103 protein-coding genes and 1 riboswitch (2 of these 104 cut by a window edge) are annotated in these 115343 nt (G+C 68.0%); of the genes, 66 read left to right on the top strand and 37 right to left on the bottom strand.

Going from position 1 to position 115343, the window contains the following annotated elements:
- Nucleotides 1–810 carry the 3' portion of a tRNA (adenine-N1)-methyltransferase gene (locus ACFW6D_RS03085; RefSeq protein WP_379324183.1) on the top strand. 24 nt of this gene lie to the left of the window's left edge, so only the last 810 of its 834 coding nucleotides appear in the window; its start codon lies beyond the left edge, outside the window; its stop codon occupies nucleotides 808–810.
- Between the two features lie 48 nt (nucleotides 811–858).
- On the opposite strand, the gene ACFW6D_RS03080 is transcribed toward ACFW6D_RS03085, so the two are convergent.
- Together ACFW6D_RS03080 and ACFW6D_RS03075 are read right to left on the bottom strand one after the other, a co-directional pair.
- Nucleotides 859–2139, bottom strand: a complete 1281-nt coding sequence (locus ACFW6D_RS03080; protein WP_379324181.1) for an acyltransferase family protein — start codon at nucleotides 2137–2139, stop codon at nucleotides 859–861.
- Nucleotides 2140–2323: 184 nt separating this feature from the next.
- On the bottom strand, nucleotides 2324–2845 hold the full coding sequence (locus tag ACFW6D_RS03075) for a hypothetical protein (RefSeq protein WP_379324179.1): 522 nt from the start codon (nucleotides 2843–2845) through the stop codon (nucleotides 2324–2326).
- A 188-nt stretch (nucleotides 2846–3033) separates the two neighbouring features.
- Here ACFW6D_RS03075 and arc point away from each other — a divergent pair, with 188 nt between their 5' ends.
- Nucleotides 3034–4794 carry a proteasome ATPase gene (gene arc / locus ACFW6D_RS03070; protein WP_379230583.1) on the top strand — a complete coding sequence of 587 codons (1761 nt, stop codon included), beginning with the start codon at nucleotides 3034–3036 and terminating at the stop codon, nucleotides 4792–4794.
- Nucleotides 4795–5102: 308 nt separating this feature from the next.
- Here arc and ACFW6D_RS03065 read toward each other — a convergent pair whose 3' ends face one another.
- Together ACFW6D_RS03065 and ACFW6D_RS03060 are read right to left on the bottom strand one after the other, a co-directional pair.
- On the bottom strand, nucleotides 5103–5783 hold the full coding sequence (locus ACFW6D_RS03065; protein WP_379324177.1) for a peptidylprolyl isomerase: 681 nt from the start codon (nucleotides 5781–5783) through the stop codon (nucleotides 5103–5105).
- 218 nt (nucleotides 5784–6001) lie between these two features.
- On the bottom strand, nucleotides 6002–7126 hold the full coding sequence (locus ACFW6D_RS03060; RefSeq protein ID WP_379324175.1) for a methyltransferase: 1125 nt from the start codon (nucleotides 7124–7126) through the stop codon (nucleotides 6002–6004).
- Between the two features lie 233 nt (nucleotides 7127–7359).
- On the opposite strand from ACFW6D_RS03060, the gene ACFW6D_RS03055 reads away from it, so the two are divergent.
- Nucleotides 7360–7992, top strand: coding sequence for a TetR/AcrR family transcriptional regulator (locus ACFW6D_RS03055; RefSeq protein ID WP_379324173.1), 633 nt, complete (start codon nucleotides 7360–7362; stop codon nucleotides 7990–7992).
- Nucleotides 7992–9494 carry an ArnT family glycosyltransferase gene (locus ACFW6D_RS03050; RefSeq protein ID WP_379324171.1) on the top strand — a complete coding sequence of 501 codons (1503 nt, stop codon included), beginning with the start codon at nucleotides 7992–7994 and terminating at the stop codon, nucleotides 9492–9494. Before ACFW6D_RS03055 ends, ACFW6D_RS03050 begins: the two co-directional genes overlap by 1 nt.
- Nucleotides 9495–9513: 19 nt before the next feature.
- Here the strand turns inward: ACFW6D_RS03050 and ACFW6D_RS03045 are convergent, their stop codons facing one another.
- The gene (locus ACFW6D_RS03045) at nucleotides 9514–10908 is read right to left on the bottom strand and encodes a PLP-dependent aminotransferase family protein (protein WP_379324169.1); all 1395 of its coding nucleotides are present in this window, start codon (nucleotides 10906–10908) and stop codon (nucleotides 9514–9516) included.
- A gap of 123 nt (nucleotides 10909–11031) precedes the next feature.
- Between ACFW6D_RS03045 and ACFW6D_RS03040 the strand changes: the two genes are divergently transcribed.
- From ACFW6D_RS03040 to ACFW6D_RS03010, 7 genes are all read left to right on the top strand, one after another.
- The gene (locus ACFW6D_RS03040) at nucleotides 11032–11871 is read left to right on the top strand and encodes a nitrilase-related carbon-nitrogen hydrolase (RefSeq protein ID WP_379324167.1); all 840 of its coding nucleotides are present in this window, start codon (nucleotides 11032–11034) and stop codon (nucleotides 11869–11871) included.
- Entirely contained in the window at nucleotides 11871–13289 is a 1419-nt protein-coding gene (hydA, locus tag ACFW6D_RS03035; protein WP_379324165.1) for a dihydropyrimidinase, read from the top strand. The genes ACFW6D_RS03040 and hydA overlap by 1 nt, the downstream gene beginning before the upstream one ends.
- A gap of 26 nt (nucleotides 13290–13315) precedes the next feature.
- Nucleotides 13316–14359: a TIGR03842 family LLM class F420-dependent oxidoreductase gene (locus ACFW6D_RS03030; RefSeq protein WP_379324163.1), complete on the top strand. Its 1044-nt coding sequence runs from the start codon at nucleotides 13316–13318 to the stop codon at nucleotides 14357–14359.
- Between the two features lie 100 nt (nucleotides 14360–14459).
- Nucleotides 14460–15401: an ABC transporter permease gene (locus tag ACFW6D_RS03025; protein ID WP_379324161.1), complete on the top strand. Its 942-nt coding sequence runs from the start codon at nucleotides 14460–14462 to the stop codon at nucleotides 15399–15401.
- A gap of 98 nt (nucleotides 15402–15499) precedes the next feature.
- Nucleotides 15500–16318: an ABC transporter ATP-binding protein gene (locus tag ACFW6D_RS03020; RefSeq protein ID WP_379324159.1), complete on the top strand. Its 819-nt coding sequence runs from the start codon at nucleotides 15500–15502 to the stop codon at nucleotides 16316–16318.
- Nucleotides 16315–17079, top strand: coding sequence for an ABC transporter permease (locus ACFW6D_RS03015; protein WP_379324157.1), 765 nt, complete (start codon nucleotides 16315–16317; stop codon nucleotides 17077–17079). The genes ACFW6D_RS03020 and ACFW6D_RS03015 overlap by 4 nt, the downstream gene beginning before the upstream one ends.
- Before the next feature lie 13 nt (nucleotides 17080–17092).
- Complete coding sequence (locus tag ACFW6D_RS03010) at nucleotides 17093–18229, top strand: ABC transporter substrate-binding protein (RefSeq protein WP_379324155.1); 1137 nt, start codon at nucleotides 17093–17095, stop codon at nucleotides 18227–18229.
- 49 nt (nucleotides 18230–18278) lie between these two features.
- Here the strand turns inward: ACFW6D_RS03010 and ACFW6D_RS03005 are convergent, their stop codons facing one another.
- Complete coding sequence (locus tag ACFW6D_RS03005; RefSeq protein WP_379324153.1) at nucleotides 18279–18782, bottom strand: hypothetical protein; 504 nt, start codon at nucleotides 18780–18782, stop codon at nucleotides 18279–18281.
- A 58-nt stretch (nucleotides 18783–18840) separates the two neighbouring features.
- Here ACFW6D_RS03005 and ACFW6D_RS03000 point away from each other — a divergent pair, with 58 nt between their 5' ends.
- Entirely contained in the window at nucleotides 18841–19209 is a 369-nt protein-coding gene (locus ACFW6D_RS03000; protein ID WP_379324151.1) for an arsenate reductase family protein, read from the top strand.
- 167 nt (nucleotides 19210–19376) lie between these two features.
- Nucleotides 19377–19685 (top strand): hypothetical protein, encoded by a 309-nt coding sequence (locus tag ACFW6D_RS02995; RefSeq protein WP_379324149.1) that lies wholly within the window; start codon nucleotides 19377–19379, stop codon nucleotides 19683–19685.
- Nucleotide 19686: 1 nt separating this feature from the next.
- On the opposite strand, the gene ACFW6D_RS02990 is transcribed toward ACFW6D_RS02995, so the two are convergent.
- The 3 genes from ACFW6D_RS02990 to ACFW6D_RS02980 form a co-directional block, all read right to left on the bottom strand.
- On the bottom strand, nucleotides 19687–20238 hold the full coding sequence (locus tag ACFW6D_RS02990) for an NUDIX domain-containing protein (RefSeq protein ID WP_379324147.1): 552 nt from the start codon (nucleotides 20236–20238) through the stop codon (nucleotides 19687–19689).
- Nucleotides 20239–20352: 114 nt separating this feature from the next.
- A complete protein-coding gene (yidC, locus tag ACFW6D_RS02985) occupies nucleotides 20353–21237 on the bottom strand; it encodes a membrane protein insertase YidC (RefSeq protein WP_379324145.1) in 885 nt (294 codons plus the stop codon).
- A gap of 93 nt (nucleotides 21238–21330) precedes the next feature.
- On the bottom strand, nucleotides 21331–21630 hold the full coding sequence (locus ACFW6D_RS02980) for a DUF6412 domain-containing protein (RefSeq protein WP_379324143.1): 300 nt from the start codon (nucleotides 21628–21630) through the stop codon (nucleotides 21331–21333).
- Between the two features lie 172 nt (nucleotides 21631–21802).
- Between ACFW6D_RS02980 and ACFW6D_RS02975 the strand changes: the two genes are divergently transcribed.
- Nucleotides 21803–22528, top strand: a complete 726-nt coding sequence (locus tag ACFW6D_RS02975) for a TetR/AcrR family transcriptional regulator (RefSeq protein WP_379324141.1) — start codon at nucleotides 21803–21805, stop codon at nucleotides 22526–22528.
- Between the two features lies 1 nt (nucleotide 22529).
- Here ACFW6D_RS02975 and ACFW6D_RS02970 read toward each other — a convergent pair whose 3' ends face one another.
- Nucleotides 22530–23711: a DUF418 domain-containing protein gene (locus ACFW6D_RS02970; protein WP_379324139.1), complete on the bottom strand. Its 1182-nt coding sequence runs from the start codon at nucleotides 23709–23711 to the stop codon at nucleotides 22530–22532.
- A 138-nt stretch (nucleotides 23712–23849) separates the two neighbouring features.
- Between ACFW6D_RS02970 and dop the strand changes: the two genes are divergently transcribed.
- The 5 genes from dop (at nucleotide 23850) to pafA (ending at nucleotide 28794) form a co-directional block, all read left to right on the top strand.
- Nucleotides 23850–25349 (top strand): depupylase/deamidase Dop, encoded by a 1500-nt coding sequence (gene dop, locus ACFW6D_RS02965; RefSeq protein WP_379324137.1) that lies wholly within the window; start codon nucleotides 23850–23852, stop codon nucleotides 25347–25349.
- Nucleotides 25350–25469: 120 nt separating this feature from the next.
- A complete protein-coding gene (locus ACFW6D_RS02960) occupies nucleotides 25470–25664 on the top strand; it encodes a ubiquitin-like protein Pup (protein ID WP_019047503.1) in 195 nt (64 codons plus the stop codon).
- Nucleotides 25661–26506, top strand: coding sequence for a proteasome subunit beta (gene prcB, locus ACFW6D_RS02955; RefSeq protein ID WP_379324135.1), 846 nt, complete (start codon nucleotides 25661–25663; stop codon nucleotides 26504–26506). The genes ACFW6D_RS02960 and prcB overlap by 4 nt, the downstream gene beginning before the upstream one ends.
- A complete protein-coding gene (gene prcA / locus ACFW6D_RS02950) occupies nucleotides 26503–27270 on the top strand; it encodes a proteasome subunit alpha (RefSeq protein ID WP_379230544.1) in 768 nt (255 codons plus the stop codon). The genes prcB and prcA overlap by 4 nt, the downstream gene beginning before the upstream one ends.
- Nucleotides 27271–27435: 165 nt before the next feature.
- Nucleotides 27436–28794 carry a Pup--protein ligase gene (gene pafA / locus ACFW6D_RS02945; RefSeq protein ID WP_194824832.1) on the top strand — a complete coding sequence of 453 codons (1359 nt, stop codon included), beginning with the start codon at nucleotides 27436–27438 and terminating at the stop codon, nucleotides 28792–28794.
- 93 nt (nucleotides 28795–28887) lie between these two features.
- Here the strand turns inward: pafA and ACFW6D_RS02940 are convergent, their stop codons facing one another.
- Nucleotides 28888–29523, bottom strand: coding sequence for a TetR/AcrR family transcriptional regulator (locus ACFW6D_RS02940; RefSeq protein ID WP_379324133.1), 636 nt, complete (start codon nucleotides 29521–29523; stop codon nucleotides 28888–28890).
- Between the two features lie 130 nt (nucleotides 29524–29653).
- Here ACFW6D_RS02940 and ACFW6D_RS02935 point away from each other — a divergent pair, with 130 nt between their 5' ends.
- The 7 genes from ACFW6D_RS02935 to ACFW6D_RS02905 all read left to right on the top strand — a co-directional run bounded on the left by ACFW6D_RS02935 (nucleotide 29654) and on the right by ACFW6D_RS02905 (nucleotide 36611).
- Nucleotides 29654–30805: an acyl-CoA dehydrogenase family protein gene (locus ACFW6D_RS02935; protein WP_379324131.1), complete on the top strand. Its 1152-nt coding sequence runs from the start codon at nucleotides 29654–29656 to the stop codon at nucleotides 30803–30805.
- A gap of 15 nt (nucleotides 30806–30820) precedes the next feature.
- On the top strand, nucleotides 30821–31573 hold the full coding sequence (gene fabG, locus ACFW6D_RS02930) for a 3-oxoacyl-ACP reductase FabG (RefSeq protein ID WP_379324129.1): 753 nt from the start codon (nucleotides 30821–30823) through the stop codon (nucleotides 31571–31573).
- A 16-nt stretch (nucleotides 31574–31589) separates the two neighbouring features.
- Nucleotides 31590–32747: an acyl-CoA dehydrogenase family protein gene (locus ACFW6D_RS02925; protein ID WP_379324127.1), complete on the top strand. Its 1158-nt coding sequence runs from the start codon at nucleotides 31590–31592 to the stop codon at nucleotides 32745–32747.
- Nucleotides 32744–33943, top strand: a complete 1200-nt coding sequence (gene pcaF, locus ACFW6D_RS02920; RefSeq protein WP_379324125.1) for a 3-oxoadipyl-CoA thiolase — start codon at nucleotides 32744–32746, stop codon at nucleotides 33941–33943. The genes ACFW6D_RS02925 and pcaF overlap by 4 nt, the downstream gene beginning before the upstream one ends.
- Nucleotides 33944–34115: 172 nt before the next feature.
- Nucleotides 34116–35609, top strand: coding sequence for a long-chain fatty acid--CoA ligase (locus ACFW6D_RS02915; RefSeq protein WP_379324123.1), 1494 nt, complete (start codon nucleotides 34116–34118; stop codon nucleotides 35607–35609).
- Nucleotides 35606–36061 (top strand): MaoC family dehydratase, encoded by a 456-nt coding sequence (locus ACFW6D_RS02910; protein ID WP_379324121.1) that lies wholly within the window; start codon nucleotides 35606–35608, stop codon nucleotides 36059–36061. Before ACFW6D_RS02915 ends, ACFW6D_RS02910 begins: the two co-directional genes overlap by 4 nt.
- Before the next feature lie 181 nt (nucleotides 36062–36242).
- Complete coding sequence (locus ACFW6D_RS02905) at nucleotides 36243–36611, top strand: VOC family protein (protein ID WP_379324119.1); 369 nt, start codon at nucleotides 36243–36245, stop codon at nucleotides 36609–36611.
- Here the strand turns inward: ACFW6D_RS02905 and ACFW6D_RS02900 are convergent.
- Nucleotides 36608–36913 (bottom strand): MTH1187 family thiamine-binding protein, encoded by a 306-nt coding sequence (locus tag ACFW6D_RS02900; RefSeq protein WP_379324117.1) that lies wholly within the window; start codon nucleotides 36911–36913, stop codon nucleotides 36608–36610. The genes ACFW6D_RS02905 and ACFW6D_RS02900 overlap by 4 nt on opposite strands.
- Nucleotides 36914–37012: 99 nt before the next feature.
- On the opposite strand from ACFW6D_RS02900, the gene ACFW6D_RS02895 reads away from it, so the two are divergent.
- The 7 genes from ACFW6D_RS02895 to ACFW6D_RS02865 all read left to right on the top strand — a co-directional run bounded on the left by ACFW6D_RS02895 (nucleotide 37013) and on the right by ACFW6D_RS02865 (nucleotide 45012).
- Nucleotides 37013–38008, top strand: coding sequence for a helix-turn-helix transcriptional regulator (locus tag ACFW6D_RS02895; protein ID WP_379324115.1), 996 nt, complete (start codon nucleotides 37013–37015; stop codon nucleotides 38006–38008).
- Nucleotides 38005–38988: a helix-turn-helix transcriptional regulator gene (locus ACFW6D_RS02890; RefSeq protein ID WP_379324113.1), complete on the top strand. Its 984-nt coding sequence runs from the start codon at nucleotides 38005–38007 to the stop codon at nucleotides 38986–38988. The genes ACFW6D_RS02895 and ACFW6D_RS02890 overlap by 4 nt, the downstream gene beginning before the upstream one ends.
- Nucleotides 38985–40013 (top strand): 2-dehydropantoate 2-reductase, encoded by a 1029-nt coding sequence (locus tag ACFW6D_RS02885; protein WP_379324111.1) that lies wholly within the window; start codon nucleotides 38985–38987, stop codon nucleotides 40011–40013. Before ACFW6D_RS02890 ends, ACFW6D_RS02885 begins: the two co-directional genes overlap by 4 nt.
- 91 nt (nucleotides 40014–40104) lie before the next feature.
- A complete protein-coding gene (gene tatA, locus ACFW6D_RS02880) occupies nucleotides 40105–40380 on the top strand; it encodes a Sec-independent protein translocase subunit TatA (protein WP_379324109.1) in 276 nt (91 codons plus the stop codon).
- Nucleotides 40381–40479: 99 nt separating this feature from the next.
- Nucleotides 40480–41433: a twin-arginine translocase subunit TatC gene (gene tatC, locus ACFW6D_RS02875; protein WP_379324107.1), complete on the top strand. Its 954-nt coding sequence runs from the start codon at nucleotides 40480–40482 to the stop codon at nucleotides 41431–41433.
- Nucleotides 41434–41436: 3 nt separating this feature from the next.
- Nucleotides 41437–44136 (top strand): DEAD/DEAH box helicase, encoded by a 2700-nt coding sequence (locus tag ACFW6D_RS02870; protein WP_379324105.1) that lies wholly within the window; start codon nucleotides 41437–41439, stop codon nucleotides 44134–44136.
- 120 nt (nucleotides 44137–44256) lie between these two features.
- Nucleotides 44257–45012, top strand: coding sequence for a DUF4333 domain-containing protein (locus ACFW6D_RS02865; RefSeq protein ID WP_379324104.1), 756 nt, complete (start codon nucleotides 44257–44259; stop codon nucleotides 45010–45012).
- 58 nt (nucleotides 45013–45070) lie between these two features.
- Here ACFW6D_RS02865 and ACFW6D_RS02860 read toward each other — a convergent pair whose 3' ends face one another.
- The gene (locus ACFW6D_RS02860; RefSeq protein ID WP_379324102.1) at nucleotides 45071–46042 is read right to left on the bottom strand and encodes a 5'-3' exonuclease H3TH domain-containing protein; all 972 of its coding nucleotides are present in this window, start codon (nucleotides 46040–46042) and stop codon (nucleotides 45071–45073) included.
- A 116-nt stretch (nucleotides 46043–46158) separates the two neighbouring features.
- On the opposite strand from ACFW6D_RS02860, the gene ACFW6D_RS02855 reads away from it, so the two are divergent.
- Nucleotides 46159–47286, top strand: coding sequence for a M24 family metallopeptidase (locus ACFW6D_RS02855; RefSeq protein ID WP_379324100.1), 1128 nt, complete (start codon nucleotides 46159–46161; stop codon nucleotides 47284–47286).
- A gap of 113 nt (nucleotides 47287–47399) precedes the next feature.
- Here the strand turns inward: ACFW6D_RS02855 and ACFW6D_RS02850 are convergent, their stop codons facing one another.
- A complete protein-coding gene (locus ACFW6D_RS02850; RefSeq protein ID WP_379324098.1) occupies nucleotides 47400–47813 on the bottom strand; it encodes a PPOX class F420-dependent oxidoreductase in 414 nt (137 codons plus the stop codon).
- A 235-nt stretch (nucleotides 47814–48048) separates the two neighbouring features.
- On the opposite strand from ACFW6D_RS02850, the gene ACFW6D_RS02845 reads away from it, so the two are divergent.
- The 3 genes from ACFW6D_RS02845 (at nucleotide 48049) to ACFW6D_RS02835 (ending at nucleotide 51196) form a co-directional block, all read left to right on the top strand.
- Nucleotides 48049–48801 (top strand): SDR family NAD(P)-dependent oxidoreductase, encoded by a 753-nt coding sequence (locus tag ACFW6D_RS02845; protein ID WP_379324096.1) that lies wholly within the window; start codon nucleotides 48049–48051, stop codon nucleotides 48799–48801.
- The gene (cbiE, locus tag ACFW6D_RS02840; RefSeq protein ID WP_379324094.1) at nucleotides 48798–50213 is read left to right on the top strand and encodes a precorrin-6y C5,15-methyltransferase (decarboxylating) subunit CbiE; all 1416 of its coding nucleotides are present in this window, start codon (nucleotides 48798–48800) and stop codon (nucleotides 50211–50213) included. Before ACFW6D_RS02845 ends, cbiE begins: the two co-directional genes overlap by 4 nt.
- Nucleotides 50214–50443: 230 nt before the next feature.
- Nucleotides 50444–51196, top strand: coding sequence for a cobalt-precorrin-6A reductase (locus tag ACFW6D_RS02835; protein WP_379324239.1), 753 nt, complete (start codon nucleotides 50444–50446; stop codon nucleotides 51194–51196).
- 6 nt (nucleotides 51197–51202) lie between these two features.
- Here ACFW6D_RS02835 and ACFW6D_RS02830 read toward each other — a convergent pair whose 3' ends face one another.
- The 5 genes from ACFW6D_RS02830 to ACFW6D_RS02810 form a co-directional block, all read right to left on the bottom strand.
- Complete coding sequence (locus ACFW6D_RS02830; protein WP_379324092.1) at nucleotides 51203–51775, bottom strand: PadR family transcriptional regulator; 573 nt, start codon at nucleotides 51773–51775, stop codon at nucleotides 51203–51205.
- Nucleotides 51776–51925: 150 nt separating this feature from the next.
- The gene (locus ACFW6D_RS02825; RefSeq protein WP_379324090.1) at nucleotides 51926–52426 is read right to left on the bottom strand and encodes a ubiquitin-like domain-containing protein; all 501 of its coding nucleotides are present in this window, start codon (nucleotides 52424–52426) and stop codon (nucleotides 51926–51928) included.
- 184 nt (nucleotides 52427–52610) lie between these two features.
- The gene (gene cobJ, locus ACFW6D_RS02820) at nucleotides 52611–54287 is read right to left on the bottom strand and encodes a precorrin-3B C(17)-methyltransferase (protein ID WP_379324237.1); all 1677 of its coding nucleotides are present in this window, start codon (nucleotides 54285–54287) and stop codon (nucleotides 52611–52613) included.
- Nucleotides 54288–54292: 5 nt separating this feature from the next.
- Nucleotides 54293–54928, bottom strand: a complete 636-nt coding sequence (locus ACFW6D_RS02815) for a precorrin-8X methylmutase (protein ID WP_379324088.1) — start codon at nucleotides 54926–54928, stop codon at nucleotides 54293–54295.
- Nucleotides 54929–54971: 43 nt separating this feature from the next.
- A complete protein-coding gene (locus ACFW6D_RS02810) occupies nucleotides 54972–55409 on the bottom strand; it encodes an Lrp/AsnC family transcriptional regulator (RefSeq protein WP_379230499.1) in 438 nt (145 codons plus the stop codon).
- Between the two features lie 132 nt (nucleotides 55410–55541).
- On the opposite strand from ACFW6D_RS02810, the gene ddaH reads away from it, so the two are divergent.
- Entirely contained in the window at nucleotides 55542–56441 is a 900-nt protein-coding gene (gene ddaH / locus ACFW6D_RS02805; RefSeq protein WP_379324086.1) for a dimethylargininase, read from the top strand.
- A gap of 36 nt (nucleotides 56442–56477) precedes the next feature.
- Nucleotides 56478–57662, top strand: coding sequence for a low temperature requirement protein A (locus ACFW6D_RS02800; RefSeq protein WP_379324084.1), 1185 nt, complete (start codon nucleotides 56478–56480; stop codon nucleotides 57660–57662).
- A gap of 86 nt (nucleotides 57663–57748) precedes the next feature.
- Here the strand turns inward: ACFW6D_RS02800 and ACFW6D_RS02795 are convergent, their stop codons facing one another.
- Entirely contained in the window at nucleotides 57749–58840 is a 1092-nt protein-coding gene (locus ACFW6D_RS02795) for an RNA ligase (ATP) (RefSeq protein WP_379324082.1), read from the bottom strand.
- A gap of 81 nt (nucleotides 58841–58921) precedes the next feature.
- Nucleotides 58922–60220: a precorrin-3B synthase gene (cobG, locus tag ACFW6D_RS02790; protein ID WP_379324080.1), complete on the bottom strand. Its 1299-nt coding sequence runs from the start codon at nucleotides 60218–60220 to the stop codon at nucleotides 58922–58924.
- 307 nt (nucleotides 60221–60527) lie between these two features.
- Between cobG and ACFW6D_RS02785 the strand changes: the two genes are divergently transcribed.
- The 4 genes from ACFW6D_RS02785 to cobN all read left to right on the top strand — a co-directional run bounded on the left by ACFW6D_RS02785 (nucleotide 60528) and on the right by cobN (nucleotide 67627).
- Complete coding sequence (locus ACFW6D_RS02785) at nucleotides 60528–61202, top strand: hypothetical protein (RefSeq protein ID WP_379324078.1); 675 nt, start codon at nucleotides 60528–60530, stop codon at nucleotides 61200–61202.
- A gap of 33 nt (nucleotides 61203–61235) precedes the next feature.
- Nucleotides 61236–62801: a MerR family transcriptional regulator gene (locus tag ACFW6D_RS02780; RefSeq protein WP_379324076.1), complete on the top strand. Its 1566-nt coding sequence runs from the start codon at nucleotides 61236–61238 to the stop codon at nucleotides 62799–62801.
- 133 nt (nucleotides 62802–62934) lie between these two features.
- Nucleotides 62935–63417, top strand: a complete 483-nt coding sequence (locus tag ACFW6D_RS02775) for a hypothetical protein (protein WP_379324074.1) — start codon at nucleotides 62935–62937, stop codon at nucleotides 63415–63417.
- A 142-nt stretch (nucleotides 63418–63559) separates the two neighbouring features.
- Nucleotides 63560–63687: riboswitch (cobalamin riboswitch) on the top strand.
- Between the two features lie 34 nt (nucleotides 63688–63721).
- Complete coding sequence (cobN, locus tag ACFW6D_RS02770; protein WP_379324072.1) at nucleotides 63722–67627, top strand: cobaltochelatase subunit CobN; 3906 nt, start codon at nucleotides 63722–63724, stop codon at nucleotides 67625–67627.
- Here the strand turns inward: cobN and ACFW6D_RS02765 are convergent.
- Complete coding sequence (locus ACFW6D_RS02765) at nucleotides 67597–67725, bottom strand: hypothetical protein (RefSeq protein WP_379324070.1); 129 nt, start codon at nucleotides 67723–67725, stop codon at nucleotides 67597–67599. The two genes, cobN and ACFW6D_RS02765, sit on opposite strands and share 31 nt — an antisense overlap.
- A 278-nt stretch (nucleotides 67726–68003) precedes the next feature.
- Between ACFW6D_RS02765 and ACFW6D_RS02760 the strand changes: the two genes are divergently transcribed.
- Nucleotides 68004–68843 (top strand): acyl-CoA thioesterase domain-containing protein, encoded by an 840-nt coding sequence (locus tag ACFW6D_RS02760; protein WP_379324068.1) that lies wholly within the window; start codon nucleotides 68004–68006, stop codon nucleotides 68841–68843.
- Here the strand turns inward: ACFW6D_RS02760 and ACFW6D_RS02755 are convergent.
- On the bottom strand, nucleotides 68836–69171 hold the full coding sequence (locus ACFW6D_RS02755; protein ID WP_379324066.1) for a hypothetical protein: 336 nt from the start codon (nucleotides 69169–69171) through the stop codon (nucleotides 68836–68838). The two genes, ACFW6D_RS02760 and ACFW6D_RS02755, sit on opposite strands and share 8 nt — an antisense overlap.
- 267 nt (nucleotides 69172–69438) lie before the next feature.
- Entirely contained in the window at nucleotides 69439–69894 is a 456-nt protein-coding gene (locus ACFW6D_RS02750; RefSeq protein WP_379324064.1) for a hypothetical protein, read from the bottom strand.
- Between the two features lie 121 nt (nucleotides 69895–70015).
- Between ACFW6D_RS02750 and ACFW6D_RS02745 the strand changes: the two genes are divergently transcribed.
- The 5 genes from ACFW6D_RS02745 to ACFW6D_RS02725 all read left to right on the top strand — a co-directional run bounded on the left by ACFW6D_RS02745 (nucleotide 70016) and on the right by ACFW6D_RS02725 (nucleotide 76752).
- The gene (locus ACFW6D_RS02745; protein ID WP_379324062.1) at nucleotides 70016–70897 is read left to right on the top strand and encodes an NAD-dependent protein deacetylase; all 882 of its coding nucleotides are present in this window, start codon (nucleotides 70016–70018) and stop codon (nucleotides 70895–70897) included.
- 175 nt (nucleotides 70898–71072) lie between these two features.
- Nucleotides 71073–73481 (top strand): MFS transporter, encoded by a 2409-nt coding sequence (locus ACFW6D_RS02740; RefSeq protein WP_379324060.1) that lies wholly within the window; start codon nucleotides 71073–71075, stop codon nucleotides 73479–73481.
- 196 nt (nucleotides 73482–73677) lie between these two features.
- Nucleotides 73678–74619 (top strand): ParA family protein, encoded by a 942-nt coding sequence (locus ACFW6D_RS02735; RefSeq protein WP_379324058.1) that lies wholly within the window; start codon nucleotides 73678–73680, stop codon nucleotides 74617–74619.
- On the top strand, nucleotides 74612–75355 hold the full coding sequence (locus ACFW6D_RS02730; RefSeq protein WP_379324056.1) for a Rho termination factor N-terminal domain-containing protein: 744 nt from the start codon (nucleotides 74612–74614) through the stop codon (nucleotides 75353–75355). The genes ACFW6D_RS02735 and ACFW6D_RS02730 overlap by 8 nt, the downstream gene beginning before the upstream one ends.
- The gene (locus ACFW6D_RS02725; protein ID WP_379324054.1) at nucleotides 75349–76752 is read left to right on the top strand and encodes a hypothetical protein; all 1404 of its coding nucleotides are present in this window, start codon (nucleotides 75349–75351) and stop codon (nucleotides 76750–76752) included. Before ACFW6D_RS02730 ends, ACFW6D_RS02725 begins: the two co-directional genes overlap by 7 nt.
- Here ACFW6D_RS02725 and ACFW6D_RS02720 read toward each other — a convergent pair whose 3' ends face one another.
- The gene (locus ACFW6D_RS02720) at nucleotides 76753–77016 is read right to left on the bottom strand and encodes a helix-turn-helix domain-containing protein (protein WP_379324052.1); all 264 of its coding nucleotides are present in this window, start codon (nucleotides 77014–77016) and stop codon (nucleotides 76753–76755) included.
- A 124-nt stretch (nucleotides 77017–77140) separates the two neighbouring features.
- On the opposite strand from ACFW6D_RS02720, the gene ACFW6D_RS02715 reads away from it, so the two are divergent.
- From ACFW6D_RS02715 to ACFW6D_RS02705, 3 genes are all read left to right on the top strand, one after another.
- Nucleotides 77141–77956, top strand: a complete 816-nt coding sequence (locus ACFW6D_RS02715) for a mycofactocin-coupled SDR family oxidoreductase (protein WP_379324050.1) — start codon at nucleotides 77141–77143, stop codon at nucleotides 77954–77956.
- Between the two features lie 59 nt (nucleotides 77957–78015).
- Nucleotides 78016–78783: a type I methionyl aminopeptidase gene (map, locus tag ACFW6D_RS02710; protein WP_379324048.1), complete on the top strand. Its 768-nt coding sequence runs from the start codon at nucleotides 78016–78018 to the stop codon at nucleotides 78781–78783.
- A 69-nt stretch (nucleotides 78784–78852) separates the two neighbouring features.
- Nucleotides 78853–79350 carry a hypothetical protein gene (locus ACFW6D_RS02705; protein WP_379324046.1) on the top strand — a complete coding sequence of 166 codons (498 nt, stop codon included), beginning with the start codon at nucleotides 78853–78855 and terminating at the stop codon, nucleotides 79348–79350.
- Between the two features lie 100 nt (nucleotides 79351–79450).
- Here ACFW6D_RS02705 and ACFW6D_RS02700 read toward each other — a convergent pair whose 3' ends face one another.
- From ACFW6D_RS02700 to ACFW6D_RS02685, 4 genes are all read right to left on the bottom strand, one after another.
- Nucleotides 79451–80209, bottom strand: coding sequence for a 2-phosphosulfolactate phosphatase (locus ACFW6D_RS02700; RefSeq protein ID WP_379324044.1), 759 nt, complete (start codon nucleotides 80207–80209; stop codon nucleotides 79451–79453).
- 326 nt (nucleotides 80210–80535) lie between these two features.
- The gene (locus ACFW6D_RS02695; protein WP_379324042.1) at nucleotides 80536–80718 is read right to left on the bottom strand and encodes a hypothetical protein; all 183 of its coding nucleotides are present in this window, start codon (nucleotides 80716–80718) and stop codon (nucleotides 80536–80538) included.
- Between the two features lie 50 nt (nucleotides 80719–80768).
- Nucleotides 80769–81770 carry an NAD-dependent epimerase/dehydratase family protein gene (locus ACFW6D_RS02690; protein ID WP_379324040.1) on the bottom strand — a complete coding sequence of 334 codons (1002 nt, stop codon included), beginning with the start codon at nucleotides 81768–81770 and terminating at the stop codon, nucleotides 80769–80771.
- A 90-nt stretch (nucleotides 81771–81860) separates the two neighbouring features.
- Entirely contained in the window at nucleotides 81861–82016 is a 156-nt protein-coding gene (locus ACFW6D_RS02685) for a hypothetical protein (RefSeq protein ID WP_379324038.1), read from the bottom strand.
- Nucleotides 82017–82062: 46 nt separating this feature from the next.
- Here ACFW6D_RS02685 and ACFW6D_RS02680 point away from each other — a divergent pair, with 46 nt between their 5' ends.
- On the top strand, nucleotides 82063–82647 hold the full coding sequence (locus ACFW6D_RS02680; RefSeq protein WP_379324036.1) for an HD domain-containing protein: 585 nt from the start codon (nucleotides 82063–82065) through the stop codon (nucleotides 82645–82647).
- A gap of 11 nt (nucleotides 82648–82658) precedes the next feature.
- Here the strand turns inward: ACFW6D_RS02680 and ACFW6D_RS02675 are convergent, their stop codons facing one another.
- Genes ACFW6D_RS02675 through ACFW6D_RS02665 form a run of 3 tightly spaced genes read right to left on the bottom strand, consistent with a single transcriptional unit; the run spans nucleotide 82659 to nucleotide 84568 of the window.
- Nucleotides 82659–82814 carry a hypothetical protein gene (locus ACFW6D_RS02675; RefSeq protein ID WP_379324034.1) on the bottom strand — a complete coding sequence of 52 codons (156 nt, stop codon included), beginning with the start codon at nucleotides 82812–82814 and terminating at the stop codon, nucleotides 82659–82661.
- A 16-nt stretch (nucleotides 82815–82830) separates the two neighbouring features.
- Nucleotides 82831–83826 carry a hypothetical protein gene (locus ACFW6D_RS02670; RefSeq protein ID WP_379324032.1) on the bottom strand — a complete coding sequence of 332 codons (996 nt, stop codon included), beginning with the start codon at nucleotides 83824–83826 and terminating at the stop codon, nucleotides 82831–82833.
- A 28-nt stretch (nucleotides 83827–83854) separates the two neighbouring features.
- Nucleotides 83855–84568, bottom strand: coding sequence for a glyoxalase (locus ACFW6D_RS02665; protein ID WP_379324030.1), 714 nt, complete (start codon nucleotides 84566–84568; stop codon nucleotides 83855–83857).
- A 122-nt stretch (nucleotides 84569–84690) separates the two neighbouring features.
- Here ACFW6D_RS02665 and ACFW6D_RS02660 point away from each other — a divergent pair, with 122 nt between their 5' ends.
- Together ACFW6D_RS02660 and ACFW6D_RS02655 are read left to right on the top strand one after the other, a co-directional pair.
- On the top strand, nucleotides 84691–85071 hold the full coding sequence (locus tag ACFW6D_RS02660; protein ID WP_379230454.1) for a PPOX class F420-dependent oxidoreductase: 381 nt from the start codon (nucleotides 84691–84693) through the stop codon (nucleotides 85069–85071).
- A gap of 76 nt (nucleotides 85072–85147) precedes the next feature.
- Complete coding sequence (locus tag ACFW6D_RS02655; protein ID WP_379324028.1) at nucleotides 85148–86437, top strand: acetyl-CoA C-acyltransferase; 1290 nt, start codon at nucleotides 85148–85150, stop codon at nucleotides 86435–86437.
- A 5-nt stretch (nucleotides 86438–86442) separates the two neighbouring features.
- Here ACFW6D_RS02655 and ACFW6D_RS02650 read toward each other — a convergent pair whose 3' ends face one another.
- The gene (locus ACFW6D_RS02650; protein ID WP_379324026.1) at nucleotides 86443–87174 is read right to left on the bottom strand and encodes a MerR family transcriptional regulator; all 732 of its coding nucleotides are present in this window, start codon (nucleotides 87172–87174) and stop codon (nucleotides 86443–86445) included.
- 81 nt (nucleotides 87175–87255) lie between these two features.
- On the opposite strand from ACFW6D_RS02650, the gene ACFW6D_RS02645 reads away from it, so the two are divergent.
- Complete coding sequence (locus ACFW6D_RS02645; protein WP_379324024.1) at nucleotides 87256–88407, top strand: erythromycin esterase family protein; 1152 nt, start codon at nucleotides 87256–87258, stop codon at nucleotides 88405–88407.
- Here ACFW6D_RS02645 and ACFW6D_RS02640 read toward each other — a convergent pair.
- The 3 genes from ACFW6D_RS02640 to ACFW6D_RS02630 form a co-directional block, all read right to left on the bottom strand.
- Nucleotides 88400–89218: an HAD family hydrolase gene (locus tag ACFW6D_RS02640; protein ID WP_379324022.1), complete on the bottom strand. Its 819-nt coding sequence runs from the start codon at nucleotides 89216–89218 to the stop codon at nucleotides 88400–88402. The two genes, ACFW6D_RS02645 and ACFW6D_RS02640, sit on opposite strands and share 8 nt — an antisense overlap.
- A gap of 155 nt (nucleotides 89219–89373) precedes the next feature.
- On the bottom strand, nucleotides 89374–90753 hold the full coding sequence (locus tag ACFW6D_RS02635; RefSeq protein ID WP_379324235.1) for a metallopeptidase TldD-related protein: 1380 nt from the start codon (nucleotides 90751–90753) through the stop codon (nucleotides 89374–89376).
- Nucleotides 90754–90761: 8 nt separating this feature from the next.
- Nucleotides 90762–92291 (bottom strand): TldD/PmbA family protein, encoded by a 1530-nt coding sequence (locus ACFW6D_RS02630; RefSeq protein WP_379324020.1) that lies wholly within the window; start codon nucleotides 92289–92291, stop codon nucleotides 90762–90764.
- Between the two features lie 146 nt (nucleotides 92292–92437).
- Here ACFW6D_RS02630 and ACFW6D_RS02625 point away from each other — a divergent pair, with 146 nt between their 5' ends.
- Nucleotides 92438–93088 carry a helix-turn-helix domain-containing protein gene (locus ACFW6D_RS02625; protein WP_379324018.1) on the top strand — a complete coding sequence of 217 codons (651 nt, stop codon included), beginning with the start codon at nucleotides 92438–92440 and terminating at the stop codon, nucleotides 93086–93088.
- Here ACFW6D_RS02625 and ACFW6D_RS02620 read toward each other — a convergent pair.
- Nucleotides 93085–93852: a TSUP family transporter gene (locus ACFW6D_RS02620; RefSeq protein WP_379324016.1), complete on the bottom strand. Its 768-nt coding sequence runs from the start codon at nucleotides 93850–93852 to the stop codon at nucleotides 93085–93087. The two genes, ACFW6D_RS02625 and ACFW6D_RS02620, sit on opposite strands and share 4 nt — an antisense overlap.
- A 118-nt stretch (nucleotides 93853–93970) precedes the next feature.
- On the opposite strand from ACFW6D_RS02620, the gene ACFW6D_RS02615 reads away from it, so the two are divergent.
- The 9 genes from ACFW6D_RS02615 to ACFW6D_RS02575 all read left to right on the top strand — a co-directional run.
- Nucleotides 93971–95146: a sensor histidine kinase gene (locus ACFW6D_RS02615; RefSeq protein ID WP_379324014.1), complete on the top strand. Its 1176-nt coding sequence runs from the start codon at nucleotides 93971–93973 to the stop codon at nucleotides 95144–95146.
- 21 nt (nucleotides 95147–95167) lie between these two features.
- On the top strand, nucleotides 95168–95827 hold the full coding sequence (locus tag ACFW6D_RS02610; RefSeq protein WP_379230437.1) for a response regulator: 660 nt from the start codon (nucleotides 95168–95170) through the stop codon (nucleotides 95825–95827).
- Nucleotides 95828–95899: 72 nt separating this feature from the next.
- Entirely contained in the window at nucleotides 95900–96391 is a 492-nt protein-coding gene (locus tag ACFW6D_RS02605) for an FxsA family protein (RefSeq protein WP_379324012.1), read from the top strand.
- Between the two features lie 46 nt (nucleotides 96392–96437).
- A complete protein-coding gene (locus ACFW6D_RS02600) occupies nucleotides 96438–96641 on the top strand; it encodes a hypothetical protein (RefSeq protein WP_379324010.1) in 204 nt (67 codons plus the stop codon).
- A 170-nt stretch (nucleotides 96642–96811) separates the two neighbouring features.
- A complete protein-coding gene (locus tag ACFW6D_RS02595; RefSeq protein WP_379324008.1) occupies nucleotides 96812–98404 on the top strand; it encodes an amidohydrolase in 1593 nt (530 codons plus the stop codon).
- Between the two features lie 217 nt (nucleotides 98405–98621).
- On the top strand, nucleotides 98622–100190 hold the full coding sequence (gene lnt / locus ACFW6D_RS02590; RefSeq protein ID WP_379324233.1) for an apolipoprotein N-acyltransferase: 1569 nt from the start codon (nucleotides 98622–98624) through the stop codon (nucleotides 100188–100190).
- 203 nt (nucleotides 100191–100393) lie between these two features.
- Nucleotides 100394–114055 carry an amino acid adenylation domain-containing protein gene (locus tag ACFW6D_RS02585; RefSeq protein WP_379324006.1) on the top strand — a complete coding sequence of 4554 codons (13662 nt, stop codon included), beginning with the start codon at nucleotides 100394–100396 and terminating at the stop codon, nucleotides 114053–114055.
- Nucleotides 114052–115041, top strand: coding sequence for an ATP-binding cassette domain-containing protein (locus ACFW6D_RS02580; RefSeq protein WP_379324004.1), 990 nt, complete (start codon nucleotides 114052–114054; stop codon nucleotides 115039–115041). The genes ACFW6D_RS02585 and ACFW6D_RS02580 overlap by 4 nt, the downstream gene beginning before the upstream one ends.
- A 166-nt stretch (nucleotides 115042–115207) precedes the next feature.
- Nucleotides 115208–115343: the start of an ABC transporter permease gene (locus tag ACFW6D_RS02575; RefSeq protein WP_056815247.1), read on the top strand. The gene runs 665 nt beyond the window's last position; only the first 136 of its 801 coding nucleotides appear in the window; it begins with the start codon at nucleotides 115208–115210; its stop codon lies beyond the right edge, outside the window.

Below are 115343 nucleotides of genomic sequence, written 5' to 3'. Positions count from 1 at the left end.
TTCGCGATCGGGGACCGCGTGCAGCTGACCGATGGCAAAGGTCGCCTCTTCACGGTGGTGCTGGAGGAGGGTAAGGAATTCCATACCCATCGCGGTGGCATCAAGCACGACGACCTCATCGGCAAGGACGAGGGCACCGTGGCGAAGTCGGTGAACGGGACCCCGTATCTGGCCCTTCGCCCGTTGCTCACCGACTACGTGCTGTCGATGCCGCGCGGCGCCGCCGTCATCTACCCCAAGGACGCTGCCCAGATCGTGCACGAGGGTGACGTGTTCCCCGGTGCCCGTGTGCTGGAAGCCGGGGCCGGTTCGGGGGCGCTGACCTGTTCGCTGCTGCGCGCGGTCGGGCCCGAGGGCGAGGTGATCTCCTACGAGATCCGCGACGACCACGCCGAGCACGCCGTCCGCAATGTGGAGACGTTCTTCGGTGAACGCCCGCCGAACTGGTCGATCACCATCGCCGATGTGGCCCAGTACGAGGGCGAGCCGGTCGACCGGGTCGTGCTCGACATGCTCGCACCGTGGGACGCGCTGCCCGCGGTGTCGAAGGCGCTGGTGCCCGGCGGTGTGCTGGTGGTCTATGTCGCCACCGTCACCCAGCTGTCGAAGGTGGTCGAGGCGCTGCGCGAGCAGGAATGCTGGACCGAACCGCGCTCGTGGGAGTCGATGGTGCGCGGCTGGCACGTCGTCGGTCTGGCCGTGCGGCCCGAACATCGGATGCAGGGCCACACCGCGTTCCTGGTGAGCGCACGGCGCCTGGCCGAGGGCACCGTCACGCCCAAGCCGCAGCGGCGTCCGTCGAAGGGCTGAGCGTCGAAGGGCTGAGCGTCGAGCCCGTAACCCGGCGGATCCGCCGGGTTACGGGCGGGTGAGCAGGCGGGCCGTCAGCAAGCCGGCGGCCGCGCAGGCGAACCAGAACCAGCCGTCCGGGGTGAGCCCGAACCGTACGGCCTGCAGTAGTGCGCAGCCGACCGCGCTCACGGCTACGACCACGGCGGCCGACCGGACACCGCGCACCTGCCGGACCGCGTCGTCCCACCATCGCACCGGAGTGTTCTCCAATCCCCGCAGGGCGAGGAACAACCCCGCGGTCACAGCCGTCGTCACGATGAGTTGTGCGGCCGTGAGCAGCCAGAATCCGGGCTGCCCCGGGTTGGAACGGTTGATGCCGGCGAGGTGGCTGAGTACGAGCACGGTGAGCAGCGCGGGCATATGCCACAGGTACAGCGTCATGGCGCCGGTATTGCCGATGACCGTCGCCCACCACACCCTCGGACGTGCGGCGATGCCACGCAGCCACGGTGCCGCGGCGATGGCGGCACAGCACACCACCACCGCGTGCCCGGCCAGCAGCAGCGACGGCGGTGCCAGATTGGACAGACGCTGGCCGGGCACCGTCACCAGGCTGACCTCGTACGGGCCGAAGACGACGAGCGCGATGTCGACAACGAACGCGGCAGCCGCGAGCGCACCGGCGACCCGACGCGACAGCAGCCCGCGCAGGTATCCGACACCGAGAACCGCGGAAATCAACCACACCAGAAAGTTCACGTACCCGACCTCGGCCGGAGCACCGGCGAACCGCACGGCATCGATCACCGCCGTCAGCCCGACGAGCGCGCCGATCGCGACGAACATCCGGCGACCGGTGGTGACAACCGCGGCTAGCGCGGGCGCACACGCCAGCACGACCAGGTACACCCCGAGAAACCACAGCAGCTGAACACTTGTCACCGCCAGCGGCCGATGCCAGCCGGGCGCCAGCAGCTCCTGAGCCACCGCAACCAGCACCGCCGATGCCACCAGAAAATATCCCAGCGGTCGCACCAGACGCTGTGTGCGCCGGAAAAGCCAAGCGCCCCACGATGTTCCAGGACCGATGCCCCGCGCCCCGGCGGCCACACCCGCGAAGAAGAACAGCGGCAGCACCTGCAGCGCCCAGGTGAGCGGCTGCAGCACCGGCAGGTCGGCGAGCACATTGCCGAAGTGCACCTCGGTGTCCGACACCGTCACGGTCAGCATCAAACAGTGGCCCGCGACAACGACCACCAGCGAGGAAATGCGCAGCAGATCCAGGAACCGGTCACGATCGGCCGGGGTGTTCGCGGCGACCACCGCGACACTGGGAACAACACTCATGGCACAGAGAATCGCAGAATTCGCCGCGCGCACCCACCGCGGAACTACCCGGTCGCCGGGTGGAACTACTCGAGCGTCACGGGCACCGGGGTTCTGCAGTGGTGATCTTGGTGGGCTCCGTGCCGCGTGGAGCGACTACACGGCCCCGGTGGTACTCGCGGACCGTTCAGGTGAACCCGATCGATCAGGCGGGCGTGCAGGGAGCTTGGGCGAAGCCGAGCAGCAGGCAGCCGCTGGTGTTCGACATCTTCCAGGTGCCGTCTTCCTGCTCCCAGGTCATCGGGAACGAGGGCGCGGTGCCGTGCGGGGAGGTGATCGTCACGTCCGCGGTGGCCTTGCCATCGCTGGTCGCGACGTTGTCGACGGCGAAAGTCAGGGTGTAGCCACCGAGCATGCCGTTCATCTGATCGATGTTGGACTTGTGCGCGTCGCCGCCGACGATCAGTTTCGCCTTCTCGTCGGTGGATACTCCCGGATCGGCGAACTTCGTCAGCGTCGCCTTCAGGGAATCGGCGGTGGGGGCGGCGGCGTTGTCACCGGAAGGCGCCGGAGTTGCCGAATCGCTGGACGGAGCGGCCGCGATACTGGTACTGCTCGTGGTGGCATTCGTCGAGGAATCGTCGGAGCCGCAGCCGGTCAGTCCGACGGTGACGGCCAGCGCCGCGGCGGCGACGGTGAAATGGATCGTGCGGGGAGGAAGGTGCATGCTCAGCAAACCTTTCGACTCGATGGGCGAGTGCCCCGTACGGGCTGTTAGGGGAGCCTAACAGGTGTAAATGTGTGGTTGATGTCGTACCGACCGTACAAGATGTGATCACGACGAAACCATGTCGGAAAGCGAGAACGGACCGCGCCCGGTAGCGTTGATAGACCGGGACTGGGAGGAGCAGCATCATGAGCCCCAACGAGAATTCGGATTCGGCGGCCTGGCGAGAGCTCGAGGCGGTTCGCGCCGAGTCGGCTGCTCTTCGCAGGCAACTCGCCGATTCGCCGGATCGCGCACGCGAATTGGAAGCCAGGATCGATTCGCTGACCATCCGCAACGGCAAGTTGATGGACACGCTCAAAGAAGCGCGCCAGCAGCTGATCGCGTTGCGCGAGGAAGTCGATCGCCTGGGTCAGCCGCCGAGCGGATACGGCATCGTCATCGGCGTCTACGAGGATCAGACGGTCGACGTCTTCACCTCCGGACGCAAGATGCGCCTCACCTGCTCGCCCAATATCGACGCCGACGCACTGGAATACGGTCAGACCGTGCGCCTCAACGAGGCGCTCACCGTCGTCGAGGCCGGAAATTTCGACGCCATCGGCGAAATCGGCACGCTGCGTGAGATTCTCGACGACGGCAGGCGCGCCCTCGTGGTGGGCCACGCCGACGAAGAGCGCGTGGTCTGGCTGTCGGGTCCACTGTCCAAGATCGCCGAAGTCGACGACATGACAGACCCCGATGTGCCGATTCGCAAACTGCGGCCCGGTGATTCGCTGCTGGTCGACACCAAGGCGGGTTTCGCGTTCGAGCGGGTGCCCAAGGCAGAGGTCGAAGACCTTGTGCTGGAAGAGGTTCCCGACGTCGACTACACCGACATCGGTGGTCTCGGTCGCCAGATCGAGCAGATCCGTGACGCGGTGGAACTGCCGTTCCTGCACAAGGATCTGTTCCGCGAGTACGCGCTTCGCCCGCCCAAGGGTGTGCTGCTCTACGGTCCGCCCGGCTGCGGTAAGACGCTGATCGCCAAGGCGGTGGCCAACTCCCTCGCCAAGAAGATCGCCGAGTCGCGTGGGCAGGATGCCAAGGAAGCCAAGTCGTTCTTCCTCAACATCAAGGGCCCCGAGCTGCTCAACAAGTTCGTCGGCGAGACCGAGCGCCACATTCGGATCATTTTCCAGCGGGCGCGCGAGAAGGCGTCCGAGGGAACTCCGGTGATCGTGTTCTTCGACGAGATGGACTCGATCTTCCGCACCCGCGGTTCCGGTGTCTCCTCCGATGTGGAGACCACCGTTGTGCCGCAGCTGCTTTCGGAGATCGACGGTGTGGAAGGGCTCGAGAACGTCATCGTGATCGGTGCGTCCAACCGCGAGGACATGATCGACCCCGCGATCCTGCGGCCCGGCCGGCTCGATGTGAAGATCAAGATCGAGCGCCCCGACGCGGAATCGGCGCAGGACATCTTCTCGAAGTACCTCACCGAGACGCTGCCGCTGCACGAGAGCGATCTGCGCGAGTTCGACGGCGACAAGCAGGCCTGCGTCGAGGCGATGATCGAGAAGGTCGTCGAGCGGATGTACGCCGAGAGCGACGACAACCGGTTCCTCGAGGTCACCTACGCCAACGGCGACAAGGAAGTCCTGTATTTCAAGGACTTCAACTCCGGCGCGATGATCCAGAACATCGTCGACCGGGCGAAGAAGTACGCGATCAAGTCGGTGCTCGACACGGGTAACCCGGGTCTGCGGATCCAGCACCTGTTCGACTCGATCGTCGACGAGTTCGCCGAGAACGAGGACCTGCCCAACACCACCAATCCCGATGACTGGGCCCGGATCTCGGGCAAGAAGGGCGAGCGGATCGTCTACATCCGCACGCTCGTCACCGGCAAGAACGCCTCGGCCAGCCGGGCGATCGACACCGAGTCCAACACGGGTCAGTACCTGTAGGCACGATCTACGAAGGCCGCGTCCCGGTGGGGCGCGGCCTTTGTGATTCTGTTCAGTATTTTTCAGCGAAAACGCTGCGCGGCAACAAGTGAATAAGGCACGCTTCACTTGTTCGTTTCACCTGATGAGGACTTACGAGGAGCGTTGACATGGCCGGTTCCGCCGCTGATTTGCTGAGCGACATCATCCTGCAGACCATCCAGAACCTGTTCAGCTCGATCAGCGCAGGCTGATCCAGCAATCCGACGCGGGCCGCGTCTCCCACCGGGGAGACGCGGCCCGCGTCTGTTGATCAGCCCCTGTTTTGATCAGCTCTGTGTGGTGGTGACGGCGTTGAAGACCACGTCCGCCACGGGTGCGCCGTCGGCGCCACCGCCCGCCACGCCCGCGTTGGCGACGTTGGTCAGCGCGTCCATGCCCTCGGTGATGGTGCCGAAGGGTGTGTAGTTCGGCGGCAACTGGGTGTCGCGGTAGACCAGGAAGAACTGGCTGCCGTTGGTGCCGGGGCCGGCGTTGGCCATCGCGACGGTGCCCGCCGGGTAGACCGCGCCTGCCAGGTTCTCGTCGGTGAACTTGTAACCGGGGCCGCCCGTGCCGGTCGCGGTGGGGTCGCCGCACTGGAGCACGAAGATGCCCTGGGTGGTGAGCCGGTGGCAGCGGGTGTGGTCGAAGTAGCCCTCGCTCGCCAGGAAGGCAAACGAGTTCACCGTGCGCGGGGCCGCGGCGGCATCGAGGGCGATCGTGACTGTGCCGCAGGTGGTTTCGAGGGTGGCGGTGTGGCTCGCGGCGGTGTCGATGGTGAGCGCCGGTTCGGTGGGCCACTGCTTGCCGTTGGGCTGACCCGCCGCGGCGGGTGCGCAGCCGGGGATCACCGCCTGCTGCTTCGGCACGGTCTGCGCGGCGGGGGCGAGTACCACCAGGGCGGCCGCGGCGATGCCGACGCAGGCGAGTGCGCGAATGAAGGGGCGGTCGGGCGAAATGCTGGTCACCTTGGCGAGATCTCCTCGAAAGCGGGTGCTGCCGGACGATGTACCGCGCATCCTGCCAGCCGCACCGGCTCGCGTGGGGACAGACCACCGGATCGAGGGCGCTCGTCGTGTGATCGACACAGAATCAGGGGCATTCGAGACGGTCGACGGCGGGCATGCTGGCAGCTCAGTGAGGTGGGCGTAGCCGTGCGGTCTGCGCGGTGCGTGCTCGACGGGGGCTAGCGTGTCCGCAGCCGCCAGAGCGTGGTTGTCTCCGCCGTGCGGGCGGCGGCGAGGGGGTCGTCGCGGTCGGTGGCTCGGGGGTGGCGCGGGCGCGTGGTGAGTTTGCCGAGGACGCGCAGGCCCGCGTCGTCGAGCAGGCGCGCGATGCCGTCGGCGGGGCGAAGGCCGAGCAGTTCGGCGAGGTCGGACAGCACCAGCCAGCCTTCACCGTGGGGGGTGAGGTGGGCGCGCAGGTCGCGGGCGAACTCGGTGAGCATCGACTGATCCTGGTCGTAGACACCACGTTCCAGGTCCGAGGTGGGCACGCCGGGCAGCCACGGTGGGTTGCACACCACGAGATCGGCGCGGCCGGGGGGATACAGCGCGGGCCCGGTCACCGCGATCGTCCGAGAGTAGCCGAGGCGTTCGGCATTGTCCTTCGCGCAGCGCAGGGCTCGCGGATTGATGTCGGTCGCAACGATTTCCGGAACCCCGCGCTTGGCGAGCAGCGCGGCCAGCACGCCGGTGCCGGTGCCGAGATCGAACGCGGTGCGAATTTCGGGGTCGAGTGGCGCATCGGCGACGAGATCGACGTATTCGCTTCGGGTGGGCGAGAATACGCCATAGCCGGGGTACACCCGGGCACCGAGCGCGGGCACCTCGACGCCCTGCTCCTGCCATCGGTAGGCGCTCAGCACCCCGAGCAGCTCGGTGAACGCGACCACCCGTGACCCGTTCGCCCGACCGTAGGCCGCCTCGCACGCCGCCCGGACATCGGGTGCGCGCCGCAGATCGAGCTCGTTGTTCGCGTCGAGCTCGATCAGCAGGCTGCCGAGAATGCTTGCGCGCGTACGCCGTTTGGTCCGCTCGTGTTCGTAGAGCGCGCCGAGACCGGCTTTTGCGGCCGGCTGCTTCGTGCGTACCTTGTCGGCGCGGCGACCCAGCGCCGACAGCAACTGGCGACCGTTGTTGTAATCGCCCCGCCACAGCAGCGCCTCGCCCGCCTTGATCCGGCGGTAGGCGTGATCGGCCGAAAGACTGTCGTCGGCGATGGTGACGGTGCGCGGGGCCGGCGCGCCGTTCTCCGAATGCCAGGCGGCGGTGTGCTGATCGTGGTCTTCGGTCCAGGCGATGGTGGACACGGGCTGCTCCCGGGGGATCGACGGTGCTGGTGACTCGAGTGCGCGACGCCGCGACGACGCCGAGATCGACTCGGTCGCTACTGCGTCGGTGTGCGCGCTACTGCGTCGCCGAGGGCCGTGCCGAGCGTCACCACTGCTGCCTTTCCGAGAGTTGGATTCCTCAGTCTGCCGTATCGGCCCAGGCTGACGTCATCTAGGGCGCCGTTCCAGGCCGCCCGTGCTAAAATCTGACCATGCGGCCAGAAAATAATCCAGATGGACAACAGCGGTCGTTCATCGAGGAGGCGCGTCGGCGGCAGATCATCGCGTCCACGGTCGAGGTGATCTCGGAGGTCGGCTACGCCAACGCCTCCCTGGCGCGGATCGCCGAGCACGCCGGCATCTCGAAGGGGGTGATCTCCTACCACTTCGACGGCAAGGACGAGCTGATGTCGCAGGTCGTGATCCAGCTGATCGTCTCCGGCGCCGAGTACATGGGGCCGATCGTGGACGCGGCGATCGCCGATGGTCACCGCGCCTGCCTGCACGCCTACCTGGCGTCGAATCTGCAATTCATCGACGACAACCGCAGTTACGTCGCCGCCGTCGGCGACATCGTGCTGAACCTGCGTGGGCCGGACGGCACCCTGCGCTTCGACACCCCCGACGGTGATCGGGAGATGATCGCGCCGCTGGTCTCGGTGCTGTCGGAGGGGCAGCGGACGGGCGAGTTCGGAGACTTCGACCCAACCGTGGTCGCGCGTCTGATCCGGGACTCGATCGACGGTGTCGCGGGCCGGGCGGTGCGCGAACCCGATTTCGATATGGGCAGGTACCGCTCGCATCTGATCCGGATGTACGACGCGGTGATCAGAAAGGACGACTGATGACTACCGCTGAGACCGCGGAACCGGTTGTGGCACGGGAGGTTCCGCCGTTCGCGACAGTGGGCGTCGGCGCGATCGCACTGGTGGCCTCGATCGCGTTGTTCGCCGTGCTCGGGCAGTACGGGTTCTTCGGTGACGAGCTGTATTTCCGCGCGGCAGGCGACCATCACCTCTCGGTCAGTTATGCCGATCAGGGGCCGCTGCTGCCGCTGATCGCCTGGCTCATGGATTCGATCGCACCGGGTTCGCTGGTGGCGCTGCGTATTCCGGCCCTGCTGGTCACGGCTGCGGGCATTGTTCTGGCTGCCGCGATCGCGCGGGAAATCGGCGGCAAGCGGAGTGCGCAGCTGATCACTGCGACCGCCTACGCGACGTCGCCGTTTCTGTTCGTGCAGGGCAGTCAGCTCTCGACCAACGCCATCGACGCGCCGCTCTGGGTGCTGATCACCTGGCTGCTCGTGCGCTGGGTTCGGACCCGCTCCGATGTGCTGCTGATCTGGGCGGGGATCGTCACCGCGATCGACATGCAGGTCAAATGGCTGATCCCGTTCTTCTGGATCTGCGTCGGGATCGCCGTGCTCGTCTACGGGCCTCGCGATCTGTTGCGCAGGCCCGCGTTGTGGATCGGTGCGGCGATCACCGCGGTGTCGATGGTGCCCAGTCTGCTGTGGCAGGCCGCGAACGGGTGGCCGCAGCTCGAGATGGGTGCGGTGGTCAGCGCGGAGCAGGACGCGATCGGTGGGCGGTTGAGCTTCGTGCCGGTCGCGGTGCTCGCGGCCGGGCTGCTCGGCGCGATCCTGCTGGTCTACGGGACCGTGCGGCTGTTCCGCGCGGAGTCCTTGCGGCCCTACCGGTCCTTCGGTCTGACGGTGGTGCTGCTCGTCATCGCGTTCGTGGCGACCGGTGGGCGACCGTACTACGTCGTCGGCATCTATCCGGTGGCGATGGCGGCCGGGGCGATCGGGCTGGTCGAGGCGAGGGTCGCCTGGCAGCGGATCGCCGCGATTCCGGTGATCGGGCTGTCGGTCGTGCTCGCGGCGTGGTCGCTGCCGTGGCAGCCGGAGTCCTCGATCGCGCCGAGTACCGGTGGGGTGGATCTGCTGTTACACGGCAAGTTCGGCTGGCCGGAGCTGGCCGCGTCGACCGATCTGGCCTACCGGGAGATGACACCAGACGAGCGTTCCCGGGCGGTGATAGTGACCGAATCCTATTGGCAGGCAGGCGCTCTCGACACCGACCGGCAGCAGTACGGATGGCCTGCGGTGTACAGCCCGAGCCGCGGGTACGGGTACCTCGGCACGCCACCGGACTCGGCGACCACTGTTCTCTATGTCGGGGCGGACCTCGAGGAGTTGCGTGAGCACTTCGGATCTGTGACTCCGATCGGCCGCGCCGACGCCCGACTCGGGTACGAGGGGATCACCCGCGATGTGACGATCTGGCGGTGCGAACAGCCGGTCCGGCCCTGGTCGCAGCTCTGGCCCGACCTTCGTCGAATGTAGCGCGGACCTGCGGCTCCGGTCAGGTTCGGCGGATGCGTCGGTAGGTGGGGGTGGCAGCGGCGGCGGCCGCGAGTTCGGCGGCGAGCCAGGCGATGTCGGTGTCGCCGAGGCCGCCGAGGGTCAGACGCAGGTGGTCGGTGAGCGGTTGGTCGCCTGCTTCGAAGGGGCCGCCGGGTGCGGCTTTGATGCCCGCGGCGGCGAGGCTGATCATGGCGGCGTTCTCGTCGGAGACCGGGAGCCAGAGATTGATGCCGTCACCGGCCGCCACGACGACATCGTGGCGGGCGAGCGCGCGACGCAGAACAGTGGCGCGCCTGCGGTATTCGAGGCGCGCACCCGCGACGGTGGCGCAGGCACCGTCATCGTGGAGCATCGTCAGCAGAATGCGCTGCAGGAGTCGGCTGGACCAGCCGGGTCCGAGCATCCGGCGTTCGACCACCGGATCCAGCAGTGCCGCAGGCCCACCCGCGACGGCCAGCCGCAGATCGGCGCCGTGCGACTTGGAGTAGGAGCGGATATAGACCCCGCGATCGGGGAAGCGCGCGGCCAGTGATCGCAGCGGCGCTGTCGCGATGCCGGCGGAGTGGTCGTCCTCGATGATCAGCGCCGGATGCGAGCCGAGCACAGCGGCCAGCTCACGGACCCTGGCGGCACCGAGGGAGGCGCCGGTCGGGTTGTTGGCGCGGGGCTGCAGGATCACCGCGCGCGGTGTGGGTCCGTCGAAGGCGCGGGCGAATTCCTCAGGGCGGAAACCGGATTCGTCGAGCGGCACGGGGATCGGGCGGGCGCCGAGGCGGGCCAACAGGTCGAGGAAGGGTGGGAAGCACGGGTCTTCGACGATGACCGGGTCGCCGAAGCCCACATGCGCGGCGAGGAGGCGATCCACCGCGTCGAGCGCGCCGTCGAGGACGGTGAGCCGTTCGCACGGCCACGGCCAGTCCGCGCGCAGTGTCGCGGCGAGCTCGGGCAAGACCGCTTCGCCGAGGTAGTGGGCCGAGAGATCGCCCGGCGCGGTGTCGCGCGAGAGAGCATGCAGCGCGGCAGCGAGGTCGGGCAGTAGAGCCGGATCGGGCGTGCCGCGCGACAGGTCGACGCGAAAAGCATTGTCGGAGTGGGAGTGCAGTCGCTGATACCGGCCGACCGGTGCCTCCTGTGTCGCCTCGACGAAGGTGCCCGCCCGCCCGCGCGCGGTGATCGCGCCGGTCGCCGCCAGTGCGCGCCAGGCCTGGCTGACGGTAGCGGGGGAGACCCGGAGTTCGCGGGCCACCTCGCGCACCGTGGGCAGCCGTGTGCCGGGCGCGAGTGCGCCGGAGCGGATGCGGCGGCCGATGGCGGCGGCGATCCCGGCGGCGGTTCGTTCGTCGAGGTCCCCGGCGAAGTCCGCGGGCAGTGCGGTCGGCGAGGCTTCGGTCATTGGCTCATTCTGCGGGGTCGTGCGCGGCCGATCCGGGGTGCACCGCCAAGGTTTACGGCACCGAAACTGTTTCCGCACTCTTGTAACACAACGGAATCAGTTGTAGGTGCAGTATAACAAAGCATGGGAATCGTTAGAGCGGCGCTCGTCCAGACCACCTGGACCGGCGACAAAGAATCAATGATCAAGGTTCACGAGGACTACGCACGGGAGGCGGCGGCGCAGGGCGCGCAGGTGATCTGCTTCCAGGAGTTGTTCTACGGCCCGTACTTCTGCCAGCTACAGGACACCAAGTTCTACGAATACGCCGAATCGGTGCCCGGCCCGACGACCGAGCGGTTCGCCGCGCTGGCCGCCGAGTTGAACATGGTGATCGTGTTGCCGGTCTACGAGCGGGAGATGGACGGGCTGCTCTACAACACTGCGGCGGTGATCGACGCCGACGGCTCCTACCTGGGTAAATACCGCAAACATCATATTCCGCAGGTGGCCGGTTTCTGGGAGAAGTTCTACTTCCGGCCGGGCAATCTGGGCTGGCCGGTTTTCGATACCGCCGTCGGCAAGGTGGGCGTCTATATCTGTTACGACCGCCATTTCCCGGAGGGCTGGCGAGCGCTCGGGCTGGCGGGCGCGGAAATCGTGTTCAATCCGTCGGCGACGTCGAGGGGGCTTTCCAGTTATCTCTGGAAGCTCGAGCAGCCCGCCTCGGCGGTGGCCAACGAGTATTACATCGGCGCGATCAACCGGGTCGGTATCGAGAGCGAATACGGCGACGACGACTTCTACGGCACCAGCTATTTCGTCGACCCCGAGGGGAAATTCGTCGGCGAGGTAGCCTCGGACACCTCCCCGGAATTGGTTGTTCGTGATCTTGATATGGATCTGATCAAAACCGTGCGGGAGAGATGGGCCTTCTATCGCGATCGTCGCCCGGATGCCTACGGACCGTTGGTGAACCCCTGATGCGCACCTTCATCCACGGCGGGACGGTGGTGAGCGCCACCGGGTCCCAGCTCCTCGACGTGCTGATCTCCGACGAGACGATTGTCGCTGTCCTGCAACCGGGTTCGACCGCACTCGGCGCCGATCTGGCCGCCGACGCCGACACGGTGATCGACGCGACCGGCAAGTACGTGATTCCCGGCGGTGTCGACGGGCACACGCACATGCAGTTGCCGTTCGGCGGCACCGAGGCCAGCGACACCTTCGAAACCGGGACTCGGGCCGCGGCCTGGGGCGGCACCACCACGATCGTCGACTTCGCGGTGCAGAAGCCGGGTCAACGGGTGCAGGACACCCTCGCCGAATGGCACGCCAAGGCGGCCGGGCAGTGCGCGATCGACTACGGGTTCCATCAGATCATCGGCGAGGTCAACGACGAATCCCTCAAGGGGATGAGCGAACTCGTCGACGAGGGCGTCACCAGCTTCAAACTGTTCATGGCCTATCCGGGCGTCTTCTATTCCGACGACGGTCAGATCCTGCGCGCCATGCAGTCCGCGGGTGACCTCGGCGCCCTGATGATGATGCACGCGGAGAACGGCATCGCCATCGACGTCTTGGTTGAGCAAGCCCTCGCACGCGGTGACTCCTCGCCGTACTTCCACGGCACGAGCCGGCCGTGGCAGATGGAAGAGGAAGCCACCCATCGCGCGATCATGTTGGCGCAGTTGACCGGTGCCCCGCTGTATGTGGTGCACGTGTCGGCCAAGCAGGCGATGGAACAGATCGCGACGGCGCGGGGCCAAGGGCAGAATGTCTTCGCCGAAACCTGCCCGCAGTATCTGTACCTCTCACTCGAAGAACAGTTGGGCGCACCAGGTTTCGAAGGCGCCAAGTGGGTCTGCTCGACGCCGCTACGATCACGCGCCGAAGGTCATCAGGACGAGCTGTGGCGCTTCATCCGGACCGGTGATGTCACCGCGGTGAGTACCGATCACTGCCCGTTCTGCATGAAGGACCAGAAAGAGCTCGGTCTCGGCGATTTCAGCAAGATCCCCAACGGGATCGGCGGTGTCGAACACCGGATGGATCTGCTGTTCCAGGGTGTCAAGGACGGGCGGATCTCCCTGGAGCGGTGGGTGGAGGTCTGCTGCACCACCCCGGCGCGCATGTTCGGCATGTACCCGCGCAAGGGCGTGATCAGCCCGGGCGCCGATGCCGACGTGGTGATCTACGACCCCAACGGGCACACCAGCATCGGCCTCGGCAAGACCCATCACATGAACATGGATCACTCCTCGTGGGAGGGCTTCGAGATCGACGGACACGTCGACACGGTGCTCTCACGCGGCAAGGTGATCGTCGACAAAGGCGCCTATCACGGTCGCGCCGGGCACGGCCGGTTCCTCCGGCGCGGGCTGTCCCAGAACCTTCTGTAGAACCTGATCCGAAACGGAGAGTACCCATGGACATCGGTGTGGTCCTGCAGTGCACACCACCCGCCTCGCGGGTGATCGAACTGGCCAGAGTGGCCGAGACCCATGGGTTCTCGCACGTGTGGACCTTCGACTCGCACCTGCTCTGGCAGGAGCCCTATGTGATCTACAGCCAGATCCTGGCCGCCACCCGCAAGGTGATCGTCGGCCCGATGGTCACCAACCCGGCCACCAGGGACCAGACGGTCACGGCATCCACCTTCGCCACGCTCAACGAGATGTTCGGCAACCGCACGATCTGCGGCATCGGGCGCGGCGACTCGGCGATCCGCACTCTCGGCGGCAAACCGACCACCCTGGCCACCCTGCGCGAATCGGTCGAGGTGATCAGGGAACTCGGCAACGGGCGCAGCGCCCGGATCGGTGACACCGAGGTGCGGTTCCCGTGGGCCGCCGATTCGCGCCTGGAAGTGTGGGTGGCCGGATACGGGCCCAAGGCGCTGGAACTCACCGGGCAGGTCGCCGACGGGTTCATCCTGCAGCTCGCCGACCCCGACATCACCGCGTGGACCATCGCGAAAGTGCGCGCGGCCGCGCAGGCGGCAGGGCGTGATCCGGCGTCGGTGAAGATCTGTGTCGCCGCACCCGCCTACGTCACCGACGGGTCGGCCGCAGCCCTGGAACACGCCCGCGACCAGTGCCGCTGGTTCGGCGGCATGGTCGGCAATCACGTGGCCGACATCGTCGCGAAATACGGTGCGGGCGGGGATGTTCCGGCCGCGCTGACCGACTACATCGCGGGCAGGCAGGGCTACGACTACAACCAGCACGGGCGGGCGGGCAATACGCACGCCGATTTCGTGCCCGACGAGATCGTCGACCGGTTCTGCCTGATCGGCACTCCCGACGAACAGCTCGCCCGGCTGTGGGAGCTGGAGAAACTCGGGGTCGACCAGTTCGCGGTGTATCTGCAGCACGACGCCAAGACCGCCACGCTCGAAGCTTACGGCGAGCAGATCCTGCCGCGGCTGCACCAGCCGGTCACCGCGACGCAAGAGGCCGGTCCGTCATGACTGCCGGACTCGCCTCGGCGTGGGCGTTGTACACCCTCGGCATCAGCGCGCTCGGTACGGGCGCGGCGCTGGCCGGGCAATGGTGGGCGGGAGTGCGTCGGTGACAACAGCGACCATCGATCCGGCGACAGCCGTTGTCCCGCAGAAAATTCGGGCCGCGACGGCTTCGAAGACAAGGGTGTTGCGCGCGGTCTACGCGGTGAGTGCGTTCGTCCTCGTGGCGGTGATCTGGGAACTGGTGAAGGTACTCGTGCCCGCCGACGGCGTGAGCATCGCGGGCACCCGAATCCTGCCGCGCACCACCGATGCCGCACTCCCACACGTCTGGTCGGTGTTCACCGTGCTCGGTGAGGCGGACGGCAAGGGCACCGTCGGTGAAACACTTTTGCGCACAGGGACATTCACGCTCGGACTGTCGTTGCTGGCGCTGCTGCTCGGCGCGGGGGTCGGTGTGGCGCTGGCCGTGGCGATGCAGCGGTTCGGCTGGCTCGAACGCGGACTTCTGCCGTATGTTGTTCTCTCCCAAACAGTTCCACTGATCGCGCTCGCACCGCTGGTGGCGGCGTGGGGTGGCAAACTGTCCATCGGTGGCGAACCGTGGCGGCCGTGGATGAGCATCGTGGTGATCGCGGCCTACCTCGCCTTCTTCCCCATCGCCATCGGGATGCTGCGTGGACTACAGACGCCGTCGGCCGCTTCGGTCGAATTGATGCGCAGCTGCTCGGCCGGCTGGTGGGCGACGTTGACGCGCTTACGTTTTCCCGCCGCAGTGCCCTCGCTCATCCCCGCACTACGGCTGGCCGCCGCGGCCGCGGTGATCGGGGCGGTCGTCGCCGAGATCTCCACCGGCACCGCGGGCGGGATCGGCCGACAGATCATTGTGTTCTCCCAGCAGGCCACCGGCGACGCGTCCCGCCTCTACGCCGCTGTTCTGGCCGCCGCCCTGCTGGGTGTGGTCCTCACCGCGCTGGTCGGTCTGGTGGAGCTGGCGCTGCGCCGCTACAGCCACCCGCCCGGCACCGGCGCGTCGAGCGAGCGCTGATGAGCGAAACCATCTCCACCACAACGTTTCAGGAAGAAGTTCAGATGCCACCGTCAGTGCCCGAACCACCGCACGCGGCGGGAACGCCTGGAGCGCCGATGGCCACCTCCGTCGTCGAACCCGAGAGCGCGGTCGAGCTGAGTCATCTCGGCAAGACCTTCGCCGCCGGTGACGTGACGGCGCTGGCCGATGTGTCGCTCACCGTCGCGCCGGGGGAGTTCGTCTCGCTCATCGGGCCGTCGGGCTGCGGCAAATCGACCCTGCTGCGCATCATCGCCGACCTCGAGACCCCCAGCAGCGGCACCGTCACCGTGCACGGCAAGCCGGCCCGTCAGGCCCGGATCGACCAGGACTACGGCATCGCGTTCCAGCAGGCCGGATTGCTCGAATGGCGCACCGTCGCAGCCAATGTCGAACTTCCCCTCGAACTGCACAAAGTGCCCAAAGCGCAGCGCAAGGCACGCAGTGCCGAACTCCTCGACATGGCGGGACTCAGCGAGTTCGCCGACCGGTACCCGGCCGAACTGTCCGGCGGTATGCAACAGCGCGTCGCCATCGCTCGCGCGCTGGCCCGCAAACCGTCGCTGCTGCTGATGGACGAACCGTTCGGGGCGCTCGACGAGATGACCCGAGAACGCATGCAGGGCGAATTGCTGCGGATCGCGGGGGAGACCGGTGCGGCCGTCGTGTTCGTCACCCACTCGATTCCCGAAGCGGTCTACCTGTCGGACCGGGTGGTGGTGCTCTCGGCGCGGCCAGGCCGGATCAGCGAGATCGTGCCGACCGGTGGCTGGGATCGCCAGGCGGGCACCGACGTTCGCGCCTCCACCGAATTCTTCGCCGCCGTCGCCGCCGTGCGCGCCGCCCTGCGCGGCGAACACGACGACACCGCCGTGGCCGGACGGGACCTGCGATGAAGACCTGGCTTCCCCCGGTGCTCGTCGGCGTCGTCGCTCTCGCGCTGTGGCAGGTGCTCACGGTGGTGGCGGGCGTGCCCTCGTTCCTGCTGCCCGCCCCCAGCGCGATCGCCACTCAGTTCGGCGAGAACGCGGGCCGGATCTTCGACGCCTCCCTCGCCACCGGCACGAACGCGTTGATCGGCTTCGTCGCGGGCACCGTCCTCGGTCTGGCCGCCGCTGTCCTCGCGGTCCGGTTCCAGCTGATCGACGGGTTGCTCACCCCACTCGCCGCCGCGGCTGCCGCTGTGCCGATCGTGGCGCTGGCACCGCTGCTGAACTCCATGTACTCGACCACCACCGAGACGCCGCGACGGCTCGTCGTCACCATTGTCGTGTTCTTCCCGGTCTTCGTCAGCACCGCGCGCGGATTGCGGCAGGTGCCCAAGGTGCAGGCCGACCTGATGACCTCCTACGCGGCGTCGGGCTGGCAGATCACCCGCACCGTCCGGCTGCCCGCCGCCCTGCCACACCTGTTCACGGGCCTGCGCATCGCCGCACCCGGCGCGGTGATCGCGGCCATCATCGCCGAATACTTCGGCGGTCTGCAGAACGGGCTCGGCAGCCGGATCACCTCCGCCGCGGCCAATACCGCCTATCCGCGCGCCTGGGCCTACGTCGTCGGTGCGATGTGCGTCGGCCTGGTTTTCCTGGCAGCGGTGTTGCTGCTCGAACAACTCACCCGCCGACCCCGAACCCCACTGCTGTCCACGATCCGATGAGGGAGATCCATCCATGAGCAAGACCGCATTCCGGTTGGGTAGTGCGGTGGCCGCGGCCGCCGTCGCTGCCGCCGCGTTGACCGGCTGTAGTACCACCGAATCCGAGACCACCGCCGACGGCCTCACCAAGGTGACCTTGCAGCTGCAATGGTTCAAGCAGGGGCAGTTCGCGGGATACCTGGCCGCCGTGGACCAGGGCTTCTACAAGGAACAGGGACTGTCGGTCGAGATCCTCGACGGCGGCACCGACATCGTCCCGCAGACTGTCCTCGCCCAGGGTCAGGCCGACTACGCCGTCGCCTGGGTGCCCAAGGCCCTCGCCTCCCGCGAGGCAGGCGCCGGGATCACCGAGATCGCACAGATCTTCCAGAAGTCGGGCACCAAGCAGGTCTCGTTCAAAGCCGACAATATCGCCGGTCCTGCGGACCTGCGTGGCAAGACCGTCGGAAACTGGGGCTACGGCAACGAATTCGAACTGTTCGCCGGGATGACCAAGGCCGGGATCGATCCGGCCGAGGACGTGAAACTGGTCCAGCAGCAGTTCGACATGAACGCGTTCCTGGCCAAGGACATCGCTGCCGCCCAAGCCATGTCTTACAACGAATACGCCCAGCTCCTCGAAACCAAGAACCCGGCCACCGGAAAGCTCTACACCGCAGACGATTTCAGCACCATCGACTGGAACGACCAGGGTGTGGCCATGCTGCAGGACGCCTTGTGGGCCAACACCGAGAAGCTGAAAGACAGCAAATATCAGGACCAGACCGTCAAGTTCCTGGCCGCCTCGCTCAAGGGTTGGGCGTTCTGCCGCGACAACCTCGACAAGTGCCGCGACATCACCGTCGCCGCAGGCGCCACGCTCGGTGCGGGACACCAGCAGTGGCAGATCAACGAGGTGAACAAGCTGATCTGGCCCTCACCCGCCGGTATCGGCGCCATCGACAAGACCGCATGGGATCGCACGGTGTCGATCGCCAAGACCACCAAGAACGCCGAGGGCGCAACGGTTCTCACCAAGGACCCCGATACCGAGTCCTACACCACCGAGTACGTCACCAAGGCCCTCGACCAGTTGAAGGCCGCGGGCGTGGACGTGACGGGCGCGAATTTCCAGCCCACCCAGGTCACCCCGACCGAGGGCGGTAAATAACATCCACTGCCGAACGGCGGCCCATTTCGGTGGGCCGCCGTTCGTGCGTTCAGCGCGGGGTCAGTTCGATGACCACGCCGCCCTTCTGCCAGGTCTGGTAGATGTCGGCCTTGGACGGCTCGCCGTCCGCCAGGTAGCCGATGCCGTTGAACTTGGCGTTCTGCTTGTTGTCGCGCGCGATCACCGCGAACAGTTCGATCACGTGCTGCTCGTCGGTATGCACAGTGGCGGTGAAGGTTTCGGGCGCGGCCCCACGCGACAGAGTCACCTCCGTGCCACCCTGCAGGTTCTTCACCCACGGGCGCAGCGCGGTGCCGATCAGCAGGGTGCCGTTGTGTTTCGTGTAGGCCACGGGGACGTCGTAGACCGCGCCGGATTTGCGGCCGACCACGTGCAACGTCGCCAGGGACTTGCCGACGATGCCCGACAGGATCGGCACCTTCAGCAAACTGCGGACGAAGGTGTTGACCCTGCCCTGGTAGGAGCGGATCGGTTCGGGGCCGGTGGTCGTCGGTGTGCCATAAGGATTTTCAGGAGACGCACTCTCGCTCATGGTCCCAGTATGGGATGCGCGGCCCTGGTGCGCACCGCACGTCACCTACGCTGCGGAGATGACTTCCGGACAGACCGAGATCTGGCACAACCCCCGCTGCACGAAGAGCCGCAACGCCACCGCGCACCTGGACGCGGCCGGGGTGGACTACACCGTGCGCCGCTACCTCGACGATCCACCGACCGTCGAGGAACTGCGGGCGGTGCTCGCACGGCTCGACGCGCAGCCGTGGGACATCACCCGCACCGGCGAGCAGATCGCCAAGGATCTCGGGATGTCGGGATGGGGGCGCACCGAGGCCGATCGGGAGCGGTGGCTGACCGCGTTGGCCGAGAATCCGAAGCTGATCCAGCGGCCGATCGTGCTCACCGCCGACGGTGGCGCGGTGCTGGCTCGTGACGAGGAATCGCTGCGTCAGCTCGACTGATTCGCCCGGTTGCCCGGAGATAACTATTCGGGCACGAGCGTAACGTGGTGAGTGGAACGAGGGATGTAGCAGTCATCACCGGAACGTTGTGTCCCGGTGCGAATAATCGGACCGAGCGTGGAATCGCCGCAGGTTTGGGAAGCGGACCTTCACGCAGGGAGGTTGTCATGACATCGCTTCGCAAACTCGCAGTCGGCGCCACCGCGGCCGGGCTGATCGGCGCTTCGACGCTGCTCGCCGCGCCCGCCGAGGCCACGCCGCCAGGTCGCTGTTCGGTGAATCCGATCGCCGCCACCGGGGCCTTCTCGCAGTGCGGTGACCCGGTCTGGCATCAGGTGCGCGTCACCTGCTGGGCCTGGTGGAACTGGTTCGGCAGCTATGAACGCTACGGCCAGCCCGCGCACGGCGGGTACCACTCCGAAACCGCCTGTGACCTGCCGTTCAGCATGCAGACCTGGTCAGTGGTCGTCTACTGAGTCAGCGTCGGGGGCCGTCGTCGCCGTCGAGCAGGCCGTCCAGGACGGTCCGTGTGTCGGGAACGAAGGGCCACGCCGGATCACTCAGGTGCGCACGCAGTTCGGCATCGGTCCACCACCAGCCGTCCGCGATCTCGGACGGCTGGTGGACGACCGGCCCGTCGTAGCGGTACTCGTACCCGAACAGGTGGCAGCGCAGTGCGCGGTCGGCCCAGGTGCCGTCCCAGGATGCGGTGGCGCGCAACGGAAGTACGGTGCCGACGGGTACGACGATGCCGAGTTCCTCACGGAGTTCGCGGACCGCGGTGTCGGACGGGTCCTCGCCCGCGTCGACCACGCCGCCCGCGAGGCAGTCGTGCATGCCCGCGAAAACGAGTTTGCTGTCGGTACGCCGGTGGACGTACACCTTGGTTCCGTCGGCCGAACGAACCAGGACGCCCGCGCTCGCGTGCCACAGACCCTCGCGGTAGACGGTGCCGCGATCGGCCTCGCCGATTACCACCCCGTCCGCGTTATAGACGGCGAGCAGTTCGTCCTCGGGATTCGCTGACACCGCCCGAGGGTAACTGTCGCGGGTCACGACCGTCGGCTCCTGTCCTCACGCCGGTCGACCACATCCCGATCGGACCGGATCCGATGGCGATCACCGGATCACCGGATCGAGCGGTTATCGCTTGCGGCGCTGGGGTTTCACCCCCGGTCGTGGCGCGGCAGCTCGGGCCGCAGCTGCGACCACTGCCCTTTCCGCGGCGGCTTCGGTGTCGAGCTTGCGGCGGATCAGATATTGCTGTCCGCAGGTCCAGACGGCGTTGGTGGCGAAATAGGTGAGCACGACGACCGGCAGGATCGCCCCGCCGATCAGTGCGCCCGCCGGGAACACCCACAGCGACAGGTTGCGCATGATCGCGGCCGTGCCGTTGTCGCCGACCAGCGGGGTGAGCCGGGCCGTGAAGTGGGTGGCCAGCGCTGCGATCAGGACCAGCGGGATGGTGAGGACCGCGACCGCGACGAATACCTCGCCCGCACCGGACAGGGTCGCCGACAGCGGTGCGCCGAACAGCCTGGCATCGAGGAACGCGCGGACCTCGGGTGCGCCGAACAGGTAGTTCGCGGTCGCGCTGTTGACATCGACCGGCAGTGGGCTGTCGGTGGACGTGAACGGGCCGACCGCGTAGGTGCCGGTGCGGTCGAACGAGCGCAGCACGTGGAACAGGCCGAGAAAGACCAGCCCCTGGGCGATCAACGGCACGAAACCGGCGAACATGCTGACGCCGTGCTCGCGATGGAGCAGCCGGATCTTCTCGGCCTGGGCGCGCGGGTCGTCGCGATGCGTGCGGCGAAGGGCGTCCATCTGTGGCTGCAGCGAACGCAGGACTTGCTGGGACCGGGCCTGCCGGAGGGCGGTGCGCACGAGCAACGCGCGGACGGTGACGACCAGGGCGACGACGGCGAGTAGCCACGCGAGACCACTGGCCGGGCCGAGCGCGACGGCGAAGAATTGGTGCCAGCACCACAGCACGGCGGACACGGGAAAATAGACGAAATCGAGCATGACGGGACGACCTGTCCGTGAAGCGTGCGCGAACGCACGAAGGGGGAGTGGGATCACGAAATCCGACTGGCGGCGCCGATGGCGCGGTACCTGTCAGTGGTGATCGATCCCCGGTGCTCGTGGACGTGGACGGCCGGCGGTATCCGGATTGCTCTGTCGCAGAAAGGATCCGCGCAAGCGGCGCTGCGCCGACCGTGGCGGACCCGCGCACGCCACCCGAACGGGCAGCTGACTGCGGCCGGTGACCGCGACCAGCGCGCACACCATCGCGGCGGCGACGGCACCGAACGCGAGCATCCGCGTGGCCTCGCCGCCGGGCGTGGAGATGAGCACGAAGGCGGGCAGCACGCACGCGAGAACCGCGTACGCCATCACCATCGCCCGTGCCTGCATGTCACCGAGCATACCGGTGTCCGCCGAGAGACCAGCGTGTCGAAGGAAGGGTTCGGGTATTGTGTGCATTATCAAAGGTGACTGAACGCGGCGTTAACTGTTACTTCGAGTAACGCTTATATTGATGGAACGCGATGTCACGGTCAATTTCGCCGCGGGTATCGTTGGCTGTGTGACTGCACCATCCGCGCAAGCCGACCAGACCGCAGGTGACGGCCGCGCCACCCGCTGGCACGGCCACAAAGAGCGCCGTCGTGCGGAGATGATCGATGCCGCCATCGAGGTGATCGAGGAACACGGTCTCGAGATCTCGGTGCAGCTCATCGCAGAACACCTGGCACTGCCGCGACCGGTGGTCTACCGCCACGTCGGTGGCCGCGCGGAACTCGACGCGCTGGCCCGTCAGCGGATCCTGGAACTGCTCCTGGCCGAGCTGCTGCCCGCCCTCCAATCCGACGGCACGCTCAAAGACGCCGTCCGCGGCGCCGTGGGCACCTACCTCGGCTGGATCGAACTCCACCCGAATCTGCACCGCTTCCTCGGCGACGCGGCACCGCAGGGCGCACCGAGCCTCAGCGGCGCCGGTCGCGCGGTCAGTGGTCAGCTGGCCGACATCTTCGCGGCCAGCCTGGCCCGCTTCGGCATCGAACCCGCGCGCGGGCGGCCGATGGCTTTCGGCATCGTCGGTCTCGTCGACGGTGTGGTGGCGAGTTGGCGTGCGGAGTCGGAGCCGGTGCTCACCGCCGAGCAGGTGCAGGGCATCCTGACCGAGTCGGTGCTGTCGTTGTTCGAGGGCAATGCCCGCAGCCTCGGTGTTCCGCTGCAACGGGATTCGCTCGTCGCCGACCTGCTCATCGCCCCGGATGCGGCCCCGCCACCCGGTGAGCGGCTGGGCTGATTCACCCGGCCAGCGCACGATAGGTCCGATTCCACAGCCACTCGACGGGTCCGCGCTCGAAACGGCGTAACCACAGGTGGGCGAAGACGATGATCGCGGCGGCGACCAGCAGATAGATCGCCACGGTGAACGGCACCCGCGCCGACTCCGAGAAGCGCGCCGCCAACCCGAAACCCCAGCCGTAGCAGAGCATTCCGGCGATCAGATTCTGCAGGATGTAGCAGCTGAGCGCGGTACGGCCGACTTCGCTCAATCGTGCGCCCGCGAACCCGAGGCGCGGCCTGCGTAAGTAGAACTCGGCGACGGCGGCCAGGATCGCGAGGGCGACGAACGGCGCCGTGCCGTAGCGGGTGAAGATCAGGAAGTCGCCGCCACCCACGACGCCGACGACGAGATCGACTGGTGCGGCTACGGCGAAGCCGATCACCATGAGCCACCGGCGAATTCGCGCCCCTTCAGGCCGGAAGACACCCGCCCGGAACAGTCGCGCACCGACGAGGAACAGTGCGATCGACATCGGAAACACGAAGATCGTCTCCAACCGGAACATCAGCGCGTTGTCGAGCCGGAACAACACCAGATCCCAAAACGATCCGTCCGCATAGGGATTCGGGTCCAGCGGTGCCGACGTGGTCGGCTCCTGTGCCGGTGCGAAGGCGAGTGCGGCGGCGATCAACGTCAACATCGTCACGTGGACCGAGGCCGCGATGATCAGCCAACGGCGTTGTGCCCGTTCGCTTGTCGCCAGAATGTAGGCGACGACGAGGCCGGTCAGCGCGTAACCCATCAGCACGTCGAACTCGGCGACGAACAGGAAGTTCAGTAATCCGTCCAGGAGCAGCAATCCCGCGCGGTAGGGATACTTGCCAGGCCACAGCCGACCGCCCCGTTGCGCCGAACCCTGCTGGATGGCCAGACCGATCCCGAACATCACCGTCAGCAGGCCGAGGAACTTCCCCTGCGCGAGCTGCTGGAGCACCCGCTCGGACCACATCCAGGCGTTCTCGGGCGTGGCGCCCAGCTCATCGAGGTAGCCGATCATGCCCGCCGCACTGGTGAAGATCCAGATATTGGTACCGAGGGTGCCCAGGATCGCGATGCCGCGCAGCACATCCAGCGCGATCATCCGAGCGGGCCGCGGCGCGGCGGGCGCTGTGGTGGTGGGTGCGACGGCATCGGTCATGCACTGAGTATCGGCGCGAGCACCCGCCCGGCGGATCGCTCACGAGGACCATTTCAGGGTCCCTCTCTTGGGGGACGTGACCGGCGTGCGCGAGCGACTTCGGACCGCTGCGGGTCGGCACCCATTAGGCTCGACGGCATGCAGCGCATCATCGGAATCGAGGTCGAATACGGCATCTCGACCCCCACGGAGCCGACGGCCAACCCGATCCTCACCTCCACACAGGCCGTTCTCGCCTACGCGGCCGCGGCGGGGGTGCCGAGAGCCAAACGGACCCGCTGGGACTACGAGGTGGAATCCCCGCTGCGCGACGCGCGCGGATTCGACCTCAGCCGGATGAGTGGGCCCGCACCGGTCATCGACGCCGACGAGGTCGGCGCGGCGAACATGATCCTCACCAACGGCGCCCGGCTCTACGTCGACCACGCGCACCCTGAATACGCCGCGCCCGAGGTCGTCGACCCCCTGGATGCGGTCATCTGGGACAAAGCGGGCGAACGGGTGATGGAAGCGGCCGCCCGGCACGCCTCGAGCGTCCCCGGCGCGCCGCGGCTGCAGCTGTACAAGAACAACGTCGACGGTAAGGGCGCCTCCTACGGCACCCACGAGAACTACCTGATGAGCCGCGACACCCCGTTCAGCCACATCATCGCGGGTCTGACCCCGTTCTTCGTGTCCCGCCAGGTGATCTGCGGCGCGGGTCGGGTCGGGATCGGCCAGTCCGGTGACCACGCCGGCTTTCAGCTCTCCCAGCGTGCCGACTACATCGAGGTCGAGGTCGGCCTGGAGACCACGCTCAAGCGCGGCATCATCAACACCCGCGACGAGCCGCACGCCGACGCCGACAAATACCGGCGACTGCACGTGATCATCGGCGACGCCAACCTCGCCGAGATGTCGACCTACCTCAAGGTCGGCACCACCGCGCTGGTCCTGGACATGATCGAAGGCGGCGAGGACCTCTCGGAGTTCCAGCTCGCGCGCCCGGTCACCGCCGTGCACCAGATCAGCCACGACCCCACACTGCGCGCCACGGTCGCACTCGTGGACGGCCGTGAGCTGACCGGCCTTGCGCTGCAACGGCTTTACCACGAGCGGGCCGCCAAGTTCGTGCACCGGCAGGGCAACGACGACCCCCGCGTGCTCGACATCCTCGACAACTGGGCGATGGTGCTCGACCTGCTCGAGCGCGACCCCCTCGACGCCGCGCACCTGCTCGACTGGCCCGCCAAACTACGCCTGCTCGAGGGTATGCGCAGCCGCGAGGGCCTTGGCTGGGCCGCGCCGAAACTGCACCTGATGGACCTGCAGTACTCCGATGTGCGCCTGGACAAGGGCCTCTACAACCGCCTCGTCGCGCGCGGTTCGATGAAGCGCCTCGTCACCGAGCAGCAGGTGCTCGACGCGATGACCAACCCGCCCACCGACACCCGCGCCTACTTCCGCGGTGAGTGCCTGCGCCGATTCGGGGCCGATATCGCCGCCGCCAGTTGGGATTCGGTGATCTTCGATCTCGGTGGTGATTCGCTGGTGCGGATTCCGACTCTCGAGCCACGTCGCGGCACGAAAGCGCACGTCGGAAAGCTGCTCGACGCCTCGCGCACGGCCACGGAACTGGTCGAACAGCTCACCCACTGACGTCGGTTCACGCCACGACCGCGCGACAATCCGATCGCTATCGACCACCTTGTCGGATCCGCTCGGTAGGGTTGTGGGACACACACGATCATCGTGATGAGGAAGAGGAGGTCGGCTGCCATGGCACAAGAGCAGACCAAGCGCGCCGGGGGTGGCGACGAGGACGAGGGCCCCGAGGGCGTAGACGCGGCAGGGCAGGAACGCCGCGAAAAGCTCGCGGAGGAAACCGACGACTTGCTCGATGAAATCGATGACGTGCTCGAAGAGAACGCCGAAGACTTCGTGCGGGCATATGTGCAGAAGGGCGGCCAGTGACCCCAGGTGACCCCTTGCGCCTCCACGCGGGGCGGGCTCTCTCCTCGTTCACCGAACATCTGCGCATGCACGCACCGGACCTGTTGCCCGCCAACAGGTTCCCGGCCTCGGATCTGACCGCGACGAAGGACTTGGCGCCGCACGGCACCACCATCGTCGCGGTCACCTACCGCGGTGGCGTGCTGATCGCGGGCGACCGCAGGGCCACCATGGGCAACCTGCTGGCCAGTCGCGATACCGAGAAGGTGTACATCACCGACACCTTCTCGGCCGCGGGTATCGCGGGCACCGCGGGCATCGCGATCGAGATGGTTCGGCTGTTCGCGGTGGAGCTGGAGTATTACGAGAAAATCGAAGGCGTACCGCTGACCTTCGACGGTAAAGCCAACAAGCTGTCGAAGATGGTTCGCGACAACCTGCCCGCTGCGATGCAGGGGTTGGCCGCGATTCCGCTGCTGGTCGGTTTCGACGACCAGATCCTCGACCTCGACCGATCCGGCCGCATCGTGTCCTACGACGTGGTCGGCGGGCGCAGCGAGGAACGGTTCGGCTACACCGCCGTCGGCTCCGGTTCGATGTTCGCGAAGTCGTCGCTGAAGAAGCTCTACCAGCGCGGCATCGATCAGGACCGCGCCCTGCGGATCGCGGTGGAATCACTGTTCGACGCCGCCGACGACGACACCGCCACCGGCGGTCCCGACATGCTGCGCGGGATCTACCCGACAGCGGTGGTGATCGACGCCGACGGTGCCGACGAGATCGGTGAGGATCGTCTCGCCGAGATCGCCCGCGCCGTGATCGCCGACCGGGAAGCCGCGGAAGAAGGGGGCGCCGTCCTATGACGCTGCCGTATTACGCCTCGGCCGAGCAGATCATGCGCGACAAGACCGAGCTCGCCCGCAAGGGCATCGGTCGCGGTCGCAGTGTTATCGTGCTGGTCTACGCCGACGGTGTGCTGTTCGTCGCCGAGAACCCCTCGGCGACGCTGCACAAGGTCAGCGAGCTCTACGACCGCGTCGGGTTCGCCGCGGTCGGCAAGTACAACGAGTTCGAGGCACTGCGCCGCGGCGGCATCCTGCAGGCCGATCTCAAGGGTTACCAGTACGACCGGCGCGATGTCACCGGGCGTGGGCTGGCCAACCTGTACGCGCAGACCCTGGGTTCGATCTTCACCGATCAGCTCAAGCCCTACGAGGTGGAGATCTGCGTCGCGGAGGTGGGCTATCCGGAACAGTCGCCGACTTCGGTGCTGTACCGGATCACCTTCGACGGGTCCATCGTCGACGAACGTGAGTACGTCGTGATGGGCGGCACCACCGAGCCGATCCTGACCCAGCTCAAAGCCACCTACAAGCCGGGGTTGTCCCTGGACGACGCGTTGAAGGTGGCGATCGGCGCACTGGTGGCCGGTCAGCCCGAGGCCGACAAGGACAAGCGTTCGCTCGGTGAGGCGTCCCTCGAGGTCGCCACGCTCGAGCAGCAGCGTCCGCGCCGGGCGTTCCGCAGGCTGCAGGGCCCCGCCCTGGAGTCGGCGTTGGCCGCATCGAAGCCCAAGCCGGTGAAAGAGGCGAAGCTGCCCGAACCCGACGACGAGACGGGTAAATAACCCACCGTCACGATCATGATCGGGCCTGCGAACCACAGCGGTTCGCAGGCCCGATCTCGTCGTGTGCGCGCCGGTCGTGCACTGTCCGAATCGTTGTGAACACGTAGGCGAATGGGATGTCAGGAGCGCCGCGCGGGCACTGGTCATAGCTGTACTGTCGATAGTGTGCAGCGACGAATCATGGGGATCGAGACCGAGTTCGGTGTGACATGCACCTTCCACGGTCACCGTCGGCTGTCCCCCGACGAGGTAGCCCGGTACTTGTTCCGCCGGGTCGTGTCCTGGGGCCGTAGCTCCAATGTCTTCCTTCGCAACGGTGCCAGGTTGTACCTCGACGTCGGATCGCATCCCGAGTACGCCACCGCCGAATGCGACAGCCTGGTGCAGTTGGTCACCCACGACCGGGCGGGCGAGCGGGTACTGGAAGACCTGCTCATAGACGCCGAACAACGCCTCGCCGAAGAAGGCATCGGCGGCGACATCTACCTGTTCAAGAACAACACCGACTCCGCCGGCAACTCCTACGGCTGCCACGAGAACTTTCTCGTGGTCCGGGCGGGCGAGTTCTCCCGGATCTCCGATGTGTTGCTCCCGTTCCTGGTCACCCGCCAGCTCATCTGCGGGGCAGGCAAGGTGCTGCAGACGCCGAAGGCGGCCACGTTCTGCCTGTCGCAGCGTGCCGAGCACATCTGGGAGGGCGTCTCCTCGGCGACCACCCGCTCGCGCCCGATCATCAACACCCGCGACGAACCGCACGCCGACGCCGAGAAGTATCGGCGCCTGCACGTGATCGTCGGCGACTCCAACATGGCAGAGCCGACCACCATGCTCAAGGTGGGCACGGCGTCGCTGGTGCTGGAGATGATCGAGGCAGGAGTGTCGTTCCGCGACTTCGCCCTCGACAACCCGATACGGGCCATCCGCGAGGTCAGCCACGATCTGACCGGCCGCCGTCCCGTGCGCCTCGCAGGCGGACGTCAGGCCAGCGCCTTGGAAATCCAGCGCGAGTACTACGCCCGCGCCGTCGAACACCTACGCAACCGCGATCGCGATCCGCAGGTCGACGCCGTGGTGGACCTGTGGGGCCGCACCCTTGACGCGGTCGAGGCGCAGGACTTCGCCAAGGTCGACACCGAGATCGACTGGGTGATCAAGCGCAAGCTGTTCCAGCGCTACCAGGACCGCTACAGCATGGAGATGTCGGATCCCAAGATCGCCCAGCTGGATCTGGCCTACCACGACATCAAACGTGGTCGCGGGGTCTTCGACCTGCTGCAGCGCAAGGGTCTGGCCAAGCGGATCACCGAGGACGACGCCGTCGACGCCGCGGTGGACACCCCGCCGCAGACCACGCGCGCCAAACTGCGCGGTGACTTCATCACCGCCGCCCAGGAAGCCGGTCGCGATTTCACCGTCGACTGGGTGCACCTGAAGTTGAACGACCAGGCACAGCGCACCGTGCTGTGCAAGGATCCGTTCCGATCGGTCGACGAACGCGTCGACCGGCTGATCGCCTCGATGTAGGCGAACCCCTCAGACGGGGGGGACCGACAACGAAACCGGTGGCGCATGGGAGCGATCGCGTAGGCGCCACCGGTTTTGTTGTGTGAGGGCGGCTCAGTCCGCGGTGACCGCCGTCGCGTAGGTGGCGTTGAGCCCGGCGATGAACGCGGTGAGCGCCAATTCGAAACTGTCGTCGTCGATTTCGTCGGCGATCGCGCGCAGCAGGTGTGCCTGGTTCAGGTGCGGGTAGCGGTCGCGGTAGACCTGCACATCGTCGGCGAAACCGCCCGCGAAGGAGCCGACCGTCGAGCCCATGACCAGGTAGCGGGTGGCCGCGCCGATCATGGTGGCGTAGCGCGGTGGCCAGCCCGCGCCGACCAGACCGCCGTGTACGGCGTCGGCGGCGCGCAGGTTCTCGGCTCGACGACCAGGTCCGGTCGCCAGATACGGCACGAAATTCGGGTGGGTGGCCAAGGCGGTGCGGTAGCTGCGCGCCCAGTCCGCGAGTGCGAGGTCCCAGCTCATGGTGTCGAAGGCCGAGGTGTCGACGGTGCTCATGATGCCGGTGGCGATGTCGTCGAACAGGTCGTCCTTGTTCGGGTAGTGGCCGTAGAGCGAGGCGGCCTGCACGCCGAGTTCGGCGCCCAGTTTGCGCATGGAGACCTCGGCGAGCCCGTCGCGGTCGATCAGCACCAGCGCGGCGTCGCGAATGCGCTCGCGGCTCAACAGCGGTACGCGCGGCCTGGCCATGCGGCACTCCAATCTCGGGGTCGGGAATCGAACGGTATCACCGATGCCGAAACAGACCCTTGATTAACCGAACGGCGTTAGGATACGGTGCCCGAGTAAACCTAACGCCGTTTGGTTCAGGAGTGGTTCCGTGGATTTCCAGCTCACCCCCGCGCAGGCTGACCTGCGCGAACTCGCCCGCACTTGGGTGGACAAGGAAGTCGTGCCGTATGCGGCGCAGTGGGATCGTGACGAGTCGGTGGATCGGGCGATCGTCGGCAAACTCGGGGCGCTGGGGTTCCTCGGCATCGGGATCGCCGAGGAATACGGCGGTTCCGGCGGCGACACCTTCGACTACTGCTTGCTCCTGGAAGAGCTCGGGCGCGGTGACAGCGCGGTCCGTGGCATCGTGTCGGTGTCGCTCGGCCTGTTCGGCAAGTCGATCGCCGCGTACGGCACCGAAGATCAGAAGCAGCGGTTCCTGCCCGGGATCTGCGCGGGTGAACAGCTCGGGTGCTTCGCGCTGACCGAGCCCGGCACCGGCTCCGATGCGGCCAACCTCGACACCCGTGCGACCCGTGACGGGTCGGAGTGGGTCCTGTCCGGTACCAAGATCTTCATCACCAATGGCACCTGGGCCGACACGGCGCTGGTGTTCGCGCGGACCGGTGGGCCGGGGCCCAAGGGTGTCACCGCGTTCCTGGTGCCAACGGACGCACCGGGTTTCGGCCGCACCGAGGTCAAGGGCAAGCTCGGCCTGCGCGGTCAGGCGACCGCCGAAATCGTCCTCGACGGGGTTCGGGTGCCCGACGCGCTGCGCCTGGGCGAGGAAGGACAGGGCTTCCGGATCGCGATGTCCGCGCTCGACAAAGGCCGCATCGGCGTCGCGTCCGGGTGCGTCGGCGTGGCTCGCGCCTGCCTCGAAGCCGCGGTGCGCTATGCCGGTGAGCGGGAACAGTTCGGCAAGCCGATCGCCGGCTATCAGCTGGTCCAGGAACTTCTCGCCGACATCGCCGTCGAGACCGATGCCGCGCGTCTACTCGCTTGGCGCGCAGCCGATCTCGCCGATCGGGGCCAATCGTTCGGTACTGCCGCATCGATGGCGAAGCTGTTCGCCTCCGAGACCGCGGTCAAGGCCGCGAACAACGCGATCCAGGTGTTCGGCGGCTACGGCTACATCGACGAATACCCCGTCGCCAAATACCTGCGCGACGCCCGCGTGCTGACTCTCTACGAGGGCACCACCCAGATCCAGAAACTGCTCATCGGGCGCGCCCTCACCGGCGTGAACGCCATTGTCTGACACAGGAGTACGACCATGACCCACCGAACAGCCTTCGTCACCGGGGCGGCCCGCGGCATCGGCGCGGCGACCGCGACCCGCCTGGCCGAGGACGGATTCGCCGTGGCCGTCGTCGATCTCGACGCCGACGCCGCGATCATGACCGCCGGAAAGATCAACGCCGCGGGCGGTACCGCGATCGGGCTCGGCTGCGATGTCGCCGACGAGGCACAGGTGGCCGCCGCCGTCGCGCGCACCGTGGCCGAACTCGGCTCGCTCGATGTGCTCGTGAACAACGCGGGCGTGCTGCGCGACAACCTGCTGTTCAAGATGTCGGTGCAGGACTGGGACACCGTGATGGCGGTGCACCTGCGCGGTGCGTTCCTGTGCTGCAAGGCCGCGCAGAAGCACATGGTGGACAACGGTGGCGGCGCCATCGTGAACACCTCGAGCGTGTCGGCGCTGGGCAATCGCGGCCAGGCCAACTACGCCGCCGCCAAGGCGGGCATCCAGGGCCTGACCCGCACTCTCGCTATGGAATTGGGCCCGTTCGGCATTCGCGTGAACGCGGTCGCGCCCGGTTTCATCGTCACCGAGATGACCGCGGCCACCGCCGAGCGCATCGGCATCACCTCCGAGCAGATGCAGGCCAAGACCGCCGAGATCACCCCGCTGCGCCGCGTCGGGCAGCCCGCCGACATCGCCAATGTGGTTGCCTTCCTCGCTTCTGACAACGCCGGATTCGTCACCGGACAGACCGTGTACGTCGACGGCGGACGCCGTCTCTGAGTTTTGGAGAAACACCATGCAGAGAACAGTTTTCAACGAAGAGCACGAAGCCTTCCGCAAGACCGCGCGCGCGTTCATCGAATCGCAGGTCACCCCGGTCTACGACCAGTGGTACGAGGCGGGCATCGTGCCGCGCGAGTTCTACAGCCAACTGGCCGACCTGGGCGTGTTCGGGATCGAGGTGCCCGAGGAATACGGTGGTGCCGGCATCGAGTCGTTCAAGTTCCAGGCGATTCTCCTCGAGGAAACCACCCGCGCCGGTGTGTCTTTCGGCGGTTCGGGCGTGCACGTGGGTCTGTGCCTGCCGTACTTGAAGAACCTGGCCACCGACGAGCAGAAGCAGCGCTGGCTGCCGGGATTCGTCTCCGGCGAGATCATGTTCGCGATCGCGATGACCGAGCCGAGCACCGGCTCCGACCTCGCCGGAATGCGCACCACCGCCAAGCTTTCCGAAGACGGCACGCACTACGTGCTCAACGGGTCCAAGACCTTCATCACCGGTGGTGTGCACGCCGACCGGGTGATCGTCTGCGCGCGCACTGCCCCACCGTCGGAAACCGATCGCCGCCACGGTATTTCACTGCTGGTCGTCGACACCAAGTCGCCCGGATACGCGGTGGGCCGCAAGCTGGACAAGCTGGGTCTGAAGGTGTCCGACACCGCCGAACTGTCCTTCACCGACGTGCGGGTTCCGGTCTCGGATCTGCTCGGTGAGGCCGACAAAGGTTTCAGCTACCTGGGACAGAACCTGCCGCAGGAACGACTGTCGATCGCGATCGGCGCCTACGCCCAGGCCAAGGCTGCGATTCGGTTCACCCTCGAATACACCAAGGGCCGTACGGTTTTCGGTCAGCCGGTGTCGCAGTTCCAGAACACCAAGTTCGAACTCGCCGCCTGTCAGGCCGAGGTCGACGCCGCCGAAGCCGTCGTCGATCGCGCGCTCGAGGCACTCGATCTCGACGAGCTCACCCCTGCCGACGCGGCCTCGGCCAAACTGTTCTGCTCCGAGGTGGCCTCGCGGGTGATCGACCGCTGCCTGCAGCTGCACGGCGGCTACGGCTACATCAACGAGTACCCGGTGGCGCGGCTGTACGCCGACAACCGGGTCAACCGGATCTACGGTGGGACCAGCGAGGTGATGAAGATGATCATCGCCAAGGACATGGGCTTGTGAGCGGCGTCGCGTACCTGGTCGACGGGGTTCGCACGCCGTTCGGTCGCTACGGTGGGGCGCTGGCCGGGGTTCGGCCCGATGACCTTGCCGCGCACGTGATTGCGGACCTGATGAAGCGGCTGCCGAGCGTGGACTTCGGGGCTGTCGACGACGTGGTGCTCGGGTGCGTCAATCAAGCGGGCGAGGACAATCGCAATGTCGCGCGCATGGCCGCGCTGCTGGCGGGACTACCGGCGACCGTGCCCGGCGTGACCGTCAACCGGCTGTGCGCCTCTGGTCTGGACGCGGTGGGCTACGCGGCCAGGGCGATTCGTGCGGGCGACGCGGATCTGATGATCGCCGGTGGGGTCGAATCGATGACCAGGTCGCCGTATGTGATGGCGAAAGCTGGTGCGGCGTGGGATCGTTCGCCGGAGATGGTCGACACCACCATCGGGTGGCGGTTCGTGAATCCGCGCATGCGTGAGCTGTACGGGACCGACTCCATGCCCGAGACGGCGCAGAACATCGCCGACGAATACGGGATCGCGCGCGCCGATCAGGACGCGTTCGCGGTGCGTTCGCAGGAGCGCGCGGCGACCGCGATCGCCAGGGGCAGACTGGCTCGGGAGATCACGGCCGTGCCGGTGCCGCAGCGTCGCGGTGAACCGGTGGTCGTCGATCGGGACGAGCATCCGCGCGAGACCAGCGCCGAGTCGCTGGCCGCGTTGCGGGCGGTGGTGCCCGGTGGGTCTGTTACCGCGGGCAATTCCTCGGGGATCAATGATGGCGCCGCGGCGCTGTTGATCGCCTCCGAGGCTGCCGTTCGCCGGTACGGGCTCACTCCGCTCGCCCGGGTCGGGGCGGTCGCCGCCGCGGGGGTCGCGCCGCGAACCATGGGCATGGGGCCGGTGCCTGCCGTTGAAAAGCTTTTGTCGCGAACGGGTTTGGGTCTGGGCGAGATCGATGTGTTCGAACTCAACGAGGCCTTCGCCGCCCAGGCGCTCGGGGTGTTGCGCGGGCTCGGTCTGCCCGACGACGCCGACCACGTCAACCCCAACGGAGGCGCGATCGCGCTCGGTCATCCGCTCGGCGCCAGCGGTGCGCGCCTGGCGCTGACGGCCGCGCTCGAACTCGTCGAACGCGATGCTCGCCATGCTGTCGCCACCCTGTGCGTCGGTGTCGGTCAGGGACTCGCCGTGCACCTCCAACGGTGACCGGTGCGGTGATCGCAGACAGCGGAATGCCCTGGTGCCCCCGTCGGTCGCGATCACCGCACCCACAGTCCCGCCGGTGCGTCCCCGCATCCACCCGATCACGCCTTGCCACGTGCCCCGGCAGGCGGCAGCAGTACCCACTCGCCATCGCTGTCGAACTCTAGGAATGCCCATGAACGCCACCCTCTCCCTGGCGAGCATCCTCGCCGAACCCGCCCGCCGCCGCCCCAACCACCTCGCCCTCGCCGAAGGCGCCAACCGCATCACCTTCGCCGAGCTGTGGCAGCAGGCCCGCGAGCAGGCGGGTGCCCTGATCGCGCGCGGGGTGAAACCCGGCGACCGGGTGGCACTGCTGTGCCCCAACACCGCCGACTTCCCGCGCGCCTACTTCGCCATCCTCGCCGCGGGTGCGACCGTGGTGCCGGTGCACCTGCTGCTCACCGCGCCCGAGATGGAATACGTGCTGCGCGACAGCGGTGCGTCGCTGCTGATCTGTCATCCGATGGTCGCCGAGACAGGCGCCGAAGCCGCCGCGGGCGCGGGCATCGACGTGATCGCGCCCACCGAGCTTGTCGGCGAAGCGATTTCGAACTTCGTCTCGCGCGGACCCCTGGATACCGCGGTGGTGTTCTACACCAGCGGCACCACCGGCACACCCAAGGGCGCCGAACTCAGCCACCTCAACATGGTGATGTGCGCGACCGTGAACACCTTCGACGCCAACGAGATCCACCGCGACGACATCGCCCTCGGCGCGCTGCCACTGTTCCACGTATTCGGACAGACAGTGTCGATGAACTCGCACTGGCGGGTCGGCGGCACCCTGGTGCTGATGCCGAGATTCGATGCGGCCGAGGCTGTTTCGCTGATGGCAGCCGAGCGGGTGAATCTGTTCCACGGCGTGCCGACCATGTATCTGTCATTGATCGAGGCGGCGGCTTCGGCACCGGAACTGCCGGAGCTGAAACTGTGCATCAGCGGTGGTGCCGCATTGCCGGTTGCCGTGCTCGAGGAATTCGAACGGATCTTCCATGCGCCGGTTCTGGAGGGGTACGGGCTGTCGGAGACTTCGCCGACCGCCGCGGTGAATCAACCGATCTACGGCACCGAAGCGGGCACCGTCGGGCATGCCGTGTGGGGTGTCGACGTGGAGATCGCCGATCCCGCGATCGCCGACCGGATCGAACTGCTGCCCGTCGGCGACGTCGGGGAAGTGGTGGTGCGCGGGCACAACGTGTTCAGCGGCTACACCGGCAGGCCCGAAGCGACCGCCGCCGCCGTGATCGATGGCTGGTTCCGCACCGGCGACCTCGGTACCCGTGACAAGACCGGCCGGGTGCGCATCGTCGACCGGATCAAGGAGATGATCCTGCGCGGCGGGTTCAACGTCTATCCGACCGAAGTCGAAGCGGCCCTGATGCGGCACCCGAACATCGCGCAGGTCGCCGTGATCGGCGTGCCCGACCCGCATTACGGTGAGGAGATCGTCGCGGTCGTCGTGCCGGACGGCGTGCTCACCGCCCAGGACGTGATCGACTTCGCCAAGCTGCAGGTAGCCAAGTACAAGTACCCGCGCCGCGTCGAATTCGTCACCGAACTACCCCTCGGACCCACCCACAAGGTTCTCAAACGCGAACTGCGCCAACGTTTCGGAGGAGCCGCATGACCACCGATTTCCCGGATTTCGACGCCCTGCGCGCCGCCATCGGCACCGAACTCGGCCCCAGCGACTGGTTCACCATCGACCAACGCCGCATCGACCTGTTCGCCGAAGCCACCGACGACCACCAGTGGATCCACGTCGACCCCACTCGCGCCGCCGCGGGCCCCTACGGCACCACCATCGCCCACGGCTTCCTCACCCTGTCGCTGATCGTGCCCATGACCCAGCAGATCATGACGGTCAGCGCCGCCAAGGCGGGCATCAACTACGGCTTGGACAAGGTCCGCTTCCTCACCCCCGTCCCGGTCAACTCCCGACTCCGAGCCCACCTCACCCTCACTCAGGTAACCGAGGTCCCCGGCGGCGTCCAAATCCACCGCCACGTCACCGTGGAACTCGAGGGTGTCGACCGCCCGGCCTGTGTAGCCGACTCGATCGCCCGCTGCCTGCTCTGACCTTTGCTCCGCTCGCATGAGCGCACCGGCCGCCCGCCGCGAGAGTGGCTGCACGGCGACCTCGCTGGGTAGATAGGCGCGGAAGTGGATGCTGCACAGCTGAATTCGTAAACCCCTGGCGATCGGTAGATCGTCGTGTGACGCTAGGCGGTGCCACTCACCGATGAAAGGATGTCAGCAGATGAAGCTGTGTGCGGTGACGCTCGATTGTCCTGACCCGCTGGCATTGGCCGAGTTCTATCAGCGAGCGACCGACTACGCACCGCATCCGATGTCGGATGCGGAGTTCGCCGGCTTGATCGGGCCGGGCGGGTTCTTTCTGGGCTTTCAACGGGTGGACGACTACCAGCGTCCGCAGTGGCCGGGCCCGGCGTCTCCCCAGCAGTCTCACCTCGATTTCGCGGTGCCCGACCTCGACGAGGGAGAGAAGCGACTGTTGGGGCTCGGTGCGATCAAAGCCGAGCATCAGCCGAACGAGCAGCGATGGCGAGTTCTCCTCGACCCGGCCGGTCATCCGTTCTGCCTGGTGATCGAGGGCGAGCAGGGTTAGTCGTCGGCCAGGTAGCGCTCGATGGTTTCGACCTTGGTGTCGAGGGCGTCGGTGACGCCGGGGCGGATGTCGGCCTTGAGGACCAGGCTGCAGCGCGGGGCGGTGACGAGGATGGCATCGGTGGCGGCCTTGATCACCGCCATCACCTCGTCCCATTCGCCTTCGATGGTGGTGAACATCGCGTCGGTGCGGTTCGGGAGGCCGGATGCGCGGACTATGCGGATCGCTGCGGCGACGGCTTCGCCGACCGAGCCGTCGTGGTGGGCGGAACCGCTGGGGGCAACGGAGAAGGCGACGAGCATGGGGGTCCTTTCAGGTGGGGTGGGTTCCATCGTGCTCGGGTCGGGTGCAACTGTGCGCCGACGCGCGGGGGAGCGGGTGCGACCATTACCCTCTATCGGGTGGCGATATCCAAGGTCGAGCGGCTGATGAATCTGGTCATCGCGCTGCTGTCGACCAGGCAGTTCCTGAGTGCGGAGCGCATTCGCACCAGCGTGGCCGGTTACGAGGACTCGGTGACCGACGACGCGTTCAGCCGGATGTTCGAACGCGACAAGAACGAATTGCGCGATCTGGGCATCCCCCTCGAAGTCGGTCCGGTGGGGCGGTTCTCGACGCTCGAGGGGTACCGGATCAACCGGGACGCCTACGAGTTGCCCGATATCGACCTGTCGAGCGAGGAAGCCGCGGCGGTCGCCGTCGCGGTGCAGATGTGGGCTTCGCCGGAATTGGCGGGGGCGGCCGAGGGTGCGCTGTTGAAGCTGCGCGCGGCCGGGGTCACCGTCGAAACCGACAACGTCGGAGTGTCGGTGCCCGCGGTGCCCGCCCGCACTCGCGGCTCGGAGCCGGTCCTGCGGGAACTCCTCGCGGCGATCGACGCGGGGCAGGCGGTGCGCTTCGGCCACCACAGCGCCGTCACCGATCCCTTCGTGACCCGCGACGTCGAACCGTGGGGCGTGGTGACCCGGCACGGGCGCTGGTACCTCGTCGGGCACGACCGCGAACGCGACGCCGTGCGCACGTTCCGGCTCTCGCGCATCGGCGGTGAAGTCCGGCCGTACGGTCCGGTCGACGCGGTGCACAAACCCGCCCATACCGATCTGCGCGCGATTGTCGATCGGGTCACCGGCGACGCTCCCGTCACCGGATCGGCCACCGTGTGGGTCGCCAAGGGACGCGGTCGCGAATTGCGCCGCATCGGCACCGAAATCGAGACCCGTGACCTGGGCGGACGCCCCGGCTCGGTGCTCGAGGTGCCGGTCCGATCCCGCGACTGGGTAGCCCGGCTGATCACGGGTCTCGGCCCCGATGTCCTCGTTCTCGAACCACCGGAACTGCGCGCCGACGTGATGAACCGGCTACGGTCGGTACTCGACCACACGGAGGTCACGTCGTGAGTTCGCGTCTGTCCCTACGCCTTTCGCGCCTGCTGAACATGGTGCCGTACCTACTCGCGCATCCGGGTATCAGCGCGGCCGAGGCCGCCGCCGAACTGGGTGTCACCACCAAACAGCTGATGAGCGACCTCAATCAGCTGTGGATGTGCGGCCTGCCGGGCTACGGTCCCGGCGATCTGATCGACCTGTCGTTCTCCGAGGAGAGCATCGAGGTCACCTTCTCGGCGGGCATCGAACGCCCGCTGCGGCTGACCTCCACCGAGGCCACCGCCCTGCTGGTGGCCCTGCGCTCGATCGTGGAAATGCCGGGCATGGTCGACCCCACCGCCGCGCACGCCGCCATTGCCAAGATCGAATCGGCGATCGCGAGCACCGACGCCGTCGTCACCGGCAAACCGGTTGAGGTGCCCGTCGAGAAGCCGGTGGTCGCGACCGTGCGAGCCGCGCTCGCCGACGTGCGGGCGCTGCGCCTGGTCTACTACTCCGCCAGCCGCGACGAGGTGTCCGAACGCATCGTCGACCCGATCCGCGTGGTGCTGGTCGACAACAACAGCTACCTGCAGGCCTGGTGCAGGCAGGCCGAAGGTGTTCGGCTGTTCCGGTTCGATCGGATCGAAGACGCCACCGAACTCGACGAACCCGCCCGCCCGCCGAGTCACGCCGCCGCCGATGCCGCCGCGCTCGACCTGTTCCAGGACGATCCCGACGTGCCACTGGCCCGGCTGCGCATCCGCGCCGACTACGCCTGGGTGCTCGACCAGTACCCCATGCACCGCATCCAATCGCGCGCCGACGGCAGCATCGAGGCGGGTATGCGCTTCGCCTCGGCGGACTGGATGGCCCGGCTGCTGCTCGGTTTCGGCACCGGCGTCACCGTGCTCGGCCCACCGGAATTGGTGGCGGCGGTGCGTATTCGCGCCGACGCCGCGCTGGTCGCCTACGCGGCCGCCGGACTGGTGGGGGAGACCGAACCCGCGTGAGTCAGCGAGTACTCGTCCTCGGCGCGGGCAGCGTCGGGGTCTTCATCGGCGGCCACCTGGCCGCCGCGGGCATGGAAGTGATCTTCGTCGGCCGTCAGCGCGTCCTCGACGACATCGCCGAAAACGGTCTGCGCCTGACCGATCTGGACGGCGGCTCCACCGAGGTGCCACCCGACCGATTCGGCCTCGCCCTCGAACCGGACGAACCCGAACTGGCCGACCTGGTCCTTGTCACCGTGAAATCGGCCGACACCGCCGCCGCGGTCCGCGCCGTCGCGGGCCGATTACGCCCCGGCACGCCGGTGGTGAGCCTGCAGAACGGCATCGGCAACGCGAGCCTGATCCGCGAGATCCTGCCGACCAGCATCGCCCTCGCCGGAATGGTGATGTTCAACGTGGTCCACCGCGGCCGCGGGTGCTTCCACCGCGCCAGCGACGGCGTGTTGGCGATCCAGGACGACCAGGTCGTCGACCGCTTCGCCGACCATTTCCGCGCGGCAGGCCTGCCGCTGCGCCGCCACCGCGACCTGCGTCCGGTGCAGTGGGCCAAACTTCTGCTCAACCTGAACAACCCGATCAACGCCCTCTCCGGCAGGCCGCTGCGCGAAGAACTCGCCGAACGCGACTACCGCCGCTGCCTCGCACTGACCCAGTCCGAAGCCCTCGCGGTGATGAACACTGCGCGAATTCGGCCCGCTCAGCTCACCCCCGTTCCGCCCGAGTTGATGGTGCGTCTGCTGCGCGTTCCCGACCCCGTCTTCCGTCGGGTGTTCGGCCGAGTGCTCGCGATCGACCCCCTGGCCCGCTCGTCGATGGCCGACGACCTCGCTCTTGGACGACGGACCGAAATCGCGTGGTTGTGCGGGGAAATCGTGCGTCTCGGCGAAATGGTCGGACGCCCGACACCGGTCAACCGGCGGCTGACGGAACTGATCCGGATCGCCGAATCCGGCGACACCGCACGCTTCACCGGAAGCCGATTGTTTGCCGAGCTGACCGGGGCGGTCGCGGCCGCGCGGGGTTGAACGGGTGGCGAACACCGCAGCGGGCGGTCGTTCACCGGGGTCTGATCCCAGGTAGCATCGGTAATCACCACATCTTTGGAGGTATCTGATAATGGGCTCGTTCAGCTGGACGCACCTGCTGATCATCGCGGTGCTGTTCGTCCTGCTCTTCGGCGCGAAGCGGCTCCCTGACGCCGCGCGCGGTCTGGGCCGTTCGCTGCGCATCTTCAAGAGCGAGGTCGGGCAGATGCAGGCCGAGTCGGCGGCTGCCGACACGCAGACGGCGACCCCTGCCACCCCCGCGCAGCCGCAGCAGCTGTCCGCGGCGGCTCCGCAGGTGCAGACCCCGGTCGCCGAACCGCAGCAGCAGGGCCACAAGACCCTCTGACCTCGGCCATCACCCCGGGGCGGTAGCGATCGCTCCGGGGCGAAGTGCTGTCTGGTCAAGAGCATCCGCCGAACCGAGGGTTAGAGGCCACCACCCACCATGCGCATCCCGTTCGATCCCCGGCGCACCAAGCGCAGGACGAATCCCGACGGCACCATGTCGTTGGTCGAGCACCTGCAGGAACTGCGCACCCGGCTGTTGCTGGCGCTGGCCGCCATCGCGGTGACCACCCTGGTCGGCTTCTTCTGGTACGCGCACACCCTCTTCGGGCTGGAGAGCCTGGGCGAGATCCTGCGCGGTCCCTACTGTGCGCTGCCCGAATCGGCGCGGGCCAGCCTGAGCCCCGACGGCGCGTGCCGATTGCTCGCGACCGGACCCTTCGACCAGTTCATGCTCCGGTTGAAGGTGGGCCTCACCGCGGGCGTCGTGATGGCGACGCCGTTCTGGCTGTATCAGCTGTGGGCGTTCATCACCCCGGGGCTGTACGCGAAGGAACGCAAGCTCGCGGTCGGGTTCGTCGTGACGGGCACGGTGCTGTTCGTGACGGGCGCCGTCCTGGCCTACCTGGTCGTGTCGCACGCGTTGTCGTTCCTGATGACCATCGGTGACAACGTCCAGATCACCGCGCTCAGCGGTAACCAGTACTTCGGTTTCATCATCCAGTTGCTGATCATCTTCGGCGTCAGTTTCGAGACGCCGCTGGTCATCATCGGACTGAATCTGGTCGGGGTGCTGCCCTACGCCAAGCTCAAGGCCTGGCGGCGCGGGATGATCTTCGGCCTGTTCGTCTTCGCCGCGATCGTCACCCCACAGGACCCGTTCTCGATGCTCGCGCTCGCGCTGGCGCTGACCGTGCTGTTCGAGTTCGCGGTGCAGTTCACGCGGTTCAGCGATGCCCGCAAGGCTCGCCGGGAGGCGAAGGAGGGCTGGGGTCCGCTCGACGACGAACAAGCCTCACCGTTGGAGACTCCCGAACCGGTGGCGTCGGCCGATCCGGTGGGCGAGCCGGAGAAAACCACGCGCCCGGTGTCGGACTACTCCGATACGCTCTGACATGTGACCGACACTCCGGGGCTGCCCAGCGAACTGGCGAAATTCGCCGGTGAAATCTCCTTCGATCTGGACCCCTTCCAGCGCACCGCGTGCGCGGCCTTGGAAGACGGGCACAGTGTGCTCGTGTGCGCCCCCACCGGTGCGGGCAAGACGATCGTCGGCGAATTCGCCGTGCACATGGCCCTGGCTTCGGGCGGCAAGTGCTTCTACACCACGCCGATCAAGGCGCTGTCGAACCAGAAGTTCGCCGACCTCACCGCCCGCTACGGCCGCGACAGCGTGGGCCTGCTCACCGGTGACCAGTCGATCAACCCCGGTGCGCCGGTGGTCGTGATGACCACCGAGGTCCTGCGCAACATGCTCTACGCGTCCTCGGACTCGCTGCTCGGGCTGTCCTATGTGGTGATGGACGAGGTGCACTACCTGGCCGACCGGTTCCGCGGCGCGGTGTGGGAGGAAGTGATCCTGCACCTGCCGCCCGACGTGCGACTGGTGAGCCTGTCGGCGACCGTGTCCAATGCCGAGGAGTTCGGCGCGTGGATGGAAACCGTGCGCGGCGACACCGCGGTGGTGGTCGACGAGACCAGGCCGGTGCCGCTGTGGCAGCACGTGATGGTCGGGCGGCGGATGTTCGACCTGTTCGACACCAAGTCCAGCGATCGCAAGGTCGTGGTCGACGAAGACCTCGTCCGCTTCATCCGCCAGCGTGAGAGCGCCGACCGAATGCACGGCTACGGTGGCCCGCGTGGGCGTGGTGGGCGCGGCGGCAATTTCCGTCCGCTGCCGCGACCGGACGTCCTGGCTCGCCTCGACGAGGAAAACCTGCTGCCCGCGATCACCTTCATCTTCAGCCGGGCGGGCTGCGACGGCGCATTGGCCCAGTGCCTGCGCGCGCGCCTGGATCTGAGCCGTCCTGGCGATGCCGAGCAGATCGACGCGATCATCGAAAAGCACACCGGCGACCTGCCCAAGGACGACCTGGAAGTGCTCGGCTACTGGGAATGGCGTGACGCGCTGCACCGCGGACTGGCCGCCCATCACGCGGGCATGCTGCCCGCGTTCCGGCACACGGTTGAGGAACTGTTCGTCAAGGGCATGGTCAGGGCGGTGTTCGCGACCGAAACCCTGGCACTCGGCATCAATATGCCCGCCCGCACGGTGGTGCTCGAGCGGCTGGTGAAGTACAACGGCGAAACTCACGCCGAGCTCACTCCGGGCGAATACACCCAGCTCACCGGCCGTGCGGGCAGGCGCGGTATCGACGTCGAGGGTCACGCGGTGGTGCTGTGGCAGCCCGAGGTCGACACCAGTGCGGTGGCGGGCCTGGCGTCGACTCGCACCTATCCGCTGCGCAGCTCGTTCCGGCCCGGCTACAACATGTCGATCAACCTGATCGACCGGATGGGCGCCCAGGAGGCACGCACCCTCCTCGAGCGGTCGTTCGCCCAGTTCCAGGCCGACCGGTCGGTTGTCGGGCTCGTTCGTGGCATCGAGCGCAACGAGGGCGCGTTGCGCAAGCTGGAGAGCCAGCTCGGTGGCGTCGACGGCGACTTCATGGAGTACCTGTCGCTGCGGGACCGGATCAAGCAGCGCGAGCGCGATATCCAACAGCAGGGTCGGGCCGACCGGCGCGGTGCCGCGGTGCAAGCGCTGATCGGTTTGCGTCGCGGTGACGTGGTGGCCATCCCGGTGGGGAAACGGTCCGGGCTCGCGGTGATCCTCGAACCCGACCAGACACCCGGCGACCCGCGTCCACTGGTGTTGACCGAAGACCACTGGGCCGGCCGGGTTTCCGCGGCCGATTTCCCCGAGCCCGCCGAACCGCTCGGACGGATGGATCTGCCGCGCCGGGTCGATCACCGAACCGCGCGGATCCGCCGCGACTTGGCCTCGGCGCTGCGCGGCACCGGGATCTCGGCTCCGCGCCGGGGCAAGCGCAACGACCGGGTTCGCGGCGGCGAAGATCGTCAACTCTCCACGTTGCGGCGCAGTCTGCGGTCCCATCCCGCCCACGATCGTCCCGATCGGGAGCAACTGAGCCGCACCGGCGAACGGTATTCGCGGCTCGCCCGCGAGACCGAGACGATGCGCCAGAAGGTTGCCGCGACCACGAATTCGCTGGCACGCACCTTCGATCGGATCGTCGGGCTGCTCGAGGAACGCGGGTTCGTCGCCCACGGCGAGGTGACCGCCGACGGAAGGCGGCTGGCCCGGATCTACGCCGAGAGCGATCTCGTGGTCGCCGAGGCGTTGCGTCAGGGGCTGTGGCGTGGACTCGGTCCGGCCGAGCTCGCGGCGGTCGTATCGACGCTGGTCTACGAGTCGAGGCAGGAGACCGGCCTGCTGACGCCGTCGGGGCCGACCGATCCGATCCGTCGGGCAGTGGCCGCCACCATCGAGGTGTGGTCGGAACTGCGCTCCGACGAGGCCCGGCACAAACTTCCGCCGACCCGCGAACCCGATCTCGGGTTCGTCACCGGGGTATACAAATGGGCGCGCGGTGACGCGTTGGCCGAGGCGTTGCTGGCCAGTGGCGACCAGGGCACCACCATGTCGGCGGGCGATTTCGTGCGGTGGTGCCGACAGGTGATCGACCTGCTCGATCAGATCCACAACACCGCCGACGATCCCGAGATCGCGTCCACGGCGGCCAAGGCGGTGCGGGCCGTGCGGCGGGGTGTCGTCGCGGTGGACGCCGCGTAGTCGAGGCGTCTGTGATTTGATTTCTTCGCGTACCGACCGTGAGGCGGATGTCGTGCGAATGCGGCAGGCCCGGCGCGGGGGGCTACCGTATGGACTAATGATGCGAGTGGAGGCGAGTGGATGAGCGGCCCTTACGGACCGAACAACCCCGGGGAGGGGAACAACGATCCCACCCAGCACTGGGGGGGTCAGCAGGGGGCCGGTGGCGCCGGTCCCACCCAGCACTGGGGAGGCGCGCAGCAGCCGCCACAGCAGGGCGCCCAGCCCACCCAGCAGTGGAACGATCCGAACGCGCAGCAGCCGCAGCAGCAGTGGGGACAACAGCCCCAGCAGCCGCAGCAGCAGTGGGGCCAGCAGCCGCAGCAGGGCGGCGTGCCGCCGCAGCAGCCGACCGGGCCGCAGCAGCAGTGGGGTCAGACCCAGCCGCCGCCGCAGGACTGGAACAACCAGGCCGCCAACGCCGGGCAGCAGTGGGGCCAGCAGCAGCCGGCGCCGCAGCAGCAGTGGGGTCAGCAGCCCGCACCGCAGCAGCAGTGGGGCCAGCAGCCGCAGCCCGCTTCGGGTGGCAAGAGCAAGGGCCTGATCATCGGTCTCGTCGCCGCGGGCGTGCTCGTGGTCGCCGCGGTGATCGGTCTGCTCCTTGTCGTGTTCTCCTCGGACGAACTCGACAACGCGGCCGTGCAGGACGGCGTCTCGCGCGTGCTGAAGGACTCCTACGGCATCGCCGACGTCTCCGATGTCAGTTGCCCGTCCGGTCAGGCCGTCGAGGTCAATGCGACCTTCACCTGCGACCTGAAGGTCAGCGGTGAGGCGAAGAAGGTCAGCGTCAAGATCACCAAGGACGACGGCACCTACGAGGTCGGTCGCCCCAACTAGGCGCTCGCACTACGTTTTCCGGGCCGTCCGCGAAGTCTGCGGGCGGCCCGGTGTCGTGTCAGTCGTGGGCCGCGGTCAGCGCGGTGACCAGCCGGGTGATCGGGCTCTCGGCGTTGTAGGCGGCGGCCAGGGCGAGCAGCCGGTCGGGGTCGGCCGGGGTGGCGGGCAGGATGTCCGGGCGTGACAGGATCACGTCGGCGTCGCGCACGACCCGCACGACCGGTGCGGCGACCTTCAGATAATCCTGCGCGGCAAGGAGTTTCGCTCGCACGCCCTTGGCGATATCGGAACCGGGATCAGCGACGGCGGCCATGAGCGCGTCGAGCGACCCGAACTTCGTGATCAGCTGGGCGGCGGACTTGTCGCCGATGCCAGCCACCCCGGGCAGGCCGTCGGAGGCGTCGCCGCGCAGGGTCGCCATATCGGCGTAGGCCGGGCCCGCATTCTGTTCCGGCACACCGTATTTCGCCGAGAGCTCAGCAGGTCCGAACAGCTCGGCCTTGGCCAGACCACGACCGACGTAGAGCACCCGGACCGGCGGGGCGGGGTCGTCACGCACCAGCTGCAGCAGGTCGCGGTCGCCGCTGACGACGACGACGGGATCAGTGCGTTCGCGGCTGGCGAGGGTGCCGAGCACATCGTCGGCCTCGAGGCCTTCCGCGCCGCCAGTGGCGATGCCGGCCGCTTCGAGGACCTCGAGGATCATCTCGACCTGCGGGGTGAGCGTGTCGGGCACCTCCTCGGCCCCCGGCGCCGCGCTGGTGCTGGTGTCGAGCCGGTGCGCCTTGTACGAGGGGACAAGCGCCACCCGGAACGGGGGCCGCCAATCCAGATCCAGCCCGACGACGAGCCTGCTCGGGCGGTGCTTGGTCACCAGCGAGGCCACCATGTCGGTGAACCCGCGCAACGCGTTCACCGACCGGCCGTCGGCGCCCCTGAGCTTGTCGGGGATCGCGTAGTAGGCGCGGAACCAGAGGCTGGCGCCGTCGAGGATCAACAGGGGTCCACGGGTGCTCTCGTCAGCGGTCACACCGGTGATTGTGCACCGAAGCACCGACACAGTGTCCGACGGCCGTGTCGGCCGGCCTGCCTCGTGCTGTAGCCGATCCGGCGGTCGTCGGCGCGGGGCGGGTAACGTCGGAGCTTATGAGCGCGCACACGAATGCCAGGTTTGCGGCGACGGTCTACGGCCAGCGGCTGGAGCGGGCGGTCGAATTGATGCGTGCGGCGCATCTGGACGCCCTGCTGATCACCCCCGGCCCCGACCTGCGGTATCTGATCGGTTCGGCCGCGGAGTCCTTCGAACGGCTCACCTGTCTGGTCATCTCCGCCGACGGGTCGACGCCCTCGGTGGTCGTTCCGAAACTCGAAGTGGCTTCCCTCGGCGATTCCGCGGCGGGCGAACTCGGCCTGCAGATCCTGGACTGGGTCGACGGCGTCGATCCGTACCAGCTCGTCCGCTCGACGCTGCACGCCGGATCCCGCATCGCCGTCGCCGACGCCATGCCCGCACTGCACCTGATCCCGCTCGCCGAATCGACGACCGGTCTGCCCGCCTCGGCGACGCCGGTGCTGCGCGAATCGCGAATGATCAAGGACGAGGCCGAGATCGACGCGTTGCGCCGGGCGGGCGCGGCCATCGACCGGGTGCACGCGCGGATGGGCGAATTCCTGCGGGCGGGTCGTACGGAGGCCGAGGTGGCCGCCGACATCACCGCCGCGATCATCGAGGAGGGCCATACCGAGGCGGCGTTCGTCATCGTCGGCAGCGGCCCCAACGGTGCCATCCCGCACCACGAGCACTCCGATCGCGTCATCGAGCAGGGCGACGTGGTCGTCATCGATATCGGTGGCCCGGTCGAACCCGGCTACTACTCCGATTCGACCCGCACCTACGCACTCGGTACCCCGAGCCCGGAGGTCGTAGAACAGATGGCGGTCCTCGAGGCCGCCCAGGCCGCGGCCGTGGCTGCGGTGCGGCCGGGGGTGAGCGCGGAGTCCATCGACGCCGCCGCCCGCACCGTGCTCACCGATGCAGGCCTCGGGGATGCCTTCATCCACCGCACCGGCCACGGCATCGGCCTGTCGGTGCACGAGGAGCCCTACATCATCGGGGGCAACGACCTGGTGCTCGAACCGGGCATGGCGTTCAGCATCGAACCGGGGATCTACTTCAGCGGTGAATGGGGTGCGCGAATCGAGGACATCGTGGTCGTCACCGAGAACGGTGTGGAGTCGATGAACAACCGGCCGCACGGTCTGACGGTGCTGTAAGCGCCTCGCGCACAGGCAATTCGGTGGTCGGCCCGCACGCTCGCTGCGGGTGGGCTGTAAAAGGGCCGGGTACAGGCGGCTTCATCGTGCGGATACACCAGGACAGCGCAGTGTTATTCGGGCGCAGGCGATTTCAGCGTGGCCGATGACAACACCCGGCGCACCTGGATCGCGACGACGACCCTGGTCGGGTTCTCGCGGGGCACCCGGTAACGCTCGGTGTAGCGGCGGACGGCCTCGGCCACATCGGCGCTGTCGTCGAGCACCGTCGCCGGTCCTTCGAGGGTGAGCCAGCGCGCCCCGTCGACCTGGCTCACCGCCGCATAGCCACCGCGTCCGGCATTGCGCGCCTTCACCGACGCGCCATCGGTGATCACCCGGGCGATCCCGCTCTCGGGATCCCAGGTGAATCCCACCGCGACCACGTGCGGGGTGCCGTCGGCGCGCAGGGTGGTGAGGGTGGCCAGGTGCCGCTCGGTGACGAACTCGAGGGCAGCGGGGGAGAGCTGTGCGGTGGCGGTCGGCATACGGAAACGCTAGTCGGTCGGCGAACGGCGGATTCCGCGGGTTTCGGCTACCGCGACCGGAGCGGCAGAGTCCGTCGGCCTCGCGTGGATCGCAGCCCGGATGCAGGTGTGCGGCCCGGTCGCCGGGAGTCAGCGGCGCATACGGGTGGTGGGCCGCTCTCGCTTCAACGAGATTCGAGGCGGGCGGCGGTAGAGGCCGCGACCGGACCCATCGGCCGGATGACAGACTGGCGGTATGGGAATGCAGCAGAACGACGGGCCGGTGCTGGTCCTGGGTGGGCGCAGTGAGATCGGCCTGGAAGTGGCGCGCAGGCTGGCACCCGGACGGGTGGTGATCCTGGCCGCGCGCCGGGCCGACGCCCTGGACACCGAGATCGAGCAGGTCCGCGCGGCGGGCGCGAGCGCGGTGCACACCGTGGAATTCGACGCCGACGAGACCGACACCCACGCCGCGCTGCTGGAGAAACTCGCCGCCGAACACGGTGGCATCGCGACCGCGGTGCTCGCCTTCGGTGTCCTCGGCGATCAGGACCGTGCCGAACACGACCCGGCGCACGCGGTGGCGGTCGTGCACACCGACTTCGTCGCCCAGGTCAGTGTCCTGACGACCCTGGCGAACCTGATGCGCGCGCAGGGGACCGGCCAGATCGTCGTCTTCAGCTCCATCGCAGGCGTGCGCGTGCGCCGGGCCAACTACGTCTACGGATCGGCCAAAGCGGGCTTGGACGGCTTCGCCAGCGGCCTCGGCGACGCCCTGCACGGCACCGGCGTCCAACTGCTGCTGGTGCGCTCGGGCTTCGTGATCGGCCGCATGACCACCGGCATGGAACCGGCCCCCATGGCCAGCACCCCCGACCAGGTCGCCGACGCCGTGGTCCGCAGCCTCGGCAAGGGCGCCACCCGAGTCGCCATCCCCGGTCGCCTGGCCCTTGCATTCTTCGTGATGCGCCTGCTCCCGCAATCTGTCTGGCGCCGGATGCCGCGGTGACCGAGCGGAACGGAATGTCCGCCGATGACGGCCGGATGTCGACTCCGGGCGTCCCCGGTGCGGTCGCTGGGCGGGGAGGGGCGGAAGCAGCGGCTGCGACAGGTGAGGTCGTTGGACTGTCCCGAGCGGCAGCACCGGCTGTGACCGGCGACCCGGTGATCGACGTCGGGGACTGGGCCGGTTACCCGATCGTGGTCGCCGGCATCGGGGCCGACGGTTGGTCGGGGCTGGGGGAGAGCGTCCGTCGCGCCATCGGCGAATGCGACGTGGTGTTCGGGTCCTCGCGTCAATTGGCGCTGCTCCCGCCCAGCGATAGCGAACGCGTGCCGTGGCCGACCCCGCTGCTGCCCGCACTACCGGAGTTGTTCGCGCGCAACGTCGATCGGCACATCGGGGTCCTCGCCAGCGGCGATCCCATGTTCTACGGCATCGGCGTCACCCTGGCCCGTCGGTTCGGCCCCTCGGTGCTGCGGGTGTTCCCACAACCTTCCTCGGCCTCGCTCGCCTGTGCCCGGCTCGGCTGGCCGCTGGCCGAAATTCCGGTGGTGAGCGTGGTTGCCCGGCCATTGCCCACCGTCCTGCCTGAATTGTCCGAAAATCGTCGGATTCTCGTCCTCAGCGAAGACGAGACAACGCCGAATCGGATCGCGGAGTTGCTGCGCGACAACGGTTTCGGCGCTTCGACCCTGACCGTTCTCGAACAACTCGGCGGCCCCGCCGAACAGCTGCGCACGGGCCCCGCGGCGACCTGGGACCACCCGCCTGCCGACCCGCTCAACATCGTCGCCATCGACTGCCGCGCCGATCCCGGCGCCCGCCGCGACACCCGCCTACCCGGACTGGCCGACACGGCCTTCGCCGGCGACGGCCAGCTCACCAAAGCCGAGGTCCGGGCCCTCACCGTCACCGCGCTCGCCCCCGCACCGGGGGAAATGCTGTGGGATATCGGCGGCGGCTCGGGCAGTATCGCCATCGAATGGTGCCGCACCCATCCGCTGTGCCGTGCCGTCACGTTCGAACGACTGCCAGCCCGGCGCGAACAAATCGCGACCAATATTACCGCCCTCGGGGTACCGGGAATCACGATTCGCGGCGAGGTGCGCTCAGAGTTAGCCGAGGAAAAGATCTCGGCGCCCGACGCCATTTTTCTCGGCGGCGGCCTCACCCAGGAGGGCATGTTCGAGCGCTGCTGGGAACGCCTGCGCCCCGGCGGGCGACTGGTCGCCAACGCGGTCACCGCGGAATCGGAAGCGCTGCTGCTCGACTGGTCTGCGCGGTTCGGTGGGGCCCTGCGCAAATTTCAGATCTACCGAGGCGAACCGCTCGGCACGTTCACGGCCTGGCGGCCACACTTGCCGGTCGCCCAGTGGGTGGTGCGAAAACCTGCTGGTCGACCGACCGGGGATCCGTAGCGCCGATCACGATCAGATCACGCGCAGATCACGGTGAATCCGTTCTCGCAGGGTCCGCGCGCCGAAAAAGTTTCGGAGGCGAACGTGTAGAACCATCCACTCGGGGGTAGGGTCGTTGCCGTTCCGGGTAATCCCCCCGGTTCGTTTTCCATGATGGAGAGTTACATGAAGTACTCGAAGTTCGATGGCGTTACCGCCCGGGCCGGTGCCGATGATTTCGGAGGGCTGTCCTGAGAGTTCTGATCCTCGGTGGCACCGGTGAAGCCAGGGAGTTGGCGCGCAGAGCGTCCGGCGAGCGTGGACTGGATATCGTGTCCTCCCTTGCCGGTCGGGTCGCCAATCCGCGGCTTCCGGTCGGTGCGGTCCGCGTGGGTGGGTTCGGTGGTGTCGAGGGCCTCCGAACCTGGCTACGCGAGAACGCGATCGATGCTGTCGTGGATGCGACCCATCCGTTCGCCGCGAAGGTGAGCGCGCATGCCGCCACTGCCGCGGCCGATCTGGACATTCCCGCGCTGCATCTGCGCCGCCCCGAGTGGGTGCAGCGGCGCGGTGACCTGTGGACCAGGGTGCCCGATCTCGCGTCGGCGGCCGCGGCCCTGACCGCGCGCGACGAACAAGTCCTGTTGACCATCGGCCGTCAAGGGGTCGGCGCGTTCGTCGGCTGCACCGGGCACGGTTTCGTCATCCGGTCCATCGACGCCCCCGAGGTCCCGCTGCCGCCGCGTTCCAAACTGCTGCTGGCGCGTGGGCCGTTCACCTTCGACGAGGAGCTCGTGCTGATGTCGCGTCACCGCATCGATGTGCTGGTCACCAAGAACAGTGGTGGCGAGCAGACCGAGGCGAAGATCTTCGCCGCGCGCACGGCGGGCTTGCCGGTGATCATGATCGACCGGCCGCCGCTGCCTCCGGGGGCGGTGACTGTCGCCGAGGTCGGTGACGCGATCGAGTGGCTGCACGAGGCCGCGTCGCACCGGGTGCGCTGAACCAGGTCAGTCGGGACGTGCGATGCCGAAATCCGCCGGTGGCGGGTTCGACGGCGTGAAGATCGTCGGCAGCTGGTCGAACCAGTGCAGGACGGCGCGCTCGTAGGCGATGCCGAATTCGAGGGTGGCGCGTTGGTGTGGCGCCAGCGCGGTCTCGTCTTCGTCGAGGTAGCGGTCGAGGCGGTCCTGGTGAATGTTCTTGTTGGCGGCGATGATCCGATCGCGATGCGCGGGGTCGAGATGTTCGCCGAACGACAACGTGAGCAGCAGCGGCACCCGGATGGTCTCGGCGCCGGGATCGCGGCTGATCCATTCGGCGAACGCCTCGCGCCCGATCTCGGTGATCCGATACGGCGTGCGCTCCCTGGCGCCGCGTTCCCCCTTGGTCACCAGGCCCGCGGCGTCCATGGTGGACAGTTCGCGATAGACCTGGCTCTGCGTGATCGTCCAGAAGTCGCCGATGCGTTGCTGGGCCTGCGTGGCCAGATCCCAGCCCGACTTCGGGCCCTCGTGCAGGAACCCGAGTAGCGAGGCCGCGGTGGAGTTCAGCGGGCGGCGTCGAGTCGCGGCTTCGGTCAACGGTCAGCTCCTTCGAACTACATTCCTCAGTGGAATGTTACGCCTGGCGGTGCGGTCCACCAAGAGTGGCAGGTTGCGGCGTGTTCGCCGGGAGCGGGGTGCGGCGGTGGTGCTCGCGCGCTGAGCGCCACCGCCGCGAGGATCGTCCCGTCAGGCCAGCGCCAGATTCACGACGGCGCCGTCGGTGAGTTCGTAGGACGCCAGCGTTCGGGAGTCCTCGAGCTTGACCTCGCTGTCGGTGACGAGCTGCTGCTCGGCCGCCGCGACGCCGGTCTGCTCCTCGATGAGGATCTTCAGATCCTCGACGGTGGCCGTGGCGTCGATGTCGACCGCGATGGGTTCGCCGTCGAGGCCGTTGACCGTCAGCGTGATGCTGGTGGCGCTGTCGGCCAGGGGTGATCCGGGCAGACCCGGCAGGCCGGGCAATCCGGGTGCGGCCGGTACCGCGGGTGCGGCCGGTGCGGCGGGTGCCGCTGGTAAGGCCGGCGCGGCGGGTGCCGCCGGTGCTTCGGGTGCCGCTGGTAGCGCCGGCGCTTGTGCCGAGGCGATGCCAGCGACGGGAACCGCCATGGCGGCGGCGATCAGGCCGACCGTCATGCCGCGCCGTAATCGGGTAGCGAGAGTGTGCTGTGCGTGGTGCTGAACTCTCATCGTGGTGAATCCTTTCATCGTCCTCGTGGGACGCGTTGGGGAATCGAACCAGGAACGAGCTGTCACGCTTGCGGGCGAACCCGCGGAACCAGTGTGCCACCGCACGCCGGTATCGCCGGGCCCCGCGACCCCGTGGGTAGTCGAGAGTCGCGGCCGCGTGGGCCGACCGGCCGAGTCTTCGGGCCTACGCGGACCCGTACCTGCGCGAAGTAAAAACCCGGGTGCCTTCCGGCGTGTCGAAGACGGTGGTGGTGGAGGCGCCGATGATCAGCAGCGTGCGCATGTCGACCTCGTCGGGATCGAGTTCGCCGAGGGTGGTCACCCGGACCGATTCGGTCGTCCCGCCCACGTCGCGACCCAGCACGACCGGGGTGCTCGGCTTGCGGTGCTCGAGCAGGACGTCGCGCATCGCGCCGACCTGCCAGCGCCGTTGCGAGGAGGCGGGGTTGTAGATGGCGACCGCCATGTCGGCTGCCGCGACCGCCGAAAGACGTTGGGCGACAACCTCCCAGGGCTTGAGGCGATCCGACAGCGAGATCATCGCGTAGTCGTGCCCGAGCGGCGCGCCGACCCGGCTCGCGACGGCGTTGGCGGCGGTCATTCCGGGCAGCACCCGCACCGGAACATCCTTGAACTGCGGTTCGGCCGACACTTCGAGAACGGCCGCGGCCATGGCGAAGACGCCCGGGTCACCGGAGGAGATGACCGCGACGCGAGCACCCCGCTTGGCCAGATCGAGTGCCATCGCGGCCCGCTCGGATTCGACCTTGTTGTCGCTGGCGTGCCTGCGCTGGCCCGCCCGCTCGGGGACGCGGTTGATGTAGGTGGTGTAGCCCACGAGGTCGGTTGCCTCGGCGAGCGCGGCGGTGACCTGCGGCGTGGTCCAGTCGGCGTCGCCCGGGCCGAGTCCGACGACCACGACTTCGCCTGGTGCGACGAAGGATTCGGACGTGACTTGGGCGATACTCCCGTCGGTATCCGGTGCCGCGCCGGTATCGGCCGAGTTGGTCGGCGTTACCGCGCGACCCGTCGAGTCGCCGGACGTGGCTACGGCGGTGGTCGTCCGGCGCGGAGCCACGGCAGCGTGATCCGCGGTCGGCGTTGCCCGATCAACGGTGTCGCGAGCCGGGATCGGCGTGGTCGGTGTCGGGCCGGGTACGAGGGTGATCGAGAAATACGGCACGTCGGCCTCGTCGACATCGGCGGCGGCGAGGACCCGTTGACGGGTGCTGCTCGCGCGTTCGACATAGTAGGCGTCGGCCAGTCGGCCGGAGTCCGAGAGTGCCTGGCGCACACCGGGAAACGTGCGTCCCAGCTTCATGATGGCGGCGGCCTCGGTGTTGCGCAGTCGCTCGGTAAGTTCCTCGACGGGCATCGTGCCGGGCAGCACCGTCAGCACTTGCTCGCCCTCGACCAGCGGTGTCCCCAGCGCTGCCGAAGCCGCACTGACAGAGGTGATCCCGGGAACGATCTCGGCGTCGAACCGATCGGCCAACCGGCGGTGCATGTGCATATAGGAGGAGTAGAACAGCGGATCACCGGCGGCGAGCAGCGCGACAGTACGCCCTGCGGCCAGGTGGGTGGCCAGTCGCGCGGCGGCCTGCTCGTAGAACTCGTCGATCGCACCCTGGTATCCGCCGGGATGGTCGGTGGTCTCCACCGTCACCGGGTAGACCAGGTGCTCCTCGAGCTGACCCTCGCGCAGATACGGTTCGGCAATGGCGCGCGAGATGCTGCGCCCGTGCTTGGCGCTGTGGAACGCCACCACGTCGGCGGCGGTGATGAGGCGCGCCGCCTTCACAGTGACCAGTTCCGGATCGCCAGGGCCGAGGCCGATACCCCACAGTTTGCCGGTGCTGATCTCACTCACTCCTGTTCGCTCGCAATAGCATTCAGTGCCGACGCGGTGATCGCGCTCCCGCCGCGGCGACCGCGCACGGTGAGATATTCGATTCCGCCGAACTCGATCAGCGCCTGCTTGGATTCGGCGGCCCCGATGAACCCGACCGGGATGCCGATGATCGCGGCGGGTCTCGGCGCGCCTGCGTCGAGCATGTCGAGCAGGTGGAACAGCGCGGTCGGCGCGTTGCCGATGGCCACCACCGCGCCGTCGAGCTGGTCGCGCAGCAGTTCCAGCGCCGCCACCGACCGGGTGTTGCCCAGTTGTGCGGCGAGGTCGGGCACGCGCGGGTCTTTGAGATTGCACAGCACCGCGTTGTCGGCGGGCAGGCGCTTGCGGGTCACACCCGAGGCGACCATGTTGGCATCGCAGATGATCGGCTTGCCCGCGTGCAGGGCGGCGCGCGCGGCGGCGACCACACCGGGGGAGTAGGCGATATCGGCGGCCAGGTCGACCTGCCCGCAACCGTGGATCATCCGCACCGCCACCCGCTCGACATCGGCGGGGAAACCGGCGAGATCCGCTTCGGCGCGGATCGTCGCGAACGAGCGCCGATAGATCTCGGCCCCGTCGGTGAGGTAGCTGGCACGCACGTCGGACATGCCGACAACCCTAGAACCTGGGTCTGACGTGGTCTCGCGCGGCTCAGGTGCGGGGGCGTTCGAGAATGCGCGACATCACCAGCGAACTGCGGGTGCGCCCGACCCTGGCGTTCTCCCTGATCCGTTCGACGGTCACCTCGATCTCGGCCATATCGGTGGCCATCACGTGCACCAGCGCGTCGGCCTCACCCGCGATCGTCCACACGCCGACGACCTGCGGAATAGGTTCAAGGGTGCGGCGTAGCTCGGCCGGGGAGATGTTGTCGCGGTAGTAGACCTCGACGTAGGCCTCGGTCGTCCAGCCGAGCGCGGCCGGGTTGACCTGGGCGGTGAATCCGGTGATCTGGCCGCTCGCGACCATCTTGTCGACCCGCCGTTTCACCGCGGGCGCGGACAGTCCGACCACCGAGCCGATCTCCTGGAACGAGGCTCGGGCGCGGACGAGCAGTTCGGCGAGAATGCGGCGATCGATATCGTCCATGTTCGTTCCCCTTCTCGATGGCGCAACGATCATCCATTCTCGCACCAGAATGCACAACGAATAGGTGTTACCCGTGCAATGGACAGGCGATTACGGTCGTGGAAACCGTCCGCGCAGCCGCCAGGAGTCCTGATGACCGCCGCCAGCCCGCTTCGCACATCAGCGTCCGCGCCGCATGTACCAGCGTTCACGCCGCACGCACCCGCGCGGACCGCTTCATCGCGCCGCTACGTGCTGTGCCGTCCCGATCACTTCGACGTCACCTACGCGATCAACCCGTGGATGGATCCGGCCGCGCCCGTAGATCGGGCACGCGCACTCGCCCAGTGGGAGATCCTGCGCGCCACCCTCGAAGCGCACGGCCACACGGTCGAAACAGTGCCAGGCGAACCCGGTCTGCCGGATATGGTCTTCGCCGCCAACAGCGGCATCGTGATCGGCGGACACGCCCTCTCGGCCCGCTTCGCCCACCCCGAACGCGCCGCCGAGGGCCCCGCCTTCCACCGTTGGTTCGCCGCCCGCGAACTGCGCGAGCTGACCACCGCGGCCGAAACCAATGAGGGCGAGGGCGATTTCGCGTTCGCCGGGCAAAGGATTCTGGCCGGTGTCGGGTTCCGCTGCTCGCTTTCGGCGCACGCGGAGGTCGAGCGGTTCTTCGGGATCCCGGTCGTGTCCCTCGAACTGGTCGACCCGCGCTTCTACCACCTCGACACCGCGCTCATGGTCCTCGACGACGCGACCATCGCCTATTACCCGGCGGCATTCAGCCCCGCCGCCCGCGAGGTGTTGACCGCGCTCTACCCGGACGCGATCCTCGCCGACGACAACGACGCGGTTTCCTTCGGTTTGAACGGACTCAGCGACGGCCGACACGCCTTCCTCGACCCCGGCGCCACCGGCCTCATCGCCCAGCTGCGCGAGCGCGGATTCGTCCCCGTTCCGGTCGACATGTCCGAACTGCGCAAGGGCGGCGGCGGCGTGAAATGCTGCGTGCTCGAGCTGCACACCCGCCGCGACACGACCGCCGGGTAGCCCGACCAGCACGTCATCCGCCCACATACTGGGCGGATGGTGACTCCTGCGCACTCCACCGAAGAGCGGCGCGCCAGTTGGACCGAGCTGTTCTTCGACCTTGTCGCCGTGGCGGGCATCGGCCAGCTCACCCACCTGCTGCACCGCGGGCCCTCGTTGCGCGAGTTCGGTCTGTATGTGGTGCTCTACCTTGCCTTTTGGGTGGTGTGGGCGTGCGTCACCGTGTACAGCAATGTCGCCGGCGAGCAGGCCCGCACCACCATGGTGTTCGGCTGCATGTTCGGTCTGTGCGTGATGATGGCCGCCGTCGGTGGTGCGCCCGACGAGCACATGAACGTCTTCGCCGCGATCTATCTGCTGGTGCGGGTGGCGTCGTCGATGGCGTGGCGGCGCGGTCAGATCGTGGTGGACTGGCCGATCGCGCAGATCGGCGCGGGCACGGTGCCGTGGCTGGTCTCGCTGTGGGTGCCCGCGCCGTGGAAATTCGTCCTATGGGCGGTGGGTCTGGCGATCGACCTGTGGATCATGTTCGCCGTCGACTCCGAACGGATGATGGTCGATGCCGAACGGAAGGTGCGGGCCCGATTGCGCCGCGGCCCGGGTCGGAAATCGCGTGAGGTGACGCCGCCGAAACTGCAAGCGCTGCGGGCCGACGCGCCGCACTTGGGGGAACGGCTCGGCCAGTACCTGATCATCGTGCTCGGCGAGGGCGTGATCTCGGTGATCGCGGCGATTTCGGTGGAGGAATGGACGCTGTCGGTGTGCGTCATCGGGGCGGGGGCGTTCCTGTGCCTGATCGCGATGTGGGCGCTGACCTTGCGCTTCGGGTTCGTGCCGCGCCTGATGGGGGAGGCCGGGGAATCGGTCGGACTGCCCTATCAGCGGGTGATGGCCGTGCACTGCGCGATCAGCGGTGCGATCGCGACGGTCGCGGGCGGGTTGGGCCTGGTCGCCGCCCACCCGTCGGGGCATCTGCCTGTCGGGCTCGGCTGGGTGCTCGGCGGTGGCCTCGCCGCGTTCTTCCTGGTGTGCGGCCTCGGCGGAGTGCGTAGCGCCGGAGCGCGATGGTTGCTGCGATGGCCGGTGCCGTGCCTGGCGGTCGCCCTCGTGCTCGGCTGGGCGGCGCCGCATATCGGCGGGATGTGGTTGGTGCTCGGGGTGATGGTCACCCTCGCGGCCGCCGTGGTTTCCGAGACCTCACGCACCACCGAAGGCCGCTGAACAACCGCGCTACGCGCACACTTTCCGCGGAATCGGTCGGAATTTCGACCGAAGGAGGTGTTTGTGTGCGCGTAGCGCGGTGGGGCTCACTCGTACTCGGTGCCGCCGTCGCGCAACAGGTACCCGGCGGAGACGATCTTGCCGATCGCCCGCCCACCGAGAACCGGCGACTGCCGCTCGACGGCGGGCCGAACCACCAGTCCCTCACGGATATTGGTGCCCGAGCCGCTGACCGTCTCGGTGCCCTCGGCGAGCTCCATCAACAACTCCGCGTCGTAGGCGCCCTCGTAGAGCACCGGGACTCGGGGCAGGGTGAGGCCGAGATCGTCGAGCAGGGCGGTGATCTCGTGATGGCCGAGCCAGCGCACCGGCTGCCCACCCGCGTCCACCGCGATGTCGAACAGGCCGAACCCGAGCGAGGTGTCGTGCGCGGCGGACGCACCGTAGTGCAGGTCCTGCACGCCGGCGCCGTACACCTCACCGAAGAAGCCGACGCGGTCGGCGTCGAGCGCGGCGGCGAGCTTGCGGACGGCCTCGTCGAGCCCGTGCGCGCGAACGGCCCGCCAGTACAGGTTGCGGTCGGCCGCGGTCAGCGACAGCGAACGACCACCGACGCCCTTGGACGACACCAGGATTCGGTCACCGTCGCGCACATAGGTGAGCAGGCAGGCGGTGCCGTGGATCTTCTCTGTCGCCACCACCGGCTCCCCGGCGCTGAAGATGTCGGGGAACCGCTTGATGTTCTCCACGTCGACCCACGGCAACAGATCCGGCGCCGACTCGACTTGTCCCGACATCGAAACCGGCACCGGTGGAACCCATTTCACGATTCCGAGCGACTCAGCGAAATCGGTGCGGTCGTCCGCGGCCACCGCGAGATCCACCCCGTCGAGCGCGCTCGGCGTGCACACGATGCCCTGCGAGATCTCCCCGCGCAGTCGCACCGCCTTCACCCGATTGTGCAGCGAACCGGCGAGTTTCCCGGTCAACCCCAACTCGTCGATCAGCGCGTCGGGCAACACCGACTGCTCCGGAATGTAGACCGCGAAATCCCCGGTCGTGTACCGCCCCTTCGCGACGACGGCCCGATACAACCCGACCTGGGCCAACTCGAGCCGATCGGCATTCGGATGCGGAACAACGACGAGCCGCTCGGCAGTCACCTGCAATGTGGACATGGAAAACCCCCTCGTAGTGAGAAGGCAAGAGTACGAAAGGATCCCGGAATCGTCGATCGAGTTTCGCCTGCTCCGCGCAGGTCAGGGTGTGGTCGTCGGAGCGTCGGTGTCGACGCGGTAGCCGTGCTCGGTGGCGACGACATCGGTCACGGGTCCGCGGGGGCGACCGCAGCGGCGCTCACACCCCGACCAGTGCTGGCGACCTGCCACGGTGACGGCTTCGGCCGCGACGAGTTCGTCGGGCACCGGACCCTCGCAAGCAGCGGTCGCGGTGACGTTCTCGGGATCGGCCGGTGCGGTGGTGTGCTCGGTCGGCCGCTCGAGTGTCGCCGCGGCAGCGGTCGCCTCGGGCAGAACGCGATCGGATTCGACGGCGGCGGCCAAGTCGGCGCGGACGTCGGTGTGGGATTTGGCGCAGCCGGGGCGTCCGGCGCAGGCGCTGACCTGGAGCCAGGGGGAGTTCGCGTCGAAGATCAGGCCCAGCGGGGCGAGTACGCGGACGACGGTTTCGGCGGGGCCCTCGTCGAGGTCGGTGATCACCAGGCTGCGCCACGGGGTGACGAAGACGGGGCGTTCGACGGCGGCGAGGAATTCGGTGGTCCTGGCCGAGAGGGTGCCGAGTGGTACTGCGGCGCCGAGGGTGACCAAGCCGTTGTCCTGGTCGAGCCAGCCGATCGGAATATCGTGTGCCGCACCGAGTTCGAGAGGTTCGCCGACGGGGGAGCGGTCCAGCGTCTCGACTACCGACTCGACACCGCCCGCGATCTCGTGCAGCCGCCACTGGCCGGTGTCGCTGGTTCCGCGCAGGTCGAGGAAGCCGCGCGCCGCGTCGAGCATGACCTCGACCGCCTCGCCCGCGGTGACCCGAAGCCCGGTATCGGAGCCGGCGAGGAGCAGCGCGAACTCGTTGTCGCCGACGGCGTGAATGCCGATGTCGCCGTGCAGGGTGCTCACATCGCCGCGACCGTCGTCGAGGGTGAACAGCACTCGGCCGGGCAGCTCGCCCAGTCGCGGATCGGCCAACAGCCCGGCGTCGAGGTCGACCGCCAGACCCCGCACATCGGCGAAACCGCCGATTCGCCCGGACAGCGGCGAGGCCACGATATTGCGGACCCGCTCATGGGTCTGGCTCGGCAACAACCCAGCCGTACCCAATCGCAGGGCGAGTTCGGAGGCGTCACGCACCTGCCTGAGCTGGATGTTGCCGCGCGAGGTCAGCTCGAGATTGCCGTTGCCCAGGTCGCGCGCCGCATCCGCGAGGGTCTGCAACTGCGCCGATTCGAGCCGGCCACCGGGCACGCGGATCCGCGCCAACGGCCCGTCGGCGGCTTGGTGCAACCGCAGCACTCCGGGGCAAGAATCGGGCGCACTCCTGGTCATGAGCCCAGCCTACGACGCACCCGCCACTGCGCGTACCAGCCGTCATCCGGCCCAGCCCGTTGGGCGCGCGGAGGCAGACCGACTCGCGATGGTGGGGACTTGCCGACGCGGCGAGTCCCGACTCGCTGCTGGCGGGACGAAGCCCAACCTGGCGTGCAAGGGGTTGCGGACGTGCCAGGGCCCGGCCCGAAGCGGTGGGTTGCCGACGTGACGAGCGCAACTCGCGTGACTGCTCGTTTCGGGGGTAGTCGCCTAGGGTGAGTGGCGGATCCTTCGCCGGCCGAGTACTGACAAGGAGAGTCGCCGCATGTTGCGTGAATTCGTGGACAAGCGTGTAGTTCCAGCCCTCGACAGGGTCGCGAAAGCGCAGGCACCGGTCGTGAATCGGTACGTCGACTGGCTCGGCAGCAGGCATCCCGACGACGCGCCGGTGGAGATCGTGCGGCGGCTGTCGCGCCAGTACCTGGTCGTCGTCACCGCCAGTGGTGTCACCGTCGGGCTCACCGCCGCGGTACCCGGCGTCGGCACACTGATCGGCCTGGCCGCGACCGGTGTCGACACACTCGTGTTCCTCGAAGCGTCGTCGGTGCTGTCGGTCGGCGCCGCCGCCGCGTACGGGCTCGACCCCGAGGACCCGCGGCAGGCGCACCTGGTATCGAAGGTGGTGCTCGGCGAAGCGGGCACGAGGGTGCTCGACGAGACCGCGGGGCACAAGACCGGTCAGTGGCTCTCCGTCGTCACCGACCACATCCCAGGTCTGTCGTCCATGCCCGACTCGCCTGCCAAGCGCTTCATCGTGAACTACCTGGTCAAACGAGGTCTGTTGCTGTTCGGCACCCTAATCCCCGCCGGTATCGGCGCGGTGATCGGCGGCGTCGGCAACAACGCCCTCGGCCAACTGGTGATCGCGAACGTGTATCGCAACCTGGGCACGGGATCCCCGGAAATGGTCGCCGCGGGTACCGACCGCCCCACGACTTGACCTTCGACCAACTCGAACCCCGAGGATGAATCGGTGCCCGACACCGAGCTGATCACCATCGGAGCGTTCGCCCGCGCCTGCGGCCTGAGCGCCAGCGCCCTGCGCTTCTACGCCGACGCGGGAGTCCTGACCCCCGCCGTCATCGACGAGGCCACCGGCTACCGCTACTACGCCCCCGACCAGTCCGCCCCGGCCCGTCTCCTGCGCCACCTCCGCGCCGTCGACATGCCGCTGCCCGCGGTCACCGCCCTCCTCACCGAACCCGACCCCCTCCGCGCGATCGCTCTACTCGACCACCACCTCACCGACCTGGACCGCCACCAGGCCACGATCCGCACCGCCGCGACAGCTGCGCGCGCCGCACTCCTCACCCTGCACGGATCGGAGTCCGAACTCAGCGGCGGGAGTAGCGATCAGGGTGCCGCCGCGACTGCCACCCGCGACGCTCGCCTCGCTTCGCATGGATCGGATTCCGAACCCGGGAGCGGGGGTAGCGATCAGGGCGCAGCGCGACTCGATTGCTCGGCCGATGGCCGTTCGATGGGCGCCTCGGCAGTCACCGCATCGCCGGTCGCCATGGCGCGCAACGCAGAGCACAGGTTCGAGGGTGCACCGAGAACTCATCGCGACGACTTGTGGGTGAGCGGACCGGCGCTGGCGGCTGCGATCGACCAGGTCGCGACCGCTACCGTCGCCGACCCGGCCATGCGGGTGCTCGACACGATCCTGTTCGAGGCGAATACGCAGGAATTGATCCTCACCGCCACGGACCGCTACCGGCTGGCCACCAGGACCTTGCGTCCGACCCGCCCCGCCGTGACCCCGTGGACGGCCACGATCGACGCCGAGGATCTCCGCTCAGCGGTCTCCTGGTTGCGCCGCCAATACTCCGTGGCCATCGCACCGACGCCGGACGGTATCGAGTTCGCCACGGCCGCTGAGGATTCCGATGCCAGCTCGGTCGCTGCTCGAGGTGGCGGGATAGCCGGCAGCGTGAACAGCGAGTTCGGCGCGGCCCCCGACGCCCGCCACTGCCGTTGTTCGGCCGAGGACTTCCCCGACTACCGGGCGATGCTGGCAGCGCTCCCGCCGGTCCGCACCAGAGTCGTGCTCGCCCGCGCGGATCTGCTCGACGCGCTCGAAAACGCCAGCGCGCCAACGGTGGCCCTGCGAATGTTCCCACCGAGCACTGTGATCGTCACACCAGGCGGCAGCGTACCGCGACAGGACGACCGGCTCGCCGACGTGCACGATACGGGCGGCGAACGAGTCACGTCCGGTGCGTCGATGCCGGACGGGCTTGGCCCGAGCGGCGCACCACGTAGTGCGGGCGGCGCCACCGGCACGGCGGCCTCGGAGCGGTACGCGAACCCTGAGAAACCTCTGGTTCAGGTAACCGAGCGAGCCCTGCCCGCAACGATCACCGGCCCGTCGATGACGCTCCACTTCACCGTCACCACCCTCTACCCAGCCGCCGCGGGCGCTGTCGGTCCCGACGTGATGCTCGACCTCATCGCCTCGGACCTGCCCGTCCTGGTCCGCTCCGCCGACGACGGCGCACTGTCGACGCTGACCATGCCATGCGAACCCGCCCGATGAACCTCCGCTGACCCGAGCGGTTCGCGCCACGCCACCTCATCATCGGCAGACCCGCCCATTCGAGTCCGCCACCTTCGGCGACCCGTCGATGTCGTCAACACCATGCCCACCCGAACTCGCCGAGGAGACCCCGATGACCACCGCCGACCCGATCATGACCCGAATCACCCAGGGCGTCACCGACTTCCGCACCGGTGAGGTTGACCGCGCCCGCACCGCCTTGCTCGAAACCTGGGCCGATATCGGCGTCACCGGCGACCCCCTGCACCGCTGCACCCTCGCCCACTACCTGGCCGACACCTACGACGACCCGGCCGAAGCTCTCGTTTGGGACGTCCGCGCCCTCGACGCCGCCGACGCCCTTACCGACACCCGCTTGAACGACCACCACGCGGGCCTCCAGGTGGCCGGCTTCTACCCCTCCCTGCACCTGAACCTCGCCGACAACTTCCGCCGTCTCGGCGCCTTCCCCGCCGCCACCCGACACATCGAAGCCGCCCGGGAACGCCTGCACACCCTCGGCGACGACGACTACGGCGACACCATCCGCCGCGCCCTCACCGAAGTCGCCACCGCAGTCACCGTCGGGGACACCACCAGACGTCCCACCCACTGACGACGGCGGCCTGGATGCGGGTGACCGACCGAGCAGATCAAGATCACCAGGCTCTGGTGGTTTTTCCTTCTCTGGTGGATTCAGTCGGCCGATGCCGCCACCAGGGCCTGGTGATCACCTGTCCAGCAGTGGGTACGGGCTGGAAAGTTGCGGGCGGGACGGGCCCAGTAGCATCGACATGCTCGGCGGGTGACGAGGAAACCGGTGGAAATCCGGTGCGGTCGCGCCACTGTGAACAGCCAGACCCTCTCCGGCGAGCACCGCAACCTGCGATGGGCGCGTAACCCGAGGAAGGTCTCACCCTGTGATCCTGCTGCTGTCCACCTCCGACACCGATCTCCTGAGCGCCCGTGCAAGCGGCGCCGAGTACCGCTGGGGCAATCCCGCCCGGCTGCTCGTGGAGGACCTGCCGGAGCTGCTCGACGGCGCTGATCTGGTGATCGTGCGGATCCTCGGCGGCAAGCGCGCCTGGGAAGAGGGCTTGGACGCGATCCGGGCAAGCGGGGTGCCGATGGTGGCGCTGGGTGGTGAGATCGCGCCCGACGCGGAGCTGATGGAATGCTCGACCGTGCCGGTCGGTGTCGCGGCCGACGCGCACAACTACCTCGCCGCGGGGGGCGCCGAGAACCTGCTGCAGCTGCACAATTTCCTGTCCGACACCGTGCTGCTCACCGGCCACGGTTTCGAACCGCCCGCCCAACTGCCCACCTGGGGTGAACTCGACCGGTCCGCGCGCATCCTCGAACCGCACGCCCCGACCGTCGCCGTCGTCTACTACCGCGCCCAGCACCTGGCGGGCAACACCGCCTACATCGAGGCGCTGTGCAAGGCGATCGAAGCCAAGGGCGCGCGGCCGTTGCCGGTCTACGCGGCCTCGCTGCGCACCGCCGAACCCGAACTCCTCACCCTGCTCGGCCGCGCCGACGCCCTCGTGGTGACCGTGCTCGCCGCCGGTGGCAGCAAGCCCGCGACAGCCTCGGCCGGTGGTGACGACGAGGCATGGGACGTGGCCGCGCTCGCCGCCCTGGACGTGCCGATTCTGCAGGGCCTGTGCCTGACCAGCGGTCGCGCGCAGTGGGAGGCCAACGACGACGGCCTGTCGCCGCTCGATGTGGCGACCCAGGTGGCGGTGCCCGAGTTCGACGGCCGCATCATCACGGTCCCGTTCTCCTTCAAGGAGTTCGACGCCGACGGCCTGTCCGCGTACGTCCCCGACGCGGAACGCTGCGCCCGGGTCGCCGGTATCGCCGTGCGGCACGCTCGCCTTCGCCACATCCCGGCCGCGGACAAGCGGATCGCGATCATGCTCTCGGCCTACCCGACCAAGCACGCCCGCATCGGCAATGCCGTCGGCCTCGACACCCCCGCCAGCGCGATCCGGCTGCTCACCGAATTGCGCGCCGCCGGTTACGATCTCGGCGACATCAACGAGATCCCGGGGCTGGTCGAGCGCGACGGCGACGCACTGATCCACGCGTTGATCGCCGCAGGCGGCCAGGATCCCGAGTGGTTGAGCGCGGAACAGTTGGAGGGCAACCCGATTCGCATCGGCGCCACCACCTACACCCGCTGGTTCGAATCCCTGCCCGAAGACCTCCGAGAAGCCGTCGTCGAGGCATGGGGACCGCCGCCGGGCGAACTCTACGTCGACCGGTCGGCCGACCCCAAGGGTGAAATCGTCATCGCCGCACTGCGTTTCGGCAATGTGGTGCTGATGGTGCAGCCGCCTCGCGGCTTCGGCGAGAACCCCGTCGCGATCTACCACGACCCGGACCTGCCGCCCAGCCACCACTACCTCGCCGCCTACCGCTGGCTGTCCGCGCCCGACGGTTTCGGCGCCGACGCGATGGTGCACCTGGGCAAGCACGGCAACCTGGAATGGTTGCCCGGCAAGACAATCGGCATGTCCGCTTCCTGCGGCACCGACGCCGCACTGGGCGATCTGCCGCTGATCTACCCCTTCCTGGTCAACGACCCCGGCGAGGGCACCCAGGCCAAGCGCCGCGCCCACGCCACCCTGGTCGACCACCTGATCCCGCCGATGGCACGCGCCGAAACCTACGGCGACATCTCCCGCCTGGAGCAGCTGCTCGACGAGCACGCCAACATCTCCGCCCTCGACCCGGCCAAACTGCCCGCCATCCGCCAGCAGATCTGGACCCTGATGCGCGCGGCCAAGATGGACCACGACCTCGGCCTCGCCGAACGCCCCGAAGAAGACGTCTTCGACGACATGCTCCTGCACGTCGACGGCTGGCTGTGCGAGATCAAGGACGTCCAGATCCGCGACGGCCTGCACATCCTCGGCCAGGCACCCGAGGGCGACATGGAACTCGACCTGGTCCTGGCGATGCTGCGCGCCCGCCAGCTGTGGGGCGGCGAACAGAACGTGCCCGGCCTGCGAGAAGCGTTGGGGCTCAGCGAAGCCGGTGACGAATCCCGCGAACGCGTCGACGTGGTGGAGAGCCGCGCCCGCGAACTGCTCGGCGCGCTGCAGGCGACGGACTGGTCGGTGGACGCGGTCGACACCTTGGTCGACGACTACGCCACCGCGATTGTCGCTGGGGGAGTGGATGATTCGTCACCGTCGGCAACCGTGTCGACGGATGCGACAGGCGACGCTGCCGAATCGGTGACCAGTGCCGCCGACGCAACCTCCGCGACGATCGCAGTCGACGCTCCAGCAGCGACCCCTGCCGCCTCCCCGGCCACGGTCGGTGCGGCTGCCGCAAACGAGCCGGGCGGGGTTGCCGCGAACGCAGCGGGCGAGGTTGCCGCGAACTCGGACGCCGCCCCGACGGATTCCGGCGCCGCGCCAGACCTCAGCGCAACCACCACGGCGGGCAGTGTTGCCGTGAGCGGGCGCCTGGCAGCGGTCAAGACCGTATTGCGTTTCGCCGCAACCGAAGTCGTGCCCCGCCTGCGCGAAACCAGCATCGAGATCACCCGCATCCTGCACGCGCTCAACGGCGGTTTCATCCCCGCGGGCCCCAGCGGTTCGCCCCTGCGCGGCCTGATCAACGTCCTGCCCACCGGCCGCAACTTCTACTCCGTCGACCCCAAGGCTGTCCCGTCGCGACTGGCCTGGGAGACCGGCCAGGCGATGGCGGAATCGCTGCTGGCCCGCTACCTGGCCGATCACGGTGAGTACCCGAAGTCGGTGGGCCTGTCGGTGTGGGGCACCTCGGCGATGCGCACCTCGGGCGACGACATCGCGGAAGTCTTCGCCCTGCTCGGTGTTCGCCCGGTCTGGGACGAGGCGAGCCGCCGCGTCACCTCCCTCGAGGTGATCTCCCTCGACGAACTCGCCCGCCCCCGCATCGACGTCACCGTCCGCATCTCCGGCTTCTTCCGCGACGCCTTCCCGCACGTCCTCGCCCTCCTGGACGACGCGGTCCGCCTCGTCGCTGACCTCGATGAGCCCGCCGAGTCGAATTACATTCGCGCACACGCCCAGTCGGACCTGGCCGAACACGGCGACACCCGCCGCGCCACCACTCGCATCTTCGGCTCCAAGCCCGGCACCTACGGCGCGGGCCTGCTCCAGCTCATCGACTCCAAGAGCTGGCGCACCGACGACGACCTCGCGCAGGTCTACACCACCTGGGGCGGCTACGCCTACGGCCGCGACCTCGACGGCGCCCCCGCCGCCGACGACATGCGCACTGCCTACAAGCGCATCGCGGTGGCGGCCAAGAACACCGACACCCGCGAACACGACATCGCCGACTCCGACGACTACTTCCAGTACCACGGCGGCATGGTCGCCACCGTGCGCGCGCTGACCGGTAAGAACCCCGAGGCCTACATCGGCGACTCCACCCGCCCCGACGCCGTGCGCACCCGCACCCTCTCCGAGGAAACCGCCCGCGTCTTCCGTGCCCGCGTGGTGAACCCGCGCTGGCTGGAGGCGATGCGCCGCCACGGCTACAAGGGCGCCTTCGAAATGGCAGCCACCGTCGACTACCTCTTCGGCTACGACGCCACCACCAATGTTGTCGCCGACTGGATGTACGAAAAGCTCTCCGAGAGTTACGTGTTCGACGATGTGAACCGCAAGTTCATGGAGCAGTCCAACCCGTGGGCCCTGCACGGCATCGCCGAACGCCTCCTCGAAGCCGCCGAGCGCAAGCTGTGGGAGCACCCGGAACAGGAAACCCTCGACAAACTGCGCCAGGTCTACCTCGAAACCGAGGGCGAACTGGAGTAGTCCGCCGCCGCGGCCTGCAGGAGAATCCGGTCACGGTAGATCCGCAGCGCCGCGATCACGGCGAACACCGCGGTGAGCAGGCCGAACAGGACACGCACCCAAGTGCCACCCCGATCTCCTGGACCGCATAGATGGTCGCGAGCGCGGCGTCGAGTTTTCGCAAGGCATTCTCCTCATCAGGTCTGCCATCGACGCTAGGCTGCCGTCGGCTCCCCCGAACATCCGGCAGTGGCCCTGAATTCAGGTCAGGCAACCCGCCCAGTTCCCGCGTCTCGAATCGGCCGCAAAGGGCCGGACTTGCAGCAAAATTGCAACACGTTCTAATGTGAGGTGTGCCGCCGCGATCCCGCCCGGTGCCCGCCGAGAAAGGGGCACGATGAGTACCTCCCCTGGCTATTTCACGCAGGCGGACGGCAGCTACACGCCGACGCGGTATTCGCTGAGTCTGTGGGCGCCCAGCACGCTGTCCGGGCCACCCGTGTGCGGGTTGATGGCGCGCGAAGTCGAAGCAGGGTACTGCACCGGCGGGTTCGTCCCGGCGCGATTCACGGTCGACCTGCACCGTCCGGTCCCGGCTGTGCTGCTGACGATCGCCAGCGAACTCGTGCGCGACGGCAACCGGGTCCGCTCGGTGACCATCCTCGTGCGTGCCGACGGCGAGATCGTCGCCCGCGGCAGCGCGCTGTTGCTGAAACGTTCCACCCAGCCGCCGGGCGAGGTCTGGCGCCCCGACCGGGATCGCCCGCTGCCGCCCCCGAACATACTCGCCACCATCGACGAGAAGATGCACCTGTTCGGCAGTGACGGGCACGGCTGGTCGGCGAATATGACCGAACACCAGAACGACACCCGCAAACGCAAGTGGGTGCGCAATATCCCGGTCGTCGCGGGGGAGAAATCGTCCCCGTTCTGCTACGCCGCGATGACCGGCGAGCAGACCAGCCTGGTCACCAACTGGGGCACCGAGGGCATCGGTTTCATCAACACCGACGTGTCGATCACCTTCTCCCGCATGCCGATCGGTGACGAGATGGGCCTCGAGGCCGAAACTCACCTCAGCGACGACGGGATCGCCGCAGGCGCCGCGGTGCTCTACGACGAGCAGGGCGCGTTCGGCATCTGCACGACCACCGCCCTGGCCAACGAGCGCAGACAGATCCGCGGCGATGTCATCGACGAGCTGTCGGAGTCGTTCGCAGCGGAGGCGATCAGGTAACCGCGAGTCCGGTGAACGCCATCGCCACGGTCGCCCCACACAGGACCGCGCCGGCCGTCGTGGTGGTCAGCAGATAGCCCCAGGCGATGGAGCGGGCGACCGGCAGTAGCGACAGCAGCAGCGCGGGCGTCAACAGCGCGGCCAGCGTCAAAGCCCAGCTGAGCCAATACGAGGTCGCGATCGGCTCGATCCGCGCGAACGAGATGGTCTGCGGAACCGGCACCTTCCAGGCGTTCTGCACCGCGAATGTCGCAGGCACCAACACGAAGACGGCGACGAACAACCCCGCCGACACACCCCACCCCGACCGCCACCGATACGGCACCATCGACCCACACCTTCCCTGCCACGCCACAACCACCGCGCCCCATGCTGCCTCGAGCAGCACCCGCGCGCCGGGTAGGCGAGCGCCGCGTGTTCACCTCACGGGCACCGGCCGAACGAGCGTGGCGATGTGCGGCGGGCCGGGAATCGGCTGACCGCGCCGAGCTGGTCGAACCGCGCGCATCGGGCCCGCGACGGCGTTCGGCATCAGCATGGCCGTGTGCGACAGGAATTCCAATGCTGTTGTGCTGGAAGGTGATTCGGAGATCAGTCAGGCGGAGATCAAAGTCACGATGAGCTCGTCGGCGATCGACTCCGCCTTCACCATGCCCGTGCCGAGGTAGAGGGTGGCCGCACGCGGTCGTCCGTCGGCCAGCGGTACCACCGAAACCGCATCGACTCGACGGCCCGCGAGGTCGTCGTAGGGCGCCTCGTCGGTGACATCGAACGCGGTGTATTTGCCCGAGTTGGCGACGTATTCGATATTCACCGGGTCCACCAGCGGCTCGAACGGATCACGCCACGGTGACCCGGCGATGCGCAGTTCTGCACCGTCGACACCGGCGTCGAAGAGCAGGGTCGACCCGTCGTGGAAAGTGAATTCGATCGGACCCTCGGTGCGGTCGACCTCGTCGCCGAGGACATAGAACATCCGCCGGACGGCGACGATGGTCCCGTCGACCGCGGCATTGAGCGCGGTGCGGCCGTGCTCGTCGGTGTCGGACATAGGTTTTCCTCTGCAGCGGTCGATGCCGGGCGGAGTGGTTATCATCTCGCCGCGCGTGCACCGCACGCAACTCGGCCCCGGCGTGTTCGTCCCGCACCACCGCGCTCGTAGAGTGGATTCCATGGACACCGAGGTGGTGAAACGCGCGGCCGAGCTGCTGAGCGCGCGCGCCACCGTGGTGATCTCCGGCGCGGGACTGAGCACCGACAGCGGCATTCCCGACTACCGCAGCCCCGATTCGCCACCGCGCACCCCGATGACCTATCAGCAGTTCGTCGGCGACCCGGTATTCCGGCAGCGGTATTGGGCACGCAACCACATCGGCTGGCGACGCATGGACGCCGCCCGCCCGAACCCAGGTCACCGTGCGGTCGCGCAGCTCGAGCGGGCAGGCGTGGTGTCGGGCGTGATCACCCAGAATGTCGACCTGCTGCACATGAAAGCGGGGGCGCGCCGGGTGATCGATCTGCACGGAACTTACGCGCGCGTGCGTTGTCTGCGCTGCGCGAAACTCATCTCCCGAATGACCCTCGCTCAACACCTCGAAGCCGCCAATCCCGGTTTCGCGGAAAACCTTTCAGCGGCGCCGACCGGAATCGAAGTGGCGCCGGATGCGGATGCGGTGGTCACCGATACCGAGCGATTCCGGATGGTCGACTGTCTGTCCTGTGGCGGATTGCTCAAACCCGACATCGTGTATTTCGGTGAGAATGTGCCGTCTGACCGGGTCGAAGCCGCTTTCGACATGATCGATGAAGCGCAGGCGATCCTGGTGGCCGGTTCCTCGCTGACGGTGATGTCGGGCCTGCGATTCGTGCGCAGAGCAGCGAAAAACGGTGTGCCAGTGGTTATCGTGAATCGCGGCCGCACCCGCGCCGACGAACTCGCCACCCTCCGAATCGACGCGGGCTGCTCGGAAACTCTGCGCGCGCTGGCAGCTGAATTCCCGTCCGCCGAACCGGCAGTTCCGGATGGCGCGCCCTATCGATTATCGGTGAAATGAACGGTAACTTGATCCCTAGGTGACGGCGGCGAATCCGACGTAGGTAAGCTCGGCCCACCAGTGCATGAAGAGTTCGACCCGCGGCGCAAAGTTTTCCTCGCAGCGGGGTTGTCGGCCCTCGTGTGGGCCGAATGATCGACACCCACTCGCCAGCCGATCAGAACCAGGGCATTTCGTGACCGATACCGTCGTTGCCGAATCACGCCTCACGCACCGCCAGACACTCACCATCCTGTCGGGCCTGCTACTAGGGGTGTTCCTCGCCGCGCTCGACCAGAACATCGTCAGCGTCGCGATCGTGCGGATCGCGAACAGTCTCGACGGGTTCGACGAACAGGCATGGGCGACAACGGCTTACCTGATCACGGCCACCGTCACCACCCCGCTCTACGGCAAACTCGCCGACATCTACGGTCGCAAACCGTTCTACCTCCTGGCGATCGCCCTGTTCGTCATCGGCTCGGCGGCCTGCTGCTTCGCGACCACCATGTACCAGCTGGCCGGGTGCCGCGCCTTCCAGGGCCTGGGTGCGGGCGGGTTGATGTCGCTGGCGTTCACCATCGTCGGCGACATCGTGCCCGCGCGTGAACGGGTCCGCTACCAGGGGTATTTCCTCATGGTGTTCGGCATTGCGACGGTGCTCGGCCCGGTGGTCGGCGGCTTCCTGTCCGATTACGAGAGCCTCGGCGGCATCGAAGGCTGGCGCTGGGTGTTCCTGGTGAACGTGCCGGTCGGGATCCTGGCGTTCCTCGTGGTCGCGAAGGTGCTCAACGTGGGGCACACGCGTCAGCGCAGCCGGATCGACTGGCTCGGCGCGATCCTGCTGATCGTGGGTGTGGTGCCGCTGCTGATCGTCGCCGAGCAGGGGCGGATCTGGGGGTGGACCGCGCCGAAATCGCTGCTCTGCTACGGCATCTGCGCCGGCGGTCTGCTGCTGTTCGTGGTGGTCGAGTTCCTGATGAAGGACTCGGCGCTGATCCCGCTGCGGCTGTTCCGCAGTTCCACGTTCAGCCTGGCGATTCTCGGCGGGTTCCTCGTGGGTGTCGCGATGTTCGGCGCGATCATGCTGGTGCCACAGTATCTGCAGGTCGTGCGCGGTTTCTCGCCGACCGAGGCGGGGCTGCTGATGCTGCCGCTGGTCCTCGGGATCATGGTGGGCGCGCAGATCTCCGGGCTGATCACCAAAGCCACCGGACACTACAAAGTGCTGCCGGTGCTCGGTGCGTTGATCCTGGCGATCGGGTGCGCACTGTTCGCGCGGATCACCTACGACGGTCCGCTGTGGCAGCCGCTCGCCTACAGCGCGATCATGGGTTTCGGCCTCGGCGGCTGCATGCAGACGCTGATCATCGCCGCGCAGAACGCCGTCGGGCGTACCGAGATGGGCGTGTCGACCGCGGCGGCGACGTTCTTCCGTCAGCTCGGCGGCACGCTCGGTGTCGCGGTGTTCCTCACGGTGCTGTTCGACCGGTTGCCCGGTTCGATCCTGCAAGCCTTCGGCGGCACCCTGCCCGCCGGTTTCGACGACGCGCGCCTCGAGGGCATGCTGCGCGATACCAGCGGCATCGCCACCCTGCCCGACGAGTTGCGGATTCCGATCCTCGAGGGCTTCACCGACTCCATGCACACCGTTTTCCTGCTCGCCGCCGACCTCGCCATCGTGGCGTGCCTGGTGCTCGTGTTCATGAAAGAGGTTCCGCTGCAAGATGATCCGGCCCCCGAGGAACCGGCCGATGCCACCCTGCTGCGCGATGTCAGCCTGCACGACGCGCACGAGATGGCGGGCAAGCTGCATCCCGCCGCGACCGGTCGGGTGATCGCGGGGCTGCTGCGCCGCGACGACGACCGCCCGGTCCCCGCCGCCACCCTCACCCTGATCGACCAGCACGGGCATCAGGTGGCCCGCGGCAACGGCGACGCCGACGGCGCGTACGTGATCGAGGCACCCCGACCGGGCAACTACGTGCTCATCGCCGCCGCGGCCGGTCATCAGCCCGAAGCTGTGAGTGTGTCGATCGGCGAACGCGCCCAGCACGTCGACCTGATGCTCACCGGCGCAGGTGAACTCACCGGAGTGGTGCGATCCGCGCGACGCGGCGAACCGCTCTGGGGCGCCACGATCACCCTGACCGACCCCCAGGGCGAGGTGGTGGGGGCGGCGATCACCGGCGAGGACGGCACCTACGTGTGCCGCGACGTCGTCAGCGGCACCTACACCCTGGTCGCGGTAGCCGACCACATGCGCCCCTCGGCAGTCGCCCTGACCGTCCCGGAAACAGGCTCGCTGATCCGCGACATCGACCTCGAACCGATGGCCATCCTGCTCGGCTCGGCCCGGGTCGACGGTGACCGCCCCGTCCCCGACGTCCAGATCACTGTCCTCGATTCGGGCGGCGACCCGGCAGCCACCGCCCGCACCGACGAAAAGGGTCGCTACCTCGTCCCCGACCTCCCCGAAGGCGAGTACACAGTGGTCGCCCGCGGCTACCCACCCGTCGCGAGCCAGGTCTCGGTGACGCGCGGCGAGATCACCCACGACGTGACGCTGGGGTACGAGAACGAGGAGTCGATGAACCGCCGGTGAACGAGGGCTCGATCCCGTAGCGAACCGATCGTCCAAAGCTGGTGCGAATAGACCGATTTCGGCCAATGGTCGGGCCAGATGATGGCACTATCGACTCCGGTTGGTCACTAGCCGCACGCTCGATCGCGCGTGACATCCATCGGTGGGCGCCGACCGTCGGCGGTGCACGAATCACGGGGAGCAGATCATGCGGGTCGTGTCGGTCATGAATTACAAGGGCGGGGTGGGGAAGACGACGCTCACCGCGAATCTCGGCGCTGCCGCCGCGGCCAGGGGGCTACGTGTTCTGGTGATCGACCTCGATCCCCAGACGAATCTGACCTTCTCGTTCTTCTCGGTCGAGGACTGGCATTCCCAGCTCAAAGACGGGCGCACGATTCGGCAGTGGTACCAGGGCGACATGCCGGGACGCGACGTGCGGTTGGCCGATCTGGTGGTCACCCCCGAGCGAGTGAACGCGGCCATCAATGCCGCGGGCGGGCGCCTGGACTTGATCTCCTCGCATCTGGGGCTGATCGACATAGATCTCGAACTGGCTGCCCTCCTCGGCGGAGCCACCACGCTCGAAGGATCCAAACGGCGCTACCTCGACCTACACGGATGTTTGCGACAAGCGTTGGCGGACAGTCATTTCCAGGACAATTACGATCTTGTGCTGATCGACTGCGCACCGAACTTCGGTCTGGTCACCAAGACCGCGATCGTGGCCAGCGAACTCATTCTGGTACCGGCCAAGGCCGACTATCTCTCGACACTGGGGCTGGACTACCTGGTCGGCAACTGCGCGGGCCTGGTCGAGGAGTTCAACGAGTATGTCAACCACGGGAGCGGGTCGACGAACCACGCGACGATCCACCCCAGCTTCCTTGGTGTGGTCTTCACCATGGTCCAGATCTACTCGCAACAGGTGACGTTGGCTCAGCAGAGCTATATCGATGAAGTCCGAGACGGCTCGCGCGTGCCGGTACTGAAGAGCGTGATTCGCAACAGTCCCAAGCACTTCGGCAGCGCAGGCGAGGACGGCGTGCCGGCGATGTTGCGCGCCCCTCGCAACGACGAGGTCGTCAAGGAATTCGATCAGTTGGTCAACGAGATTCTGGGCGCGCTGACCGAACCCCGCGGAGCGCACGGTGGCTGACCTGCAAGATCTGGTCGTCCTGCAGGCGAGGTATGTCGAATTCTTGCGTGGGCAGGACGAGGCCACGGTGCGTGCGATCATCGACGGGACGGCGCAGCTGGCCGCTGTGCCCGTCGGCACTACGGTGTTCGCCCCTTCGACCCTCGTGTCTTCGGCGGTCCCGACGCCGTCGTCCACGCCCCGCGCATCGGAAACCGATCATGTGGCACAAGAACTTCGGCGAATGACGCCCGGTTCGCAACGTAGTCTCTATCTGAACCGGGCCCGGCTGACGCTGTCAGCGTTGCGGCAGGTGGCCAAACTTCTCGGCATCAACGGCTACTCGAAACTACGCAAAGCCGAACTCGTCGACCTGCTCGCCGGATACCCGGACGGCAACGGTGCCGGTGTGCCCACGCTGCCTGCCCCCGCGACCGTCGCGGGCGGTGTGTCGAACGCCGCACCGGAGGTAGCCGTGGTGGAACCGGTGCTTGAGCCCGCGCCGATCGAGTCTGTCGGTGCCGTTGCGGACCCGGATGCGGCAGCGATCGCGGGACGTCTTCGCGCCACCGAAACGGTGGACGCGGGAGCAGCCTACCTGCGCGAACAAAACCTCGACCGCGCCCGCCTGCTCGCGGTGGCCGCCGAATTGCAACTGACCCGCGTCGACCGGCTCAGCCGTGCCGATCTGGAAAAACGTGTGCTCAAACAGGCGATCACCGCACGCCGCAAATTCGCGGGACTGCGGAAGTGGTGAGCGGTGTGCCCGGCGACGTCACTTCGCAATCGGCAAGCGGTCGCTCGTCGTATCTGATCGGTGGTCGCCGGGTGACTGTGCACGACCTCGTGTCGGCTGGACTCCTCGCGCCACAGACGCGACTGCGGTTCAGCCGCAACCGGATCGGAGTCACCTACCATGCCAGTGTCACCGACAACGGTCGCATCCGGCTCGAGCCGGATGGCGAGGAATTCCGGTCGCCATCGCGTGCGGCGATGGTGGCCGCCGGAACCGGAGCCCTCGACGGGTGGCGAGCGTGGTACGTGATCGACCAGGATCGGATGTTGGACGCAGTCCGGCAGGAACTGCTCGATCGAGTCATCGCCGACGCCGCGAGCCAGCACAACGAGGACGCCGTGCGTCGGCGCATCTACGACCGGCTGCGACAGGCCCGCGCGTTCGCCGACGCCCGCGATCCCCAACAGATTTCGGTCCGTGACCTCCTCGCGCTGTGGGGAGCCGCGGATCGCGGCGACCAGATCAGCCGCATCGAGGCGGACCTGGCAAACCACGGGTTGGTCACCTCGCCCAGCTTTCGAGCGGTCACCTTGGACGCGATGGTGCATCTGACCACGCCTCCGAGCGAGGCCGAGGCCACACCGCAGGAAGCCGTGCTGCACGACGACGGGACCGGCGCCGAGGACGACGAGGGCGACCGTGATCTCGAGGTCGGCCTGACAGTGGGCAACCTCTCGCCGTTGGCCGGAGTCGGATCGGTGGGCCCCAACAGCACGCTCGACGAAGCCATCACCACCATGTTGCTCAACGACTACTCGCAACTGGCGGTGCTCAGCGGTACTCGCAACCTGCGAGGAGCGATCACGTGGGCGTCGTTGGCACTGGCGATACACAAGAGCCCCCGCGCGACCCTCGCCGACGCCATCGATCCCTACGTCGAGGTCGTCGATTACGAACGCGATCTGTTCGATGTCCTACCCACGCTGCAGCACAAGGGCTTCGTTTTCGTCCGTGATCAGGGCAAAGTCATCGCGGGAATCGTGACAACGGCCGATGTCGCACAGCGTTTCGGCCAGATGGCGACCCCGTTCTTCCTGCTGGGGGAGATGGATCAGACCTTGCGGTGGATTCTGAACCGGGCCCTCACCATCGAGGAGGTCCGCGGTTTCTGCGGTCGCAAGGTGGCCGGCGTCGACCAGCTCACCGTTGGGGATTACCGGCGCGTGCTCGAACAGCCCCAGGCGTGGGAGAAGCTGGGCTGGCCTTCGGATCGCGCGGTATTCATCGCGCGGCTCGAGGAGATCCGGCTCATTCGTAACAAGGTCATGCACTTCCATCCGGATCCCATACCGAGCGACGCGGTGGACAAGCTGCGCAACTTCAACAGTTTCCTGCATCGCTACCGCGATCCCGAGTGATCAGGCGGACTCGGCGACCTGCTCGGCGCGGTAGGACTCGGCCAGCTCGGCCAAGGGGATCGCGAGGGCTTCGGCGAGGCCGACGACGGTGCCGAAGGCCGGTGAGGGCAGGCGGCCTGATTCGATCTTGCGCAGGGTTTCGGGGGAGATGCCGGCGTGGCGGGCCACCTCGGCGAGGTCGCGGTCGCCGCGGGCCGTGCGCAGGCGGCGGCCGAGGCGGCGGCCTGCTTCGACCTGTGCGGGGCTGAGCGGGAGACGGACCATGGGACCGATGGTATGTCGTCGCGAAGCCGTTGGCCAAGGTGAGCTGAGGAGTGATCTCCGTTTCGCCTCGCCGGAGTGGCGGCGGGTGATAGGTGTCAGGGGAGGACATCGCGGTTCGAAAGGTATGGGCATGACACGACGGTTCGAAGGCAAGGTCGTTTTCGTCACGGGGGCGGCGCGCGGGCAGGGCAGGGCGGAGGCGGTGCGGTTCGCCGAGGAAGGCGCCGACGTGATCGCGATCGACGCGTGCGCGAAGTTCGCCAGCACGAGCTACGCGGGCGCGACGGAGGCCGATCTGGCCGAGACCGTGAAACTGGTCGAGGCCACGGGCGCCAAGATCGTCGCGAGCAAGGTCGATGTGCGCGATTTCGACGCGCTGTCGGCGGCGCTGGCGGCGGGGATCGACGAGCTCGGCAGGCTCGATGTGGTGGTGGCAAACGCGGGGATCTGTTCGGCGGCCATGTCGTGGGAGATCACCGCCGAGCAGTGGCAGGAAACCATCGACGTGAACCTCACGGGTGTCTTCCACACCGCGAAAGCCGCTGTGCCGCACCTGATCGCGCAGGGTCAGGGCGGTGCGATGGTGTTCACCAGTTCGGTGGCGGGCATCAAGGGTCTTCCGTTCACCGGGCACTATGTCGCGACCAAACACGCGGTCACCGGCCTGGCCAAAACGATGGCGAACGAGCTCGGCGCGCACCGGATCCGGGTGAACACCATCCACCCGGCGGGCGTGGAGACCGGCATGCAGGTGGCCGAGATGATGCCGCTGTTCGAGGAGTACGGGACCACCCTGGCGCCCATCTTCATGAACGCGCTGCCCAGCTACATCTGTCAGCCGGAGGAGATCGCGGCGACAGTGGCATGGCTGTGTTCCGACGAGGCCGGGCAGATCACCGGCGCGCAGATCCCCGTGGACATGGGCAACCTGAACCGCTGAGATTGGTATTTTTATACCGGCACGGCTAGGTTGGTATGAAAATACCAACTGGAGGCGTGATGGTGGAATTGAAGTCACCCGCGGAGATCGAGCGCATGCGGGTGACCGGCCGGTTCGTCGCCGACGTGCTGGCCGGGGTGCGTGACCGGGCGGCCGTCGGGGTGAACCTCCTGGAGCTGGAAGCGTATGTGCGGGAACGGATTCGCGAGCGGGGGGCGGTGTCGTGCTATTGGGACTACTCGCCGTCGTTCGGGCGCGGTCCGTTCCGCAATACCGTCTGCCTTGCGGTGAACGATGCTGTGCTGCACGGGCTTCCGCACGATTACGAGCTGCGCGACGGGGATCTGCTGACGGCTGATCTGGCCGTGTCGATCGACGGCTGGGTCGCCGACTCGGCGATCTCGTTCATCGTCGGCGCCGGCGCGCCCGCCGATGAGCGACTGGTACGCGCCACCGAGGAGGCCCTGGCGGCCGGGATCGCCGCCGCGCAACCGGACAACCGCATCGGTGACATCTCTGCCGCGATCGCGAATGTCGCACGCGGGTACGGATATCCGGTGAACACCGAATTCGGTGGGCACGGGCTCGGCCGGACCATGCACGAGGACCCGCACATCGCCAACGACGGCCGCCCAGGTCGCGGGTTCCGGTTGCGACCCGGCCTCACCGTGGCGATCGAACCCTGGTTCGCGGCGACCACCGACAAAGTCTTCACCGACCCCGACGGCTGGACGATCCGATCCGCCGACGGCTCCCGCTGCGCGCACAGCGAGCACACCATCGCGATCACCGCCGACGGGCCGAGCATCCTCACCGCGCGAGACTGACCGGTACTTTCCCTGGCTTGCGAATTCTGTGTTGCTACAAGCCGATTCGTATTCCGCCGATCTCGAGTAATGCGACATAGCCATGCCGCATCCGGTATCACCGCCGCTACCGCGGGCGGCGCACCGCTCAGCGGACCGTCGGTGGCAGGTGTCGACGGCGCCGTGGCCTATACGGCGGCGGTCGCGCCCGACGGTTCGGAGGCGTCCGTGGAACTCACCGCGGGCACATTCGAGCTCGCGCCCGACGCGGGCGTCGTCGTGCTGGCACCCAACGGTCAGCGTGTCGGCTTCATTCCGACCACCATGCAGACGGTCGCCGGTCCCGCCATCAATGTGGTCCCGCAGCTCGACGCCGCGGCCACCACGCTCACTCTCACCCCCGTCGGTGCCCCGATCGCGAATCCCGCGGCGCTGCAACACATCGACCAGACCGGCAACATCGTCGCAGGCATCGCCATCGGCTGTGTGGTGGGCGCCCTGATCGGGCTGATCTTCCTGTTCGTCAGCGCCATCCCCGGTTGTGTCATCGGGGCGGTGATCGGCGGCATCATCGGCTCGAACCAGTAGCGTGATCCGTTGTGGTGGGCGCTGAGAAGTGGCCCACCACAACGGTTTACTGTAGATCCGAGCCGGATGTGTCGCGGGGAGGCGGCCTCCGGTTCTTGTGCTATCGCCGATCGACGAACGCATTGTCGATCAGTACCGGAACGGTGGCGCTCGCATTCAGTTCGGTCGCGATGGCCACATCATCGGCGAACCCGATCGCGGCGAGTTCGCGCCCGGACGCACACTCGGTGATCAGCGCGACCACATCCGGTGTGCCATCGAAAGCCGTTGCCGCCGTGCGTGCTTCGGGGGAGGGCGTACCGATCCCGCGCTCGATCAGCGCGGCTGCGATCGCCCCGGCACCGAGCCAATCCTCGAGCGCCGGACGCGCGGTGTCGGTGCCCGGCCAGTGCTCGCCCGCCGGGATGATCGCGATCGGCCGATCGGGAGTGCCCCAGCCCTGGGCAACGAGCCAGTCGGCGACCGCGCTGACATTGCGCAAACACGCCGCGACAACCGGTGTCCCCTCGACAGCAGCCGCGATGGTCGACCCGTTCGGGGAGGGCAGCACCAGACGTTCGGTGAACGGCGCGCGGCGAATCGCCGCCGGCGACAACGACCACGGACCGACCTCCCGTCGTCCGACGGCCAACTCGGCGGCCTTCGCCGCCGCGAACACCCGCGCCGAATCATCCCGCCACCGATACGGAAACACCGCGGTCCCCGCCTCGACCGCCACCGACACCGACGTCGTGAACGACAACACGTCGATCACGACAACGCAGGCAGCCTCAGACCCGAGCACACGCGCCCCGGCCAGCCCCCACTCCACTCGAATCCCGAACCCTCGTTGCTGCGCCCACTGCACGCTGACCTCCATATAGCCGAATCCGTCAGTCCACCACAACCGCACCTGGGCACGGGAACACCATCCAGATCACTGAGGACTGGCAACGGTCTCCACCACGACCACCTTTTCGTCGGGGCCGTAGTCGTCCAGGTCCGCGCTGTGCCATTGTTCGCCGGCCCGAACACGGTGATGCACAGCGCCAACATCAGTCCCTGAACCAGCATCCAACGCTGATCAGCCTCGGAAATCGTCGGCGCCCCGAGCTCATTACGGACCCCTGTGTCCACAGGCACAAGATCGTCGAGATGGAATCTGCTGACATCGACCTCCCACTGGGTCAGTTCGACGGAGTTTCCCTAAGCACGAGAAGCGCGGTCGGCGTGTTCAGCAAACACAACGACCTCCCCGCAGCGCACCACACCCGCTTGCGCCAGCTCACGCAACTGAGGAGCCAGTCCGTCGAACGAGTCAGCAACGCCGACCGTCGCGAGCGCGCCCACGCTGCCGGCGGCCGCGTCATTCATCGGCACCGAAATCACGCCGAACCCTCTCACGACGACTACCGGCGAAACGCTGTGCCCTGGAGACTTCAGTGACCTCGGTCGAGAAGTTCCTGCTCTTCGGTCGGGGTCAGGCCCGCTTTGCGGGGGCGGCCGAGACCGCGACGGCGCTCGTCGGCCAAGGTTGCGTGGACGGTGTCGGCCAGGGTGCGAGGTGTCAATCCATCAGCGAGGGCGGGGGCAGGGTCGTGGGTGACCAGGCCGTGTTCCTCGGTGGGTAGCCACAGCGGGAGGGACTTCGGGCCTGCCCAGGGGTTGACTCCAGATTCGGTGAGGGTCTCGGGGGCGATCGGGATCAGTTCGAGGTCGGTGGTTCCGACGAGTTGTGCGGTTTCCTGCAAGAGGGATCCGAGGTCGGTTAGCGGGCCGACGGCGTCGTAAGTGCCGGTCAGGCCTGTTTCAGCGGCGGTGATGATCCAGGCGGCGAGGTCGCGGACATCGATGTGCTGGATGGGTTGGTGCGGGGTGTCCGGGATGATGGCGCGGCCACCTTGGGCGAACCGGGCTGCCCAGTAACCGAATCGGTCCGATGGGTCGGCAGGGCCGGTGATCAGGCCGGGGCGGACGACGAAGGATCGCTGCTCGCCCACCCGTTCGCGGACCGACTTCTCGCTGGCTACCTTGATGCTGCCGTAGCGTTCTGCGGTGAGTTCGGTGAGATCGTTCGCACGCTCCCAGATCGGTTCGCGCAGTGGAGCTTCGGTGTTCTGGCCCACTGTCGCAGAATCGGCGTAAGCGCTGATGCTGGACACGAAGGTCCAGTGCTGCGTTCGGTCGGCCAGTACGTCCAGCGCGTCGACAACCCACCTCGATGCCGCACGCGCCACGTCGATCACCGCGTCGAATCGATCGTCTACCAGAACTTCGAGGGCACCGTGATGTGCACGGTCGACGCAGAGGAGCCGCACACCCTCGGGCACTTGCCCGGATCGACCGCGCGCAACGCAGGTCACCTCGTGGCCACGCGCTACCGCGTCACGAGCGATCTGCGCGGACAAGAACAGGGTGCCGCCGAGCACGAGAACCCGCATGGGTCTCACTCTTCCACCCTTCGTTCAACGGGTTGGGTGAGTTCGCCACTGGCGAAAGCGATCTCGATAGCGGATGTTCGACGAGGAAGATCAGAAGCCGTGGAATTCGGCTTCCTCGATCATCGGGTCCTGCCAGCGCTGCTCGATCGCCAGACGTTCGTCTTCGGGGAGATCCGGGTGCCAGCCCAGGGTGCGCCAGAAGGCTTCGCGGCGGGCCTGCGTCAAAGGGGGTGTGTCCTCGGCCATCGGTGCTCTCCTCCATGACGGCGAATTGTCAGATTACGCTGACCGTGTGAATCATGTTGCGCTGCAACGGGCGCTGACCGATCCGGGTCCGAGGTTGCTGCCGGATGTGGTGAGCGATCTGCTCGGGAAGCTCGATGCGCCTGCTCGTCTCGCCGCCCACCTTCGTGCGGTCCACGATGTCGCCTGGCAGCTGGCCGACTGGATGGAGTCGCGCTATCCGGCGGTGTCGTTCGATCGGACGCTGGTGTTGTTCGGGGCGGCCACCCATGACATCGGCAAGATCATTCATCCGCACGAACTGTCGAAACCTGGTTCCGCCCACGAATGCGCTGGATATGAGCTGCTGATGGCACAGGGATTCGACGAGAGCGCGGCGCGATTCGCGCGTACTCATGCCTGCTGGACCGAGCCCGGCATCGAGGTGAACGACCTGATCGTCAGCCTGGCGGACAAGATCTGGAAGGGCAAGCGGGTACCCGACCTCGAGCAACTGTTGGTGGAACGTCTCGCGGCCGGTGGGCAGCAGCAGTGCTGGGAGATCTTCTCGGTGCTCGATGACGAGCTCGATCGGATCGCCGCCGCAGCGGACGAGCGGCTCGCCTTCCAAGCGAGCAATGGCGTGTCGGCCTGATCGTCGTGTAGTCAGAAGCCGTGGAACTCGGCTTCCTCGATCAGTGGGTCCGGCCATTCCTGTTCGATTGCCAGGCGTTGGTCTTGTGGGAGGTCTGGGCACCAGCCTCGAATGCGCCAGAAGGCTTCGCGTCTGGGCTGGGTCATCGGCGGTGTCGGTTCGGTCACCGGGGATCCTCGTCGTTCAGCGGACGAAGGACGGGGTGAGGTCCAGTGAAGGTGGGGGGCGTAGGCGGCGGAGGGTGCCGTCGATGCTGGTGACGTAGAGGGACCAGGTTCCGGTGGTGGGGTCGGGGGCAAGGCGAGCTGACGTGGGGCCGATAGGTGGGCGACCGGGGAAGAGACCTTGGGGGGTGGTCCAGCCGGTGGCGAGGGTGCACCAGGTGCCGGTGGTGGTGTCGACCTGGTAGACGCTGCCGGAGTAGTCGCCGGTGACGAAGGCGAGGCCGGCGGCGGTGATGTCGAGGTCGTCGAGGACGGGGAGGAGGCCGTCTTGCACGGTGGCGATGGGGGTGGGCTGGTCGGGGGCGTTCAGCGGGATTCGGAGGAGTTGGGAGGTGAGGATGTCGCCGGTGATGACGGACTGGTGGTCGGGGGAGAGGGCGAGGCCGTTGGGGCGTTGGACCGGTGACCAGGCGAGAATGAATTCGCCGGTGGCGGGGCGGTAGCGGCTGATGCCGACCGGGGGCCAGGGGATGGAGAGCTGGGAGATGAGCAGGTCGCCGTCGGGGAGTAGGAGTAATCCGTTGGGCTGCACCAGGTTCGGGAGCAGGACGGTGACTTCTCCGGTCGGGAGGTGGAGTCGGCTCAGGGTGCCGCCGCCGTTGGGTGTGGTGCCGTCACCGGTCAAGAAGTAGAGGTCTTCGCCGATCAGACGTAGTCCGGCGGGGTGCTCGAGGCCGGTGAGGACGGGGGTGACTTGGCCGTTGTCGGTGATGTGCAGGATCTCCCCGCGAATCAGGCCGCTGACGTAGAAGCCACCGTGGCCGTCGGATTCGAGGTTCTCCAAGCCACCCAGGTCAGCAGCTAGCACGTCCGCCTGCCAGCCGTCGGCACACGATGGCGACCCGGCCTGGGCGGTTCCCACCGGGCTGAGTCCGAGGGTGGCGGCAACCGTGATTGCTGTTGCCAGACAACGGATTAGCCGTCGGGTGGTGCGTTCGTAGGATCGGACTCGCATGACCGGAGCCTACCGGCAGACCGCCGGTTCAGTCGGTCGCGATGAGCCAAGCCGAGAGCAGATCGGAGGAGCCGGTGATGATCGCCGTGCGTTCCTCGGAAGTCAGTTCGACACTGTCGAATTCGGATTTCCAGTGGGCGAGCCGGTCGGTGTCCTCGGTGGTGATGGCGAGTTCGGCGAGGGCTGCGTAGGCGCGGGCCCGGTCGAGTGTGGTCGCGGTGGCGCCGAAGCGGTGCAGGCCGGCTTCCACGGCACGGGTCGCGGCGCGGTTGTCGTTCTTGAAATCGCGCAGGATGCGGGCGTTGTCGAGGACGCGGGCCAAACCTTCCAGCTCGCGAGAACCGCCGTAGTCCAGTTCCATCGGCTCGTCGCGCTGGATCACGAGGACGGTGTTGCCGACCGGGTCGACGAGGGAAAAACGGGACTGGCCGGGTCGGTATCGGGTGATTCGCGGACATCCCTTGCTCGGGATCTTGCCGTAATGGGCGCGCAGGGCGGCGGTGTATTCGGCATGGCGCGTGGCGACATCGTCGACCATCAGCAGGGACGCGGCACGTTCCACCGGCAGCTCGATGCCCGGCGGGGCGGGGGTGAAATGCAGCGCGCAGCCGTTTTGCTCGATCGCCGCGTAGACGTATGGGCGAGTCTGCTCATGGGTGACGGTGTAGCCGAGCGCGCGATAGAACTCGAGGGTGCTGGGCAGGTCGCCGCTCCACAGCAGGGGCACCGCGGTATCGGTCATCGTTGGGCCTTTCGCCGAGAAGTCGATTCGCGTCCGAGGTTACGAACAGTTCCGCGCGAGCGCCCATACTTTCTTGCCACGCACGAGGAACGCACCGGGCCCGCGCCGATTAGGCTGCGGGCATGACCAACCGTCTCGGCGAACTGGCGACCGCGAACTTCGTACTCCTCACCACCTTCCGCAAGGACGGCACTCCCGTGGGCACGCCCGTCTGGGCGGTGGCCCGCGAGGACAAGCTGCTGGTCTGGACGGTCACCGACAGCTGGAAGGTCAAACGCATCCGGCGCAACCCCGAGGTGACTCTGCAACCGTGCAATGCGCGCGGAGATGCACACGGTGCCGTGGTGCAGGGCACCGCACGCCTGCTCGACGCCGCCGAAACCGAGCAGGTCCGCTCGGCGCTGCGCCGGAAATACTGGCTGACCGGTCCGCTGGTGATCCTCGCCAGCAATCTGCGCCGCGGCAAGGCGGGCACGATCGGCATCGAGATCACGCCCGCCTGATTTGCGTCGATCCGATATGTAGAACCGCCGGTATCGGATACTGTGAGTCTTCGGTAACACTTCCGAAGGGACTCACATGGCCGTGAAACGCAACCGGGCCGTCGTCGTCGCGGGCGCGCGGACTCCGTTCGTGCGCGCGTTCACCGATTTCACCCGCCTCGACAGCATCGCCCTGGCCGGTGCGGCCGTCCGAGGGCTGATCGAGCGGACCGGAATCGCGCCCGGCGAGATCCAGTCGATCGTTTGGGGCGGGGTGGTTCTGCCCAGTCACGCGCCGAACATCGCGCGCGAGATCGCCCTCGACCTGAACCTGGACTTCGGTTGCGAGGGTTACACGGTCACTCGTGCGTGCGCCTCGGGTCTGCAGGCGGTGACCTCAGCGGCCGCGGCGATCGAGCGCGGCGAGTACGACATCATGATCGCCGGCGGCAGCGATTCCACCAGCAATGCCGAGATCAAGCTGCCGCAGAAGGTCGTGCACGCGGTCGCGCCGGTGGCGCTGGGCAAGCCGAAGGCGATGGACTACCTCGATGTGGTCCGCCAGCTCGCGCCGTTCACCGACATCCTGCCGCGCCAGCCCAAGATCTCCGAGCGCACGACCGGTGAGGTGATGGGCGAGTCCGCGGAGAAGATGGCGCGCATCAACGGCATCTCGCGCGCCGATCAAGACGCTTTCGCTGCCCGCTCGCATCAGCGGGCCGCGGCGGCGATCGCCTCGGGGCGTTTCGATGACGAGGTCGTGCCGATCACCACGCCGTCGGGCACGCTGATCGAGACCGACGGACTCGTTCGCGCGAACACCAGCATCGAGAAGCTCGCCGCCCTGAAGCCGGTTTTCGAGAAGAACGGCACGGTCACGGCAGGCAATGCCAGTCCGCTCACCGACGGCGCGTCGGCGGTTCTGCTGATGAGCGAGGAGAAGGCGCGCGCCCTCGGGTTCACCCCGCAGGCCGCGTTCCGGTCCTGGAGTTTCGTCAGCGTCGATCCCGCCGACCAGGTCCTCATCGGACCGGCGATCTCGATGCCGCGCGCCCTCGACAAGGCGGGTATGACCCTGGCCGATATCGACCTGGTCGACATCCACGAAGCCTTCGCAGCCCAGACTCTTTCGGTGCTGAAGATGCTCGAGAGTGCCGAATGGGCCAAGACTCGCCTCGACCGTGACGAGGCCGTCGGGTCGGTCGACATCGACAAACTGAATGTGCACGGCGGCTCGATTTCGCTGGGCCACCCCTTCGGCGCGACCGGTGCCCGCATGGTCACCACGATGGCCAATGAACTGGCGCGCACCGGGAAAGAGACTGCGCTGCTGGGGATTTGCGCGGCAGGCGGGATCGGCGCGTCGGCGGTGCTCGAACGAATCTGAGTTGGTCAGTCGGGCGCACCGGGGCGGGGACGGTGCGCCCGAATATCCATGTAGCGGCTCAGCGCGGCGGCTGCGTCGAGCATGGCGAGTCCCTGGGAGGTGAGTTTTGCCTGCCAGTTGTCGAGCGCGCTTGCGAGGGCTTCGGTGCTGCCCGCCGCGCGGATCTGGGCGATGACGGTGGCGATGTGGGTGAGGCGGTAGTGGCCTCGGCGCAGGATGTGGGCCAGTTCGGCGTCGCGGAGGTCGGTGGCGTTGTAGTGGCGGTAGCCGGTGGTGGGGTAGCGGGTGGGGGTGAGGATCCCGGCTGCTTCCCAGGCTCGCAGGGTGGCGGGGGTGACCCGGAGGTGGTGGGCGAGTTCGCCGATTGTTCTGGTATTCGCTGAAAGCGTTGTGTCAGAGCGGGATTCGGAGATGAGGTGGTCGACGGCTCGGCGGACCGACGTGAGGGTTTCGCGGTCGCGCAGGAGTTGGCTGTGACTGCGGTCGATGGTCGTGAGGGCTTTGTCGAGGTCGTCGGAGTGCAGGGCACGCATGATGTGGCCCGCGGTGGCGTGGCCGTAGGCGGTGATCTGGGCGAGGTAGGTGCGCAACGCGGTGGCGTGCAGGTCGGTGTAGATCCGGTAGCCGGTGGGGGTGCGCTCGGCCGGGGGTAGGCAGCCGTCTTGTTCGTAGTTGCGGACTGCCTGGGTCGAGATCGCGTGCTCGCGGGCCAGGTCGCTCGGTCTCAGGGTTCTCACTGGTTTGAGACTTTACGACATGTTCGGTGAGTAGCTCCAGGTCAAGTCTCCATCGTTCTTTCAACGATACGATTGATAGACATGAGTCAGAAAATCAGCGACTTCGTCCCTTCATCCTGCGAGCTGCTCGCGCTCGGGGAACCGACACACAAAGAACCCGGCTTCGCAGCGGTTCGCAATGAACTGTTCGTCGAGTTGGTGGCGCGAGGATTCCGGTCGGTCGCGCTCGAAACGGATCGGGTTGCCGCGCTCGCCGTGGACGAGTTCGTCCGGGGCGGCGACGGTGCCCTCGACGACGTGATGCGGACAGGCTTCTCGCACGATTTCGGCGAACTCACCGGCAACCGTGAGCTGGTCGCGTGGCTGCGCGATCACAATGCGGGTCGACCGGCCGACGATCAGGTCGGCTTCTATGGATTCGACGCCGCGATGGAAACGATGAGCGCGCCCAGCCCGCGCACCTACCTCGAATTCGCCCGCGATTACCTCGAACTCGACTTCGACATCGCCGGGCCCGCTGGTGACGACGAGCGATGGAGCCGCAGCGAAGCGGTCCTTGACGCGAAAGTCTCGCCCGGTGCCAGTGTCGAGGCCGAGCAGTTGCGGGTGATGGCCGACGACATGCTCACCCTGCTCTACACCCGCGCGCCGGAACGGATCGCGGCCACCTCGCTCGACGAATGGCGAAGGGCGATAATCCATCTCACCGCCGGTATCGGCCTGCTCCGCTATCACCGGCAGGCGGCCGCACCGACCGAGGACGGTGTGCGCTGGAACAGCCTGGCCGCCTCCCGTGACGCGCTCATGGCCCAGAACCTCCTCGACATCCGGTCGATCGAAGCGCGCCGTGGGCCGACCCTGGTGTATTCGCACAACCTGCACCTGCGGCGCAACACCAGCATCATGCGGATGGGGCCGATGGAACTAGTCTGGTCCGGTGCGGGGGCGATCGCCGGATCGCTACTGGGCCCGCACTATTCGGTCGTTCTGGGCAGTTTGGGGCGCAGCGACGGCCTCGAACTCGGCGAACCCGCACCGGGTACCTTCGAGCACACGCTGCAGAACCGCATCGACACCTGGGGTTTGATCTCGGCGGCCGAACTCGGATCCTGTGACGCCCGCACCGATGCCACGCAGGAGCAGGGATATTTTCCCCTCGACGCGGACACCGTGAACGTCACGGACACGATCCTGCATCTCAGCGTGGGTCGGGCGCCGACCACGGTCAGCTAGCCGCGACCAGTTCCTCCAGGTAGGAGGCGACTCCGTCCTCGTCATTGGTCGGGAGCACCCGGTCGGCGAGCGCGATGACCTCGGGGACCGCGTTGGCAGGCGCCAGCGCGGTCCCCGCCCACGTCAGCATGGCGACGTCGTTGAGCGCGTCACCGGCGGCCGCGACCTCCGACAGGTCGATGCCGTCGAGCGCGCACAACCGTGCCAGCGCACTGGCTTTCGACACACCTTCGGCGGCCATCTCCATGTACGCGGCACCGGAGTGGGTGAGTTCCACGCCGGTGATCCCGACCGCCACGGCCGTCCGATACAGCTCCGCACCGGGCAACTCGGGATGGCGAGCAACGATTTTCACCATCGCTTCGAGCCCCGTCGGCAAGGTCTGCGACAACTCCATCTCGTGCGGATGCCGGTGATGATCGCTGAACTCGCACAGCGCGGCATAGGCAGGCTCGGCGACGAACCGGGTGGCACCGACATTGGCGAACACGACCCCCGGAATCAGCCCGCGGATCTGCTCCATCACCACGCCCGCCGCACCGTCATCGATCGAGACGGTATCGATGATCTTCGGGGTGCCGTCGGCGAGGTCGAGCAACACAGCGCCGTTGGCGCACACCGCTTTACCGCGAAAACCACACGACTGCGCCAACTCGTGCACCGAATGCCGGGCCCGCGCCGTCGCCCACACGATCTCGATCCCCGCCGCTTGCGCCCGCGCCATGGCGTCGGCGGTGCGCGTCGAGATGGTGCGATCGGAGCGCAGCAGCGTCCCGTCGAGGTCGGTAGCGAACATCCGAATACTGGTCACTTGATCATGCTGTCATGTGCCGCCCGGCAGCCGACAGGCGTCCAGCGCCCGCGGACGTGACCCTGCCGCTCGGCGAAGACCGGGGACGCGACCGTCTCGCCGCAGGGGGCCGACCAGCGCTGCCGCGAGGGCGAACGACGCGCGTCAGCACCCGGTTAGGTCGCCTGACTCACCGAGGACATGTGGAAGTCGGGGATCCGCAGGGGTGGCATGGCGGTGCGGGTGAACCAGTCTTTCCATTCGCGGGGGAGGGTGATCTCGGTGGCGCCTGCTTCCGAGACTCGGCGCAGGAGATCGAGGGGGCTTTCGTTGAAGCGGAAGTTGTTGACCGCGCCGGTTACCTGACCGTCTTCGACCAGGTAGACGCCGTCGCGGGTCAGGCCGGTGAGGAGCAGGGTGGCGGGGTCGACTTCGCGGATGTACCAGAGGCAGGTGAGGAGCAGGCCGCGTTCGGTGCGGGCGATCATGTCGTCGAGGGACGCGTCGCCGCCGCCGGTGAGGAGCAGGTTCTCGCCGGGAATCGTTGCGGGGGCACTGAATTCGGCGGCGGTGGCGCGTGGGTAGACCAGTGATTCGATTACACCGCTGCCGATCCAGTCGACGCGCTGCGCGGACAGACCGTTGTCGAACACGGACAGCGACTCCGAGGACGACGGCGTCGCCACGAAGGGGCGGTATTCGAGGCCGCTCGCGTTCGGGTCGGAGTACAGGGTGAGCGGAATGTCGGTGAGCCGCTCACCGATTCGCGTACCACCGGCACGGGAGAACGCGGTGTGGCCTTCGTGGGCGCCGCGTCCTTCCATACTCCACGCCAGGTAGATCATCAGATCGGCGACCGAAGAAGGCGGCAGCAGGGTTTCGTAGCGACCCGCGGGCAGCTCGACGCGACGCTTGGACCAGTCCAGGCGACGGGACAGTTCGGCGAGCAGGCCCGGGGTGTTGACATCGGTGAAATCGGCGGTGCCGACGCCCACCCAGGCGCTCGCCAGGTCCTTGCCCTCACCACGCTTGCCGTTGATCTCCACCGAACCGGTCGGCTGACTGAACCGCCGCCGGATTCCGGTCGAGGTGCCCAGCCAGGTGGTGTGCACCTGGTGGTGGGCGAAACCGTAGAGGCGGTCGGTGCCGTCGAAACCGGTCGACAGGTCACGCGCCAGCCCGGCGAACACCTCGATCTCGGTGGCGCCGGGCGCCTGATCCCAGGTGGCGGTGTCGTCGTCGGTCGGTTCGAGCAGCGGCATCGCGTCGCGCGCCGGAGCGGCCGTGCGGGCGGCTTCCTCGCTGGCGCGCACCACGGTCTCGATCTCGGCGGGATCGACACTGGTGGAGCTGATCGACCCGACCCGCGCGACGTTCGGCCCCTCGCGGAACACCGAGATCACCGCCCAATCCCGCGACACCGACGAACCATTGGTGGTCATCGAATTGCCGGCCCACCGCAGCGACGCCTCGTGCGCATCGGTGACGATCACGATCGCCTCGTCGGCTTTCGACGCCGCCAGCGCACACTCGACCACCGCGCCCGCCGGGAACAGACCCTCGTTCACTGACCGCCCTCCGTCCGGGTATTGAGAATATTGACCCCGCGCACCAGCACCGACGGGCAGCCGTGACTTACTGCCGCCACCTGACCGGGCTGGGCTTTACCGCAGTTGAACGCACCACCGAGCTGCCAGGTGCTCGGCCCGCCGACCGCTTCCATCGACCCCCAGAAATCCGTGGTCGTGGCCTGGTAGGCGACATCGCGGAGTTGGCCGTCGAGTTCGCCGTTGCGGATGCGGAAGAAGCGCTGGCCGGTGAACTGGAAGTTGTAGCGCTGCATGTCGATCGACCAGCTCTTGTCGCCGACGATGTAGATGCCGTCCTCGACTCGGGAGATGAGCTCCGCGGTGGTGGTGTCACGCGACGGATCCGGCTGCAGCGACACATTCGCCATCCGCTGGATCGGAACATGGTGCGGCGAATCGGCGTACGAGCACCCGTTGGAGCGGTCGAGTCCGAGGCGCGGGGCGAATACACGGTCGAGTTGGTAGCCGACCAGGATGCCGTCGCGAACGAGGTCCCACTGCTGGCCGGCGACGCCTTCGTCGTCGTAGCCGACGGTGCTCAGGCCGTTGACCTGTGTGCGGTCACCGGTGACATGCATGATCGGCGTGCCGTATCGCAGCGTGCCGAGCTGGTCCGGGGTGGCGAACGAGGTGCCCGCGTAAGCGGATTCGTAGCCGATCGCCCGGTCGTATTCGGTGGCGTGACCGATGGATTCGTGGATCGTGAGCCACAGGTTCGTCGGATCGATCACCAGATCGGTGGGGCCTGCGACAACGCTCGGCGCCTTCACCTTCTCGGCCAGCCAGCCCGGGATCTGCGCGAGTTCGCCTGTCCAGTCCCAGGTTCCGTCGGCGCCGGTGACGTACTCCCAGCCACGGCCAGCCGGTGCGGCGAGGGTGCGCATCGTCTCGAAGACACCCGACGCGGAATCGACGGTGACCGCTTCCAGCTGGGGGTGCAGGCGCACGCGCTGCTGGGTGATCGAGGAACCCGCGGTGTCGGCGTAGAAGGTCTGCTCCTTGACCTGCAGAACCGAGGCGGTGACATGGTCGACACCGTCGGACGCGGACAGACGCCCCGAATAGTCTTGCAGCACAGCCACTTTGTCGGCGGTCGGCACCGCGAACGGGTCCACCTCATACGTCGAAACCCACGAGACATCGTCATAGCGTGGCTCGTCGGCCAGCTCGACACGTTCCCGGTTCAGCGAACGTAATGCCCGTGCCACGTTCACCGCCCGGCGCGCCACCTCGGCGGCGGTCGCGGGCGTGAGCGCGGCGTGCGAGGCGAAACCCCAGGTGCCGTCGATGATCACGCGCACCGCCAGCCCCAGTTCGGTCGCGTCGGTGACCGCTTCGACGCGCCCGTCGCGCAACCGGATCGACTGCGTCACCAGACGTTGCACGCGCAGATCGGCGTGTTCGGCGCCTGCCGCGCGGGCCGCCGACAACGCGGCCTCGGCCAGTGCGCCGAGCCCGAGCGCGCGGAACTCCTCGTCCACATCTCTGGAAGTCGTGGTACTCACCGGACCCACGCTAACCGGTGCCACCGACACATGTGCGCCGGAGCCGGTTCCAGGCGCGCGAAAAGCCGGTTGCGGCAGTCGTTACCGTGACGCGCGGACCCTGCTCCTCCCGCGAGCGATGCCGGAAATGCCGTAGGGTGCCCGCCGTGCCGCCATCTGCCTTGCGCGATCGAAAAAGGGAACGAACCCGTCGGGCGATCCTTCTGGCCGCCGTCGAATTGTTCGAGGCCAGAGGGTATGAGGAAACGACCGTCGCCGACATCGCCGCCGAGGCAGAGGTCGGAACCCGCACCTTCTTCAACTACTTCGCGAGCAAAGAAGAACTGCTCTTCCCCGAACCCGACGAACGGGTGCGCGCGGCCGTCGCCGCGATCGCCACGCGTCGCCCCGGCGAGCGACCGGTGGAGGTGTTGCTGCGGGCCCTGCGGGCCGCGGGCGACGACCCCGGCGAACACCTCGTCGATGACGTCGGCTCGCGGGTAGCGGCGCTGCGGGCGCGGGTCTCACGCACTGTTCCCTCGGTGAGCGGTCGCGCCGCGCACGCGCAACTGGTCGCCCAGCGCGAGATCGCGCACCAACTGCACATCGCGTTCCCCCACGAACTCGACGAGGTCGGCGCCGCGGCGCTGGTTGGTGCGGTGGTCGGCGCGGTGTCGGGCGCGTTGACGGTGCTGTTCCAACAACCCCAGCACGGCATCGACGACGGGGAACGCCTGCATCGCAAGATCCACGAGACCACCTCGCGGGTTCTGCAGCCCTGGCTCGCCGCCTCCGCGCCACCGGAACCGGTGCACTAGCCGAACTGCTGCCACCCCAACCGGATCACCATCACCACCACGACCACCAGCAAGACGATCCGGACGAACCCGGCGCCCCTGGCCAGTGCCATCCGTGAACCGACCAGGGCGCCGAGCACATTGGCCACCGCCATGCCCGCGCCGAGGCCCCACAGGACGTGTCCGGTCACGCCGAGGAACAGCAGTCCGCCCAGGTTCGACCCGCAGTTGATCACCTTCGCCATCGCCGCCGCCCGCACGAACTCGGTGCCGAGCAGGGTCGCGAAGGTGATGATCAGGAAGGTGCCGGTGCCCGGCCCGAGCAGCCCGTCGTAGAGGCCGATCAGACCGGCGGCCAGCGCCACCACCAGGATCACCTTGCGTCGCGTCGGCGGGTGGGTGGCCATGGTCAGGCCGACCGAGGGACGCAGGGTCACGAATACCGCCACCGCGACGAGCACCACCATGACCAGGGGAATGAACAGGTCGCGGTCGATCAGCGAGACCGCCGCCGCACCGCATGCGGAGGTGATCGCCGCGAGCACCGCGGCGGGCAACAGCACCTTCCACTGCATCGGCACCTTGCGCGCGAAGGTCGCCACCGCGGTCGATGTGCCCGCCAGCGAGGTGAGCTTGTTGGTGCCGAGGGCGGTCTGCGGCGTGATGCCGGGGACGACGAGCAACAGCGTCGGCAGGATGATCAGCCCGCCACCGCCGACCACCGCATCGACCCAGCCCGCTGCCGCCGCGGCCATCAGCAGGACCGTCCAGTCTCCGATTTGCACCCGTTCAGGCAATCAAGATCACGACCGGAAAGCCAGCCGGGCTACGCGTACCTCCGCCTTCGCTCCGGCCGTGCGCGGCTGCGGAACGCTTCGCGTCTGCGCACATTAGGCTGAGCCGGTGCGCCGGTTCAGCCTGTGGCTACGCGGACGACCCATCGTCGCCGATTCGATTCTCGCGGGATTGCTGCTGTTCCTCGATGCCCTCGGCGTTGGCGACGAACGCAACAAGGTCGTCTATCTGATCTTCTCGGTGATTCTGCCGTTGCCGCTGATCCTGCGCCGGGTGTATCCGCGGGCGGTGGCGGCGGCGATGCTGGTGCTGTCGCAGGTCAACACCCTGTTCGGCTATCTGACCGATGATCAGGCCACCGACCATGTCGCGCTGATCGGGCTCGGGGTGATGCTCTACACACTGGTCGCCTACGTGGGGCGGCGTGAGGGGATCGTCTACCTGGTTTTCCTCGTGCTCGATCTGGTGACGTCGGTCGTGTTGCTCGACGAGCCCAAGGGCGGCGATCTGGCGATGGTCGTGCTCATCTACGCGCTGTGCTGGACACTGGCCGAGTTCAACGGGGCCCGGCACGCCTACGACTCCGAGGTCGCGGCGCGCCTGGCGGTCGCCGACTATGACAAGGAACGACGCGCGCACGACGCGGTCGCCGCCGAACGCACCCGCATCGCCCGCGAACTCCACGACGTGGTCGCGCACGCGGTGAGCGTGATCATCGTCCAGGCCGACGGCGCCAAATACGCCCTGCGCCAGGACCCCGAAACCGCCGAACGCGCACTGGCGACCATCGCGGGAACCGGCCGCGACGCCCTGCGCGAACTGCGCCGCACGGTCGCCTTGCTGCGCACCGAGCACGCACCGGAGATGTTGCCCCAACACGGGAGCGCGGGAATCGCGAAGCTGGCGCAGATGATGCGCGAGGCGGGGGTGGCCGTCGACCTCGAGCTGACCGGTGAACTCGACGACATCGCCCCCGAGGTGAGTTTGGGGGTGCACCGCATCGTGCAGGAATCGCTCACCAACACCCTGCGGCACGCCGGCGCGGAGCCGAAGGCGGTGGTGCGGGTGCACCGGCGCGAGGAGGACATTCTCGTCGAGGTCACCGACAGCGGTGGCGTACCCGCCCAGGTGAGCGCGGGCGCCGAGATCCCCGGGACCGGGATGGGCCTGGTCGGGATGCGCGAACGAGTCGCGGTGCTCGGTGGCACCCTGCACGCGGGCAGGCTCGACGACGGCCGCTGGCAGGTGCGGGCCGACCTCCCGCTGCGCGCCGAAACGGACTGATCCGCCCACTATGGTGGGGCAATGCCGATCAGCGTGCTCGTGGTGGACGATCAAGAACTCATGCGAATGGGCCTGAAGATGGTGCTCGGCGCGCACCCCGACATCGATGTGATCGGCGAAGCGGGCAACGGTGACGAGGCTGTGCGGCGGGCCAGCGAACTGCGCCCCGACGTGGTGCTGATGGATGTGCGGATGCCGGTTGTCGACGGCGTCACCGCCACCGCCCGGATCGTCGCGGCGGGGGAGGGCGTTCGGGTGCTCGTGATGACCACCTTCGACCTCGACGAACACGCCCTCGGAGCCCTGCGCGCCGGCGCCAGCGGGTTCCTGCTCAAGGACACCCCGCCGGAAGACCTCATCTCGGCGATCCGCAGCGTCGCCGCCGGTGACGCGGTGGTCTCGCCCAAAGTCACCAAGCGGCTGCTGGACCGGCTGGTAGCCGAGGATCCGACCAGCCTGCGCGACCCGAAGATCCTCGACGTCCTCACCGCCCGCGAACGCGAAGTGCTCGAGCAGATCGCGATCGGCCGCTCCAACGCCGAGATCGCCGCCGCCCTGTTCCTGTCGGAGGCGACCGTGAAAACACACGTCGGCCGGGTGCTCACCAAACTCGGCCTGCGCGACCGGGTACAGGCGGTGGTCCTCGCCTACGAAACCGGGTTGGTGCGTCCGGGTGCCTGAACCCGCCTGCCCGCCCGGGAGAAAAATCGGGCGCTCGTGCGTTGACGGAGTAGATCGTCCGAAAGGATCGCCATGACCGCCCTGCTGTTCGTCCTCTACCTCGTCGTCGAGATCGCCGCCCTCGTCGCTCTCGCCCAGCTGATCGGCATCGGCTGGGCGCTGGTCGTGCTCGTCGCGGTCTCCGGCGTGGGCTTGGTGCTGCTCGGACGGCAGGGCAGGCGGGTGTTCGACCGATTCCGGCGGGCCTCACGCGGTGAGGTGAGTGCCGAGAGCGCCGTCGCCGACGGGGTGATCGTCGCCACCGGATCGGTGCTGCTGTTCGTGCCGGGCCTGGTGACCGGAGTCATCGGCCTGCTCGCGCTGTTCCCACCGACCAGGGCGCTGCTGCGACCGGCGCTGGAGAAGCTCGGTACCCGGCGTTTCGGTCCGCTGCCCTCGTTCGCGCCCTCGCCGTATCGGGGCATGGTCGTGGACGCCGACGGTGATGTGGTCGACGGCGATGTGGTCGGGCAGTGGTACGACGACGGTCACACCGCAGGTCCCCGTGCGCTCGGCCCTGCCTGATCCGCGACATGCCCGCGCTCGTCGGTGAAGGGTCTAGAGTGCCCGTATGGCCACCGAGCAGATCACCATTACGGTGAGCGAGGAACTGGCCGACGCGGTGCGCAGAGCGAGCGCCGCTGCCGGGCAGTCGATGTCGGATTTCACCACCGCCGCATGGCGATTGGAACTGATCGCCGTGGAGGCGGGCGGGCATTGTTCCGCCGGGTTCAGTGACGCCGAAGTGCGCGCCGCACTCTCGCTACCGACCTGAGACCGTCGCCGCCGAGCTGACGCGGCCACCGTCGACCCGATGCGGTCACCGTCGACCCGATGCGGTCACCGTCGACCCGATGCGGTCACCGTCGACCCGATGCGGTCACCGTCGAGCTGAGACTGTCCCTGCCGGGGTGACGATCCGTCGATACGGCAGACTGGGCAACCGTGAGTACCCAGTTGCTGATCGGCGGTCGTTTCTACAGTTCGAGCTCCCCGGACGCGACCGCGATGGCGGTCACCGACGGCACCGTTGTGTTTTTGGGAGCCGAGGCGCCAGGGCGCGCGATGCACCCCGATGCGGAGATCATCGACCTCGCCGGTGCGTTCGTGGCGCCCGCGTTCGTCGACCCGCACGTGCACGTCACCGCGCTGGGACTCCAGCTGACCGGTCTCGACGTGAGCGCCGCCGGATCCCTGGCCGAACTGCTCCAGACGGTGCGCGCCCACGCCGCGAACCAGCCGGACGGGGTGATCATCGGCGAGGGCTGGGACGACACCTCCTGGCCCGAACAACGTCCGCCGACGGTCGCCGAACTCGATGAAGCTGCCGGTCCTGGCAGGCTCGTGTACCTGGCGCGCGTCGACGCCCATTCGGCCGTCGCTTCCTCGGCACTGCTCGACGCGACCGGCGAACTCGGCGAGGGATACCGGCGTGGTGAGCTGTTGCGCGCCGACGCCCACCACCGGGTGCGCACGGTCGCGCTCGCCGAACTCACTCTCACCCAACGTGATTCAGCGCGCAAGGCCGCACTCGACGCGGCGGCGGCACACGGCATCGTCGCTGTCCACGAGTGCGCGGGGCCCGATATCTCCGGCCGCGACGACATTCGTGAACTCCTCGCTTTCGAACACGGTGTGGCAGTACGCGCCTACTGGGGTCAGGCCGTGCGCACCGCCCACGAAGCGCGCGCGCTGATCGACGAGCTCGGTGTGCACGCCCTCGGCGGTGACCTGTTCGTCGACGGCTCGCTCGGTTCGCACACCGCGCTGCTGCGCGAGCCCTACGCCGACGCGGCGGGCTGCGGCAAGAGCTTCCTCGACGAAGAGACCGTCACCGCGCACATCCGCGCCTGCACCGAAGCGGGAATCCAAGCGGGCTTCCACGCCATCGGCGACGCCGCGATGGACACGGTGGTCGCCGGATTCGCCCGTGTGGCAACCGAACTCGGCGGACCGGCGATCGCCGCACGCGGACACCGGGTCGAACACGCGGAGATGACCGACGCCGGCGCGATCGAACAACTCGCCGCGCTCGGCGTGACCGCGTCCGTGCAGCCGGGCTTCGACGCCGCATGGGGCGGACCCGACGGGATGTACGCGACCCGACTCGGCGTCGAACGCGCCGCCGGTCTGAACCCCTTCTCGGCGATGGCGGCCGCGGGCATCTCCCTCGCCATCGGCTCCGACGCACCCGTCACCGCGATGAACCCGTGGGAACAGGTACGCGCGGCCGTCCACCACCGCACACCCGGCCACGGACTCTCGCCCCGCGCAGCTTTCGCCGCAGCCACCCGTGGCGCCTGGCGAGCGGGCGGCGTCCGCGACGGTCTGGCGGGCACCCTGGTCCCCGGCGCCCCCGCCTCCTACGCCGTCTGGGACGCGGGCGACCTCGTCGTCGCCGCGGCCGCCGACACCGTCCAGCGCTGGTCCACCGACCCCCGCTCCCGCGTCCCCGGTCTCCCGCGCCTCGACCCCGGCGTAGACCTGCCGACCTGCCTGCGCACCGTGCGCGACGGCGTCCCGATCTACACAGCCTGACCAGCCGTCAGCACCACGCCCGCAACGAATCACGGAGCACCACACCATGATCGACCCCGCGACGGGCGACCGTCCCGACTCCACATCCGCCGACGAATCGACATCTGCCGTCGGCGATGTCGCTCCCGGTGCGTCGGAGTCGGCTACCGGGCATTCCCGAAAGGCGCATGGATCGCGTCCGGAGTCGGCCGATCCGAAGTCCACCGGCACCGAATTGATGATGTTGCGGATGCTGGCCGCGATCGCGGGTGGGCTGTTGTTGTTCGGCAGCTTCCCGCCGCGCCCGTTCTGGTTCCTCGCACCGGTGGCCCTCGCGCTGCTCACCCTCGCAGTGCGTGGGCCGGGCAAGGCGCGCGGTGGGTTCGGGTACGGGATGCTCGGGGGGCTGGCGTTTTTCGTGCCGTTGCTGCCGTGGACCGGGATCTATGTGGGGCCGGTGCCGTGGCTGGCACTCTCGACGGTCTGCGCGGTGTACTTCGGACTCTGGGGTGTGCTCGCCCGGTGGTTGAGCGCGCTGCCGGGGTGGCCGGTGTGGCTCGCGCTGGCATGGACCGCGACCGAATGGCTCCGGTCGAGCTTTCCGTTCGGCGGATTCCCATGGGGGCGTGTCGCTTTCGGCCAGGCCGACGGCTGGTACCTGCCACTGGCCGCCTACGGTGGCGCACCGCTGGTCGGCTTCGCGGTCGCGCTGACCGGCACCGGTCTCGCCGCCCTGGCACTTCGCCTGCTCGCCTGGTCGCGTACCCCCGCGCCACGCCCGAACACCCGCGCCGTGCGCACCGGATTTGCCACCGCGGGAGTGGCAGTGGCTATCATGCCCCTGGCCGCAGTGATCCTGCGGCCGACGCTGCCCGACCCGGATGCAGGCAACCGGACGATCACGGTCGCCGCCATCCAGGGCAGTGTGCCGCGGCTCGGGCTCGACTTCAACGCCCAGCGCCGCGCCGTGCTGGACAACCACGTCCGCCGCACCGAGGAACTGGCCGACGCCGTCACCCGCGGACTCACCGCGCGGCCCGACATCGTGATCTGGCCCGAGAACTCCTCCGATATAGATCCACTGCGCAACGCCGACGCCGCCGCCGAGATCACCGAAGCCTCGGTGAAGATCGGCGCCCCGATCCTGGTCGGCGCAGTCCTGGTGAACGGTGACCGCACGACCACCAACTCGGTGATCGTGTGGAACGGCGCGGCCGGTCCGGGGGATCGGCACGACAAGAAGATCATCCAGCCGTTCGGCGAATACCTGCCGATGCGTGGTTTCTTCCGTTTGTTCTCCTCCTATGCCGACCGCGCGGGCTATTTCGTGCCGGGTAATGGTGACGGAACGGTGACGGCCGCCGGTGTGCCGATCGGGGTGGCGACCTGTTACGAGGTCGCCTTCGATCGGGCATTTCGGGACTCGCTCGCCGCGGGCGCCGAATTGCTGACGGTGCCGACCAACAACGCGACGTTCGGCGAGAGCGAGATGACATATCAACAACTCGCCATGTCGCGGGTGCGGGCGGTCGAACACGGGCGCGCGCTCGTGGTCGCAGCAACCACGGGTGTCAGTGGGATCATCACCGCAGACGGCGTGCTCAGGCAGAGCACCGAGCAGATCGTTCCCGCTGCGTTGGTGTCCCAGCTACCGCTGCGCGACACGACGACAATCGCAACCCGAATCGGTGCATGGCCCGAACTCGCGTCCGTTATCCTGACCGCGATCGGTGTCGGATCGCTATTACTTCGACGCCGCCGTGCGAATCCGACGCACCTTGTGCGAAGTTCGGACAATTCTGAATAAGCGGTTTGTTTCAGCCGGGGGGAAGCGGCGCAAAGTTGCTGCTTCAGCGGTGTAATTCGTTGAGCTCGAAATAAATTCACATCGGTAGCCATCCGGCCGCCGTCGTACTCCGAATCATGGGCGTGGATAAGCCACGCCCTGGGCCGTCGTGTGCCCGGGCGCTGCTCGGGGAGTTGTGACACAAGGCAGAAACGGAGTGCTTGATGAGTTCTTTGGCCACCGACCACGTCAGCTCATGCGTCACCGACGAGGACCCGGGCCAACCGTTCGCCCTCTCGCCCGGTCAGACAGCACTGTGGTACGCGCAACGGATTCGGCCCGACATTCCGCTCACCATCGCTCATTACGTCGAACTGCACGGTGACCTCGACGTCGGCCGCCTGCTCTACGCGGTGGAGCGCTACGGCGCGGAATCCCAAGTGGGACACGTGCGCCTACTCGAGATCGACGGCGTGCCCCACCAGCGAGTCGACCCCACCTGGCGGCCCGGCTGGGGCCGGATCGACCTGCGCGGCGAAGCCGACCCGCGCGCCGCCGCGCTGGCCTGGATGAACACCCACGCCAGCACTCCTATCGACATGGAGCACGAGCCGCTCACCATCAATGTGGTGTTGCGGATCGGTGACCGGGAATGGTTCTGGTACGAGCGCGGCCACCACATCGTGATCGACGGTTACGGTGCGATGAACGCCCTCGCCCGCACCGCCGAGATCTACACCGCCGTCGGCGAACAGCGCGAACCGTCGGTCTCGAGGGCCGCCGCGCTCGTCGACCTCTACGCCGACGAATCCCGCTACCGCGAGTCCAGCCGGTTCCGCGCCGACCGCGAGTACTGGATGCAGCAGCTCGCCGGCGTGGGCGAGCCGATGACCCTGTCGTCGGTCACCGCCGCGGGCGACACCCACGACGCGGGTCGCCACCGCGCCACCGCGGTCCTCGACACCGACCTCGACACCCTGCTCACCGACGCGATCGCCACCCACGGGTCGGCCAACTCCGCGCTGATCGTCGCCGCCCTGGCCGCCTACGTCCGTTCGGTCACCGGTGACCCCGATGTTGTTCTCAGCCTTCCGGTTTCGGCGCGCACCACCGTCGCGCTGCGCCGTTCGGCGGGCGTGGTGTCGAACGTGGTGCCGCTGCGGGTCCGGTTCGACGAGCACACCACCGTCGCCGACGTCGTACGCCAGACCGAACTGCAGATCACCGGCGCCCTGCGCCACCAGCGCTACCGCTCCGACGACATCCGCCGTGACTGCGGGTACTCCCGCGACGCGCGCGGGTTCTTCGGGCCGATGGTCAACATCATGCTGTTCCACGACGAGCTGAAGTTCGACGACATCGCCGGTCAGCTCAATGTGCTCGCCACCGGCCCCGTCGAAGACCTCTCGATCAACATCTACAACGGCGACGGCGGCCGCATCCAGCTCGACTTCGAAGCGAACCCGAAGCTCTACGGCGAGACCGAGAACGCCGCCCACCACGGCCGCTACCTCGACTTCCTCGCGCGCTTCCTGGCTGCGGAGCCGACCACCCCCGCCGCCACGCTCACCGCGATCACCGCCGCCGAGCACGACAAGGTGTTGCGGGAGTGGAACACCACCGAGATCCCGATGCAGGCCGCGACGCTGATCTCGCTGTTCGAAGACCAGGTGCGGCGCAGCCCGCACGCCATCGGTCTCGAATTCGGTGACCGCACAATCGGTTACACCGAACTCGGTGACCGGGTGAACCAGCTGGCGCGTGAACTCATCGGCCGCGGCGCGGGCCCGGAAACCACCGTCGGCGTGTGCCTGCATCGCAGTATCGATCTGGTCGTCGGGATCTACGCGGTACTCGCGACCGGTGCCGCCTACCTGCCGATCGACCCGGAGCACCCGGTCGATCGCATGGAAGCGGTACTGGCACAGGCACATCCGGTGTGCGTGCTCACCGCGGACCGTGACGGGGTGCGGTTGCCGGCGGGCACAGCCAGGATCGATCTGGACACCCTGGACGTCAGCGGCAACGATGTCGCGCCGATCACCGACGCCGACCGGCGCGCACCGCTGCGGCCCGATCATCTCGCTTACGTCATTTTCACCTCCGGCTCCACCGGTAAACCCAAGGGCGTCGGCATCACGCACGCCGCGATCGTGAACCGGTTGCGGTGGATGCAGGCCGAATACCCCCTCGACTACACCGACGCGGTCCTGCAGAAGACCCCGGCCACCTTCGACGTGTCGGTCTGGGAGTTCTTCTGGCCGTTGCAGGTCGGCGCCCGGCTGGTCGTCGCCGCGCCCGAAGGACATCGCGACCCGGCCTATCTCGCCCGGATCATCACCGAAAAATCCATCACCACGGCGCATTTCGTGCCCTCGATGCTGTCGCTGTTCGTCACCGACCCGCGAGTGCGCGGCGGGGCCGGGCTGCGGCGGGTGTTCTGCAGCGGTGAGGCGCTGCCCGGCGCCACCGTCGCCGATTTCCACGCCGCACTGCACGGGCCCGACGGCGGACCAGAACTGCACAACCTGTACGGCCCCACCGAGGCCGCGGTCGACGTCACCTACTGGCCGTGCCCGGCCGAGGCCACCACGGTGCCGATCGGCTCGCCGGTGTGGAACACCCAGACCTACGTGCTCGACCCGCACCTGCGACCGGTACCGCCCGGCGTCGTCGGTGAGCTGTACCTGGCAGGCACCCAGCTGGCCCGCGGCTACCTGGGCCGACCCGACCTGAGCGCCGATCGGTTCGTCGCCAACCCGTTCACCCCGGGCCAGCGCATGTACCGCACGGGCGACCTGGCCCGCTGGCAGATCGACGGTGGCGTCCTGGAATACCTGGGCCGCACCGACTTCCAGGTCAAGATCCGCGGCCTGCGCATCGAACTCGGCGAGATCGAAGCCGCGCTGCTCGCCCAGCCGGACATCGCGCGCGCCGTCTGCGTGGCCCGCACCGCCCGTACCGGTGACGACGAACTCGTCGCCTACGTGGTCGCCGCGCCGGGCGCCTCGGCCCCCGATCCCGCCGCCCTGCTCTCGGCGCTGCGCCGCGGTCTGCCGTCCTACATGGTGCCCTCGGCGTTGGTCGTGCTCGACGAACTGCCGTTGAGCGCCAACGGCAAAGTCGACCGCAAAGCGCTGCCCGCGCCGGAGGTGGGTGTACGGGTCACCACCGGCGCCGCCGCACCGCAGACCGAACTGGAATGCGCACTCGCGGAGATCTTCACCGAGGTGCTCGCCCTCGACGGCACCGCGATCGGTGTCGAGGACAGTTTCTTCGACCTCGGCGGCAACTCCCTGATCGCCGCACGCGCGGTCGCCCGGATCAACACCATCCTCGATGCGAACGTGACCATCCGGGAGATGTTCGAGGCGCCGACGATCGCCGCGCTGGCCGCCTACATCAGCACCCACCGGTCCGAGACGTCGACGCCGAAACTGGTTCCCGTGCGCAGGCCCGAACGGGTACCGCTGTCGCTTGCCCAGCAGCGGCTCTGGATCCTGAACCGGTTCGCCGAACACGCCGCCGCGTACAACATGCCCCTGGCGCTGCGGCTCACCGGCCACCTCGATCTCGACGCGTTGCGTGCGGGCCTGCGTGACGTCCTCGACCGTCACGAGTCCCTGCGCACCAGCTTCCCGGACGGTCCCGACGGCCCGTACCAGCTCATCCACCCGGCAGCCGGGGTGGAACCCGAGCTGGCGCCGATCGATGTGGCCGCCACCGAGATCACCGCGCTGGCCGCGCAGGTGGCGGGCCGCGGTTTCGATCTGCGGACCGAGACCCCGTTGCGGGTCGCGCTGTACCGGGTCGGCACGCAGGACCACCTGCTGCTCGTGGTGCTGCACCACATCAGCGGTGACGGCTGGTCCGTCGCCCCGCTGGCCAGGGACCTGATGGTCGCGGTGTCGGCGCGCGCGGGCGGAGCCGCACCGCAGTGGGCGGCGCTGCCGGTGCAGTACGCCGATTTCGCGATGTGGCAGCGTGAACTGCTCGGTGAGGAAACCGATCCCGAAGCGCCCATCGCGCGCCAGCTCGGGCACTGGCGCGGTGCGCTGGCCGGGCTGCCCGACCAGCTCGATCTGCCGCTCGACCGGCCGCGCCCGCAGCAGCGAGGCACCGGCGGGGACACCGTCGAATTCGTCATCGACGCCGAAACCCGGCGCGCGGCAGCCGAACTCGCGACCGGTCGCGGGGTGAGCATGTTCATGGTGCTGCACGCGGCGCTGGCCACCCTGCTGGCCCGGTTGTGCGCGAGCACCGACGTCACCATCGGCACGCCGATCGCCGGCCGCTCCGATCCGGCGCTCGACGAGCTGGTCGGCATGTTCGTCAACACCCTCGTATTGCGCACCGACGTGGATCTCGGTGCCGGGTTCGACCGCATGCTCGACCTGGTCCGCGAGACCGACCTCGACGCCTTCGCCAACCCCGACGTGCCCTTCGAACGGCTCGTCGAACTGGTCAATCCCGATCGCTCGACCAGCAGGCACCCGCTGTTCCAGGTGATGCTGTCCTACGACCGCACGCCCGAACTGCGCGTCGAATTGCCCGGTGTCACCGCCGAACTGGTGCCGATCGAGATCGGCGTCGCCAAGTTCGACTTGCAGCTCGAGGTCCGCGACAACCACGACGACGGCCCGCTGCACGCCGAATTCGCTTTCGCCACCGACGTTTTCGATCGCGCCACGGTGGAGGCCATCGCCCGCCGGTTCACCACCTTGCTGGCCGCCGCCGTCGCCACGCCCGCCACCGCGATCGGCGACCTCGACGTGCTCGACCGCCGCGAGATCGCCCGTCTGGTCCCCGTGGCCGGTGCACCGGCCGAACCCGCGGGCACCCTGGCCCGGCTGCTCAGCGACACCGCGCAGCACCTCCCGGATGCGGTGGCGGTGCGCTACCTCGGCTTCGACACCACCTACCGGGAACTCGACGAACGCTCGAACCAGGTGGCGCGCAGCCTCATCGCCCACGGTGCCGCACCCGAAACGGTGGTCGCCGTCGCGTTGCCGCGCAGCCTCGAGTCGATCATCGCCATCTGGGCGGTCGCCAAAACCGGCGCCGCGTACGTGCCCGTCGACCCGGCCTACCCGGCCGAGCGCATCGCGCACATGATCGGTGACTCCGGCGCGACGCTCGGGCTCACCCTGCCCGAACATCTCGCCGCGCTGCCCACCGCCACCGGAAAGCACCGGTCGGCACCGGATTGGATGGTGTTCGGAACGGCCGATTTCGAAGCCGACTGCGCGATCCGGTCGGCGACCCCGCTGTCCGACGCCGATCGCAGAAACCCGATGCGGGCCGGTCAGCCCGCCTATCTCATCTATACCTCGGGCTCGACCGGCACGCCCAAGGCCGTCGTGGTCACCCACGCGGGCATCGCCTCGCTGGCCAGCGAACAGACCCAGCTGTTCAAGGTGACCGACCACGCGCGCACCATGCACTTCTCCTCGCCCAGTTTCGACGCCTCGGTGCTCGAACTGCTGCTCGGTTTCGCCGCGGGTGCCACGATCGTGGTCGCCCCGGCCGACCTCTACGGCGGTGCGGAACTGGCGAGTTTCCTTCGCTCGGAACGCATCACCCACGCGTTCATCACCCCGGCTGCGCTGGCCACCGTGCCCGTGGGCGATTTCCCGGCCCTCGGCACCGTCATCGTCGGCGGCGAGGCCTGCTCGGACGAACTCGTCGAAGCCTGGGCCTCGAAGTATCGGATGCACAACATGTACGGCCCGTCCGAGGCGACCGTCGCGGTCACCGCGAGCGCGGCCATGGTGCCGGGGGAGCCGGTGCCGCTGGGCGCGCCCGTGCGTGGCATGCGGTTGTTCGTGCTCGACGGCCGGATGAACCCGGTGCCGCCGGGGACGCCGGGCGAACTGCACGTCTCCGGGCCGGGCCTGGCTCGCGGGTACCTCGGCAAGGCGGGGCTCACCGCGCAGCGATTCGTCGCGAACCCGCACGGCCGGGTCGGCGAAAGAATGTATCGCACAGGCGATCTCGTGATTGCCGACACGTCGGGTCGGCTGCGCTTCCTCGGTCGTGCCGACGACCAGATCAAGATCCGTGGCTTCCGCATCGAGCTGCGCGAGATCGACCACGTGCTGCGCGAACACCCGGGCGTGCGGTCCGCGCTGACCGTCGTCCACGTCGACGAGCAGGGACAGCAGCGGCTCGCGTCCTACGTCACCGCCGACGGCCCGCTCGACCAGGCCGCCGTGCTCGACACCGCCCGCGCCATGCTGCCCGGCTACATGGTGCCCGCCGCGCTGGCGGTGCTCGACGCGATGCCGGTGACCCCGGCGGGCAAACTCGACCGAAAGGCGCTGCCCACACCACAATTCGTGGTCAGCGGTGGTTCGCGTGCGCCGCGTACGCACCTCGAGATGCGGGTGGCGGCGGTGTTCACCGAGGTCCTCGGTCGCCCGATTCCCGGTGCGGAGGACAGCTTCTTCGACATCGGCGGTAACTCGCTGCTGGCCACCCGGCTCGCCGCCGCACTGCACGCCGACTTCGAAGTGGACCTGCCGGTCCGCCAGATCTTCGAGGCGCCGACCGTGGCGGGCATCGCCCGGCTGATCACGGAAGCGCCCCGGACGCAGCGGGTGGCGCTGGCGGTACACACCCCGCGCCCGGGACGCATACCACTGTCGTTGCCGCAGCAACGGCTGTGGTTCCTGAACCGATTGTCCCCCGAATCGAGCGCCTACAACATCGCATTCGTCTTGCGAATCGGCGGAGATCTGGACATTGACGCGCTCCGCGGCGCCCTCACCGACCTCGTCGAGCGCCACGAAGTACTGCGCACGGTCTTTCCCGAAGATCTCTCCGGCGCCCAGCAGGTGATCCTGCCGCTCACCCAGGCCATGCCCGCGGTGGAGGTCGTCGACAGCGCACCGGAGCGGGCGCAGGCGGTACTGACCACGCTGGCCCGCGAGGGCTTCGACCTCACCCGGCAGACGCCGCTGCGAGTATCGTTGCAGCGCACGGCATCCGACGAGTACCTGCTCGGTGTCGTCGTGCACCACATTGCCGCCGACGGGTGGTCACTCGGTCCGCTGACGCGTGACCTCGCCATGGCCTACGTGGCACGGACCGGCGGTGTGGCGTCCGAGCGCGCGCCGCTGCCCGTGCAGTACGCCGACTTCAGCCTGTGGCAGCGGGCGGTCCTCGGCGCCGAGGACGATCCGGACAGCATCACCGCCACCCAGCTCGCGTTCTGGCGCGAAACCCTGGCCGAACTGCCCGACGAACTGCCGTTGCCGTTCGACCGACCCCGTCCCCTCGAACCGACAGGGACCGCGGGCACTGTCACCTGCCAGGTCTCGGCACCGCTGCAGCGCGCACTCGACGAGCTGGCGAGCCAGACCGGAGTCAGCCTGTTCATGGTCGTGCGCTCGGCGCTGTCGGTGCTGCTGCGCAGCGTCACCGGCGGACGCGACATCCCGATCGGCACCCCGGTCGCGGGACGCACCGACATCCAACTCGACGACCTCGTCGGCATGTTCGTCAACACCCTGGTCCTGCGCTCCGACGTCGACCCGGGCCGTAGTTTCACCGAACTGCTGCACGCCGACCGCGATGCCGAACTGGCGGCGCTGGCCCACGCGGATGTGCCGTTCGAACGGGTCGTCGACGCGCTCGGCCGGGAGAGCCGCGCGAGTAACCGGCACCCGCTGTTCCAGGTCGCGCTGAGCATGCAGGACGCGCGCACACCCGAACTGGAACTGCCCGGCCTGCGGCTGTCGGCGGAAGAACTCGACATCGCCCTGGCCAAGTTCGACCTGGAACTGCGGGTCGCCCCCGCCGCCGAGAACGGGCTGCGGTTCGACTTCGTCTACGCCACCGAACTGTTCGACGCCGCCACCATCGACACCCTCGCCGAACGGTTCGTCCGGATCCTCACCCAGGTGACCGCCGACCCACGGCAACTGGTGTGCGAAATCGACCCGCTCACCGTGCTCGAACACCGTGAGCACGTCCCCGCACAGGGGCCCGCCGCGGTCACGCCGATCATCCTGGCCGACATCCTCGACGGTGCCGCCACGAAGTACCCCGACCGGCCCGCCCTGCGCTGGTTCGCAGGCGGCAGTGTCGCCGGCGAGGTGGGCGAGCTCGACTACGCCGAAGTCGCCCGCCGGGCACACCGGCTCGGCCGGGCCCTGATCGCCCGCGGTATCGGCACCGGCGACCGGGTGGCCGTCGGCCTGACCCGCTCACTGGACTGCGCACTCGCCATCTTCGGCGTCGCGGCCAGCGGTGCGGCGTTCGTCCCGGTCGACCCGCGCTACCCGGCCGACCGGGTCCGGCACATGCTCACCGACTCCGGTGCCCGCGCGGTCCTCACCGCACGCGCCGACGCGGACGCCCTGCGCGAGGCCGCGGGCCCCCTGGAAACCCAGTGGTTGCTGATGGACGGCAACGAGCTGAACACCGAACTGGCGAGCTACGACGGCGCGCGGATCACCGACGCCGAGCGGATCCGGCCGGTGCGCACCGCCGACCTGGCCTATCAGATCTACACCTCCGGTTCCACCGGCCTGCCCAAGGGCGTGACCGTCACCCACGGCGGTCTCACCAGCCTCGCGCTCGACCTGCGCGAACGCATGGGCCTGGACCGGTTCTCCCGCACGTTCTTCTTCTCCACACCCAGCTTCGACGTCTCCGTTCTCGACATGCTGCTCGCCGTGTACTCGGGTGCCGAGATGGTGATCGGACCGATCGACATCTACGGCGGCGACGAACTCGGGGCGCTGCTGGAACGCGAGCAGATCACCCACACCTTCCTGACACCCGCGGTGCTGGCCTCGATCGACGCCACCCGCTGGCCGTTGCCGCTGCTGCGCGGTCTGATGGCCGGTGGCGAGGCGGTGCCGCCGGACCTGGTGGAGAACTGGGCGCCGGGCCGCCGATTCGTCAACGCCTACGGGCCCACCGAGTTCACCGTCATCGCCGCGATGTCGGAGCTGCGGGTGGATGTGCCGGTCGCCATCGGCACACCCACGCGCGGATCGCGGGCTGTCGTTCTGGACGAACGGCTACGGCCGGTCGTCACCGGCGTACCGGGTGAGCTCTACATCGGTGGCGCCGGCATCGCCCAGGGCTATCACGAGCGATACGGCCTGACCGCGGGACGATTCGTCGCCGACCCCTTCGGACCGGCGGGCAGCCGGATGTACCGCACCGGTGACGTGGTGCGCTGGACCGCCGGTGGCGAAATCGACTACCTCGGCCGCAGCGACCACCAGGTGAAGGTGCGCGGCTTCCGGATCGAACTCGGCGAGATCAGCGCCGTGCTCGGCAGCCATCCCGAGGTCCGCTTCGCCCACACCGAGGTCCGGCGGGTCGCAGGCGACGATCGGATCGTCGCCTGGATCCAGCTCAACGAGGGCGTCGACCCGGCCGAGGTGGCCGCGGTGAAACGGCACGCGGCGGTCCGGCTGGCCGGGCACATGGTGCCCGCGTCGCTGAACCTGATCGACCGGGTGCCGCTCACGCCGGTCGGCAAGCTCGACCGCACCGCGCTGCCGGAACCGGAATTCACCGCCACCGCAGGCCGGGCGCCCCAGACCGACGCCGAACGGACCGTCGCGCGGGTCTTCGAGGAACTGGTCGGGGCGAGCGAGGTCTGCGCCACCGACAGCTTCTTCGACATCGGCGGCAACTCGCTGCTGGCCACCCAGTTGGTGGCCCGTTTGGCCGCTGCCAGCAATGTGCGCCTGGAAGTTCGCACCGTGTTCGCGACGCCGACGGTCGCCGAACTCGCCGCGCTCATCGAGTCCGGACCGTCCGGCGACGAGCACCGGCCGGACCTGGTGCCACAGCGGCGACCGGAGCGGATCCCGTTGTCCGCGGCGCAGCGCAGGCTGTGGTTCCTCAACCGCTTCAACGCCGGTGCCGACAGTCAAGCGTCGGGCGCCTACAACATTCCGGTCGTGCTCCGCCTGCACGGCACCGTCGACCTCGATGCACTCATTGCCGCTTTGCACACGGTGCAACGTCGGCACGAGACGCTGCGCACGGTGTTCCCCGAGAGTTCAGGGGAGCCCGAGCAGTTGGTGCTCGACCCGGAGATCGCCGCCGTCACGCTGTTCCACGCGACGGCCACCGCGCGCGAGGTCGAGACCGCTGTGACCAGGTTCGTCACGCCGGGATTCGACCTGTCGGCGTCGGTGCCGATGCGGGCCGCGCTGATCACCGTCGACCACACCGGGCAGTCGGCACCGACCAAGGCCAAGTTCGCCGTCGCCCGCTCGACCGAGCATGTGCTGGTGCTGGTCGTGCACCACATCGCGATGGACGGTTGGTCGCTCGAACCCCTCGCCGCCGAAGTGGCCGCCGCCTACCGGGGCATCCAGACCGGCGAACCGTTCGGCGAACAGATCCCCGAGATCCAGTACGCCGACTACACCCTGTGGCAGCAGGACCTGCTCGGCACCGAGGACGATCCGGACTCGCTGATCAGCAAGCAACTCGAGCACTGGCGGGGCGCCCTCGACGGGCTGCCCGAACTGCTCTCCGTACCCGCAGACCGGCCGCGGCCGCCGGTGCCCTCCTATCAGGGCGGCACTGTCGACTGCGCGGTCGACGCGGCGACCCACCGGGCGCTGCGCGGCATCGCGGGCGCGAACAACGTCAGCATGTTCATGGTGTTGCACGCGGCGCTCGCGGTGCTGTTGCATCGGGTCACCGGCACCGAGGACATCGCCGTCGGCACCGCGAGCGCGGGCCGTGGGCACCCGGCCCTCGACGCGATGATCGGCATGTTCGTCAACACCCTGGTGCTGCGGACCGAGGTGTCCGACGAACGCGCGTTCGTCGACCTGCTGCGCACCGTCCGCGACTCGGACCTCGACGCCTTCGCCAATGCCGACCTGCCCTTCGAACGGCTCGTCGAAGTGGTCAACCCGGCGCGGTCGCAGTCGCATCACCCGCTGTTCCAGGTGATGCTGTCGGTGCGCAACAGCCCCGTGCGCATGCTGGAACTGCCCGGCTTGCGGATCGAAGCCGTCGACGCCGACGCCGGGATCGCCAAGTTCGATCTGCAGTTCACCTTCACCGAGACCCAGACCGGCGACCGAGTGGCCGACGGCATCGATCTGTCGGTGAACTACGCGGCCGACCTGTTCGACGAGGTCACCGCCCGCAGGTTCGGCGACCGGCTGGTCCGGTTGCTCGACGCCGTCGCCGCCGACCCGAACACCGCGGTGGGAGACCTGGCACTGCTCGACGCGGTCGAATGGACGGCGCTGGCACCGGTGCACGGCACCCGCGGCGAATCGCCGGTCACGCTGCCCGCGGTGTTCGGTGCCGCTGTCGCCCGTTCTCGCGACGGTGTCGCGCTGTCCGCCGGCGACACCGTCGTCACCTACGACGCCCTCGATCGATGGACGAACCGGCTTGCGCGCGTGTTGATCGGTCAGGGCATCGGGCCGGAAAGTCTTGTCGCCCTCGGGATCCCACGTTCGGTGGAATCGGTGGCGACGATGCTGGCCGTCGCCAAGGCCGGTGCCGCGTTCGTGCCGGTCGACCCGAACTACCCGCCGCAACGGATCAGTCACATGCTCACCGATTCCGGTGCGGCACTGGGTCTGACGCTGTTGGCACACCGCGATCAACTGCCCGGCGACTCCCGCTGGTTGGTCCTCGACGACCCGCAGACCAGGGCCACCGTGCTCGGCACCGACGACTCGCCGATCACCGACGCCGACCGCACTCGCCCACTGCGCCTGCACAATCCGGCGTACGTGATCTACACGTCGGGCTCCACCGGCACCCCGAAGGGCGTCGTCGTCACCCACGGCGGCCTGTCGAACTTCGCCGGTGAGACCGCCGACCGCTACGACGTACGACCCGGCAGCCGGGTACTGCACTTCGCCACCCCGAGCTTCGACGCCGCCATGCTCGACATCCTGTTCGCGCTCGGCGGTGCGGCCACACTGGTGATCGCCCCGGCAGGCGTGGTCGGCGGCGAGGAGCTGCGGCAACTGTTCATCCGGGAACGGATCACCCACGCGTTCATCACCACCGCCGCGCTGGGCACCGTCGACCCGACCGGCGTGCACTCCCTCGCCCACGTGCTCACCGGCGGTGAAGCGCTGCCGCCGGAACTGCTCGCCCGCTGGGCACCCGGCCGCAACTTCTACAACGTGTACGGGCCCACCGAGACGACCATCGTCACGCTGATGCCGCAGCCGATGAGCCCGCAGGGCCCGATCACCATCGGCGGGCCGATCCGCGGGGTCGCGGCCAGCGTGCTCGACCGGCGACTGCACCCGACACCCATCGGTGTCACCGGCGAACTGCAACTGGCCGGTTCGGCCCTGGCCCGCGGCTACCTCAACCGGCCGGGCCTCACCGCGCAGCGCTTCGTCGCCGATCCCTACGGCGCACCGGGCGAGCGCATGTACCGCACGGGCGACCTCGTGCGCTGGCGTGACGGCGCGAAGTCGGCGCTGGACGTGGAGTACGTCGGCCGCACCGACCATCAGGTGAAGGTCCGCGGTTTCCGGATCGAACTCGGCGAGATCGACGTCGCGTTCTCGCGGCACGCCGATGTCGAGCTGGCGCTCACCATCGGACACACCACCGCGGCCGGCGTCACGGCCCTGGTCTCGTATGTGAAGCCGCGCAACGGGACCTCGCCGAGCGTGCCGGAGCTGCTGGAGCACGTTGCCGGGCACGTACCGAACTACATGGTCCCGCAGGCGATCATGCTGCTCGACGAGGTACCGCTGAGCCCGGTCGGCAAGCTCGACCGCGCTCGGCTGCCCGAGCCGGTGTTCGCCGCCGCCGGTGGGTACCGTGCGCCGGTGACGGCTGCCGAGGTGGCGCTGTGCGCGGTGTTCACCGAGGTGCTCGGGGTGGAGCGGGTCGGCGTGGACGACGGGTTCTTCGAACTCGGCGGCAACTCCCTGCTGGCCACCAAAGTCGTTGCTGCACTGCGGGATCAGGGCTACGAGATGCCGGTACAGATGATGTTCGGCGACGCCACCCCGGCCGCGATCGCGGCCAAGCTCGCCGACGTCGACGCGGACGCGGTGATCGAAGCGGCCACCAGTCCGGTGCTGCCCATCCGCCCGTCCACCGGCCCGCACGACACCCCGCTGTTCTGCGTGCACCCGGCGATCGGTCTGGCCTGGTGCTACGCCGGACTGCTCGCGCACCTGGACCCGCAGCGCCCGGTCTACGGCCTGCAGGCACCGCACGTGTCCGGCGACGACAGCTTCACCTCGATCCCCGAAGCCGCCGGACACTATGTGGCCCACATCAAGTCGATCCAGCCGCACGGCCCCTACCACCTGCTCGGCTGGTCGCTCGGCGGCCTGATCGCGCAGGAGATCGCCGTGCAACTGCAGGACGCGGGCGAAGACGTCGAGCTGCTGGCCATGATGGACAGCTACCAGCTCGGTGACCGCTGGCTCGACACCTCGATGCCCTCGGTCGCCGACATCCTCGGCGAGTTCGGCGCCGACCTGGTAGACGGCGCGCCGTTGCCCGCCGACCTCGACCTGCACGAAGCGGCGGATCTGCTGCGGGCCCAAGCAGGCCCGTTCGCCGCGCTCTCGGTCGATCACCTGCAACGCCTCTACACCGGGTACGCCGACGGCACCGTCATGGCCAACCGGTTCCGGCCGCGCACCTTCGACGGCGATCTCGTGTTCTTCACCGCAGCGGCGGACGAGATCAACGCCGCCGATCCGAGCCGCAATGCCGACGCCTGGCAGCCGTTCGTCACCGGCAACATCCACAACCACGACCTGCCCTGCAGGCACGCGGCGATGACCACCCCGGAATCGTTGGCGGCGATCGGCCCCGTGCTGCATCGCCACCTCGACGCCGTCCCGGAGATCACCGTGTGCGGCAGCGGCCAGAAGGAGATGCGTCCGTGAGTCTCGCGGTAGAAGTGCGCGGCCTTGCCAAGAGTTACGGCAAGGTGCGCGTGCTGAAGGAGATCGACCTGGAGATCCCGGCGGGCACCGTGCTCGGCCTGCTGGGACCCAACGGCGCCGGTAAGACCACCACCGTGCGGATCGTCACCACGCTGTTGCGGCCCGATGCCGGTTCGGTGCGGGTCGCCGGTGTCGACGTGCTGGCCGACCCGGCCACCGCGCGCACCAGGATCGGGTTGTCCGGCCAGTACGCGGCGGTCGATGCGAACCTGACCGGTTACGAGAACCTGCGGATGGTGGCCCGCCTGTACGGGATGGGCCGCAAGCAGGCCGTCGCCCGGGTGGAGGAACTGCTCACCGCGTTCGGCCTCGACCACGCGGCGGGCAGGCGGGCGGGCACCTACTCCGGTGGCATGGCTCGTCGCCTCGACCTGGCCGGTGCGCTGGTGGCCCGGCCGCCGGTGGTGGTGCTCGACGAACCGACCACGGGCCTCGACCCGCGCGGTCGCCTCGACATGTGGGGGGTGATCGGCGATCTCGTCGACGACGGCACCACCGTCCTGCTCACCACCCAGTACCTCGAAGAGGCCGACCTGCTCGCCGACCGGATCACCGTCATCGACAAGGGCACGGTGATCGCGCGCGGTTCGGCCGACGAACTCAAGACCTCCATCGGCGGCGACCGGCTCACCGTCACCCTCGCCGCAGGCCAGAGCCCGTTTCCCGCGATCCAGGTATTGCAGCAGGTCGGAGTGGGCGAACCCATCCACGAACCCGGCAGCGACGAAGTGTCGGTGGTGGTCGGCAACGGTTCACGCACGATGGTCGAAGCGCTGCGCCGACTCGACGACGCCGGGATCTGCGTCCTGGACGCCAACGTCGTGCGCCCGACCCTCGACGATGTGTTCCTCTCGCTCACCGGCACCCCGGCCGAACCGATCCCCGAACCCGAAACCGACGACGTGCAAGAGGAGATCCTGTCGTGAGTGAGCGCAGCGAGCGGCTGATAGACACTGCTGCCATGGCGGTCATGCCGGAGCCGAGCGTCAGCGAGGTGCAGGCATGAGTGCCCCCGACGTCACGGTGGACGAGTACGAAACCCGCGACCTGCCCATCCAGCCGACCACGCCCCGGCCCGCAGCTCCCGAGGAGATGGAACCGAGGGCCCGCTTCGTGCGCGACAGCGCGATCGTGGCCTACCGCAACCTGCTGACCATCCTGCGGGTGCCGACGCTGCTGGTCACCGCCACCATCCAGCCGCTGATGTTCGTGTTCCTGTTCGCCTACA

The organism is Nocardia sp. NPDC058705, from assembly GCF_042749305.1.
Lineage (GTDB): Bacteria > Actinomycetota > Actinomycetes > Mycobacteriales > Mycobacteriaceae > Nocardia.
This window is presented reverse-complemented; position numbering and strand designations above follow the sequence as displayed.

What these genes read in the sequence shown, in the direction of transcription:
- ACFW6D_RS02605 (WP_379324012.1), top strand. Translation starts at nt 95,900, where the DNA reads ATGACCGCCCTGCTGTTCGTCCTCTACCTCGTCGTCGAGATCGCCGCC.
- ACFW6D_RS02600 (WP_379324010.1), top strand. Translation starts at nt 96,438, where the DNA reads ATGGCCACCGAGCAGATCACCATTACGGTGAGCGAGGAACTGGCCGAC.
- ACFW6D_RS02905 (WP_379324119.1), top strand. Translation starts at nt 36,243, where the DNA reads ATGAAGCTGTGTGCGGTGACGCTCGATTGTCCTGACCCGCTGGCATTG.
- ACFW6D_RS02825 (WP_379324090.1), bottom strand. Translation starts at nt 52,426, where the DNA reads ATGAGAGTTCAGCACCACGCACAGCACACTCTCGCTACCCGATTACGG.
- ACFW6D_RS02745 (WP_379324062.1), top strand. Translation starts at nt 70,016, where the DNA reads ATGGACACCGAGGTGGTGAAACGCGCGGCCGAGCTGCTGAGCGCGCGC.
- ACFW6D_RS02700 (WP_379324044.1), bottom strand. Translation starts at nt 80,209, where the DNA reads ATGGAGGTCAGCGTGCAGTGGGCGCAGCAACGAGGGTTCGGGATTCGA.
- hydA (WP_379324165.1), top strand. Translation starts at nt 11,871, where the DNA reads ATGCGCACCTTCATCCACGGCGGGACGGTGGTGAGCGCCACCGGGTCC.
- ACFW6D_RS02665 (WP_379324030.1), bottom strand. Translation starts at nt 84,568, where the DNA reads ATGACCGATACCGCGGTGCCCCTGCTGTGGAGCGGCGACCTGCCCAGC.
- ACFW6D_RS02980 (WP_379324143.1), bottom strand. Translation starts at nt 21,630, where the DNA reads ATGCAGGCACGGGCGATGGTGATGGCGTACGCGGTTCTCGCGTGCGTG.
- ACFW6D_RS02850 (WP_379324098.1), bottom strand. Translation starts at nt 47,813, where the DNA reads ATGCCGACCGCCACCGCACAGCTCTCCCCCGCTGCCCTCGAGTTCGTC.
- ACFW6D_RS03040 (WP_379324167.1), top strand. Translation starts at nt 11,032, where the DNA reads ATGGGAATCGTTAGAGCGGCGCTCGTCCAGACCACCTGGACCGGCGAC.
- ACFW6D_RS02750 (WP_379324064.1), bottom strand. Translation starts at nt 69,894, where the DNA reads ATGTCCGACACCGACGAGCACGGCCGCACCGCGCTCAATGCCGCGGTC.
- ACFW6D_RS02760 (WP_379324068.1), top strand. Translation starts at nt 68,004, where the DNA reads ATGAGTACCTCCCCTGGCTATTTCACGCAGGCGGACGGCAGCTACACG.
- ACFW6D_RS02960 (WP_019047503.1), top strand. Translation starts at nt 25,470, where the DNA reads ATGGCACAAGAGCAGACCAAGCGCGCCGGGGGTGGCGACGAGGACGAG.
- ACFW6D_RS02670 (WP_379324032.1), bottom strand. Translation starts at nt 83,826, where the DNA reads ATGCGAGTCCGATCCTACGAACGCACCACCCGACGGCTAATCCGTTGT.
- ACFW6D_RS03080 (WP_379324181.1), bottom strand. Translation starts at nt 2,139, where the DNA reads ATGAGTGTTGTTCCCAGTGTCGCGGTGGTCGCCGCGAACACCCCGGCC.
- ACFW6D_RS02705 (WP_379324046.1), top strand. Translation starts at nt 78,853, where the DNA reads ATGCGACATAGCCATGCCGCATCCGGTATCACCGCCGCTACCGCGGGC.
- ACFW6D_RS02785 (WP_379324078.1), top strand. Translation starts at nt 60,528, where the DNA reads ATGTTGCGTGAATTCGTGGACAAGCGTGTAGTTCCAGCCCTCGACAGG.
- ACFW6D_RS03005 (WP_379324153.1), bottom strand. Translation starts at nt 18,782, where the DNA reads ATGAGCGAGAGTGCGTCTCCTGAAAATCCTTATGGCACACCGACGACC.
- ACFW6D_RS02910 (WP_379324121.1), top strand. Translation starts at nt 35,606, where the DNA reads ATGACCACCGATTTCCCGGATTTCGACGCCCTGCGCGCCGCCATCGGC.
- prcA (WP_379230544.1), top strand. Translation starts at nt 26,503, where the DNA reads ATGACGCTGCCGTATTACGCCTCGGCCGAGCAGATCATGCGCGACAAG.
- ACFW6D_RS02810 (WP_379230499.1), bottom strand. Translation starts at nt 55,409, where the DNA reads ATGGACGATATCGATCGCCGCATTCTCGCCGAACTGCTCGTCCGCGCC.
- ddaH (WP_379324086.1), top strand. Translation starts at nt 55,542, where the DNA reads ATGACCGCCGCCAGCCCGCTTCGCACATCAGCGTCCGCGCCGCATGTA.
- map (WP_379324048.1), top strand. Translation starts at nt 78,016, where the DNA reads ATGGTGGAATTGAAGTCACCCGCGGAGATCGAGCGCATGCGGGTGACC.
- ACFW6D_RS02915 (WP_379324123.1), top strand. Translation starts at nt 34,116, where the DNA reads ATGAACGCCACCCTCTCCCTGGCGAGCATCCTCGCCGAACCCGCCCGC.
- ACFW6D_RS02800 (WP_379324084.1), top strand. Translation starts at nt 56,478, where the DNA reads ATGGTGACTCCTGCGCACTCCACCGAAGAGCGGCGCGCCAGTTGGACC.
- ACFW6D_RS02865 (WP_379324104.1), top strand. Translation starts at nt 44,257, where the DNA reads ATGAGCGGCCCTTACGGACCGAACAACCCCGGGGAGGGGAACAACGAT.
- ACFW6D_RS02970 (WP_379324139.1), bottom strand. Translation starts at nt 23,711, where the DNA reads ATGACCGATGCCGTCGCACCCACCACCACAGCGCCCGCCGCGCCGCGG.
- ACFW6D_RS03020 (WP_379324159.1), top strand. Translation starts at nt 15,500, where the DNA reads ATGGCCACCTCCGTCGTCGAACCCGAGAGCGCGGTCGAGCTGAGTCAT.
- ACFW6D_RS02815 (WP_379324088.1), bottom strand. Translation starts at nt 54,928, where the DNA reads ATGTCCGACGTGCGTGCCAGCTACCTCACCGACGGGGCCGAGATCTAT.
- lnt (WP_379324233.1), top strand. Translation starts at nt 98,622, where the DNA reads ATGATGTTGCGGATGCTGGCCGCGATCGCGGGTGGGCTGTTGTTGTTC.
- tatA (WP_379324109.1), top strand. Translation starts at nt 40,105, where the DNA reads ATGGGCTCGTTCAGCTGGACGCACCTGCTGATCATCGCGGTGCTGTTC.
- ACFW6D_RS03015 (WP_379324157.1), top strand. Translation starts at nt 16,315, where the DNA reads ATGAAGACCTGGCTTCCCCCGGTGCTCGTCGGCGTCGTCGCTCTCGCG.
- ACFW6D_RS02655 (WP_379324028.1), top strand. Translation starts at nt 85,148, where the DNA reads ATGGCCGTGAAACGCAACCGGGCCGTCGTCGTCGCGGGCGCGCGGACT.
- ACFW6D_RS02685 (WP_379324038.1), bottom strand. Translation starts at nt 82,016, where the DNA reads ATGGCCGAGGACACACCCCCTTTGACGCAGGCCCGCCGCGAAGCCTTC.
- ACFW6D_RS02900 (WP_379324117.1), bottom strand. Translation starts at nt 36,913, where the DNA reads ATGCTCGTCGCCTTCTCCGTTGCCCCCAGCGGTTCCGCCCACCACGAC.
- ACFW6D_RS02940 (WP_379324133.1), bottom strand. Translation starts at nt 29,523, where the DNA reads ATGGCCAGGCCGCGCGTACCGCTGTTGAGCCGCGAGCGCATTCGCGAC.
- ACFW6D_RS02660 (WP_379230454.1), top strand. Translation starts at nt 84,691, where the DNA reads ATGACCAACCGTCTCGGCGAACTGGCGACCGCGAACTTCGTACTCCTC.
- ACFW6D_RS02690 (WP_379324040.1), bottom strand. Translation starts at nt 81,770, where the DNA reads ATGCGGGTTCTCGTGCTCGGCGGCACCCTGTTCTTGTCCGCGCAGATC.
- yidC (WP_379324145.1), bottom strand. Translation starts at nt 21,237, where the DNA reads ATGCTCGATTTCGTCTATTTTCCCGTGTCCGCCGTGCTGTGGTGCTGG.
- ACFW6D_RS02795 (WP_379324082.1), bottom strand. Translation starts at nt 58,840, where the DNA reads ATGTCCACATTGCAGGTGACTGCCGAGCGGCTCGTCGTTGTTCCGCAT.
- fabG (WP_379324129.1), top strand. Translation starts at nt 30,821, where the DNA reads ATGACCCACCGAACAGCCTTCGTCACCGGGGCGGCCCGCGGCATCGGC.
- ACFW6D_RS03030 (WP_379324163.1), top strand. Translation starts at nt 13,316, where the DNA reads ATGGACATCGGTGTGGTCCTGCAGTGCACACCACCCGCCTCGCGGGTG.
- ACFW6D_RS03050 (WP_379324171.1), top strand. Translation starts at nt 7,992, where the DNA reads ATGACTACCGCTGAGACCGCGGAACCGGTTGTGGCACGGGAGGTTCCG.
- ACFW6D_RS03055 (WP_379324173.1), top strand. Translation starts at nt 7,360, where the DNA reads ATGCGGCCAGAAAATAATCCAGATGGACAACAGCGGTCGTTCATCGAG.
- ACFW6D_RS03000 (WP_379324151.1), top strand. Translation starts at nt 18,841, where the DNA reads ATGACTTCCGGACAGACCGAGATCTGGCACAACCCCCGCTGCACGAAG.
- ACFW6D_RS02755 (WP_379324066.1), bottom strand. Translation starts at nt 69,171, where the DNA reads ATGGTGCCGTATCGGTGGCGGTCGGGGTGGGGTGTGTCGGCGGGGTTG.
- tatC (WP_379324107.1), top strand. Translation starts at nt 40,480, where the DNA reads ATGCGCATCCCGTTCGATCCCCGGCGCACCAAGCGCAGGACGAATCCC.
- cobG (WP_379324080.1), bottom strand. Translation starts at nt 60,220, where the DNA reads ATGACCAGGAGTGCGCCCGATTCTTGCCCCGGAGTGCTGCGGTTGCAC.
- ACFW6D_RS03010 (WP_379324155.1), top strand. Translation starts at nt 17,093, where the DNA reads ATGAGCAAGACCGCATTCCGGTTGGGTAGTGCGGTGGCCGCGGCCGCC.
- ACFW6D_RS02995 (WP_379324149.1), top strand. Translation starts at nt 19,377, where the DNA reads ATGACATCGCTTCGCAAACTCGCAGTCGGCGCCACCGCGGCCGGGCTG.
- ACFW6D_RS03045 (WP_379324169.1), bottom strand. Translation starts at nt 10,908, where the DNA reads ATGACCGAAGCCTCGCCGACCGCACTGCCCGCGGACTTCGCCGGGGAC.
- ACFW6D_RS03075 (WP_379324179.1), bottom strand. Translation starts at nt 2,845, where the DNA reads ATGCACCTTCCTCCCCGCACGATCCATTTCACCGTCGCCGCCGCGGCG.
- ACFW6D_RS02585 (WP_379324006.1), top strand. Translation starts at nt 100,394, where the DNA reads ATGAGTTCTTTGGCCACCGACCACGTCAGCTCATGCGTCACCGACGAG.
- dop (WP_379324137.1), top strand. Translation starts at nt 23,850, where the DNA reads ATGCAGCGCATCATCGGAATCGAGGTCGAATACGGCATCTCGACCCCC.
- ACFW6D_RS02720 (WP_379324052.1), bottom strand. Translation starts at nt 77,016, where the DNA reads ATGGTCCGTCTCCCGCTCAGCCCCGCACAGGTCGAAGCAGGCCGCCGC.
- ACFW6D_RS02715 (WP_379324050.1), top strand. Translation starts at nt 77,141, where the DNA reads ATGGGCATGACACGACGGTTCGAAGGCAAGGTCGTTTTCGTCACGGGG.
- ACFW6D_RS02645 (WP_379324024.1), top strand. Translation starts at nt 87,256, where the DNA reads ATGAGTCAGAAAATCAGCGACTTCGTCCCTTCATCCTGCGAGCTGCTC.
- arc (WP_379230583.1), top strand. Translation starts at nt 3,034, where the DNA reads ATGAGCCCCAACGAGAATTCGGATTCGGCGGCCTGGCGAGAGCTCGAG.
- ACFW6D_RS02845 (WP_379324096.1), top strand. Translation starts at nt 48,049, where the DNA reads ATGGGAATGCAGCAGAACGACGGGCCGGTGCTGGTCCTGGGTGGGCGC.
- ACFW6D_RS02610 (WP_379230437.1), top strand. Translation starts at nt 95,168, where the DNA reads ATGCCGATCAGCGTGCTCGTGGTGGACGATCAAGAACTCATGCGAATG.
- ACFW6D_RS02775 (WP_379324074.1), top strand. Translation starts at nt 62,935, where the DNA reads ATGACCACCGCCGACCCGATCATGACCCGAATCACCCAGGGCGTCACC.
- ACFW6D_RS02855 (WP_379324100.1), top strand. Translation starts at nt 46,159, where the DNA reads ATGAGCGCGCACACGAATGCCAGGTTTGCGGCGACGGTCTACGGCCAG.
- ACFW6D_RS02925 (WP_379324127.1), top strand. Translation starts at nt 31,590, where the DNA reads ATGCAGAGAACAGTTTTCAACGAAGAGCACGAAGCCTTCCGCAAGACC.